Origin of the sequence: Haloarcula sp. CBA1127 (genome assembly GCF_001485575.1) — an archaeon.
Classification (GTDB): Archaea; Halobacteriota; Halobacteria; order Halobacteriales; family Haloarculaceae; genus Haloarcula.
Genome location: NZ_BCNB01000006.1, coordinates 1222924 through 1336533, shown reverse-complemented (window position 1 = coordinate 1336533; position 113610 = coordinate 1222924). Strand labels below are relative to the sequence as shown.

Below are 113610 nucleotides of genomic sequence, written 5' to 3'. Positions count from 1 at the left end.
GCCGAGCTAGACGAGAGCCGATATCGCGCCCTCGATGGACGAGAGTACCCGCTGGTAGCGCGGAACGTGAACGTGTTCACGGTCCCCTACGGCGACGCCGCCGACGCCGTCGTTGGCGGTGCGTTCGAGAGTGCTGACAGGGTACGCCTCGCAACGGCAGCGAACGCACTCGCGGCCGCGAACGAGACCCTCGAAGCGGAGTCAAACGCCACGCTCGCTTCAGAACGCGACGCACTCCAGCGGGAGGTTGCGGCGGCCAACACGGAAATGACGACGACGCTCTGGCTGGCAGTCTCCCAGCACACTGAGGCTGAACAGGACGAGAGTAAGGCTATTGTCACTGAAGCGATGTCGCCGTGGGAAACATCAGCGGCCCGAGCACTGGCCCTGACCAACGGTTCCGCTCAGGAACGGGTCGCCCGCGTCGCCGGGAACCGGCTGAACCTCACGCGGGTCGAACGCGACCGCCTCCGCCTGCGACTGCTCTCAGTCGATACACCGGCGACCAGACCGACGCTGGGGTCGACGAACGGGACGGCCTCGGCGGTGCGGTCCGTTGCGAAAGACGAACTGAGCAGCGCCCTGGCGAATGCCGGCGAACAGAAGGTCCAGCAGCTCGCGAAGAAGCGACTCGGGACGGACAGGCTCCCGGCGGGCCTCCCGCTGGCACCGCCAGTTACCCCCTGGTACGCGACGGCGAACATCTGGTGGGTGACTGTCGAGGGCGAGTACGCACGGTTCGCCGTCGCTGCGAGTCACGGCCCACCGAGCGAGCCCGGCGCACAGACCACCTATGCGCGTGACGGGCACAACGTCACGCTCGACGTCGACGACGACGGAACACGCGAGCGATTGGGCACCGCCGACCGCGTCTCGTTCCGAGCCGAGACGGGCGTTGTCGTCGTGGTGCCACCCAAACCGCGTGGAGTTGGTGACAAGGGCGGCAACGCTGTGGAGGAATCGAGTGGATGGCCGGACGCAGGCTCCTGAACCCGGGCCGCATAACCGAAGTAAAATACCCCGGGGCCATACCGATGCCCATGCTTCGAGGCGAGTTTCCGGACGCGGACGAGCAGTCCCCCGAAGAGTTACTGGCGGCCTACAGCACCGTGCTGGCCGAGACAGTTGAGACCGTCGGCGTCGAGGAAATCGTCGCCGAGACCGGTCTCGACCATGCGACAGTGGCAGCGTTCGCCGACGGCGATATTGCCGACCGGACGCTTGATGAAGCGGTCGCTGTGCTTGCGACTGGGCCGAACCGGCCGGACGCCGACGCACTGCAGGCCGAAGCGCAGGATATCCTCCTGATGGGGATGACAACGGCTGTAATGGACGTTGAATCCCTCGCCTCCGGCATCGACGACGAACTGGAGCCAAAAGAGATTCAGCAGAAAATCGAGGGCAGACATCCGGTGACGCTGGCCGAGTACGCCCTCCTGCACAGCTACATCGAGGGGGAAAAGCGGTGACGGAGCGCGTCGCCATTCTGGGCTGTGGCTACGTCGGCCTCGAACTCGGGCGGCAGTTGCACGACGACTACGAGGTTGTGGGCGTTCGCCGGTCCGATGGCGGCATCGCGGCTATCGAGGACGCTGGCTTCGAGGCGGTCCAGGCTGACGTAACCGACCCCGAGTCGCTGTCGGCGGTGCCGGACGCCGACTGGCTCGTCTTTGCCGCAAGCTCCGGCGGGCGGGGAGCCAAGGCCGCCCGCGAGGTGTACGTCGAGGGACTCCGGACGGCTATCGACCACTTCTGGTCGCGGGCGGACCCGCCCGAACGATTGGTATATACTTCCAGTACCGGTGTCTACGGCGACCACGACGGCGCGTGGGTCGACGAGGAGACGCCGCTGGACCCACAGACCGAGAAGACCGAAGTGCTGGCCGAAGCGGAACGGGTCGCCCGCGAGCGTCCTGTGGAACACGGCGGCCACGGTACAGTCGCCCGCTTCGCCGGCCTGTACGGCCCGGACCGCTACCGACTGGAGCGGTATCTGGAGGGGCCGGTGACGGCCGGCTACCTGAACATGGTCCACCGGGCCGACGCGGCCGGGGCCGTGCGCCACCTGTTGACTGCAGACCACCGCGAGGAAGTCGTGCTGGTCGTCGACGATGAACCCGTCGAGAAGTGGGCCTTTGCCGACTGGCTGGCCGAACAGTGTGACGCCTCGTTCCCGCCGAAACAGACGACCGAAGAACGACTCGCCGACGATAGCCTCTCAGAGACCGCAAAGCGCCGTATTCAGACGAGCAAGCGATGCTCGAACGACCGGCTTCGGGAACTGGGCTACGAATTCGAGTACCCGACGTTCCGGGAGGGGTACCGCGACGCCATCCGAGAATACCAGCAAAATTAGCTGCATCAGGGGCGAACTTTATTACTGATAGGCTGGCGAAGGGCGTGGTATGACACGCGTTGCCGCCGGCGGACTCCAGGTCGACGCCGCCGCGGCGTTCGCTAGCGAAAATCCCCTGCTGATCGCTGGTGTCGCTGTGGCCCTCCTCGTCCTTCTCGGTGCCGGCGTCTGGCTGCGTCGGTATCTCAGCCGAACGCCTGGTGAACGACTGCGTCGGACGCTGACCGACTACGACCGTATTTCGGTGTTGATGCACCCGAACCCGGACCCGGACGCGATGGCCTCTGCCCTGGCTGTCAACCAGCTCGTCGCCGGCACCGATACGTCAGCGTCCCTGCTGTACCCCGGAGAGATACGCCGCCCGGAGAACCGGGCCTTCCAGACGGTGCTGGACCTTGATTTCGACCACATCGAAACTGTCGAGGACATTGACAGGGAGGCGGTCGTCCTCGTCGACCACAACACGGCACGCGGCTTCCCCGGGGCCGAGGAGGTCGAACCGGTCGCCGTCATCGACCATCATCCCGGCAACGGCAGCGGCGACGAGTTCACCGACGTTCGGTCCGACTACGGGGCCTGTGCGACCATCTTCGCGAGCTACTTCAATCAGTTAGAATTCGAGTTCAGCGACACACAGGGGACCGGGAGTATCGATATCGACGCAGCACCGGCAGAGACCGTCCCCTGTGCGCTGGCAACAGGACTGATGTACGGTATCCAGTCCGACACCCGGTCGCTGACAAACGGGTGTAAGTCCGAGGACTTCGCGGCTGCTGCGTTCCTCTACGATGGGATGGACAGCGACCTCCTCAACCGCATTGCGAACCCCCAGGTTGACGCCGAAGTGCTCGACGTGAAATCCCGGGCCATCGGGAGCCGAGAGGTGCGAGCGCCCTACGCGTTCAGCGACGTGGGCGAGGTGTCAAACACGGATGCGATTCCACAGGCGGCGGACGAGCTGGAGACGTTAGAGGGCGTCTCAGCGGTCGTCATTGTCGGCGAGAAGGAGGGAACCATGCGCATCGCCGGGCGCTCTCGGGACGACCGCGTCCACATCGGCCGGGCGATAGAGGCTGTCGTCGACGACATCCCGATGGCCGAAGGCGGCGGTCACGCGCGGATGGGCGGCGGAAAAGTCCCGGTCGAGCACATGGCCGGCCTCGGCCCCAGCGACGGTGTCTCCCGTGACGACTTCCGCGAACGGGTGTTCGATGCGATGAGCGGCGAACTGTAACAGGCGACCTGTGCGCGGTCGCCGACCGGGCTGAATCTCTGCCCTTTTGTTACTACCCGACCAACAGCCGGTATGGCCACACGGGAGGCGACCTGGGCGTACCGGGACGACCACGACGAGTTCGCACGTACGTTCTACCGACGGTTCGGCGACGGCGTCGTCTCCAGCATCGGCATCGGCACGTACCTCGGCGACCCGACCGACGAGCGGGACGCGAGCTACCACGACGCCATCGTCACGGCGCTCGAATCCGGCATCAACGTCGTCGATACGGCGATAAACTACCGGAATCAGCGCTCCGAGCGCGTCGTCGGCGATGCCGTCGCGGACGCCGACGTGGACCGTAATGCAATCGCTGTTGCAACAAAAGGAGGGTTCATCCCATTTGATGGGGAGCGCCCGGCTGACCCCGGCGCGTTCGTCCGGTCGGAGTACCTCGACACCGGCATCGTCGACCGCGACGACCTTGTTGCCGGCCAGCACTGCATCGCGCCCGCCTACATCGACGATCAGGTCGACCGGTCGCTGACGAATCTTGGACTGGATACCATCGACCTCTACTACGTCCACAATCCGGAGACGCAACTGAAAGCGAACTCCCGCGAGGCGGTGTACGACCAGCTAGAGGCGACCTTCGAGCAATTGGAGGAACGAGCAGCGGCTGGCGACATCAAGCACTACGGCGTCGCGACGTGGGAGGCGTTCCGCGTAGCCGCCAACCACGACAGCCACCTCTCGCTTCCGGGAATCGTTGAGCGCGCACGCGCTGCCGCAGAGACGGTCGGGAACGCGGCGACACATCTCCGCGCGATTCAGTTGCCGTTCAACGTCGCGATGGCCGACGCGTTCACGGTCGAGTCTCACGACGGCGCGGAGGGGCCACAGTCGGCACTGTGGTTCGCACACGAGGCCGGGCTAGACGTGTTCACCAGCGCATCAATCATGCAGGGACAGCTAGCCGCGGAACTCCCGGACGATGTAGCGGCGAAGCTCTCGGGTGAAACGAGCGCACAGCGCGCGATTAACTTCGCACGCAGTGCGCCGGGCGTGACCTGCTCGCTGGTCGGCACGGGGTCGGTCGAACACGCCCGAGAGAACGTCGCTGCGGGCCGATACGAGCCGCTCGGTGCTGACGCGTTCGACGCCGTCTTCGAGTAGCTAGCTGAGTTCCTTCCACTTGCCGTCGCACTCGGGGCAGACGCGCACTTTCCCGACCTCGTCCGGGTCGTTCTCCGTCGCAAGCGGCTCGTCACAGCTGGTACAGGAGAGCCGTCCGTAATTGTCCTTCTCGACATCGCCGGCCCGGAGGGCCTTCCTCACTGAGTCCATACCTGCCAGTGTGCTACCCGCGTGTAAAAACCCCGTGGCGGCGTTCCGGAACGTTGTTCAGGTTTTCCGATGTATCGCCAGTCGTGTCACGTCGCCGCATCTTTGGCTCACTGCTTGGGATGGTGTTCTGTATCAACCTCGGCAGAGTCGTCTTTGCACCGCTCATTGAGCCGATTCGGGCGACAACGGGTGCCTCCGATGCGACACTCGGACTGCTCGCAACGATGGCCTGGGCCGGGAGCGCCCTCCCACGGCTTCCCACCGGCGTCCTGCTGACCCGGATATCGCGGGCGAAGGTCATCTTCGGCTCCGGGGTCGTGTTGACGCTTGGAACGACGTTCACCGCGTTCGCGTTCGACCCGACGTTGTTGCTCGTCGGCGCGTTCACCATGGGGCTTGCAAGCGGCGTCTACCTGACCGCGGCGAACACGCTGGTCAGCGAGCTGTTCCCGGAGCGGCCCGGCCGCGCACTCGGGCAACACGGCGTCGCCGCCCAGCTCGCCGCCGTCGGCGCGCCGGCGCTAATATCCTTCGTGCTCGTCGTCGGGACATGGCGAACCGCGCTGCAAGGGATAGCTGTCGCCGCGGGAGTGGTAACCGTCGCGTTCACGCTCATTGCGAGACGCGCCCAGCTTCCAGACGCCGGGAGCAAAGACCGCGACCTCCTCGGCGCAGCGCGTGCCCAGTGGCACATCATTGTCACCAGCGTCGCTACCATCGGCGTCGCCGGACTGGTCTGGAACGGGTTGTTCAATTTCTACGTCACCTACGCCACGAGCGTCGGCCTCACACCCGGACGGGGACGGACGCTGCTGTTGCTCGCGTTCGGCGCCGGCGTGCCGGCCTTCTACGTCAGCGGCCGTCTGGCCGACCGGCTCCCGTCGATTCCGTACCTCTTGACGATGCTTGCGGCCTTTACCGGCTGTGTGCTGGTGTTGCCGTCGCTGACCGGATTCTGGTCGCTGGCCGCGTTTAGCGTCGTCGTCGGCTACGTCATCCACAGCATCTTTCCGGCGGTGGACGCGTACCTGCTGGGCTCGCTCCCGGACCGCCACCGCGCGAGCGCTTACGCCACCTATGGCGCGGGGATGATGGTAATGCAGGCCCCCGGGAGTGCACTTGTCGGACGGCTGCTAGGCGCCGGCGTCACGTTTCCGACCCTGCTTCGCGGCATGGGGATTGCGTTGCTTGTCATCCTCGTCGCGATGGTGTCGTTGCATCTTGACGGCCGGCTGCCAAGCGCAGCCCGAGCCTAAAGGCTGAAGCCACTCGGTGCCGCGTCACCTGTATGGACCTGCAACCGGACGAGCTGGCTGGCGTCGTCGACCTCTTCGGCTCGCTCACCAGCGCGGAGCTCGTCGATGCCTGTGGCGAACTCGCCTTCAAGCAGGGTGTCGACGCCGACCCGGACGCGGTCGCCACGGCTATCGACGACGCTATCGACTCGTATCATCTCGTCGCTGTCGACGACCACGCCGCAGACACCGACGAGACACTGCTGGTCGTCGGCCCAGTCGCGTTCCCGGCCCTGCCCGACGGCGCGGCTGATCTCCCCCACATCATGGACGTGCCGGCCCGCGACCTCGCACGCGACGCCGTCGTTGAAGCCGTCAAGGCTCGCTTCCGAGAGGATGCGGTGATGGCCGTCAAAAACAGCGACGAGGGCCGCGTCAAGACACTGCTTGACGTGAGCTACGACATCGAAGCCTGGGAGAGCGTGGCGATGGACGGCCTCCGGGACCGTCTGGACGACGTGTGAGCGCAGCGCTTCAAAATTCTAAACGATTAAATCGGTTAGTTTGTGGGAGTGAGCCACCCGAATTAAGACAGTCCATCACCTATCACAAGCTATGCAGTTTGACCGGGTCGCGGCCCACGAGCCAGTCGTCGTGGACGACGAGCCACAGGAGGCGGCCGTCATCGCTCCGGTCGTCACGCGGCCTGCGGGCGAGGCGATACTGTTCACGAAACGCGCTGACCACCTGTCGGACCACCCCGGGCAGATGTCGTTCCCCGGCGGCGGCCGCGAACCTGAAGATGATGATTTGCTTCGGACTGCCCTTCGGGAAGCAAACGAAGAGATCGGGCTTGACCCGCTGGCAGTCAACGTCGTCGGCCGGCTGGACGATATCCGGACTATCACTCGCTACTCCGTGCGCCCGTTCGTCGGGCGGATTCCGGACCGCGACTATCTGCCCTCAGACGAAGAAGTCGCCGAGATAGTCACCCTTCCGGTGTCGGAACTGACTGATCTGGACAACTACGAGTCAGAGCACCGCGACCACCCCCACTACGGCGAGATTCGGCTCCACTTCTTCTACGTCGACGGCTACACTGTCTGGGGTGCGACGGCGCGGATGCTCGTCCAGTTACTTGAACTCGCGACCGACTGGCGGATGCCGCCCGAACCGGACCGATACATGGAGCCGGACGACGATTTGCCGCCGAGCGTGCGCGACGAAGCTGAGTAACACAGAGCGGCTGGAGCGGGGCCGAGAGCGACAGGATTTTGCGACCCGGTGTCGTTCATGACGTACTGGATGACCACGCTTACCGGTGCGACATTGGCGGCCGCCGGCATCGACGCGGTGGCGCTCAAGCCGACAGAAGTGGACGTGTCGCAGGCGACAGCCCTCGATGTTGAGACGCTCGCAATCGATTACGAGGGAGCGGCCCACGTCCCGGAGACGGACGTTATCGAACAGCTGGCGTCGACCACTGACGTGCGTGTTACCGCGCCAGTTCGGGCCGACGGCTTCGACCCGCTGGGCGATGACAGCGGGTTCGACACGCTGCCGGCAGATGCGGGACGCGTGCTGGTCGCCGGCCACAGCGCGTATCTCTCGGAGGGTGAGGGTGAACGGGCCGTCGCACCGCGATTACGGGCGGCTGTCGACGACGCCAGCGACCCCTGGGTCGGCACCGAGGGCATCGAACGCCTCGCGCTGGCGGTCGGGGGCACGCAGTACGAACTCCTCTCACGGACGACCGCCCGCGACGTTCGGACGCTCCGGACAGCAGGCTTCGACGGTTCGGTTGCCGTTTACGCCCCGCTGGTACTCTCGGACAGCGAAGACGCGATGCTCGACGCCGTCGGCGACTACACGGCCCGGCGCGGCCCGGTTCGGAACGCACTGCCCGACGGCGCGCCGACGGACAGCCGAGCGACGGGGCGAGCCAGAGACGTACTCAAACAGGCTATCCGCGACTACGCGCTCGTCGGCCCCGTCGAGACAGTCGCCGACCGAACCGAGCGACTCCACGACATCGGTGTCGACACGGTTGTCGGCTACCCGGCGCGTGGACTCGACCCGTTCCTCTCGTAAATGACGGTTGCCGTCGTCGGCGGCGGGGCCGTCGGCCTGTCGACCGCGTTGGCGTTGGCTCGCTGCAACGCGTCTGTGACAGTCTTCGAACGCGACACCCTCGGGAGCGGCGCGAGCGGCCGGGCGGCCGGTCTCTGTTACGACGCGTTCGCTGACGACGTGGACGCCGCCGTCGCCGCGGATGCGCTCGCCCGCTACCGTGATATGGACCTGTTCGAACCACAGCCCTACGTCTGGGTCGCGCGCAACGAGAGCGACGCCACGGCCGTCCGCGAGCAGATCACGCAGATGCAGAACAACGGCGTCGGGGTCGAGGCGCTCACGCCGGCGGCACTCGGCGACCGCTACCCCGCACTCGATACCAGCGGCATCGAGGTGGCCGGCCTCGCCCGAGACGCCGGCGTACTCGACCCGAACGAGGTGGTGGCGACACTCGCCGAAACAGCCCGCGAAGCGGGTGCAACCATCGAGACGGGCACCCCGGTCTCGCTCGCGTCGCCGACGACCGTCGAAACAGCGGACGAGACCCGGGCGTTCGACGCGATGGTCGTCGCGGCTGGCCCGCAAACGAAGCCACTCGTCGCCGATGTCGGCATCTCGCTCGCGCTGAAAGCCTACCGGGCGCAGGCCATCGTGACCGAACCGGTCGATGCCACGCTGCCGTCGTTCTACGACGCGACGCGGGAGTTCTACTGGCGTCCGAAGGGCAACGCACTACTTGTCGGTGACGGCGCACACGAGACTGACCCGACGGACTGGAATCCGGACGCGGATGCTGAGTTTATCACTCGGAGCCTCGACCGCGTCGAGCAAGCGACTGCGCTCAGCCCGGCGTGTGACCGAGCTTGGGCCGGCCTGTGTACGGCGACGCCGGACGGCGCGCCACTGGCCGGGCAGGTCGCTGACGGACTCTGGGTGGCGACTGGCTGGCAAGGCCACGGACTCATGCGCGCGCCGGCGATGGGCAACTATCTCGCCGCGGCCGTTCTCGATCGCCCGAACCCACTCTCGGAACACTTGCCCGACCGCGTCGACCCGACACGGTTCGATGGCTCGGAGGAATTCGCCGCGCTGGACGACCCGACGCGTGACTGGGCGGAATGAATACGCTGTGAGAAGGAGTAGACAGAAGGATCAGGCGTCGTCGTCTTCGCCTTCGTCGGCTGATTCGGTCACGTCTTTGACATCGGCCGTGTCGCTATCTGTATCCGCTTCGGTCCCCGCGTCGGTCCCGCTGTCGTCGGTTGCAACGCCAACATCCGTTGCCTCGTCTTCGTCGTGGTCCGTGTCGGCTTTCGGAACGCGAACGTGGAGCGTCCCGTTGCTCTTGAGCGTGGCCTGTGCCGTCTCCGGGTCGACAGCGGCGTCGCTCGGCAGGGTGACGCTCCCGTCGAGCGCGAGCCCGCGCCCAGGATAGCGCATCTCGAAGCCCTCGTAGAAATCGCGGAAGCGGTCGATGCGGACCTCAACACGGTCGTCGACGTACCGGACCTGGATGTCCGACGCCGTCGTGCCGGGGGCATCGAAGACGACGAGGTAGGAGTCGTCCGACTCCAGCAGGTCCGAGGCCAGCGGCTTGTTCTCCTGAACCCGGCCGGCTGCCCGGCCGATGTTCTCGAATATCGCATCGCTGATCGAGGAGCCGATGTCCCGCATCATAGTTCCACTTCGTCGAGACAGTCCGTTCCGCCACAGTACGGGCAGGAGAACGCCGCGAGTTCGACATCGTCCGGCATATCGTACGTGTAGTGCATCTCGAACATGTCGAGTTCGCAGCTGTCGTCCGTGCAGACGACCTCCATAGTGGCTGGCATAGTATTTCGTTGGTCCGTCGGGGACAAACCCCTTACGGACGGGGCCGGGGTTACCCCGTCTTGCCAGTCCCAACATTGATGCCGCCACCAGCGTACTCAGGTGTATGAGTGAACGCGTCCTCGGGGTGGATTTCAGCGGCGCAGCAAGCGCTGGCGACGCGCTCTGGGTTACCGAGGCGATACCGACAGACGGCGGGCTAACGATTCAACGGTGCTATCGCGGGACCGACGAGTGGGGCCGGGACCGCGAGGCGGCCCACGCCGGCCTCCTCGACCGCATTACCGACGACGATGTCGGCACGGTCGGGCTGGATTTCCCGTTCAGTCTGCCACAGGCGCTACTTGACGCGCAGTGTGGCGGGACCTGGTCGGGCTTCGTCGACTGGCTTGCGAGCGGCAGCGGCCCGACCGACCCGGGATCGCTTTCGGAGGCCTGTCGGCACACCGCCGAGATGGCGACCGGCAGCCGTGACCTGCGCCGGGAGACGGATTTCCGACGCGGCGCACTGTGTCCCTACACGAACCGAACCCGTAGCATGACCTTCTACGGCGTTCGGGACGTGCTCGGGAAACTGCGGGACGACGAGGCAACAGCCGTCGTACCGATGGAGGGCTGGGACGCCGACACGCTCGTCGCTGAGGTGTACCCCGCTGCGACGTTCGGCTGGCTGGGCTGCTACCGCGAGGGGTACAAGAACGTCGACAACCCCCGGCAGCGCCGGGAGGCAAACATCGCAGCGGTCGAGGCCTGTAGCGTCACCGTTGATGAACATCGCGACACATATCTCGGGAACCACGACGCGCTGGACTCGCTGGCCGCCGTCGTCTCCGCGAGCCGGCTGGCCGACGGAGCAAGACCGCTCACCTCGGGTCCCGAAAGTGAAGGCTGTATCTACGTTTGACGACACAGTGAGGGGACCGTCTTCGGGCCGAAGCCCGGCATATATCAGTTTCCGGTCCAACTACCGTCTATGCCTGACGACCAGGGTGGCTTTGAGGGCGTCCGTGAGAACGTCGATGGCCACCCGATGGTCAACCTCGTCGGCTACGCCACCCCCTACTGGCTGCGGCTGCTCGTCGGCATCATAGCGGCGTTCTGTACCCGGTTCGCCCGCCTCGTGCCGCCGATAATCGTCGCCGCGGCCATTGACCGCGTCGTCCTTAGCAGCGGCAAGCCAGGGCTGCTGACAGACGCCGGACTGTTGCCGCCCGGCCAAATCACGGGCGAAGCCGCCCGTATCGCGTTCCTCCAGCGGCTGGTTGCCATTGCGGCCATCGCCTACCTGCTTCGCTCGGCGACGCGCTTTGCCTCCAGATATCTTCTCCAGTCGAGCGCCCAGAAAATCCAGCGGGACCTCCGGAACGACACCTACGACCATCTCCAGCATCTCTCGCTGTCTTTCTTTGCGAACCACCAGACTGGCGGGATGATGTCGATACTCAACAGCGACATCAACCGTCTAGAGTCGTTCCTCAACACAGAGTTCCGTCAGATGATTCGAGTGGTCGCGACCGTCGGTGGCATCGCGGTCATCCTCTATCGGTACTCTCCAAAACTGGCGCTCATCGCGCTCGGGCCCGTCCCACTCATCGGCATCGCCAGCGGCTTCTTCCTCACCTGGATTGAGCCGAAATATCGCTCCATCCGCCAGACAGTATCGCGGCTCAACACCCGGCTAGAGAACAACCTCAGTGGCGCGCCAGTCATCAAGGCGTTCGACCGCTACGACTTCGAGCGCAAGCGGGTGACCGACCAGAGTCAGGAGTATCACGACCAGAAAGTGGCTGCCCTGCGCATCCGGCGGGCCTTTTTTGCCGGCCTACGGCTGCTTACTGGGATCGCGTTCGTTCTGATTCTGTATGTCGCCGGGATGGACTTCATCACGAATCCTGAGAGCGAAGCGGCGCTGTCTACCGGAGCGTTTGCCCTGTTTTTCCTGTATATCCGCCGGCTGTACTCGCCAATGCGCCGAATCGGGCGGTCCGCAAACAAGTACCAGCTCGCCAAATCCAGCGCCGAGCGCGTGTTCGGCCTGCTGGGTCAGGAGCCCGAAGTCACCGACCCCGAGGACCCATACGAACCCGATAGCATCGACGGGTCGGTCGAGTTCGACGATGTGACCTTCGGCTACGGCGACGAGCCGCCGGTCGTCCGCGACGTGTCGCTGGACGTGCCAGACGGCGCAACCGTCGGCCTCGCCGGGGCAACCGGAGCCGGCAAATCAACCCTGCTGAAACTGGTGCCACGGTTCCACGACGTGGATAGCGGTGCAGTCCGAGTGGATGGCGTCGACGTGCGCGAATACGGCCTCCAGAGTCTCAGGAGCGAAATCGCAATCGTTGAGCAGCAGCCGTACCTGTTCTCGGGGACAGTCGCCGAGAACATCGCCTACGGCGACCGCGAAGTCCTCGACGCCGAGCAGTCGGACGACGAGGCGCGGGGGAGTGGCTGGGAAGCCGCACGTGACCGCGTCCGCGACGCGGCGAAAGCCGCACAGGCCCACGAGTTCATCGAGGACCTGCCGGATGGGTACGACACGCAGATCGGCGAGCGCGGCATCAAGCTCTCCGGCGGCCAGCGCCAACGTGTTGCCATCGCCCGGGCCCTGCTAAACGACCCCGAAATCATCATTTTCGATGAGGCGACCAGCGACGTAGACACGGAGACGGAAGACCGCATTCAAGAGAGTATCGAGCAACTGGTCGCGGACCGCACCGCCTTCGTCATCGCCCACCGCCTCTCAACGATTCAGGACGCGGACCGTATCGTCGTGATGGACGACGGTGAAATCGTCGAACGCGGTAGCCACACCGACCTGCTCGCGGCGGACGGCGATTACGCCGACCTCTGGCACGCCCAGGCTGACGACCGAACGGTCAGCGCCGACGACTGAGACTACCGCTGTCCGAGCGTTTTCGGCGGAGAATTAGTACCAGCTGGACGGTTCTAGTGCACAGGCGCGAAATACCTCATTTCTCAGTCGAGCCCGTCAATAGCAGCCAGCATGACCGCCAGTCAGGTGTCCGCTGGCCCCGCTTTGGGTCTGCTGTATCGGTATTTGGTAACGATAGCCCTGAAAGTGACAGTGTCTCATATGCGCTACAGAGATATTATCGCTTGTTTTAATACACACAGGTTATTAGGTCGGCGTAGACGTGACATCACTCACTCTCGAACCGCTGACGTACGAGGACATTCCGTCGGAGCGCCGTCCGGAGATACTGCAGGCGCTGGTCCCCGTACTCGGTGTCGTGCTCTTCCTCGGCATCGGATCGGGATATCTGAAGTTGGCCCCACACGGGCCGCTGCTCTGGAGCATCGTGCTGACGGGTGCAGTCGGCAAATACTGGCTAGGCTACTCGTGGGATGATCTCTACGAGGGGCTCGCGGACAGTCTGCTGATGGGACTGCAGGCCATTCTCATCCTGTTCATCATCTATGGCCTCATCGCGACGTGGGTTAGCGCGGGGACCATCCCCGGGCTGATGTACTACGGACTCTCGATACTGACGCCGAACGTGTTCCTGCCGGCGACGGCGCTGCTTGCGATGGTTGTCGCCTTTTCAATCGGCTCGTCGTGGACGACGGCCGGCACGCTCGGCGTGGCTTTCATCGGTATCGGCTCGGGCCTCGGTGTGCCGACACCGATGACTGCCGGTGCCATCCTCTCGGGTGCATACGCGGGCGACAAGCAGTCACCCCTCTCGGACACGACGAACCTCGCCGCCGCCGTGACGAACACCGACCTCTACGACCACATCCGGGCGATGCGTAACGGAACTGTGCTGGCGTTTGGCCTCTCAGTACTGCTCTACGCTGCGCTGGGACTGCGTGCTGTCGGTGAAATCCCAACCGGACGTGTCGCCGAGATACAGGGCGCGCTTGCTGGGAGCTACGACCTCTCGGTGCTGGTACTCATACCGCTCGTTGTCACTTTCGGGCTGGCGCTGTACGGCATCCCGGCGCTTCCGACGCTCGTCGCTGGGGTCTTCGCCGGGGCCTTCACGACCATCTTCGTGCAGGGCCGGTCGTTCACTGCCGCGTGGACCGTCTTTCTCGACGGGACGGCCCCTGAAACGGGGACGGCGCTCGTGAACGACCTGCTGGCAAGCGGTGGTGTCTCGGGGTCGGCATGGACGATTGCCGTCGTCGTCGCGGCCCTCAGTCTCGGTGGGCTCCTCGAACGAACCGGCGTCCTCGCCGTGCTCGCACACCACCTCGCAACTGCTGTCCGCGGCCAGCGCAGTTTAGTCGTCGGGACCGGCGTCTCAGCCATCTTCGTCAACGCCTTCTCGGCCCAACAGTACATGAGCATCGTCGTCCCCGGACTCACGCTCCGGAACCTCTACGACGAGCACGGTCTGGCAAGCGACGACCTCTCACAGGCTATCGAGTCCGCCGGAACCCCGACCGGCGCGCTCTTCCCGTGGCACGCCGGTGCCGTCTATATGTCTGCGGTCTTCGGAGTTGGAACGCTTGCGTACGCCCCGTACTACTTCTTCGCGTTCCTCTCGCCGCTGATCCTGTTCGCGACAACGCTGTTCGGTGGCCGATACGACGGGTCCGAACAGGCTGATTCAGTCGCGTCGTCCGCTGTCGCCGACGACTGAGCATGGTCCAGTGGCGACCTATCACTCAAGGGCTACTACCATTAGGCCCCCACTCGTATGTCAGCTATGGACACGGAGCCGGCGGCGCTGGGCCGCATTCGAACTGTCGCTCACATTCTTGACGAGAGCGTCCGCATACCCGGCACAACGCTTCGAATCGGGCTCGATCCGATAATCGGCTTACTACCCGTTGCGGGCGACTTCGCCACGGCAGTGTGCTCGCTGTACATCGTCGCCGAAGCCGTGCGACTTGGCGTCCCGAAACAAACTGTGGTTCGACCGCTCGCGAACATCGCGGTGGACACCATGCTCGGGAGCGTTCCGGTCGTCGGTGACTTCTTCGACGCATACTGGAAGGCCAACGTCAAGAACGCCGAACTGGTCGCCGCCGCGATCTCGGAGCGACAGTGACTGCTTGGATTCCTAGTGGGGAACTGTGGAGCGCCGGACAGTCTCATCAGGTCCCGAGTGACCAACCGGTACAGGAGAGTCGGTCTAGCTGTTTGACGCTCGGTAGGATTCTGTGACGCCACGGCCGACCAGACACGGTTTTAGGCATCGAACGTCAAGCGAGGGGTATGACTGACCCCGAGACGCTCGACGTGACCATCGTCGACGGCTACGTCGACGAGCCCGCACACTTCGGGGTGCCGCCGTACATCTCGACGTACCCGCGGTACGCTGCCGGCGCGCTCGTCGATGCTGGCGTCCCCCGCGAGAAGATAACGTATCACACTATCGACGAACTCCGGGAGGACAACGCGGTCTGGCGAGACGTTGAGGACGCCGACCTCATGGTGTACGTCGGCGGCATGACCGTCCCCGGCAAGTACGTCGGTGGGACGCCGGCGGAACCCGACGAAGTGCGCGAACTGGCCTGGACAGCCAACGGGACGTCCATCATGGGCGGTCCGGTCCGCTTCGGCGTCGGCGAGGCAAACGAGGGCGCGAGCGAGACGGCCCGCGACGACCTCGATTTCGACTTCCTGGCGATGGCGGACGTCGAGGCTGCAGTGTTCGACCTCGTGGACTCCGGCTTGGAAGGGTTCAACGACCGGTACCGTGACATCGAAGAGGAGACACGTTGGGCCCGCGCCGGCGCGTTCGTTGTCGAACAGCACCCGAACCATCCCGACTACCTCATCTGCGAGATGGAGACCTCACGGGGCTGTCCGTACCGGTGTTCCTTCTGCACCGAGCCGATGTACGGCAACCCGGACTTCCGGCCGCCCGAGAGTGTTGTCGACGAGGTCGATGCCCTCTCGGACCGCGGTGTGAAGCACTTCCGGCTGGGCCGGCAGGCCGACATCCTCGCGTACGGCGGTGACGGCGAAGCACCGAATCCCGACGCGCTTCGGCGGCTCTACGGCGGCATCCGCGATGTCGCGCCGAATCTGGAGACGCTGCATCTCGACAATATGAATCCCATCACGGTTGTGAAGTGGCCCGAGAAGGCCCGCGAGGGGATTCGCATCATCGCCGAACACAACACGCCCGGCGACACTGCCGCCTTCGGCCTGGAGTCGGCCGACCCGAACGTGATGAGCGACAACAACCTCAACGTCACCGCCGACCAGTGTTTCGAGGCGGTGAAGATCGTCAACGAGGTGGCTGGCTGGCGACCCGGAGGGGACAGAGACACTGCTCCCAACTTCGGTAATGACGCTGCTCGACGGCTTCCGAAGCTCCTGCCCGGTATCAATCTCGTTCACGGGCTGAAAGGCGAGACGCGGGAGACCTTCGAGCACAACAAGCGGTTCCTCCAGCGGGTGTACGACGAGGGGCTCATGCTCCGGCGGGTGAACATCCGGCAGGTGATGGCCTTCGAGGGGACCGACATGGCCGACACCGGCGCGGAGATCGCCAAGGACCACAAGCAACTGTTCAAGCAGTACAAACAGGAGGTCCGGGAGACCATCGACAACCCGATGCTCCAGCGGGTCGCGCCGCCGGGGACGGTACTGCCCGATGTCCATCTGGAGTACCACCAAGACGGCAAGACCTTCGGCCGCCAGTTGGGGACGTACCCGCTCCTCGTAGGCATTCCGGGTGAGCGCGAACTCGGCAGTGTCGTCGACATCGCGGTTACCGACCACGGCTACCGGTCGGTCACCGGCGTCCCCTACCCGCTGGACCTCAACAGCGCGTCGATGAACGAACTCACCGCGATTCCCGGCATCGGCCGGAGCACTGCCGGCGACGTGGTGGTAAACAGACCCTACGAGTCGGTTGGAGACATCGACGTCGCGTCCATCGAGCAGTTCGCAACTACCCAGTCGCAGGAAGGCGCTGACTAACGGCCGGTTCAGTCCCGTCAGTGCATCGAACGGAAAGTACTTTTCACTCCGGGGATGACCAAGAGCGTATGACTGCGGTCGAGGTGAGCGTCGTTCTCCCTGCCTACAACGAGGCAGACACCATCGAGCAGACGGTGTCGATAACGCTCGAAACGCTCGCCTCGTTTCTCCCCGAAGACGCGTACGAAGTCATCGTCGCGGAGGACGGCTGCTCGGACCGCACGCCCGAAATCGCGACGCGACTTGCGAACGAGGACAGCCGGGTCCGGCACGTCCACAGTGACGACCGCCTCGGCCGCGGCGGCGCGTTAGAGTACGCCTTCGACCAGGCCGACGGCGACACACTGGTGTATTTCGATACGGACCTGGCGACGGATATGTCGCATCTCGAAGAGCTCGTCAACGCCGTCCGAATCGACGGCTACGACGTGGCGACAGGGTCACGGTGGATGCCCGAAAACCGTGCTGACCGGCCCGCAAAGCGTGGCATTCCGAGCTTTGGCTACAACACGCTCGTCCGAGCAGTTCTCCGGTCCGACCTCAAGGACCATCAGTGCGGGTTCAAGGCTTTCGACCGGCAGGCACTGGAAACGCTGTTGCCCCTCGTTCAGGACGAGCACTGGTTCTGGGACACGGAACTACTCGTGAAGGCCCAGCGCAACGGCTACCGGGTGAAGGAGTTCCCCGTCGACTGGACACCCAAGGGCGATTCGAAGGTCGATATCGTCCGGGACGTGTTCGGGATGGGCAGCCAGATACTCCGGACCTTCTGGGAGCTGTCGGTTAGCCCCCGGATTACCCGCGAGGTATCGCTCGGCGCGGGGACGATGCTGGTCGTCGTCGCTCTCCTGTTGATGACCCAGTATCTCGACCCCGACCGAGTTCTTGCGGAGATGGCGGGCGCAGCACCGGAAATCGTCGCGCTGAGTGCCGTCTTTTATGCTGTTTCATGGCCGCTCCGGGGCATCCGCTACCGGGACATCCTTGTCTCGATGGGGTATCGTGAGCGGTGGGGCTTCCTGACGGGCGCGATATTCATCAGCCAGACCGGGAACCTCGTGTTCCCGGCGCGAGCCGGTGACGCGGTCCGAGCGTACGTTATCAAGGCCCGCCGCTCGATTCCGTACCCCTCCGGATTCGCGTCGCTGGCCGTCGAGCGCGTGTTCGACCTGCTGACGATAACGCTCCTCGCCGGCGTCGTCATGATCGGGCTGGCTGTAACGGGATCGGCCGAACAGTTGCTGACGGCGCTGACGGGCGACACTGTCGGCGGCGACGCGGCCAGCAGTGGACGGACCGCCGTGGCCGTGGCAGGCGGTGTCGGCCTTGCAGCAATCGGAGCAGTGGTGGCTATCGTCGCCAGTGCGCGGAGCGACCGGAACCTCGTCCGGGCGGTCATCAGCCGGCTGAGCAGCGACTCCTACGCCGACTACGTCGCTGGCGTCATCGAGGGGTTCGTCGGCGACGTGCAGACGGTGGCCGCTGACGGGTCGGCGTTTACCCGTGTCGGCATCGGAAGTCTCCTGATCTGGACGTTCGACGTGATAACGGCCCTGATCGTCTTCGCGGCCTTCGGCTACAGCCTGACGCCGTCGCTCGTGGCCGTTGGCTTCTTCGCGGTTAGCGTCGGGAACCTCGCCAAAGTCCTGCCGCTGACACCCGGCGGGGTCGGTCTCTACGAGGGGGCGTTCACCGTTATCGTCGCGTCCCTGACGCCGGTCGGCGTCGCCGCGGCTATCGGCGTCGCTATCGTCGACCACGCGGTCAAGAACGTCGTCACCATCATCGGCGGTGTCGCGTCGATGGCCTGGCTCAACGTCTCACTGACGACGGCGGTCGAAGAGTCTCAGTCCACGGACGCTATCGAACCGGAAACGAACGACTGAGCGCAGTTCTGACGCGCCCCGCCATAGCACTCCGTCGCTACTGGGATTGCGCTGGCAATACTCGGGACAGTACACAGCACTCTACCGAGACTTCTCTTCCAGCTACCAGCTCCAGAGCGGTGTATTTCTTTATGAATATTATAAATAAGGGCGACTTTACTAACAATGTTTAATCTAGTAGTTAATATTATATAATGTGGAAAGCTACGCAGTTCTGCTATGTTTCAACGTAGCATACAATCGAGCGAACTGGACAGGCAAACGCGACGCAGTTTCCTCAAGGCCTCGACCGGTGCTGTGGCATCGGTGGCGGCACTCGGTGCGAGTGGCGCTGTACGGGGCGGCAAGTTCGGCGGGGATGACGGCGAGTACACAGCTCCAGCGGAGTTCCCGCTCGTTTCGACACGTGATCAGTTCAATGACGATGGTACACTGAAGTCTGAATATACAGAGACAGAGTACGAAACAATCGGGGACTGGGATTCTAGCCGGGCCAGCGACGATACGGAACTCGTTATCTTCGTCCATGGCTGGAGTCTCGGAGAGACGGATGCCAGGAACGCCGCCTACACCTGTCAAATCGGGCTTGAAGAGAACGAATACAACCAGTTCAACGTAGGATTCACCTGGGATGCCGATAAGGGCGACGGCATCGGCTGGAACGAGGGTGTCGCCATCGCCAAACAGAACGGTCCGAAGCTCGCACAGTGGGTTGCTGACCACAACGACAGCGGTGGGCTTCCAGTCCGGTTAGTCGGACACTCGCTCGGCGCAAGGGTGGCTGTAGAAACAGTGGCGTCGCTTCACGAGCGTGGACGCGAAGACGCAGTCAAGTCGGTGGCGTTACTGGGTGGTGCTATCGGTGAATCCGTCGTTGAGGTCGACGAGGCATACGGCGAGTCCATCGAGTACGCCACCACGTCCTTCGACAACTTCCACAAAGACGACGATGCGGTGTTGGGGACTGCATTCAGTGCTGCCGAGTGGACGGAAGCGGTCGGTGAAACGGGTGTGCAGAGTCCCGAAGACGCCCCCGAGAACTACACCGAGTACGATGTGACGGAGACCGTGGCCGACCACAATTCCTACTACGAGCCCGGAGAGGGGTGTATGCCCGGCGTCGTCGAGACGTTTCAGTAGGAAGTGACAGCGAAGGGGGCAACTCTACCGATTGTATACGATTATAACCGGGTTGTGGAAAATCAGCCAGAAATACCCGGCAGCTATTATATGAATGGTCATGCGACTAATGCACAAACGTGGGTTTCGTCACGTGTATCGGTGGTCTCCATGACAATACCGGAATGTTTTAATGACTTTCGTTCGAATACAGTGTTACCGACTGCCTCCGGGTTCTGTGATGTCTCCCACCCGGTGAGCACCCGCCTTCGCAACCAATGAGTGAACACACACGGACGCGACAGCAGCGTGAAGAACAGACGACGGAGTCGACGGAATCGGAGAGCACAGCGTGCCCGGAGTGCAGTGGCTCGCTCGTTATCGACGACGAACACGGCGAAACAGTCTGTGAGGACTGTGGCCTTGTCGTCGAATCCGATGAAATCGACCGCGGCCCCGAGTGGCGCGCGTTTGACTCCAGCGAGAAAGACGAGAAGTCCCGCGTCGGCGCGCCGACGACGAACATGATGCACGACAAGGGCCTCTCGACCAACATCGACTGGCGCGACAAGGACGCCTACGGGAACTCCCTGTCGGGCAAACAGCGCCAGAAGATGCAGCGCCTGCGCAAGTGGAACGAGCGCTTTAGAACTCGGGACTCCAAGGAGCGCAACCTCAAGCAGGCGCTGGGTGAGATTGACCGGATGGCTTCTGCGCTCGGACTCCCCGAAAACGTCCGCGAGACGGCCAGCGTCATTTACCGCCGCGCGCTCGACGAGGACCTGCTGCCCGGCCGTTCCATCGAGGGTGTCTCGACGGCCTCCGTCTACGCCGCCGCGCGACAGGCCGGCGTCCCGCGCTCGCTCGACGAGATCACGGAGGTCTCCCGCGTCGAAAAGAGCGAGATCGCCCGCACCTACCGCTACGTCGTCCGCGAACTCTCGCTTGAGGTTCGCCCTGCTGACCCCGAGAGCTACGTCCCGCGCTTTGCCTCCTCGCTGGAACTATCCGATGAGGCCGAGCACCGCGCCCGCCAGCTCCTCCAGAACGCCAAAGAGCAGGGCGTCCACTCTGGAAAATCGCCAGTCGGCCTCGCCGCCGCCGCGGTGTACGCCGCCGCCCTGCTGACCAACGAGAAGACGACGCAGGCCGCCGTGTCTGAGGTCGCCGACATCTCCGAGGTCACTATCCGCAACCGCTACCACGAACTGCTGGAAGCCGAGCAGGACCTGCCCGTCGCGTAACCCCGGTATTCGCGTTGCATCGCTGTGAAAGCCGTTTTTCCCATCGGTTGCCGCACGCAGAGCGTGTACTCCGTCGACCGATAACCGCAAGACTAGAGTCGTCTCATCCGCTGGGACCGGTATGGAGACGACACACCGGGTTCGAACCGGTGACGCCCGCACGCTTGCGTGTCCCGACGACAGCGTCGAACTGGTGGTCACGTCCCCCCCGTACCCGATGATCGAGATGTGGGACGACATCTTCACCGAACTGGACCCCGACATCGGGACGGCGCTGGACCGTGACAACGGCGACCGAGCGTTCACACTGATGCACGAGGTACTCGATGCAGTGTGGGCGGAGATAGAGCGCGTGCTGGTTCCCGGCGGCATCGCCTGCATCAACGTCGGTGACGCGACACGGTCTCTGGAGGACGGGTTCCGTTCCTATCCAAACCACGCGGAGATAACCGACCGGCTGACCGACCACGGGCTGCGCGCGCTCCCCGATATCCTCTGGCGGAAGCCGACCAACAGCGGCGCGAAGTTCATGGGCTCTGGGATGGTGCCGCCCAACGCCTATCCGACGCTCGAACACGAACACATCCTCGTGTTCCGCAACGGGGAGCGCCGTCGCCTCGAACCGGGTGCAGACCGTCGCTACGAGAGCGCCTATTTCTGGGAGGAGCGCAACGAGTGGTTCTCCGACCTCTGGGAACTGCCCGGCGAGACGCAGGACCTCGACGACGGGCTTCGGGACCGCTCGGGAGCCTTCCCGCTGACCGTGCCGTACCGGCTCATCTCGATGTTCTCGGTGTACGGCGATACGGTGCTGGACCCGTTCCTCGGGACCGGGACGACGACGCTGGCGGCGATGGTCGCCGGCCGGAACTCGGTGGGTGTGGACCGCGACCCGGACCTGTTGTCGGCGCTCGAAGAACGGGTCGCCACCGCCCCGGAACGTTCTCGAACCATCGCTCAGGAACGTCTCGCCGACCACCGCTCGTGGGTGGAGCAGCGCCGTGCCGACAGGAAAGAACCGGGGTACGAGGCCGAGCAGTACGATTTCGCCGTCAACACGAAACAGGAACAACGGATTCAGTTCTACGCGGTCGACGCCGTTACGACGACCGATGACGGCTTCCGAGCCGTCCACGAACCGGTCGAGTAAGCGCGGCTTTTTGTGCGGCTCCGTCGAAGCCGACCTATGAACTTCGAGTCGTTCACCCTGCTCGCCGCCACCGACGACCTCGGGGTGGAACCGGCCGCCCGCGCCGATGCCGACGGGCTGGAGCTACGGATGGATTTCGCCGACGAGCCGCTGGCACAGCTGGACGCCTACGACGGCGACCTCCCGATACTCGTCACGAACCGACCGACGTGGGAGGGCGGCGAGGCCGCCGACACCGCGGGTCGTCTCGATGCGCTCGAAACCGCGCTCGAACACGACGCCGTGACGGCTGTCGACCTCGAACTCGCAGCGCTGGAAGGTGCCGGCGACCACGACGCTGGCCGCGTCGCCGACGCTGCCCGCGACCACGGCGCGTCCGTGGTCGTCTCGACGCACAACTTCGAGTCGACGCCCGACCGTGAGGCAATCGTGAGTCGGCTCGAACGGGCCTGTGCGCACAGCGACGTTGGGAAGATGGCGAGTACAGCCCACTCGCCGGAGGACGTGCTGGCGATGCTCGGGGCAACCCGCGAACTGACCGCCGAGGGCGAACAGGTCGCCACGATGTGCATGGGTGCGGCTGGCCGCCACTCCAGGGCCATCGCCCCGGTGTACGGCTCTCGCATCGGCTACGCACCGGTCGACCCCGCTGACGCGACCGCACCGGGACAGTACGACCTCGCGACGCTCCGGACGCTGGTCGGACAGCTACAGAGCGACGCCTGAGCCGGTAGCCGCCCGTCAGGAGGCTTTCGTCCGGACAGTGGTCCTTCGGAAGATATACGGGTATGCGAGATAGATTCGCCGAGTATGACTGACACAGGACGCAAGCGGCCGTTGCTGGCCGTGGTGCTTGCGTTCATCTTCCCTGGATTGGGACACTTCTACCTCCGTAAGTGGGTGCGGGGACTGCTGTGGCTCGGATTACTGTTCATGCTGTCGGTGGTGTTCGTCGTCACTGGCGCTATCGACCCTGTCACCCAGCTAAGCCTAGAGGCTATCTCGTCGTCGTATCAGTCCAGACCCACCGAGGTGACAATCGGTTCGGTCGTGATTACGACGCTCAATGTCGTCGACGCCTACTGGGTCGCGGTCAACGAGAACCAGACTCAGGAGGTCGAAGCCGGTACGACGTGTCCGAACTGCGGCAAGGAACTCGACGAAGACATCGACTTCTGTCACTGGTGTACGACGCAGCTAGAACCGGTCGAGGCGGACCAGCAGTAACCTGCGGGTTGCGGTCTGCCCCGAACGAAGTCAGCCTACTTCTCGATGATGCTCTCTTCGATCCGTTCGCCGAAGTGCGTCGCCGTGTCCTCGTGGTGAATGAGGATTTCGTCGCCCGGTTCGAGGTTCGTGACGGCGGTTCGCCCGTCCCGAGTGTGGACCTTGATCGTCTCGGCGTTCTGGAGCAGCGTCTCGATTCGGTCGCCGTCTTCAGTTTCAGCCTGCACGCGGAACATCGGGCGCTTCTCGATTTTCGCGCGGCCGACGATGGCCTCTCGGGTGCGTCCATCGGCATCGACTATCTGGACCTCGTCGCCGGACTGGAGTTCCGAGAGATACTTCGTCCCGCCGTCAGGCGTCCGGACGTAGGCGTGGACTGCGCCGGCGTTGACGCGGAACGGCCTGCTTGCGACGTAGGGAGATTCAGCCGTCTCAGCGTGGACGAAAAAGAGGCCGCGAGCCATCGACCCGACGAGCATCCCCTCATCGTGTTCCATCAGGCTGCCCGTGTCGATGCAGACGCGGTCGGCGGAGCCGGTCTGCTCGATAGCGGTGACCTCAGCGTACTCCAGATCGAGTGACTCCCGACCCATCTCGTCGCGGACTTCCACTGTCTTGCGGATTTCGTCGACCTCGTCGGTGTCCAGCAGGACGCCGTCGGCCCCCAACTCCAGCGTCTCGTAGGCCGTCCGGGCGTCCTCGGCGGTCCGAACGCCGGCGATGAGGTCCGTCTCCTCGCCGACGCGGGCGATGAGGTTTTCGAGCGGAATGATCTGCCAGTTCTCGCCGATGACGATCGTGAAGTCGGCTTCGGCGGCGACCGCCTCGGCGAAGGCCTCGTAGTCTTCGTCGAAGATGCGGACGTAGCCGCCGTCAGGGGCGGCCCCGTTCTGCCGCAGCGTCGAGAGGTCCGCAGAGCCGGAGAAATCCGACGGGAGGTCGACCGTCCCGTCGCCTTCACCGTCTTTCCCGACGATGGTCGCATCGGCCTCTGAGTCCTCTGCCTCGGCCTCCATTACGTGGACGTCGCCGTTGGTGAACGCGGCGATGTTTATTTCACCCAGTTCCGAGACGCGGTCAACGTCTTCTTCATCGACCAGTACCCAGTCGACGCCGGCCTCGATACCGGCGGTTATCCGGCGTTTCCGTGTCTCCCAATCGCCGACCTCGCTGTCGGCTTTGAGCCAGACGCTTCGAGTCATACGCCCACGTCCGCAACGGCGGGGCTTGAACGTGGCGGAACCCGGGTCGGTCTATCGAATGCCAGACAGGCAACCGGGAGCGGTGCTCTGTGTCTGGCGAACGAGAGAACTGTTTGATTTCCTGTAGCCGAGACTGGTACCACTGCGATTGTTATTTATTTGCTCACAGCCGCCGTAATTAAATGTCGGCCAGCAGACTTATCAATGAGTTGTACTAACTGGATAACTGCATACTACGTTCCAGCTAGAGATGGTTACTAACCGTGTTTACGCGGTCACCGGGGCCAAAGGTGGGGTTGGAAAAACGACAGCTAGCATCAACCTCGGGGCCCTCTTGGAAACAGCCGGATACTCGACTGTCGTTGTGGAGGTGGCCCCCTCAACGGCAAACCTCACCGGTTTTCTCGAGGTCGACGTTGACGCCACGCTTCACGACGTGCTCACTGGCGACGCGGCAGTCACGGATGCGGTGTACGAAACCGACTCGGGCCTGGCAATCGTCCCGAGCGGGTCCACGCTTGACGGGTGTGTGGCCACCGACCGCAAGCGGCTTGCCGATATCGTCGAAACCCTCCAGTGGCACCACGACATCGTCCTGCTGGACACGCCGGCAGGACTGAGCGAGGCGACGGTTCGGCCGCTCCAGCTTGCTGACGACGTATTGCTTGTTTCGACACCGCGGATGGCATCTGTCCGGAACGTTTCGAACACGAAAGAGCTCGCCGAGCGACTCGACGCGCCGGTTCGGGGCCTCATCCTCACGAAATCCGGGACGGGGGCATCACCGGGCCCCGACGAAGTCTCGGCGTGGCTCGACATCGAGATACTCGGACACGTCCCGGAAGACGATGCCGTCCTGCACGCACAGGACAGCGGCACACCTGTTGTGCAGAACGCGCCAAACAGCGACGCCGCGGTCGCTTACCAGCGGATCTCGGACCAGCTTATCGGCACAGCGGAGGCGTCGACTGATTCCACAGCCGATGCACCCACGGAAGCTGACCCGCCCGACCCAGAGGCCACGGTGCCAACCCCCCATCGAACGGACGACTAGGCACATGGGCACACAGCTGAAGCGCCTGATTCCGTCGACTCTCCGGCCTCAGAGCCACGGCCATCGGGCTCCGTGGAGAACGGCCAAACCGCATCGGTACTGGACGGCACCGACCAGACCGACACCGAATCAGAACCGGTTGCTGAGCCAGCGGAAAATGTTGACGCGTCTGACTCGGCCGCGGACACATCGTCGTCCGCGACTGATTATCTATGCCAAGGTGGCGACACATCTGAACACGATACTGACGGTCTCGATAAGAGAATGCGGTCGCTGTTTGGCCGTTAGGCCTCGACAGCCAGTCCGGCCTCGCGGAGCGCTTCCTCGGTGGTGGCGTCGTCGTGGACGACGGCGGAGACGGCACGCGCAATCTTCTCCGGTTCGTCGTGCTGGAAAATAGAGCGGCCCATGGAAACACCGGAGGCCCCGGCGTCCATCGTCCCGCGGACCATCCGGACGGTATCCTCATCAGTGCCCTTCGAGCCGCCGGCGATGACCACCGGCAGCGACGTGGACTCGACGACGTGCTGGAACGTTTCGGCGGAGCCGGTGTAGCCGGTCTTGACGATATCAGCGCCCAGTTCCTCGGCCAGTCGGACGGCGTGGCCGACGGACTGGTTGTAGTCCTCGTTCTCGGCGTCGATGTCGGGACCGCGGGCGTAGGCCATCGCCAGCACCGGCAGGCCGTACTGGCTGGCTTCGGTCGTCAGCTCGGAGAGCTCTTCGATCTGTTCGGGTTCGTACTGGCTGCCGACGTTGATGTGGAACGAGACGGCGTCGGCCCCAGCGCGGATTGCGTCCTTGACCGTTCCCGTGGTCCGCTTGTCCTGCTCGTCCGGGCCGATAGTAGTAGAGCCATTGAGATGCGTGATATAGCCCGCGTCGTTCTTGTTGGGGTGAACTCGCCCGGCGATGCCACGCTGGGTAAGGACGGCGTCTGCGCCACCGCTGGTAACCGCATCAATCGTCGATTCGATGTCTTTGAGGCCCTTTACAGCCCCCATTGTGATGCCGTGGTCCATCGGGATGATGACGTATGTGTCGTCTGTCCCGATGCGTTCGAGTCGTGCGCGTTTTCCTGCAGTCATGTTATGAGACAGTGTGGCAAGTACGATTATGTGCGTTCCGGTTGCGGTCGTTCTGCCGCTCCCCGGAGCGCCCCCTCTTTGAGTTCGTGGGCCTTCGCTTCGAGCCGGTCGGCCACAGTCTCGGCCGAATCGCCGTCTTCGTGGCCCTCAGCAACGATATCGACCAGTGCAGAGCCGACGATGACGCCGTCAGCGCCGGCAGACACAATTCGCTCGGCGTGCTCGCCGGTCTTGATGCCGAACCCGACGGCCTTTGGCACGTCCCAGTCTGAGAGGCGGGCCAGCGAGTCCTCGGTAGCGTCATCTACGTCCTCGCGCGCGCCGGTGACGCCCAGACGGGCCTGCACGTACACGTAGCCAGACACCTGTTCGAGCATCCGTTCGAGCCGGTCGCCCTTGGTCGTCGGCGCGACGATGAAAACCAGATCGAGACCGAACTCGTCACAGGCCGTCCGGAGCGGGCCGGCTTCCTCCCCGGGGAGGTCCGGGACGACGAGTCCCTCGATGCCGACCGCGGCGGCCTTCTCGACGAACGGTCGCGGACCCTCGTCCTCACCGTACTGATAGATGAGGTTGTAGTAGGTCATACACACCAGCGGCACGTCCACGTCGAGGTCCTCGACGAACTCGAAGAAGCGGTCGGGTGTCATCCCGGCTTCCAGCGAGCGGACGATAGCGTTCTGGATGGTCTTCCCTTCCGCGATGGGCTCGGAAAAGGGCAGGCCGAGCTCGATGACATCTGCGCCGCCGCGGACCAGCGCCTCGACGTATTCTAGCGACGCCTCGTAGTTCGGATCGCCGGCCGCGAGGTACGGGACGAAAGCGGGCTCGTCGGCAAAGGCGCGTTCGAGTCCCATCAGAGGCCACCCCCACCGACGCTGTCTCGCGGCTCATCGCCGCTCGACTGTGACGTGGGGCTTCGCCCCACGCTATCGAAGATAGACATATCGGGCGCGATATCGAGGTCTCGCTTGCTGGTCTCCTCGATGGCGATTTCGAGGTCCTTGTCGCCGCGGCCGGAGACGTTGATAATAACGGAGTCACCGACTTCGTCGTGGTGCTCTTCGAGGTAACCGAAGGCATGGGCTGTCTCCAGAGCCGGGATGATACCCTCGTCCTGGGAGAGGCGGTGGAACGCCTCCAGCGCGATGTCGTCGTCAACGTTGACCGGCGTGACGCGGTTTTCGTCAACGAGATGGGCGAGTTCCGGGCCGACACCGGCGTAGTCCAGCCCCGACGAGACGGAGTGAGATTCCATGATCTGGCCGTCCGAATCCTGCAGAAGCTTCGTGCGCGCACCGTGGAGCACGCCCTCGTCACCGGTTGAGAGAGTCGCGGAGTTCGGTGCGACGCCTTCCTCCTCGTCGACCTGCAGCGAGGAGCCGCCGGCCTCGACAGCGTAGAGGTCGACATCAGTGTCCTCGACAAAGTGCGCGAACATCCCCATCGTGTTCGAGCCGCCGCCAGCACAGGCCATCACGGAATCGGGCAGCCCACCCATCTTCTCGATAGCTTGCTCGCGGGCCTCCTCGGAGATGACCGCCTGGAAGTCACGCACCATCTTCGGGAACGGGTGCGGACCGACGATGCTTCCGATGACGTAGTGGGTGTTCTCGACGGTGGTCGCCCACTCGCGCATCGTCTCAGATATCGCTTCCTTGAGCGTGCCCCGGCCGACGGTGACGGGGACGACCTCCGAGCCGTTTATTTTCATCCGGAAGACGTTGGGGCGCTGTCGCGCGATGTCGGTCTCGCCCATGTAAATCTCACAGGGCATATCGAGGTGGGCCGCCGCCATTGCCGTTGCCGTGCCGTGCTGGCCCGCGCCGGTCTCGGCGATAATCCGCTCTTTGCCCATGTACTTCGCGAGCAAGACCTGCCCGAGCGCGTTGTTAAGCTTGTGTGCGCCGCCATGCAGCAGGTCCTCGCGCTTGAGGTAGACGTCCGTGTCGTACCGGGCCGAGAGCTGGTCCGCGTACTGCAGCGGCGTCGGTCGGCCGCCGAAGTCGGCCAGCCGCTCCCGGAACTCGTCCATGAAGCCGTCCTCGTTTTCGAGCACGTACCGCTGGTAGGCGTCAGTCAGCTCTTCGATAGCTGGCATCAGCGCCTCTGGCACGTACTGTCCACCGTACTCGCCGAACTTGGGGTCGTATGCGTCGTCAGTACTCATGTGTCTGTAGTTGTTGTCTCAACTGCATCAGTGTTCGCGCGTGTCAGTCGCCGCGTGTTCGCTTCCACGTCCGTCGCCGCGTCGTGGTCCATGATCGCCGAGCCGATCAGCAGGGCGTCCGCACCGGCGTCGCGCATCCGCGTGACGTCGTCCGCTGTCTGTATACCACTTTCAGCAATGAGTGTGACGCCCTCGGGGACATCTGGTGCGACAGTTTCGAACGTTCCGAGGTCGACCGCTAGCTCGCCGAGGTCGCGGTTGTTGACGCCGATGATATCCGCGCCAGCGTCGAGTGCTTTTTCCACCTCCGCCGCCGTGTGCGCCTCCACAAGGACCTGAAAGCCGCGCTCACGCGCGGCCGTGAGGAGGTCCGCGAGGTCGTCGGTGCCCTCGGCTTCGAGAAAACGGACGATGAGCAGGACAACATCCGCTTCAACGACATCCAGCTGGTTCTCGTGGAGGATGAAGTCCTTCCGCAGGACGGGCACGTCGACGGTATCTCGGACCCGCTCAAGCGTCGCCGCCGACCCGCCGAAGTGGTCCGGCTCGGTCAGGACGGAGAGCGCCGCCGCGCCGCCCTCGACCATCTGTTGTGCGAGGTCGACCGGGTCGTCGGTCCGCTCGCCGTCCGCGGTCGGACTCGTCGGCTTGATTTCGGCGACGACCGGCGTCCGCCCGTCGACCGCCGCCGCGTCGAAGGCATCGGGCAGCGAGCGGGGCGTCACCGATACCCGGTCTCCGCTGCCACCGCGCTCCCGCGCCGCGTCGAGAATCGATTGAACCGCTGGTGCTATCTCCTCACTGTCGTCCATTACTGAACACTAACGTACAGAAGTGTACATAAGAGTTGTCCTATTCTCTCGGGGAGCAGAACACAGGCAAGCCGGCAGGCTGTCAACCATGGCACACTTCTATACTCTTTCGCGTTAACTGTTCACATATGTCGTTCCAGACAGCCATCCGACCGGCCGAATCGGTGGATATCGCGGACATCCGCCGGGTCGCCAGAGCCGCGTGGCACGCGGTATACGACGATATCATCGGGGAAAAGACGGTGAACAGCCTCCTCAAGGAGGGATATGCGCCGCCGCTACTGGAGCAGATGATCGAGCTCGAAGAGGTCGGCCTGTTCGTCTCTACAGCCGACGATGACGTAGTAGCGTACATGAGCTGTGGGATGACGGACGCGACCGGCTTCGGCGACCTCGACCTGTACGTCCACCCGGACTACTGGGGAGAGGGTATCGGGACGGAGCTGTTGCACCGCGGCGAACAGCACCTGCACGAACTTTCGGTGCGGAAGATCCGCGACGAAGTGCTGGCCGAGAACGAGGTCGGCAACGCGTTCTACCGCTCCCACTTCGAGAAGGTCGGCGAGCGGACGACCGAGGTCGGTGGACAGCAACATCCGGTGAACGTCTACGAGCGACGACTGTAAACGCCATCCGGTATTCGCACCGCGTGTGTGACTCACACGCTCTCGTAGCTCGTGTAACAGCGTTTAAGCCGCTGAAACCGCTTCGTCGGTGCAATGAGCTACAAGATCGGACTCGTCGGCAAGCCCTCTGTCGGCAAGTCTACGTTTTTCAATGCGGCGACGATGAACGATGTGCCGGAGGGCGCGTACCCGTTCACGACAATCGATCCCTCGATGGGCGAAGCGTACGTCCGCGTCGACTGTGCGGCCCCGGAGTTCGACCACACCTGCACGCCCAACCACGGCTACTGTACAGAGGGCGTCCGGTTCGTTCCGACGAAACTCGTCGACGTGGCCGGCCTCGTCCCCGGCGCACACGAAGGGAAAGGGCTGGGGAACCAGTTCCTCACGGACCTTAACGAAGCTGACGTGCTCGTCCACGTCGTGGATTTCACCGGCGAAACAGATCTTGAAGGGGAACCCACCGAGGACCACGACCCGCGCGAGGACATCGACTTCCTCGAAGACGAACTGGATATGTGGTATCTCGACATTCTGGAGAAGGGCATCGAGCGCTACCGCTCGGGCTACCACGGCGAGGACAAGGCCATTGAGGACGACCTCGCCGAGCAGATGTCGGCGTTCAAGATCAACGCTGACGAGATCAAGCAGGTCGTCCTCGCGCTGGACCTGGAACTGGACCCTGACACCTGGGACGACGAGGACAGAGCGGCACTCGCTCGGGAAATCCGCATCCGGACCAAGCCGATGCTCATCGCGGCAAACAAGATGGATACCCCAGCGGCACAGGAAAACTGGGAGCCAATCACTGAGGACCCGGAGTACGAGCATCTCACGTTCGTTCCCGTCTCGGCCCACGCGGAGAAGGCGCTGAAAAACGGCAACGAGCAGGGCGTGCTTGACTACCGGCCGGGCGACGAGGAGTTCACCGTGACGGCAGACCTGCCCGAAGAGAAGGCCGCAGGGCTCGAACAGATCCAGGAGTTCGTCACCGACTTCGGCGGCACGGGCGTCCAGCAGGCCCTCGAAACCGCGCTGTTTGAAGAACTGGGGGCTATCGCGGTGTTCCCCGGCGCTCGCAAGCCCCAGGAAGACGGGACCTTCCTGCAGGACTGTTTCGTCCTCCCCGACGGGTCGACTGCCGAGGACTTCGCATACTTCTTGCACACCGACATCGGCGAGGGGTTCCTCCACGCGCATGACGTGCGCACCGAGCGACAGATCGGTGCTGACACCGAACTCGACCACCGCGACGTGGTCGAAATTACGACAACGAACTGACACTGGAAGATTCACCGCTGATACTCCGAGGGTGCGACTTTTCATAGGCCGAGAGTGAACGTGTCGCATGTACCCAGAACGGTCCAGTTCCGTCGTCAGTTTGGCATCGATGTCGAGATGGTTACGATGACGACGACAGATGATTCGACGGGCCCGCTCGGCCGACTCATGCTTGCGGTCGGTACTGTGCCGATGGCAATTGAGCCGTACCTGCCGACACCGCTTCGTCGGACGTTCAGCGCCCGTGTCTTCCTGCTGGCAGCGATGTCGATCGTGGGCGCACCGGCACTGGCTATCGTGCTGTTTTCCTCTGTGACAGCCGCCGCGGTATTCATCGGGTTTGTCGTTGCCGTGACCGGATTTCTGGGCTACTGTGAGATGTACCGCGCGATAATCGAAATCAATCGAAAGGCAACGGCAGTCGACAACGGCCAGTACGACATCGACTTCGGCGTCGACCGGATCGACGAAGTCGGAGACGCGTACACGAAACTCGAACGGGCCGCGACCTCGCTCGGCCAGAACATCCAAGAGGCAAACGACGCACAGGAACGCGCCGAGGAAGCGCGCGAAGCAGCCGAGGAGGCCCGTGAAACCGCGGAGTCTGAGCGCAGCGAGATGGAGGCGCTGAGTAGTCACCTCGAACTGAAAGCGACACAGTACCGAACAGCGCTCGACGACGCGGCCGCCGGCGATCTGACTGCCCGCGTCGATACTGACAGCATCAGTGACGCCATGGCGGCCGTCGGGGCCGCGATCAACGAGACGCTGGCTGCCCTGGAGACTGCCATCGGCAGCGGCCAGTCGACCTCGACACGTATCGCCACTGGCAGTGAAACGGTATTAGCCGACGGGCAGCAGGTCCGTGACGAGACACGGTCCGTGGCCGATACCGCATCCGACATCGCAGACGGGGCAGAAACCCAGCGCCAGCAGCTAGACGACGCGGCGAGCGAACTCAGTGACCTTTCGGCGACCGTCGAAGAGATGGCGTCGTCCGTGGCCGAAATCGCCGACCAGAGCAACACTGCCGCAGACCTCGGCCGAGACGCCCAGCGGTCTTCGTCGGAGGCCCAGAGCGCCGTCGATGAAATCCGGCACTACTCGACGAGCGCCGCAAGCGAGGTCAAGCAACTCGACGATATCGCCGAAGACATGGCCGAGATCGTCGAAGTCATCGACGGCATCGCCGAGGAGACAAATATGCTCGCGCTGAACGCCTCGATTGAAGCCGCCCGTGCCGGCCAGGCGGGCTCTGGCTTTGCCGTCGTCGCGGACGAAATCAAACAGCTTGCGACCGAGACACAGGCCGCCACCGGCGACGTGGAGGACCTCATCGGCTCGCTGCGGTCGCAGGTCGGGACGTCTGTCGACGCCATGGAAACGATGGAAGACGCTGTCGACCGCGGAAGCAGCACTATCTCCGAGACCATTACCACGCTTGAAGATGTGGTCGACGCCACTGTCGATGTCAACGGCGGCATTCAGGAGATCGACCGGGCGACCGACCAGCAGGCGACCAGTGCACAGGAAGTCGTGCGGATAATCGACGACATCAACGACATCGCCGGAGAGACCGCGACCGACGCCCGTGGCATGGCTACGACGGTCGACCAGCAGGGCCAGACCGTTGCCGGGATGGTCGACTCGGTAGAGCGGTTCGCCGACGACGCCGACACGCTCCATGAGGAACTCTCACAGTTCGATACAGCCGGAACTGACGGCGTGGACACGCCAGCTAGCTCCGGATCCGCAATGAGCGACTGAGACGAATCGGTACTAGCGTCCCAGCAACGCCGTCCGACAGCCTTGTGCCTACAACAGGAGGTGGGCCAGCAAGGCAATGATGGCGACTTTCTTGACGAGAATAACACCGATAATCAGTTGCGTCGTCGAGAGCGCCCGGACGCGTTCGATGCCCCGTCGGATGAATGCAGGCGATTGGGCCAGTTCATCGACCAGTAACCGCCACTCCGCGCGGAACGTCTCGGCCGCCGATCCCTCGCCGTCGGTGTAGGCGGCCTCCGGCCGTGGCAGCCACTGTGAGCCCGTGTATTCGAGTTCGACCAGCGACCCCTCTAGATGGCTGGCCTGCTCGAACTGCAGGCCGTTGGCTTCACAGAGTCGCTCGACCTTGGCGATGTCGCGGTCGCTGTCCAGGTCGTAGCGCCGCTGTATCGCGTCGGTCGACCAGTCGAACTGGAACTGACAGGCGAGTTCGCGCTCGCCGACCCACACATCAACGATTTCAGCCAGTTCGACCGTGCCGGCCGTTTCTTTCCGCTTCCGGTGGAGGTGCTCGTATTCAGCGGGGGACTCCGTCGAAGCCGTCACCTGGGACTTCGTCTCGGGCATATCTTCTCGATATGGGTGTTCGGCTGACGACACTATACGTTTTCTCCCGCTGGAATGGTTGGCACTCCACGACCGAAGCGAGACGAGGGCCTGCCAACGACACAGTCAGATGTCGACCGGACACCCGTTGATTTCGCCGCCACGCATCCCCTCGGCGAGCCAGTAGACGGAAAGGGTCAACACCACGAGCGCAAGCAGCGCGAACTCTAGTCCATCCAGCGGCAGAAACAGCAACGAAGTCGAGACGCCGAGCAGCGACAGCAGCCCCAGCAAGACCGCCGACCCACAGGCCGCACAGCCCGCGCCGAGCGTTCCGAGGACGACACCCGCGACGCCCGCGCCCCCCTGCTGGAGATCGAGGCCGTGTTCGCGGAAGTGGTACGTCACCAGACCGATGTCAACGCCGGTGAGGGCGGCGACGACGACCAGCAGAATTCCCTGTGCAGGGTTGAACGACGTGCCGATGAACGGGTACAGTTCAGCGAGCACGCGCAGGCGGCTGGCAAGCGGAAGCGACCCACCAACTACGAGGTCAAGCACCAGCGGGACGTTCAGCGAGACGACGAACAGCGTCAGCGAAACGGCGGCAGCGATCACCGCGACCGCCGCATAGACCGGCAGCGTGAGCACGAGCCTGACCGTCCGACCCATGAGTCGCCAGTCGCCGCGCGTCGTCGGCAGTCGGAGCCCGCGTGCGATGCTCATTCGTCGCGCTCTCCCAGCGCCTCCGCGATGAGGTCGTAGCTGACGCTTCCGTTGACTTTCGTCACGAACTCGCCGTCCTCGAACAGCAGAATGATCGGCGTCGTCTCGCCCAGTCCGGCGTTCTCGGCCGCCTGGATGTCAGCCTGCACAGCGTCATCGTGTGTCCGCTCCCGCGCGTCGCGCGCGACCGCCTCGCCGTCTACCTCGGTCTCCTCGGTGAGAAACGTCGCCGTCCGGTCCAGAACGTTGTCCGGGTCGAACGACGACTGCTCGGCGAAGTAGTGATCGAACAGCGACCAGTACGCCTCGCTGTCACGGGCGAACGTCGACTCCAACGCCTGCGTCGCTGGCTCACCCCAGGGGTAGATGACCGGGTAGGTCCGGACGACGTACGCGCCTTTGCCTGCGTCCACGATATTCTTCCGAATGTCCGGCAGCGTGTCCTCGTGGAAGCGGCGACACGTGGGACAGGAGGGGTCTTCGAACGCCAAGATGACGTGGCCGCCCAGTTCGCCGCGGCGGGGCTGGGCGTCGAGGTCGGCGGCCGCCGGGTGGCTGTCAACGGATTCGGCGCTGTCCGCCTCGCTACGGCAGCCTGCGACTGCGCCGACGACACCCACCCCGGAAAGCGTGAGAAAGCGTCGTCTGTTCATGTACGACTGGTTGGCCCGCGTTGGTTTAGCGTTTGTTCTACTGTGTGGCCCCGATGAGTAACCGTCTTGTCGGCGGCGACCGTACTATCTGGCGGTCGATGACGACGACTCACTGGGCCGAACCGGGGTGACTCCCTGCTGATGACGAGCCCTATGAGTGCCGAGGCCAGCTTTCTGTTCACACATTTGCGATGGAAAGTGTGTGGGCTCCGGAGAACAGCGTCTGCTACTTCCTGAGAAGGGACAGTTGTTATTGAGGGGATAGAGAGACTTCTAAATACAATACACATTTAGCGTGTCATAGAGCCATTCACAGCTGACTTACTGCGGTGTAACTCAGGGTAGAAATCCGATGATAGGGATACTTACAGAACCTAATTCAAGGTTTAAAGAATAAAATTATCAGGCGCTTTGTCGTGAATTATCCGTCAGAAAATAGTGGTATAGTGATAGCAGTGGGATTAAGCGAAGCAAGATTATTTGTCCCTCATAGGCCAGATTATCCAAATATCTTAATCGCATTTACGTCATCAGAGTATCATGATTTCTGCCTCACTCTCACTTGAGATTCACGAAATTCATCCATCTGCAGTCTATGAGGAGACCGTCTATACACAGGATGCAGTCGTTTCTCTTGCAGATAGTACACACTTCGAGATTTACGATCATAGGGCACTTCTCACCTCAGAACACGTGGGGATGAGCCTATCAATCGAGCTGTTTGTTTTCTTGGCAAACGTAGCTGAATTCGATGCGAGCGAACGTAGAGTCACATTTGATCGTGAGAGTCAACCAGTCTTTCAGGGTCAGGTGACCGAAATCGACCGTGATACCAATACTAGTCGTGGCATTCTTGACGTTGGTGTCGGAACAATCCTGTTCGATCCGTCAGAGGCAGAGAATACTCTTGAGGTGGATGACTGGGTTCAGATTTCCCGAAATATCCGATATCTCGAAACACTTCACTAACTATTGAACCGATAATCCGTGCTGAAGGCGCGTCTTGTGTCTTGCACAGCACATCCCCCAGTTGTCATCTCGTATCTAGAAGCTATCAAAGCCCCCACTGGTAACAAGCGAGCGGCCGGCAGAATTCTAACCTGCGGTGAAATCAAGGAAGGTGAATGGATTTAGTTGCGGGTTCTATTTCGACCTCACCGCCGATTGGAATGGGACACGTCGGATACGTGTGTCCGAACTCGCAATTGAACACAACAGGTGCGTTCGGATTGTACGTTTCGAGGACGTCAGCAATCGTGTCGCGCTGGCGCTCTCGATATTCCGCCCGCCAGTCTCGCGGTTTTTCTTCAGCGTGTGAGCGGGCACAGGCGCGTCCGACAAGCACACCGTCGAATCGTTCGAGAAGACCCCGTTCGCCGAGTGCCCGGAGGTTCGCACCGACGACAGCCGGGTCGGGGATCAGTTCGCTCGTCTCCAACGCAAGCACAGTGCCATTCAGTGCCTCGGGAGCAGGCAGGTAGCGGTCGGCGAGGAACTGCTCAACGAGGACTGCATAACAGCCGCCCCAGATTCGACCCGAGACAGTCTCTTCACCACCACGCCAGATTCGGCCATCAGATTGTTCGATTTCGCGCGTGGTTTTGACTGACTCCGGATCTTCCCAGTTGCCGGACTCATCAGTAAACACGTCCGCTTCGGTCCACTCGCCGACAGAATCCTCAAAAAGCGCACGCCGCAGGTACTCTTTGGTGTAGTCAAACATCTCGCCATCCATCGCGTATTCGAGCAGGGTGGAGCCGCCGTAGTACGAGACGATCCCGTGGTTCCAGAGAAACAGAGCCAGATTCGTGTTGTCTGAGTACCCGTAGAATCGAGTCGGGTGCTCGCGGAGTACGTCGCCATCAAGATACGGGAGCATCGTGATCTGGTCGTGGCCTCCGATATTAGCGATCACGGCCGAGATGTCTGGGTCCCGGAAGGCGTTCATGACCTCTTCGGCGCGCGCCTCTGGATTGTCCGCAAGCCACTCCGGGTCGGCCGTCGCGGTCGGATACTCGACTGGGTCAAGGTCGAAACCCTCGCGCATTCGCTCAAGACCGAGTTCGTAAATGAACCGCGCGGACTCGGGTGCGTTTGATGCCGGCGCAACAACCGCGACCTGATCACCGGGTTCGACAGGGGGTGGAGTAAGGAACTCAGGCACGGCTGGCATCTGTAGACCTGATTATATATTTCTTATCCAGCCATGTGCCATACTGTCAAGAGATATAGATACTCACAGAGCAAGCATGAGTGTGAAGCTCGGCATCTCTTTGCAACTGTACGAATTGCACATCCAAAAGGAACCACCCAGATTCACACAGCAGGTCTTTCACAAAAACGGGTGAATGCAAGATATACGTCTTGATATTGCACAGCACGTCCTCACAGAACCTAGAGAGGACGGCCGCACTACCTTTGGTCAGAGCCAGTGATGTTGTTCACTCAAACCTTAGAGCACATACGAAAGGAGTAGCAAGAGAGTGAACGGATTACAGATCGAACGGCACCTATAGCCGCGCTAAACACAGCCACTATGGATGGATCGTAAGTCGTGAGTGCAGAGGCTCTTCTCCACAGTTCAGTTGCCACCGACATGAGACGTATCTAGAATGACAGCCACTGTGATCCCCTTCCTACAGAGAGCCCCTCTGTGAACATTTCTCACGATCAGAAGCTAAATTATACACGGTTTTATCGTTCTAGTATCAATGTTGATATTCTCGGCAACGGCCTTTTGACTGTCATTAGCTACAGATTGAGCAATGGAAGATGAAAGACAGCAGCCGTGGACTGGAAGCCGACGACGGGTGCTTGGAATGCTCGCGGCGGGCGGAGCGGCCACACTGGGCGGCTGTTCGAGTGGCGGAGATGCCGAATCAAGTACAGCCGGAAGTGGAGACGACGATGCCGGGGCAACCGACGGTTCCCTGTCAGTCGTTGTCAGTTCGAAAGGATACACAGAGCAGTTGAATCTCGGGTACATCGCCTACGAATTGCTCGCCAACAACACGGGTGTGAGTCTCGTAGATGAAACCGGTTTCGGCGGGAACGCTGCACACGCCGAGGCCTATCAGGCCGGCAACATCCACGCGTACTACGATTACATGGGGTCGCTGTGGGCTGCGCACCCGCCCCAGCACGACGAAGCGACCTTCGAGACGCCAGACGAGCAGTACACCGCGTTAAAGTCCGAGATGGAATCGGAACATCCGATTCGGATCCTCGACCGCGCAGACTGGCAGAACACGTGGGCCGTGTTCATCCGCGAGGACGCTATCGAAGGGACCAGTATCGAGACAATCAGTGACCTCGCCGGCTATGTCAACGACGGGAACTACGACATCCGCCCGGCGTTTGGTGACGGGTTCAAGACTCGCAGTGACGGCTTCGATGCCTTGCTTGACTACTATGGTTTCGAGGCCGAGCACGTGGAGCGCTGGGAAGCAGAACAGGAGTTCATCGAGGCAGCATCGGCACAGGCGGCTGGCACGGCTGTTGACGAAGGCTACGCCGACCTCAGCTTTGGGTACAGCACCAGCGCATGGCTCACAACTGTTGAAGATATCGTGTACCTTGATGACGACCAGAACTTCTGGCCGTTTTTCCACCCGGTCGGTGTTGTGCACGAGGACGTGGCAACGGACGCCGTGGTGTCGGCACTGAACAAGATGCCGGACGCCATTCCTGACGCGAAAACGATGCAAGAGCTGAACAGTCACGCAACCGAGGTTGGTAGCCAGCAGGCGGTTGTTGAGCACCTCAAGGCCAACGGCTTCATCTGAATCAGTATGGACGAACCTACAACACATTCAGGCGACGGTGACGACGAATCAGCAGACGCGACAGAGTCAGCGGCCTCGGACACGACAGGGCTGGAGCGAGCGAAAGCCATTGCGTTACTGCCACTTCAGTCGTACATCGTCAAGTTCGCTGTTGCGTTGCTCGTAATTGTGGTACTCATCGCGGCCGGCGGATTCTGGGTGCAGGGGAACGCAACCGCCACACTCGAAGACGACACAGCACAACAGCTTGAGCAGGAGGTCAACGCCGAGTCTGGCCTGCTGAACGAGTGGGTTGAGCGGAACGAGCGGCCGGTGCTTGTCGCGTCAAACAATCCGCTGCTCGGTTTCAACACGACGCGCGAAGACCAGCAGGCCTACATGGAAAGACTGGCCACAGACGAGCTACAGTCCGACCGCGTCGTTGCTGTCCACCTTGCAGACCCCACCGTCGGCACAGCGGGGGAGGCAAGGGTTGTGGCGAGTACTGACGAGACGCTCCGTGGAACCCGCGTCACATCAGACAACCATCCGTGGGTCGACCGAACACGGTCCATCGGCCGCGACACAGTGGTTTCATCCAACCCGTACACGAACACAAACGGGAAGCGGGTGGTCAGTTCGATGAGTGTTGCCGCCGATTTCACCCACGTACTCGTGGTCGAGTACGACGCCAGCGACCTGAGCAAGCAGTTCAGCGCTGGCATCGATGGGACGTTCACGCAGGTTGTCCGTCCGACCTCAAGTTCGACTGAAGTGTTGTTCTCCGACGCCGGTACCGATGCTGTCGGGCAGCCGTACATCCCAAATCAGTCACAGGCCGATATCCCCGAGATCAGTACAGCTACTGAACAGGGGACCTTTACCAATACCCCAGCAAAGGAAGCAGTGCTTGACACTGACTATGTCGCCGCGTACGCGACCATCCCCGGAACAAACTGGGTCGTTATCAAGCACACACCTGCGGCGAACGCGTTCGCACTGAGCGAGCAGATCAGGACTGATATCCTGGCGTTCATCCTGGTCGCGCTCGGTGGTGTGGTCGTCATCGGTGGAACGATTGGACGGAATACGGCGACATCCGTACAGCAACTCTCCGCGGCCGCGACCGCCATTGAGCAGGGCGAGTACAATGTTGACGTTTCAAGCTCTCGCCGAGATGAGATCGGCCAGCTGTTCACGTCTATCGGGAGTATGCGCGATGCACTCGTCTCGAAAATCGACGAAACCGAAGCTGCCCGTGAGCAAGCAACAGACGCTCAGCAGGAAGCGGAGGAAGAGCGTGCGCGCGCTGAGCAGGCAAAGGAGGAAGCTGAAGCGCTTGCAGCGGAACTCGAACAGCAAGCAGAGGTATACAGCGACGTGATGGAAGCGTGTGCAGACGGCGACCTGACCCGGCGTCTGCCCGAAAGCGAGACCGACAACGAGGCGATGGCGGCTATCGCCTCGTCGTTCAACGATATGCTCGCACAGTGGGAACGCACTATCGTCGACATTCAGGAGTTCGCCGATACCGTCACAGCTGCGAGCGAGGAGGCTGAAGTTGGGGCGGCTGACGCCGAGCGTGCGAGCGGCGAGGTCAGCGAATCTGTTCAAGAAATTGCGGCTGCTGCCGACGAGCAACGCGATATGCTGGACACAGTCTCAGGAGAGATGACTGACCTTTCGGCAGCCATCGAAGAAGTGGCTGCGTCCGCTGACTCGGTTGCGGACCACTCGAATCAGACCGCTGACGTCGCCCGAGAAGGCGAGGACACGGCCAGAGACGCGCTCGAAAGTTCGCGCAGGGTACAGGAGGCAATCGACACGACTGTCGAGAACGTTGAACAGTTAGACGAGCAAATGGCGGAAATCAGCACCATCGTTGAGCTGATCGCTGATATCGCCGAGCAAACGAATATGCTCGCGCTGAACGCGAACATCGAAGCTGCCCGTGCCGACAAAGACGGCGAAGGGTTTGCCGTCGTGGCCGACGAGGTCAAGGAACTCGCCGGGGAAACGCAGGCATCCGCGACCGAGATCGAGCAACTCATCACAGACGTACAGTCACAGACGGAGACAACTGTCGACGAAGCCAGAGTGGCTGAGGAATCGATGGAGGAAGGAATCGATGCGGTCGAAGAAGTCATGGCGGCGTTCACAGAAGTATCTGAGTACGCCGACAAGACGGACGCCGGCGTTCAGGGGATCAGCGACACCACCGACGACCAGGCCGCCAGCACTGAAGAAGCGGTGTCGATGACCGAGGAGGTCGCTGACCTCAGTGAATCCACTGCCGATGAGGTACAGAGCGTGTCCGCCGCCGCAGAGGAGCAGGCGGCCTCGATGTCGGAGATTAACGACAGCATCAAGTCGCTGAGCGGACAGGCCGAACAGCTCAAGACGCTACTGTCCGAGTTTGACGTCGCTGTCGACGAGAGCCAGCGATCCCGAGACCGCTGATCGACACCGGAGCAGCCACCGGCTGCCGCTCGGAGCGGTCCTGTACACACAGTTTCCGGTACCGGTTCGCTACGTGTGTTGGTCGTGACGCGGGTGCGCTTTGCTACATATGTCGGCCGCAACGCTGACCCGACCTCGCCGGTCGGTTTCGGCGCGTGAGAATCACCAGTATGCCTTTATTTTGTTCGGCTGAGCAACACACATGAGCGTCATCTGTGAATTCGAGTTGCAGTCCGCAGATATGCCGCTGTGTGCGGTTGCTGCCGAACTGAACACCCGACTAATCGTCGACAACGTCGTCTCCGGCACGACCGACGAGCCGGCACTCGTGTTCTCCGCGACGGGCGTCGAGCCGGACGCTCTTGAATCGGCATTGCTCGGCGACGAATCGGTCGTGGAGTTCGTCGCCATGGACTCGGCTATCGTCGAGTCCCGGTATCGGGTCGTCCTCGATACAGACTTCGTCGAAATGTACACCCAGCTCGTCGACCGGCAGACGTATCCGATGGGTGCGCTCGTGACCGAGCACGGGTGGAAGGTGAGCACGCAGTTCGCCGACCGGGCAGACCTCGAAGCGTTCCGGGACACCTGTCAGTCAAGCAGTGTCACGTTCCGCCCGCACCGGCTCTGTGAGACAGAACACGGCGGCGACGACTACGGACTCACCGCTCCGCAGCGAGAGGCGCTGCTGGCAGCCCATCGACTGGGATATTTCGCCGTCCCCCGTGGGGCAGACCTGACAGACCTTTCAGCGGAGCTCGACGCGACCACGTCCGCGATTTCGGAGCGCCTCCGTCGTGGCACGGACCAGTTGATCGACCACACGATTGCCAGCTCCGAACAGTGACAGCCGGCTAGCCGGAGCGCGGCTATTTCGGCGAAATGTACTCTCTTATAAATTGCTGTACATATGTTGGCAACGGTTAGGGCTGGGACTTGCGTACCACTACATGAGGGTGACCCAAAATGACCATCCACCAGCAACCACACGTCACTGACCGCGAAGCACACTTCGTCGGGGGCGGTATTGCCTCCCTGGCTGGCGCGGCGTTCCTCGTCCGGGACGGCAATATGCCCGGCGAAAACATCCATGTCTACGAAAAGCTGGACGTCGTCGGTGGCGCGATGGACGGCGCTGGCGACCCGGACGAGGCGTACCTGATCCGGGGCGGTCGGATGTTCAATTACCCGGCGTACGAATGTACGTGGGACCTCTTCGAGACGATTCCGTCGCTCGAAGACGATTCGCGCTCGGTCAAAGCCGTGATGGACGAGTTCAACGAAGCGCACCCCTCGTACGCGAAAACACGGCTAATGCACGAGGGCGAACGAATCGACGCCGGCGAGTACGGACTGACGCGTCAGCACCGGCAGTCGATAGTTCGGTTGCTCCTCACGCCCGAACCGCGACTCGGAGACACGCGCATCGAGGAGTGGTTCGACGAGTCGTTCCTGGAGACGAACTTCTGGTACGTCTGGGCGACCATCTTCGCGTTCCAGCCGTGGCACAGCGTCGCCGAGGTCCGGCGCTATATGTACCGGTTCCTCCACGAGTTCCCGCGCCTGCACACCATGGAGGGTATCGACCGGACGAAGTACAACCAGTACGACTCGATGATCCTCCCGCTCCGACGCTGGCTCGAAGACAGGGGCGTCTCCTTCGAGTACGGCCACGAGGTGACCGATATGGACATCGTCCCGTCGCGGACAGGGCGTACCGTCGAGCGGCTCTACTGTGAGACCGACAGCGGAACCGAGACGGTCCCCGTCGAGCCGTCCGACCTCGTGTTCATGACGAACGGGTCGATGACCGACGGCTCGTCCATCGGCGGGATGGACGAGGCCCCCGAACTGAACGAAACCGGGGCGTCGTGGGAGCTGTGGAAGTCCATCGCCGAGGACAACCCACAGTTCGGCAATCCGTCGGTGTTCGCTGACAACGTCACGGAGACGAAATGGGAGTCGTTCACCGTGACTCTGCACAACACCGAGCTGTTCGACCACATCGTCGATTTCACCAACGAGGAACCGGGCAACGGGCTCGTCACCTACCTCGGGTCGAACTGGCTGTTGTCGACAGTCGTCGCCGCCCAGCCACACTTCGCGAACCAGCCGGACGACGTGAAGGTATTCTGGGGCTACGCGCTGTTCCCGGATCGGGAAGGGAACTACGTGGAGAAACCGATGTCCGAATGTACCGGCCGCGAGATCCTTCAGGAGCTGTGTTACCACCTGCAGTGCGAGGGACGGCTCCCGGAGATACTCGACGACGTGACCTGCATCCCGGCGATGATGCCGTTCATCACGGCGCACTTCCAGCCCCGGGAACCCGGTGACCGGCCCGAGGTCGTTCCAGACGGGTCGAACAACCTGGCGTTCCTCGGGCAGTACGCCGAACAGCCACGGGACGTCGTGTTCACCGTCGAGTACTCCGTCCGGTCGGCGATGACCGCCGTCTACGAGATGCTCGACCTCGACCAGGAGGTGCCCCCGGTGAGCAAGCACTACCGAGAGCCCGGTGTCATCGCAGACACTGTTCGCGCCGCGTACCGCTGAGAAGCGATGGCGGTACGGGCGAGGACATTCCAGTATTTTAGTACGGTGACGGAGATGGGTGTGTATGCACACACCGACGCGCTCCGCCCGGAGGGTACGATGGTAAACCTCGCGCTCTCGGCGGCGCAGCTCCTCGTGGCGCTGGTACTCGTGGGACTGAACGGCTTCTTCGTCGCCGCCGAGTTCGCCTTCGTTCGCGTTCGCGGCACATCAGTCGAACAGCTCGCTGACGAAGGCCGGGCCGGCGCAGGCTCGCTTCAGGCAGTGATGGCGGACCTGGATAACTACCTCGCGGTGACCCAGCTCGGGATTACGCTTGCCTCGCTGGGACTGGGGTGGGTCGGTGAGCCCGCCGTCGCAGCGCTGCTTGAACCTGTCCTCGCTCCGGTACTGCCCGAGACTCTCCTCAACGTCGTCGCGTTCGCAATCGGCTTCAGTATCATCACCTTCCTCCACGTCGTCTTCGGCGAACTCGCGCCGAAGACGTTCGCGATTGCTCGGACTGAGCGGCTCTCGCTGTTGCTTGCGCCGCCGATGAAGCTGTTTTACTACCTGTTCTATCCCGGGATCGTCGTGTTCAACGGCTCGGCCAACGCCTTTACGCAATTGCTGGGAGTCCCGCCAGCGTCGGAAACGGACGAGACGCTCGGCGAGCGCGAGATACGCCGAGTACTGGCCCGGTCCGGCGAAGAGGGGAACATCGACGCGGCGGAGGTCGACATGATCGAGCGCGTGTTCGACCTCGACGATACGGTCGTTCGAGAGGTCATGGTCCCGCGACCTGACGTTGTGAGTGTCCCAGCCGACGCAACGATGTCGGATATCCGGGCGGTCGTTCTCGACGAAGGACACACCCGCTATCCGGTGGTCGACGCCGACGACAGCGGTCAGATTGTCGGGTTCATCGATGTCAAAGACGTGCTGCGGGCCGGCGAGGAAGGCAGCAAGGACGCGACTGCCGGCGATATCGCCCACGAGATACCGGTCGTCCCGGAAACGACAGCGATCAACGACCTCCTGTTGCAGTTCAGGCAGGACCGTCGGCAGATGGCCGCGGTCATCGACGAATGGGGGTCGCTGGAGGGGATCGCGACAATCGAAGATGTGGTCGAGGCCGTCGTCGGCGACCTGCGCGACGAGTTCGACGTTGACGGTCGCGAACACGCCATCCGTAAGCAAAGCGACGGGAGCTACGACGCCGACGGCGGCGTGCCACTGTCGACAGCGGGCGAGGCGCTCGGTGTCGACCTCGACAGGGACGCCGTCGAAACCATCGGTGGGCTGGTGCTGAGTCAGCTCGACCGCGCTCCGGAGGTCGGTGACACCGCCGAAGCGGCCGGACACGTGTTTGAGGTGACGAGCGTCGACGGCACCCGAATCTCGACGGTCGAGATAAGCAAGGGCGACGCTGACGACTCGCTGTCGGCCGAGTGAGTGACGGTCAGAAGAACTCGCCCAGATAGACGGATTCGGGCTTGAAAACGTCCGTGAGCGGATCGCGGACCGAGTCATCGAGTATCTCCAGCCCGGCCAACCGTGCAGCGGCGTCGACGCCATGGGTCCCGACGGTCAGTTGGGAGAGCGTCGCGATGTCGACAGCCACATCGGCTTCCGAGTCGCTGGCTGGAAGCGGGTCGACCGTCGCAGTGCCGCCGCTCACTGACAGCCGGAACAGGCCGTCGTTGTGATCAAGCAGCGGGTCGCTGACCGAGAGCGTACAGTCGAGGTCGCCCCCGGGCCAGTCGAGGCGTTCGAGGTGGCCCACGTCGGTGAGCCGAACCATCGGTCCGGCCTCGACCGTGCAGTCGACCGCGCCGGGGTCGTCGACGCGATGGAGGAGGTCAGCGTCAGGTGGCAACTGGAGTGTGACGCGCTCGATCTGTGCGCCGTGACTCCCGAGAAACGCGAACAGCGCGCGGCGGGCTTCCTCGTCGACAGCCGCGAAATTCGAAACCGAGAGCGTGTTATTAGCATCGTCCGCGACGGTGTACACGACGTACCCCTGAAGTTCACCGTCGCGTTCGTAGCCGTAGCAGTACGGGACGCCGTCGTCGTCCCAGTCGGCGAGAGTCCGCTCGCGCCACCACGCTTCCGAGCGCCGGAGCGAGAGCGCCGTCCCGGCGGCTGCAGCGGTCTCGACCCGGCGGAGCCGCTCCCAGTCGTCGGCGTCAAGGCTGACCATCTGTCCGGCAGTGTCGTCGTCCGGGAGCGCCGACGGCGGCAGGTCGAAGCGGCGATAGGTGTTCGCCGTCCCCCAGCCCAGACGGTGGTAGAACGGCGTCGAAAACGGCCAGAGGGTGACAAGCCCGACACCGGATTCGCGGTACGCAGACAGTGCGTGTCGACAGAGGTCGGCGGCGAGCCCCTGTCCGCGGTGTTCGGGTGGTGTCGCGACCGCACCGAGCCCACCGACCGTCGTCGCCGCGCCGCGAACGGTCGTGTCGAGAAAGTACAGCTTGCAGACCGCTCGGAGAGTGTCGCCCTCATAGAGGCCTCGCTGGTCGAATAACGATGGGGGCCAGTCACCGTCCGGGTCCGGCATCACCGGACCCGTTTCAGGCGCGAACGCGTACTGGAGTATCCGCTGGCAGGCTTCGCGGTCGGTCGCCGGGACGGGGCGGAGTTCGGACATACTGTCCCGGGTGTCCGCCAGCTACAGAAAGCTAGTCATCCGCGGGTCGGCGTCGTTGTCCTCCTCGGGAGTGGGGCGTCACGGCACGTACCAGATACCCCGGTCCCGGTCGAGAAGTGACCCGACGACGATGTGTGGGAGCGCAACGATGCTGATAAACATACTCCAGAACGCTACCGCGCCGGGGAGCAGGTCACTCGTTCCAAGCGGGTTCGGGAACGCCCAGTAGACGGCGACGAGGACGCCGAAGGTGGCCAACGCTCCGACGATGAGGACGACCCAGGCGCGGAGTGCAACGGTCGAGGGGTCCGCGCCGCCGAGCAGGTCCCAGCGCTCGTCGCCGACCGGCTCCGTCTCGACGGACGCCGTCCGCGCCACCTGTCGGGCGGAGTACCAGAACGGGAAGTACAGGCCAACGGCGACGAGGACCGGGACAGACGCGAAGAATACCGCAAGGAGCAACGATTCTCCGGCATCGACGAGCCAGGAGCGGCCGCCGCCGCGCACGTATCCCAGCACGATATGCGCCGTCAGGGCGAGCCCGTAGCCCGACCCGATGACGAGCCGAGTCGTGTCGAACGAGCCTGCGTACGACGAGAGTGCGCCCGGTTCGACGAGGCCGACCATCAGCGAACTAAACGCGTGGAACGTCTGCGGCCAGAACACGATTGGGACGAGCATCACCGCACCGCCGCGGACAGCCGCCGCCAGACCACGCTGGAACCGGGTCTGCAAATGAGCAGTGCCGCTCGTGGCCTCCAGCACCTGCAGGCCGCCGAGGCCACCCTTCGCCATAGCGACGGTCAGCGCCAGCGCGAGGCCGGCGACCGGCGCGGCGAGGAACAGGCCGACGAACCCGCCGATAGCGGTCAGATACACAGCGACGTAGCGCCAGCGGAACGAGGGGCGACGGCGGCGGAGATTCTCGAAGTGTTCGTACCCGCCGTGGGGGAGATTGAGCGCAACCATCCCGACGAGGTACACCACCATCTGGGCCCGGAGCGGAACTCTGACTTCGGCAGCGCCGAGGAGACCGAATGTGACAGCGAGTACTAGCAGGCTCGCCCGCGAAAGCAAGAGCGACGGATGGCGGTCGGTGTCCCGATGCCGCTGCCAGACGGACCCCAGGCCGGTCGTAGGCATATCGCGAGCCTAGGGAAATACTCACAATAAACGATGCAATGGATTCCAGCAGACTGGGAACAGACCGCTGTTTTGAATGATGAGATATCCGTTGTGAAGCGCTGGGAATCCGAGGAACCCTTTTTCAATCATAGTCGCTAGCGGCTGCTATGCGTGATGGCCTCCCAAGCGACCGGACGGTGACCGTCATCGGCGGCGGCTTCGGCGGCCTCTCGGCTGCGTGCTATCTGGCCGACGCCGGGGCCGACGTGCAATTGCTCGAACGCCACGACCGCCTCGGCGGCCACGCGGGCGTCCTTGAACGCGACGGCTTCCGGTTCGACACCGGTCCGTCATGGTACCTGATGCCCGACGTGTTCGAGCGCTTCTTCGGGCACTTCGACCGCGAGCCCGCAGACTACTACGAACTGGAACGGTTGGACCCCCAGTACCGGGTGTTCTGGAAGGACGGCGACCGTGTGACGATGCGGCCAAACCGCGAGAACGCGTACGAGGTGTTCGAATCCTACGAGGACGGGGCCGGCGACGCGCTGGTCGACTACCTCGACACGGCTGAGCAGAACTACGACCTCGCGATGGACCGGGTCGTCTACGAGGGCCGCGAACGGCTGCGTGACTACGTCGACACCGACCTGCTCCCGCTTGCGCCGCGGGCCCGACTGTTCGGCTCGATGGACGACTACGTCAGCCGCTACATCAACCACCCGAAGCTCCGGCAGTTACTCGAATACACGCTGGTGTTTCTGGGCGGCGCGCCACACAACACTCCCGCGCTGTACAGCATCATGAGCCACGTCGACCTGAACATGAACGTGTTCTACCCCGAAGGCGGCATCGCCGGCGTCGTCGACGGCCTCGGGTCGCTGGCTCGGGAGCTCGGCGTCGACATTCAGACCGGGACCGAGGTCCAGCACATCGCCGGCGAGGCGGGGGCGTTCGAACTGACCACCGAGGACGGCGTCGTCGCCTCCGACGTCGTGGTCAGCAACGCCAACCCCGCCTACACCGAACAGAATCTGCTTGACCCCGCTGCCCGCGACCACGACCCGGACCACTGGGACGACCAGACGTACGCGCCGTCAGCGTTCATGCTGTATCTCGGCGTCGAGGGCGACGTGGACCCGCTGGCCCACCACTCGCTGGTCCTGCCGACGGACTGGGACGACCACTTCGAGCAGATATTCGACCGGCCGGCGTGGCCCGACGACCCTGCCTACTATCTCTCGGTCACGTCGAAGACCGACGAGACAGTCGCTCCCGACGGCCACCACGCCGTCGTCGTCCTCGTCCCCATCGCGCCGGGGCTGGACGACGGTCCCGACATTCGTGAAGAGTATCGGGAGTTTGTTCTCGACGACCTCGCCGAACAGACCGGCGTTGACCTTCGCGACCGCATCGTCGTCGAAGAGACTGCGTGTGTCAGCGAGTTCGCCGAGCGCTATGGCGACCCCCAGGGGACGGCCCTCGGACTGGCACATACCCTGTTCCAGACCGGGCCGCTCCGTCCCGGCCACCGCGCCGGCCTTGACGGGCTCTACTACACTGGGGCCTACACGACGCCTGGCATCGGGATGCCGATGTGCCTTATCAGCGGCGAACACACCGCCCGGGACATCATCGAGGACAGCCCGCTCGAGACGAAACAGGACCGCTCAGCCTCGACGGCGGACTGAGGTCGTCCTCTGTGCGGGCAGTGTGCGCGAACCGTTCGAATCACAGCGTGCTACCGTTGCACACACCGCGGCGGAGCCTCGAACGGTTTATTGTCCCGCTTCAGGTAACGGGGGCATGGAGAAGCTCCGCGAGTCGCTACACGAGGCCCCGATCATCGACAAGGATGGATACTCCTACCTGGTCCACCCGCTCAGCAACGGCGTGCCGATGCTGGAGCCGGAACTCCTCCGTGAGGTCGTCGTCGGCGTGACACGGGCGGCCGACCTCGACGTGGACAAGATTGTCGCGCCGGAGGCGATGGGCATCCACATCGCGACCGCGCTCTCACTGCAGACGGATATCCCGCTCGTGGTCATCCGCAAGCGCTCCTACGGCCTTGAGGATGAGGTGCCGCTGCACAAGACGACCGGCTATTCCGAATCGGAGATGTTCATCAACGACATCGAGGCGGGCGACGACCTGCTTATCGTCGACGACCTGCTCTCGACCGGCGGAACGATGGCATCCATCTGCGAGGCGCTCGACGACATCGGAGCGGACATCTCTGACATCGTCGTCGTCTTCCGAAAGCAGGGCGAGTCAGCACTTGACGACACTGACTACGATGTGACCAGCCTGCTCGACATCTCGGTCGACCAGGACGGCGTGACTATCCACGACTGAGGTGCCACCTGCTGCGAGCCGTTACTGCTGCTCGACAGCGGCGGCCATGTGCTCCCGGGCTTCCTCGGGCGTCATCCCACGAACGCCACACGCACAGGAGAGGAGTTCGGGGTCGGTCAGGTCGTCGACCTCCTCGGCGCTGGCCCGGTCGAGTACGTCCTCGTCAGCGTCGTAGTCGAAGGTCACCCGATATGTGACCTGTGCCACGCCCTCTATCTGGTGGGACTCGTCGGGGTCCGGGTTTGCGATGGCCTCAGCGTGCTCTTCCTGCATCGCGGACTTCCACTGTTCGAGGTTCGCCTCGGGGTCCGAATCGTCGGGCATACGCTGGCTGTCGGCGGCAGGCCTGAAAAAGCGAGCGCTGGCGCTCCGGTCAAGCGGGAGCCAAGAAAGGGGCTGATTCTCGGAACGCTTTTTCCGCCAGCAAACACTGGCTTTCCTGTGGTCGACTCCCGATCCGTCTCCGATCGACCTCGGCTCCTGTTGGCCGCGGCGACTGCCGTCGCCACCGTTGCGACGGCCAGTAGCCTCTATCTCTCGCTGGGTCTCGGGCTGACACCCTGTCGGCTCTGCTGGTATCAGCGCATTCTGATGTACCCGCTGGTGGTCGTCCTCGGCGTTGCCGCCGCTGAGCGCCGTCCCAGCGTCGTCCGGACGGCGCTGCCGCTTTCGGTTCCGGGGGCCGCCATCGCGGCCTATCACTCTTGGCTCCAGGTGAGCCAGACGACCTGCGGCATCGGCGCGATCAGCTGTGCACAGATTCAGTACCGCGTGCTCGGCCTGACCGTGCCGAACCTCTCGCTGGTGGCGTTCGTGCTGGTGGCCGGGCTGGTCGTCGTGGCCGCCCGAGCATCTGGCAGTCAGTCCTGATTCGCGGGTGCGACAGAGCGAGTGAGCGGCCGATACCGGACAGCCTTCGCCGGGACCGTACCCCTTTTTCGGGTCGCCCGTCGTGCCCCCGATATGGAGTACACCAGACTCGGTTCGACCGGAACGACGGTTTCACAGCTGTGTTTCGGCACCTGGCGCTTCGGCCGGGAGACGGGCGGCGTCGTCGAGACCGACCGTGAGGAGGCCCACGACCTGCTCGATGCGGCGTGGGAGCGGGGCATCAACTTCATCGACACCGCCAACGTCTACGGCAATCCTAACGGGACTAGCGAGGAGTACATCGGCGAGTGGCTCGACGACTACGACCGCGAGGACTTCGTCATCGCCTCGAAGGTGTACTTCCCCTTCGACGGGCGCGGTGAACCCGGTCCCAACGACTCCGGCCTCGGGCGCAAGCACATCCGCGCTCAGATTGAGGGGACGCTGGACCGCCTCGACACGGACTATCTCGACCTCTACTACATCCACCGCTGGGACGAGCACAGCGACATCGAGGAGACGCTGTCGACGCTCGACGACCTCGTCCGTTCGGGGAAGGTCCACCATCTCGGCGCGTCGACGATGGCCGCCTGGCAGCTCACGAAAGCCCTCTGGAAGAGCGACGTTGAGGACTACGAGCGCTTCGAGGTGACCCAGCCGCTGTTCCACGCCGGCTACCGCGACGACGTGAAAGACTACCTCGATGTGTGTGCCGACCAGGACATGGCCGTTTGTCCGTACTCGCCGCTGGCCGGCGGCTTCCTCACGGGCAAATACGAGCGCACGGACGACGACGACCCGACGGCCTTCGAGGGACCGGAGGGCTCCCGGGGCTCGCTGTCCGACCGCTTCGAGGACTTCTACCTCTCCGAGCGCGGCTGGCACGTCCTTGACGAACTCCGCACCGTCGCGGACGAACTCGACGCCACGCCCGCACAGGTCGCGCTCCGCTGGCTCATCGAACAGCCGGACTTTACCTGCGTCCCCATCGTCGGCGCTCGCACCGTTGACCAGCTCGACGAGAACGTCGGCGCGACGGACATCTCGCTGTCCGACGACCAGTTCAACCGGATCGTGAGCGCCCGCTACGCCGAGGACGGCGAGCGCTGGGGCCACCGGGCATAATCGGGAGACGAACTGACAGAACCGCGCTGTCGTCGGGGCACGCCTCTGTCGCCCCGGAAGCGTTCGATCTAATTCCGGCCGAGGAGGATTTCCGGCCGACTACTGATAGATTTACGACGCTGATTTGCTGGCCCTGTCACCAGATACAGCTCCTGTTTCAGGTGCAATCTCGCCCAACAGCCAGACCGCTCCACCAGTGACGAGAAACAGGCCGCCAAGCGCTGCGACTGTCGTGGTCGCCGTGGTTGCATCCGCCAGCATCCCAGCAGCAAGCGCCAGCGGCGTCCGGAGCATCATATGCAACATCGACACCGCGGAGAGCAACGTCGCCCGTCCGACCGCCTCGACATGGTCGTTAATGTATCCGTTAGCGATCGGCTGGACCAGCGGCTTCGCGGTTCGCATCGTCGCAAACGCCGGGAGTGCCGCAAGCGCGAGCCACAGCGGTACCACGAGTGCAACAGCCGTCAGGGCTGGCACGACGACCACGGCTTTGCGGACGCCGAGACAGTCCTCAACTACGCCCGCGTAGTAGCCGCCAGCGGATGCCACTGCTGTCAGGGCGGCGTACAGCACACCCAGTCCGAGCGCAAGTGCTGCGCCGGCTTCGCCTGCTCGCGCCGCCGCGATCGGCCCACCGGCGGGAACCCGAACGCCGATAGCGGTGGCGTACGGCCCCAGCGTCTCGACGACCATCGGCTGGACGTAGGTGCTAGAAACGCCCAATACGGCATAGAACAGCCCGATGTACAGGATCAGTGCCCGAAGCGGCGGTCGAGCCAGATACGTGTAGATGACGGAGACGGTTTCCAGTGGATCGAGACGGTCGGCGGAGTTCCCGTCATCACCCCGGGCGGCGTACTGGCGATTTTTCGGCAGTGAGAGCAGGCTGAGAAAGCCGAGACTGTTGAAACCGACCGCAGCAACGAACGGATAGGTTGGGTGCAGCCCATACAGCAGACCACCGGCAACCATCGAGACCGCTGCAGTCCACTTCTGTACTGCGTCGCCCCGGCCACGGATATGACTGAAGTTCCCGTTATCCAGTCGTTCAGTGAGCGTATCGTACAGCCACGCATCCATGCTACCCGAGCGTAACGTCAGCGATAGCGCCCACAGTGCATAAAGGAAGGCGTACCAGAGGAAACCCGACGCGAGAACGAAGCCCGCGAGGGAGACAACGGTGAACAGCACGCTGAGAAGGAGGCTCGCCCGCCGCCCGAGCCTGTCACCGACGTAGCCTGTCGGGATCTCGCCGACGACAGATAGCCCTGAGTAGATTGCTGAGAGGGCACCGACCTGTGTGAAGGACAGCGTTCGCAGGAGAAACAGGGTGAAGATAGGAGTGATAAATCCGACAGCGATCGTGGCACGGTACAGTTTGTTTTCTAACGGGAAGAAGTAGCGACCAGCACACATCGGCCGTACCGACAGTATACTGTGAAGCGTGTCAGACAGTTTCCGAGGGGTCGACGACCTCATCAGTGGCCGGATACACGCCGACCTGATCGCAGTGGCCCGCCAGCGGGCACGCATCGGGGTCGTCCAGACAGGCCGGCTTTCTGGCCGAGCAGTACTCCCTGCCGAACTGAATCATCGCGGTATGGCCGAAGCCGCACTTCTCCGCGGGCACGTCGCGCTCCAGATGCTCGCGAACGGTCTCGTGGTCGGCGTCGGCCGGGGCCAGTCCCATCCGGCGGGCGATGCGGTGGACATGTGTATCGACGGGAAAGACGCCGCCGCGGCCGCCCGCGAACAGCAGGACGCAGTCGGCCGTCTTCGGGCCGACACCGTTCATGTCGAGTAGCGTCGACCGCACCGCCGCGGGGTCGCTCTCTCGGACGAACTCATCAAATCCAGTTTCGCCGCCGTACTCCTCGCAGATACGCTGAGCGAGGGCGATGATGCGCTCGGACTTCTGATTGTAAAGCCCGGCCGAGGAGATGGTTTCAGCGAGTTCGGGCTGGTCGGCGTCGGCCAGCGCGTGGGCGAGGTCGGTGTCTCCCTCGCTGTTCGCGTCCTCACCGCCGCCATACCGCGCCATCAGTTCGTCGTGAGCGGGCTGGCTCGCCTTGTCAGACGTGTTCTGGCTGAGAATTGTCCGGACGAGGCATTCGAAGGCGTCCCGGCCGCCGTAGGTCTTCGTCCAGTACATCTCGCCGAGACGGTCGACGACGGCTTCGGCTCGCGTCCCTGCCGTCTCCGGGTCGAACGTTGCCGACTGGCCACCGCCAGCGGTCCCGCCGCTGATGTTCTCCGCTGGCTCCTCGTCGTGCATATTGGGTGCCAAGGCTGGCGGACTCAAAACGTCTGTCCCGAAAGGCGATTTCAGCGCAGACGAAGCGTATACCGGTGGCTGGCGGGAATCGGTGATTCCAGTGTGGTCCACAGCAAAGGACCTGAAATGGGGCGTCCTTGGGGCGAGACGCCCACGGGACAGACACGAAAAACTCGTGGCGCGCGGCGACGGGCTATGCCCACGGTGGTCGTCGCCGCGAAAGATGGTCGAAGCTGACAGGTCAAGACCCGGTCACGTCCTGGCACTCACCTCCTGTAGGGCGGCATTTGCGCGGACGACAGGGACGGCAGCACCCGACTCGCTACGGCGACAGATGTCCCGCCTCGACGTGGCCTGTTCGTCCGGCATACAATTGTTTAGGCTACCCTAAAACACAAAAAGCCATCGGTTTCTAGGCGAGCCAAAAAGAGGGAGACAATTACTCCTCGACGATGACGGTGCCAACCATCCCCGCGGCTTCGTGCGGAATACAGACGTAGCCGTGCTCGCCGACCGTCTCGAACGTGTGAACGTAACTCTGGCCGGACTGCACTGCCCCTTCCCCGTTCTCCCACCCCTCGCGTGCGGCCGACTCGCTCTCGAATCCACCGGAGGCCCAGTACGTCGCATCCGCCGGAATCTCGTCCTCGACAGCGGTGACCGAGTGCGGTTCGCCGCCGACGTGTTCCCAGGCTACTTTGTCGCCGACGCTGACGGTGAGTTCTTCCGGCGCATACGCTACTGCTTCCATGTCGATGACGTGGTCGGCGTCCTCGGGAACGCCCTCGACGACGTTCGGGCCGCCGGACAGTGACGACTCGGTCGCCTCGGATTCCTCGTCGCTGTGGCCACCAGACCCGCTCGGAGCGCTATCGACAGCACCGGCGACGGCGAACTGTCCGGTTCGGGTGGCGTCCGCAAACACCGACGGGTCCGCGTCGCCGTTCGTAAGCCCACGCGAGAAGTCGTTCAGTGCCCCCTCAAAGTTCTCGTAGGCGTCGTGGTCCGCTTCCTCCAGCATCTCGTGGACCCGCGCTTCCTCGAAGGTCGCGAAGATGTCTTGCACGATGGCTGTCGCGGCCTCCCCGTTGCCGCCGGCGCTTCCGGCGATGGCGTACGCCGCCGCGATAGCCTCGTCGTTGAACGCCGTCGCCGCGGCAGTGACGTCCCCGCCGTCCTCGGCCGCGGAGCGAACGTCCGCAAGTGTCGATTCGAAGTTCTCGTAGGTTTCCTCGTCGGCCTCTTCCAGCGCCTCGTGGAAGCCCGCCGCGCCGCTCTCGAAGTGAGCGAAGGTGTCCTGAATGACGGTCGCCGCGCGGTCGGTTTCCGACAGCGCCGCGAGCCCGGCCGCGTCGAAAGCCCGACCGATCATGTAATCCGCCTCCGCCCCGCTGGCGACGGCCGTCGACAGGGCTGCTTCGAAGTCAAGCAGGGCCTGCTGGACCCCGTCGTGGTGGGTCGCCACGGCCTCGCTGTCGTCGTTCTCGTAAGCCGACTGTAGCGAGGTGAGGTGCTCTTCCTCGAAGCGGTGGTAGAGGTCCTCACTCTCGTGTTCCATCGTCTCGTGGAAGCCGAGTTCGTTCTCCTCAAAGCGGGCGAACACGTCTGAGACGATAGTCGCCGCGCTGTCGGCGTCGCCGAGACGATACAGTTCGCGGGCGTCCGCGATGCGGGCGCGGAAGAACGCTGACTCCAGCGCGGCCCGTGCGTCCTCGCCGCCGACCAGCGCTTCGATTCCGGCGACGAGGTTCGTGTCGACCGTTTCGCTGGCGCTGTCGATACCGTCCGCGTTACCGTTCCCGATGGCGCTGGAGAGGTCCTCCAGCCCGCCCTCGAACGCCTCGTAGGCTTCGCCGTCAGCCTCCTCAAGCGCGTCGTGTGCGCTTGCCCCCTCGAAGTGCGCGAACACGTTCTCGACGGCCGTCGAAGCTGCATCGGCCCCGTCGTTGGCCGCGAGCCAGTCCGCGTCCGCGACGCGAGCCCGGTAGCTGTTCAGCGTGACCGTGTGCGCGTAGGCCTGCCCGGGACCGCCGGCGGACGCGACCGCGGCCGCGTCCCAGCCGCGGGCCTGCATCGTCGAGAGGTGGCCCGCCCCGGCGACCGCCTCTTGCTGGACCAGGGCGTACGAGCCCGTGACGGTCGCATCGAGCGCGGCGCGGGCCTGTTCGGTCACACCGCTCGCGTCTTCACTGCCCGCGGCGGAACCGATTCCGGCCAGTGCGTTCTCGAAGGCCTCGTACGACTCCGCGTCCGCCTCCTCGATCTGGCTGTACACCAGCGCGTCCTCGAACGCGGTCATCGTCTCCTCCGCGATTGTGGCGGCCCCCTCGAAAGCGCCCAGCGTCCCGGCCATGGCGGCATTGCTCGCCCGACTGCCCAGCAAGAGCAGGTCCAGCGCTCTGGTGGCCTGCTGTCCGGCAGCGGCCTGCTGCGCTGTCTGGAGGTGGCCCGACGCTTTGTCTGCGGCCGAAGCGGCCTCCGACACATCGCCCTCGGACAGCGACGACTGGACCGACCCGAGCGCGTCCTCGAACCCCTCGTATGCTGACTCTGACGTGGACTCAAGCTGTTCGTGGGCTCCGTACTCGCCCGACGCCCCCTCGAAGCGGGCGAAAACGCTCTGGGCGACAGTCGCCCCGGCACCGGGTGCGCCGGCCCGGCCCAGCGCGACGGCGTCGTACAGCCGTGCCCGGTAGACGTTCCACTCGGTCGCGACAGCGGTCATCGGTCCGACCGTGACGCCGCTTTCGCCGCTATCGTCGGTTTCCGCACCCGTTACCTGTTCTGTCGCTGCTTCGGTATCAGCTGACGCCGTGTTCGAGTCGGACGACCCCACCCCTGGACACCCGGCGAGCAGTCCCGTCGCAGCGATCCCCACCGTCTTCAGCAAGTCACGTCTCTGTGGCATACAGACGATTAGGTTCGCCTAAAAGACTTAAGCCCACCGATCTTTTGGTGTCCCTAAACCACCGAGCAATAACCCGGTATCACAGCGACAGGTCCACAGCGTCCACGGTACTGACGCCGAACGCTTCGTCGCCACGGCCGCGGTTGACGGCGAGTTCGACGTTCCCGTGGCTGCCGACGGTGACGAGTCGCTGACCCCGGTCGACGGCGGCGTAGGCTCGGCGGACTGGGGCCTCGACCCCGTCGACTGCGACCGTCCCGCCGAACTGGTTCGCGAGGAACTCGCCGGGAACGTTCGTCACGGCGTTCCCGAAGTCATCGACGACGAGGACCTCGCCGGTCGCTCCGTCACCCTCGACTGCGGCCGCCGGGAACCGGAGATCGACGTAGTCGTCGGTCAGGGCAGTTTCGGGCCGGGTTTCGAGGTTGTCGACGCCGGTGTCGTGGACGGCCGCCGCGGCGGGCGCGAACACGTCCCGCCCGTGGAAGGTCGTACTCGCCGGGTCGTCGTAGGCCCAGGTGAACACTTCGAACCCATCTGCTTCGTCGTTCTCGTTTTCAGCCAGTTCGCGGGCGACCGGCAGGAGGACGCCGTTGTCCGGGCCCACGAGCGCGTGGTCGCCCGCACGGACGACCAAGGCATCTCTGTCGGTCCCGACACCCGGGTCGACAACGACACAGTGGACTGCCGGCGGGAAGTACGGGAGTGTCTGCGTGAGCCAGAACGCTGCTGCCCGCACGTCCTGCCGTGGGAAATCGTGGGCGATATCCTCGATACGCGCCTCCGTCGCCTGACAGATGACGCCTTTCATCGCCGCCGGATACGGTGATCCGAAATCGGAACTGAGCGTAATCATCAGTCGTCGAGGTCGTCGAGTGATTCGGGGACTGATTCGCCCGTGGCGGCGTACCGTTCGAGCGAGTCGCTGTCGGAGACGTGCTGGAGTCGCTTGATGCCGTGGATCTCCTCGATGACTTCCACAACAGATGACGGGACCCGGTCGCGCCAGGACTCGTCGTCGATCATCCGCTGGCGGATCTCGCTGCCCTCCAGTCGGTCGCGGTCGAACATCGGCGACTGGCGGACCTCGATGCCGGCCTCCTCGAACAGGCGGACGACCAGCGGATTGTTCGAGTACGCCACGTCGAAGTCCGGACACATACTCTCGACGTGGCTCACCCACACGGCGTTGCGGTTGATGTCTTCGAGGGGCACGACGTAGGTCGTCAGGTCGTACTCCGCGACGGCCTTCGTGATCATCATGATCCGCTCACCGGCGGTAAAGGGGTCGTGTGTGGTGTGTGAATCGTCGGCGCTTCCGACGCCCAGAACGAGTTCGTCGACCTCCTCCGAAATCCGCTCGACCATCGAGTGATGGCCGTTATGATAGGGCTGGAAGCGACCGATGTAGAACCCACGCATATTCCCCAGTGGGTGTGGTGGTTTGATAAACCCGACGACGCGGTACTGCCGGAATACAACCCCACCCAATTCGGGCGCTGTACTGCGGTTTGAGGGGTGTTGCAACAACCGACACGGGGAGAAAGTATATCAGTCGACAGGCCTTCCGTGAGTATGTTAGCAACGTTTGTATGAGCGACAACACCGACACCGACGCGACTCCCGACCCTGACCGGGAGGCATCCGACGCTGGGGAGGAAGAGGCGTCGACCAACGGGGCCAAACAGGACCCCAACGAACCTGCCTCTGATCCCTCAGCCGACGAGCCATCCGACCCGTCTGAGGACCGATGGGCCGGCGAGGGAGAAACGTCCGAAACGACACTCGGAAGCGATGTCCAAGTTGACGGCGAGTCTGAACTGGACGGAGACGAGGAGAATCTCCTCGGCGGTCTCGAAATCGAGTCGACCGCCGACATCGAAGTGCCAGACCGACTCGTCGACCAGGTCATCGGGCAGGACCACGCCCGTGACGTGATCAAGAAGGCGGCCAAACAGCGCCGCCACGTGATGATGATCGGCTCCCCCGGGACGGGGAAGTCGATGCTGGCGAAGGCGATGTCCCAACTGCTTCCGCGGGAGGAACTGCAGGACGTTCTCGTCTACCACAATCCCGACGACGGCAACGAGCCGAAAGTTCGCACCGTCCCCGGCGGCAAAGGGGAACAGATCGTCGAGGCCCACAAGGAGGAGGCCCGTAAGCGCAACCAGATGCGGACATTCCTCATGTGGATTATCATCGCCATCGTCATCGGCTACGCCCTGATCCTCGTCCAGCAGGTCCTGCTGGGGATTCTCGCGGCCGGTGTCATCTATCTCGCGTTCCGCTACGGTTCGCGCGGCAGCGACGCGATGATCCCGAACCTGCTGGTCAACAACGCCAACCAGAAGACCGCGCCGTTCGAGGACGCCACGGGTGCCCACGCCGGTGCGCTGCTGGGCGACGTTCGTCACGACCCGTTCCAGTCCGGTGGGATGGAGACGCCGAGCCACGACCGCGTCGAACCCGGCGCGATCCACCAGGCCAACAAGGGCGTGCTGTTCGTCGACGAGATCAACACGCTCGACATCCGCAGCCAGCAGAAGCTGATGACGGCCATTCAGGAGGGCGAATTCTCCATTACGGGCCAGTCCGAGCGGTCTTCGGGTGCGATGGTCCAGACCGAGCCCGTCCCCTGTGACTTCATCATGATCGCCGCGGGGAACCTCGACGCGATGGAGAACATGCACCCCGCGCTACGCTCCCGTATCAAGGGGTACGGGTACGAGGTGTACATGGACGACACCATCGAGGACGACCCCGAGATGCGACGGAAGTATGCCCGGTTCATCGCCCAGGAAGTCGAAAACGACGGGCGACTCCCGCACTTCACCGAGGAGGCCGTTCAGGAGCTCATCCTGGAGGCCCGGCGTCGCGCCGGCCGGAAAGGCCACCTCAGCTTGAAGTTCCGTGACCTTGGCGGACTGGTCCGCGTCGCTGGCGACATCGCCCGCGCCGAGGACCGCGACCGCACCGAGCGCGCAGATGTCCTGCAGGCCAAACGACGCTCCCGGTCCATCGAGCAACAGCTCGCGGACAACTACATCGAGCGCCGCAAGGACTACGAGCTCACCGTCAATCAGGGCGACGTAGTCGGCCGCGTCAACGGGCTCGCCGTCATGGGCGAGGACAGCGGTATCGTCCTCCCCGTGATGGCCGAGGTCAGCCCGTCACAGGGCCCCGGGCAGGTCATCGCCACGGGACAGCTCAAGGAGATGGCCGAAGAGGCTGTCCAGAACGTCTCGGCGATCATCAAGAAGTTCTCTGACGAGGACATCTCCGAGAAGGACGTTCACATCCAGTTCGTCCAGGCCGGTGAAGGCGGCGTCGACGGCGACTCCGCCTCTATCACCGTCGCCACCGCGGTTATCTCCGCGATAGAAGACGTTCCGATCAAGCAGAACCTCGCCATGACTGGCTCACTGTCGGTCCGGGGTGACGTGCTCCCGGTCGGCGGTGTCACGCACAAGATCGAGGCGGCCGCCAAGTCCGGCCTCGATACGGTCATCATCCCCGAGGCGAACACGCAGGACGTGATGATCGAGGACGAGTACGAGGACATGATCGAGATCATTCCCGTCTCGCACATCTCCGAGGTCCTCGAGGTCGCACTCGCCGGCGAAGCCGAGAAGGACTCGCTGGTCGACCGCCTCAAGTCCATCACGGGCAAGGCACTCGACCACGAGGTCGGCCGGCAGGGCGGCAGTCCAAGTCCGCAATAAATGCCCGAGTGGGCCGCATTTGTCGGCCTGACGGGGTTTCTTTTAACCGCGCTTCTCGGTCTCGCACGGCTCTCGCAGGGAGCCGTCCGGTCCGACGGCGGCGTCTCGTCCACAGTTGACGGCGTCTCAATGGCCGACAGGGACCCGACGATCCCACGGTTCGAAACCCAACGAGCGGCGGCCCAGCGACAGCAGATGCGCGACACGCTCGCTCCGAGCGATGTCTCGACAGGGGCGTTGCTTGCCAACGTCGCGTTCACACAGGGGCTGTTCGGCGTGCTGCTAGTCGCCGGCGCGTTTTATTTCGAAATCCCGGCCAGTGCATTCGGAATCACCAGTGACGCACTTTCGACAGGGCTGCCAGCAATGGCCATCGGTATCGGCGCTGGGGTCGGCTTCTGGGTCGGGAACGAGGGTGCCGCTGCGCTGGCAGACGGTTTCGGCGTCACCTTCGACGAGTCGCTGCGGGAACTGCTCGCTCCGGACTCAGCCGGGGGCTGGGTCGTCCTGCTGGGCGGTGTCCTGCCGGTCATCGCCGTCGTCGAGGAACTGCTCTTCCGGGCGGCGGCTATCGGCGTCCCCGTGGCCGGCCTCAACGCACCGGCGTGGGCGATGGCCATCGTCGCCTCCGTCGCCTTCGCGCTGGGCCACGGCGCACAGGGCCGGGTGGGTATCGTCGTCACCGGCACGCTGGGGTTGGCGCTCGCTGGCCTGTTCATCGCGACAAACAGCTTACTCGCCGTCGTCGTCGCGCACTACCTCGTCAACGCTCTCGAACTGATCGTCCACGAGGGGCTGGGCGTCGACCGGTTCTGGGCCTAGAGGCCCTCGATAGCCCGGAGCTTCTGCTCGACTGGCGGCGGCGCGGCGCTCGGCCCGTCCCGAACCCGATGGTCTGGAATCAACAGCGGCACGGGGTTCGCGGCCAGTGCCTCCCGGACTTGTGCGAGGTCGTCCTCGTCGTCATCGTCCAGATCCGGCGTCATGCGCGCGACCTGTGCGACGGAGGCGTCCTCGCCGTACGGAATCTCCCGGACGGCTTCCAGTACTGTGCGCTGGTCGGTCGGGACGGTGAGGCCGACGGTGACGTCGGTGAAGTCGTCTTCGACCCCCTGAAGGTACTCGTCGATGCGGTCGAGCAGGGCGTGGTCCTCGCCAGCGTCGGCCTCCGGCTGGGACGGAAACGACAGCGAAATGATCCGGTCGCCGGCTTCTCCAAGCTGGACGTACCGGTCGAGATACGACGACTCACGGGCGTAGATTCCTGCGTCCCCGGTCGGTGCTTCCATACTATCGCTGTCGGCCGGTCGGCCCTTCAACATTCGGCATCGGCATTCGTCAGTCTTGAACCGAGAGCACAGTGGGGTAGTCGGAAATGAGTCCGTCGACGCCGGCCCGGACCAGTTCGCGGGCCTGATACCACGTGCTGACTGTCCAGACGTTCAGGTCTCGGTCTTCGTCGTCGGCGATGTCGACGAGGTCGATGTCGCTCAGGTCGGAGTCGATATACTCGCTGTCGTTGAAGAAGGGCGTTCCCTGAACCATGTGCCGGGGGACGTTCATCGCGTCGCAGTCGTAGCGGCGGGTGACCTCCAGTCCCTCCTCGATGCTATCCCAGAAAAGGCAGGCGACGGGGACCGAGTCGTCGTAATCACGGACAGTCGCAAGCGCAGCTTCGTAGAACGACGAGACGAGAATATCGTTGTCGTACTCGCTGACGAGATCGAGCACGCGCTCGGTGTAGGGCTGCCACAACTCTCGCTGCGTCGACAGCGCCCGGTCCGACAACGATTCGGCGAACGAGAGGTCTTCGCTGCCGGGGTTCTTGAACTCCAGATTGACAGCGACGCTCGATGGAATCGAGTCCATGACGATCTCAAGCGTCGGGACCGTTTCTTCGGTCCCCAAGACAGTCGCGCCTGTCACAGTATCCGTGTCGGTCTCGAAAACGAGTCCCTCGGTGTCTGTCAGCCCGCGCTCGCCGCCGTCGCGTTCGGCCAGTCCGTTGTCGTGGAAGGTGACGAGCGTGCCATCGGCGGTCGGCACGACATCGACCTCAACCATGTCGGCGCGCCGGTGGGCCGTCTGGGCTCCCGGCCCGCCGAACGAAGCGGCCTCAACCGCCAGTTCTGTGTTCTCCGGGTAGACGCCGGCGAACCCGCGGTGGGCGATGAGCGTCGTGTCGTCGGTCATTCTCTCGCCCTCCGTGTCGGTGGCGTCATCGGTGTCCGACTCGCCGCCATTGGCTTCCTGTGCTGCTGTGCTCTCTGCAATCCCGGAACTCGCCAGCGTCGCCGCCGTTCCTTCGACGAACGTTCGCCGACCGATGTGCTGTGACATACTAAGTACCGCTGCCGAGCGGTCGTGAAAGACCGTTTATATGATGAATATATTCCTCTCAGTAGATGTGTCCCACAACGGTCGGGTCTGTAGCCGCCTCCGTTGAAGTGATTACGCTTCCGTACTGTGGCGCTCACGGGCCGCAGCCACGACCAGTGGGAGTGTAATCGTCGCGTCGGCATACACCGAGACATTCCGGGCGTCCTTTTCAAGTTTCCCCCACGAGCGGGCCTCGTCGAGCGTCGCGCCGGAGAGACCGCCGGTGTTCGAGGGGTCCATCGTCAACTGGACGGCGTAGTCGTAGGCGTCGGGCGAGACGAGCATCGTCTGGAGGACGTAGTTCTTCGGGACGCCGCCGCCGACGACCATCGCGCCAGCGCTGTCGGCTTCGTACGCGATGTCCGTGATGTCGGTCATGTCCGCAAGCGCATCGACCGTGAACTCACTGGTCTGGGAGTACATCCACGCTTGCAGGCCCAGCACGGAGTCTTGGAAGGCCGGGCAGTACACCGGCACGTCGTTCTCATAGGCCGCCGCCAGCACGCCGGCGTCCTCGGGCACGTCCTCGCGCTCGTTGACTTCGCTGTTGGCCCGGCCCAGTTCCTCCGTCATGCGCTGGATCGAAACCGCTCCTTCGTCTTCCAGCGTCGAGAACACCTCGTCCCGGAGGTGGTTCTCGAACAGGGCGAAATGCTCCTGCGGGAGGTAGACGTTGTAGATGCGGTCGACGCCCTCGTCACGAAGTGTCTCGTCGTGTTCGCGCTCGGTCTGACCGTCCGGCGTCACCTCGCCGTGGTGGTGCTTGCCGCCGATGGCCTCGATGCTGTCGTGGGTGCAGTTCGCCCCCGTCGTGACGAGCACATCGATGTGACCGTCGCGAATGAGTTCGCTGACGATGGCCCGCATCCCGGTGGGGACCATCGCACCGGCGAGTCCGAAGAAGGTCGTCACGTCGTCGTCGAGCATCTCGCTGTAGATATCGACGGCCTCGTGGATGTCGCTCGCGCCGATGCCGGCCTCGCCGTAGCTGTCAGCCAGTTCGCCGACCGTCATTCCAGCCCGGGCTTCCGCGTGCCCAATGGGGTCGTGATGGAACGTTTCTCGCTCGTCGGTGTGGTCGCTCATTGCTGTGCAGTCGAGCGCGGGCGGGTTTCAACGTCGTGGTTCGCCACGGCTGATACGGGCGATACGTTGGTTAATAGTCACATACTGCCACTGAAACGGAGGGCTTAGACACCCCTGCGTTGGATGAAGAGCTATGGATACCGCTTCGTTTCGGCGTGGCGTTCGCGATGTTGCGCCACTTCTGCTGGGGATTATCCCGTTTGGCCTCGTTGCCGGCATCGCGACGGTTAACGCCGGGCTCGGGCTGCCAGCCGCAGTCGGACTGTCTGTGGTCGTCTTCGCCGGCGCATCACAGCTCGCGGCGCTAGAGTTGCTGGGACAGAACGCACCGCTGACGGTTGTCGTTGCAACGGCAGTCGTCATCAACCTCCGGCTTCTGATGTACTCGGCATCGATTGCGCCGTACTTCCGTGAGTTCACCGGCCGGTGGAAAGCCGTCCTCGCCTACGTGTTGACCGATCAGGCGTACGCGCTGTCGGTCGCCAGCTACCGGTCCGACAGCGAGACGGACCGGAAGTGGTACTACCTCGGCGTCGCCGTGACGCTCTGGGCAGTGTGGCAGGTCACAACTATCGCGGGGGCGCTACTCGGCACCGGCGTCCCCGACGCATGGGGTCTCGAATTCGCTATCCCGCTCGTCTTCCTCGCGATTCTGGTCCCGGCAATCGAGGACGCATCGACCGGGGTTGCTGCTGTCGTCGGTGGAGCCATCGCTGTCGTCGGCGCTGGGCTCCCGCTCAACCTCGGATTGCTCGTCGCGGCCGGCGTTGGCATCACCGCTGGTGTTCTCACCGAGTCCGCCACGGGAGGGACCGATGGCGACTAACTACGGTCCGGTTGAAATTGCCGGTGTCATCGCTGTCATCGGCGTGTTGACGTACGCCTGTCGGCTCTCCTTCATTGCGCTGTTCGGGCGGCTCGACGAGATTCCGCCGGTCGTCGAGCAGGTGTTGCGGTTCGTCCCCGCCGCCGTCCTCGCTGCGCTTGTCCTCCCGTCGTTCGTGACCCTCGACGCCAGTAGTTTCGCCCCAGACAAGTTCATCGCCGGCGCGCTCGCAGCGGGTGTTGCCTGGCGGACCGAGGACGTGTTCGCGACGATGGTGACCGGCATGGGCGTCCTCTGGGTCATCAGGTTCCTACTGTAGTCAGCCCAGCTCCAGCGAGGCCCCACAGCAGTCAGACCGGTACTGCTCGCGTTGCTCGACGAGCGGACAGTCCTGATAGCGTCGGGCAACGAGACCGCCACACGCCTCGCAGGTGAGGACGTGCTTCGGGTCGGTGAAGACTGGACAGTGGACATCAGTGTCAAGCTGGTCAGCCCGCTCCCGGAAGGCCCGGCCGTGGTCGGTCGTCCCGTCGCGCTGGTACTGCTCGACGTGGATGAGTTCGTGGCGCAGCGTCGCCTCCCAGGTGTCCCGCTCGAAGGCCGAAAAGGCGTCCCAGGTCAGCGACACCGTACACGGGAGCGGGCGGCCGTCGCTCCCCTCGACACTGTCCCAGTCGTACCGCTGGCCGACAGTGGCGTCATCCAGTTTCGGCCGCTTGACCGCGGCGGCCCGACGCTTGGCCCGGTGAGACACGTCCCAGTCGACGAGGTCGAACCGAACCGAGACGCCGTGCTCGCGGCGGACTCGCCGGCAATACTCTCGCGACCAGGCCATAAGGTCCGCATCTGAAGCAATGCCCTCGTAAGAAACGCCATCAGCCATCGCCTCAGAGGCCAGTTGGGCAGTCGATGTAGGTCGTCTCCAGCCCCCAGTCCTCAACGACGGTCTGGAGCGACTGGACACCGAACGTTTCGGTCGCGTAGTGGCCAGCGAGAATGACGTGCATCCCCTGCTCGCGCGCCTCGTGGAAGGCCTTCTGTTTCCCTTCGCCGGTGATGAGTACGTCGGCGTCCGTCTCGACCGCCTCTTGTAGCCAGTCGACGCCGCTGCCGGTGACGATGGCAACGTCCTCGACGGTCGACGGGCCGAAGTCCAGAACCTGAACCGGCTGTCCGCCAGTGTCTGTATCACCTTCGAGCGAATCTGCGAGTTCGGAGACTGTCTGTGGCTCTGCAAGGGTCCCCTGCTGGCCGATATGCTCGCCGCCCATTGACCCGAACGGGGCACGGTTGTCGAGGTCCAGCAGGTCAGCAACACCGGCGGCGTTACCAAGCGACTGGTGACCGTCCAGCGGGAGGTGAGCGACGTACAGCGCGAGGTCGTTGTCGATCAGCGGTGCGACGCGGCGGTAGTTGGTTTCCGTCACGCGCTCCATCCCACCCCAGACGATGCCGTGGTGCGTTACGAGCAGGTCAGCGCCTGCCTCGTCGGCGCGGTCGATGGTTTCGACAGCTGCATCGACTGCGAAGGCGACGTGCTCTACTGGTTGGCTTGCCGGCCCGACCTGCAGCCCGTTCGGACTGGCGTCGATGTCGGCGTAAGCCTCGATGTCGAGTCTATCGTCAAGACGTGCCGCGATGTCTCCTGCGTTCATAGCGCGGGCTTCGAGATGGCCGGTGGTATGCTTTTCTCTACCGGCGTCTGGCTACCCATCCGATTCGACCAACTGGCCGTTCGCCTGCCCAATGAGGTCCCGGTCCACCGCGGCGTCGATGATGGCGTCGAACTGCTCACCGTCGATGTCGTAGGCGTTGACCGCGACTTCACGGATCTCCGCACGGTCGACTGGCATCTCGCGGTTCTGGAGCAAGCGCATCACTTTGTTGTACTCCAGTTTCGTCAGCGAGGGGCTGTCGTCGCTGCCATCGTTGTCGTCGCTGTCCGAACCACGTTCGGTGTCTCCGCTCTCAGTTCTGGCCGCCGAGCCACTCGACGCAGTCGGTTCCGCCATTTGCCTGTCCGTGGTGTCCTCCGTTGCCGCGTTCGTCGAATCGGACTCCGCAGCCGTGTCCTCATTTTCCGGTGATTTCGACGACTGTTCCTGTCCCGCCGCGCTCACGCTATCGTCGCCCAGCAACGAGCCGTCATCGGCCGTTTCAACCACGCTGTCGGTGGTTGTCGGCTCGTCGGTCAGCGGGTCGTCAGTCGTCGGTGTCTCGGATTCGTCCAGCAGTCCCGGCGGCTCCGTTGTCCCAGCATCGCCAGCCGTTTCCGCTGTCTCGCGGGCGTCCACCTTCGCTGCCTCAACGGCCGGTTCGACGATGGTTGCGAGCTTCTCCCGGCAGGTCGAGCAGAGGACGACGGTCCCCTGCTCCTCGGCTTCCGGGTCCAGCGATTTCGGGATAATCGGATATTCGGAGAGCGAGACATCGAGCGCGCCGCCACAGAAATAACACGACGATAGCTGGTCCATGCTCGCAAAAGAGATGGCCTGTTTACTAAAAGACTACTTGCTGTATTGGATGCCAGGCAGCCAGCAACGGACATGGCGGTCTTAGCAGAACTAGCCCCAGGCCGTCGTTTACGATGTAATATACTGAAAACGCCTATTTATCCAAGAACGCCCGAACCAGTTCTTCGACTTCGTCACCCGGTTCCAGCCACGGCGTGTGGCCGTGTCCCGGGAGTTCGTGGAATTCGGCGTTTGACATCTTTTCGGCGACGGGACGGCCCACGGCTGGCGGATAGAAAGCATCCCCCGTCCCCCAGATGAACTGCGTCGGGCGGTCGATCCGCACAATTTCGTTCCGGATATCGAACAACGGGTGGGCTCGGCCGTACGACCCCTGTGCCGTCGCCAGCGACCGCTGGCTCTCCGGCCGGCCGGGCAAGGCCTGCCCGGCGGCGAGCAGTTCATAGAGCGCTTCAGGGATGGCCGAGGCGTCGACGACATTGACCCGCTGCATCGATTGCCTCGCGTTTTCGACCGGGTCACCGCGGCTGAGCAGCCACAGCAACACGCGGTTGAGGCCGCGGACCGTCAGCAGACGAAACAGGAGCGGGAGGTCCCGCGAGACGCCGCCCGGTGCGCCGACCAGTTGCAGCCGGTCCACGCGGTCATGGTCGAGTGCGAGCAGGAACGACTGGAGGCTGCCGTGGGAGTTGCCGACCACGTGGGGTCGGTCAATCCCGAGGGCATCGAGCAGTTCCAGCAGGTACGCCACCAGAAACGACCGGAGGTCCCGATCCCGGTAGCTTGGAGCGGCCGAAAGGCCGAGGCCGGGTCTGTCGGGAGCATACACACGATACTCGTCGGTAAGTGACGAGAACAGCGGGAGCCACGTCGCTGCTGGCGTTCCAACGCCGTGAAGAAGGAGGACAGGGTCGCCATCCGGGTTCCCGCCAGTAAGATAGTGAACGCGACCCGCGGCGTCCGTCTCTGTCACACGTGACTCGACGGCGAGGTCGTAGTGATCGGCGAGGCGGGCCTGTGCGTCCGCGTACCGGCGCTCGGCTGGATGGGGCCAGTCGTCTGACGACAGCGCGCGGTCCTCTGGAACTGTGGTACCGCCACTCATACGTAGACTGTCCAACGCCGGGCGTATCAGTGTACCGTGGCTCACGATGAACAGAACAGATTGTGCCTCCATGAGACACATATAGCTCCGCTCCCTCGCTATCGCATGGAGCGAATCGAGGGCACTATCCTTGCCGGGCGGTCGTTCGAACCGGTCGACGGCAGCGTTGTCGTCGAAGACGGGTACATAACGGCCATCGAGGAGACGCCGGCCCGTGAAAGCGACCACAACCGCATTGTCCTGCCGGCGTTCGTGAACGCACACACCCACGTTGGCGACTCTGTTGCGAAGGAGGCAGCCGTCGGGCTTGGGTTGGAGGAAGCAGTGGTCCCGCCAGACAGCCTGAAACACCAGCAAATCGAAGCGGCCGACGACGAGACGCTAATTGCGGCGATGCACCGCACACTCCGGTTCATGCAGCGAACCGGTACCGCAGCGTTTCTCGACTTCCGGGAGTTCGGCGTCGACGGCGCAACCGCGCTCCGCGAGGCCGCTTCGGGACTCGATATTGAGGACTTCATCTTCGGGAGCGACGACTCCGCGGTGCTCGATGTGGCTGACGGGTTCGGTGCCAGTGGCGCGAACGACGACGATTTCACCGCCGAGCGGGCCGCCGCCGAGGAGCGCGCGGTTCCGTTCGCTATCCACGCCGGCGAGCCGGACGCCACCGATATCCACCCGGCGCTGGATCTGGACCCGGACCTGCTGGTCCACATGGTCCATGCCGAGGCGGAGCACCTCGAACGGGTCGCCGACCAGAACGTCCCCATTGCGGTCTGTCCCCGTGCGAACCGCGTCCTCGGGGTCGGCCGGCCACCGATTGAGACGCTGCTAGAGTACACCGACGTAGCGCTCGGGACGGATAACGTGATGCTGAATGCTCCGTCTATGTTCCGTGAGATGGAGTACACCGCAAAGACGTTTGACCTCTCTTCGCAGACGGTGCTACGGATGGCGACGACCGCTGGAGCTGAAGCAGTCGGTCTCGATTGTGGTGTCATCGAACCCGGTCGCCGGGCCGCGCTACTGGTTCTCGATGGCGACTCGGATAACCTCTCGGCGGTCGCTGACCCAGTTGACGCAGTTGTCCGGCGGGCATCTCCGCTAGATATCGACCGGGTCATCTGCTAACGCGACGGCTGGAAGAGACTCGGATATCTTTTCGATTAGCGCTGGTCCGCGTGGGCGAACACGAACGCACGAAGGAGTTTCGCGGCCAGCGTCGCCGCCTGCCCGTCGTCGCGGTCGTTGACCTCGACGACGTCGAAACCGACGGCCTGGGGTGCGACGGCCCGGACCACGTCGTGCATCTCGCGTGGGTCGAGACCAAACGGCTCCGGCGTCCCGGTGCCCGGCGCGAACCCGGGGTCGGCGGCGTCGATGTCCACAGAGAGGTACACCCGCTGGTCGTCGAACGCGGGCGACCAGTCGGCAACATCTTCGGGCGGAACCACGGTCACGTCGGCTTCGCTCGCGCGGTCCCATTCGGCTTCCGAGCCAGTGCGTGCGCCCAGTACGACCGCTTCGTCGGCCACCGAGAGCGCGTGGTTGGTCACCGTCGCATGAGAGTACTCGTCGCCGGCGTAGGATTCCCGCAAGTCGAGGTGTGCGTCCAGACAGACAAACACGTCCGGAGCGAGCGCGCGCACGCCAGCGACCGAGACAGTGTGTTCGCCGCCGACGACGAGCGGGACAGCCCTGTCGCTGCTGAAATCCGAGAGGGTACCCTGAAGATACGTGAGGTACTCGGCAACGTCGGCCGTGGGACCGATGTCGCCGTGGTCGTAGACGGAACAATCAGTGAAGTGCTGGTCGGTGCGGTGGTCGTAGTCGTCGAACTGCTGGCCGAATTTGCGGATGCGGTCGGGGCCAAAGCGTGCGCCGGGGCGAAACGATGTCGATGCGTCAAGCGGCGCGCCCACGATCGCGTAGTCGGCCGCCCCGCGGTCGGCCCCCGCACCGGGCAGCATCGTTACGAGCGTGTGATCTTGCGCTGCTCTTCGTACTGGAGGTACTCGATCTCGTCGTCAGGCTGGAGGTCGATGTCCTCGGGGACGCGCATCGTGAACGTGTCGTAGGTGTCGAGGTCCATCACCTGAGCGTCGTTGCCGTCAGTCGAGACGACCTGGCCCTGCTTCCGGTTGACGATCGGGACCCAGACCTTCGCGTCGACGGGCTGGGACAGCGAGCGCTTCTTCCCGTCGAAGACACCCTTGGCGTCGATTCGGGCCTTGGCGCTGCCGTGCTTGCCCGGCTTGGCCGTGCTGTAGGAGTTGATCTTACACGGCGTGTCTTCGATCATGACGTAGCTACCTTCGTCGAGCTCTCGAACTTCGGTCTGCTCTCTTGCCATACCGCCGGATTACCCCTGTTTGGGTATAAACGGTTTGGAATGCCGTAAGCCAGACCCATCGAGGCTCCCGCTCTATAGCTGGGTTCGCCTGAGATGTGGGTCACACCCACCCAGAACGCGCGACAGCAACACCGCGTCCCACGACCGTTCCCGCAGCTACCCCCACAGTTCAAGTGAGCTTGCACTAACCACACAGGTGTGGCACTCTCGTTCGACCTGTTCGGGACACTCGTCACGGCAGACCGGCCGTCGGAGCCGTGGGACGCCGTTGCGGCGGCGCTTGCGGCCCGGTCGGTTCAGGTTCCTGAGGGCTGGGAGGACGCCTATCGCTCGGCCCATCGTGAGTACGACCGCGGTCGGGAAGCGCCGCTGGACGAGCACGTTCGGCTGGCGCTTGCCAGCCGCGGAATCGAGGTCACCGAGGAGACGGCGACCGAGGCCGTCCTCGACGCGTTCGACAGTCCGGTCACGGTCCGTGAGGGAGCCATCGGCGCGGTAGACGCCGCGGCACAGCGGGGCCCGGTCGCTATCTGCTCGAACTGTAGCGTCCCGGGGCTAGTTGAGCGAACGCTGGAACGAGCAGCTATCGAAGCCCGTAGCGACCACGCCTTCGACGCCGTCGTCACCAGTGTCGACTGCGGCTGGCGGAAACCCCATCCAAATATCTTCGAGTCGACCGCCGACGCACTCGACGTGGCGCTTGCCGACCTCGTCCACGTCGGTGACGACGCCCGGACGGACGGCGGCGCGGGTCGCGTGGGCGCACAATCGATACTGCTTGAGGACGACTCGCTGTCGGCGATAGCCGAACAACTCCGGGAGGACGAACTGTGCTGAGCACGCTAGCAGTGGCCGTCGCCGGGGGACTGGAACTCACAATTGGTGAGCCGCCGACCCGCTTGCATCCGGTTGCGTGGTTCGGACGGCTCGTCGGAGCGGTCGACCGTGAGTGGGACCACCCGCTTGCGGTCGGGGGGCTCGCCGCGGCACTGTTGCCGTTCGGGGTTGCTGTTGTCGTCGGTGGCGCCGTCGCACTCGCCGCCACTCGCGAACCGCTGGCCGCCGTCGCGCTCGCCGGGCTCGCGCTATTCCTGACCACGAGCCTCCGCAGTCTCCTCTCGACCGCACGGGGGGTCATCGCTGACACCGACACCGACCTCCCGGCTGCTCGGGACGGGCTACTCGCACTCGCCGGTCGCGACGCCAGCGCTCTCTCTGCGGGCGAGGTTCGGAGCGCCGCCGTCGAGAGCGCCTCGGAGAACCTCGCCGACGGCCTCGTCGCGTCGCTGGCCGCCTTCGTTGGAGGTGGACTCGTCGCGACGGGGGTCGGCCTGCCAGCGCTTCCCGTCGCTGCCGGTGCAGCGGCGTGGGTCAAGGCCGTCAACACGATGGACTCGATGCTTGGCTACCGCTCGAAACGCATCGGAACGCCTGCGGCGCGGCTCGACGACGCCGTGATGTGGCTCCCGGCTCGGCTGAGCGCGCTCCTGCTTGCCCTCGCCTGTGGGTCGCCGCGGTCGGTGGCCCGTGCTCGGTCCTGGCTGGACGGCGTCCCGTCGCCGAACTCCGGGTGGCCGATGGGGACGGCCGCCGCGGCGATGGACGTTCGACTGGAAAAGCCGGGTGTGTACGTGTTGAACCCCACAGGACACCTCCCTGACGTGGCGACGGCCAAGCGCAGTGTGACGCGAGTCGGTGTCGCTGGGGTGCTGGCGTACGTGCTGGCCGGACTGGGGGTGGTCGTGTGGTTCTGACTGCGGTCCGGGGGGCGCTCGGGTTCCTCTCACGGCTCCCGGTTGGCCACAGCGAGCGGGCGTGGAAGGCCTTCGTTGGGACGCCGGTGGCGTTCCCGCTGGCTGGCTACGTGGTCGGTGGCCTCATCGCGCTCCCGTTCCTCGCCGCCGGCTTGCTTCCAGCTCCAGTCGTCGCCGCGGCGTATCTCGGGAGCGTCGTGCTCGTCACCGGTGTCAACCATGCCGACGGTCTCGCTGATCTCGGGGACGCCGCCGTCGTCCACGGTGACCCCGCGGATCGCCGCAACGTGATGCGGGACACGACTATCGGCGTCGGGGCCGTCCTCGCGCTGGGAACCGTCCTCCTCGCGCTCGCGCTGGCCGCGCTGGCTGTTGCCGGACTTCCGCCGCTGGTCGCCGTTTCCCTGGTCCTCGCCGCCGAGGTGGGGGCGAAGCTCGCGATGGCAACGCTGGCCTGCGTCGGCCGCCCAAGCCATGAGGGGTTCGGCGCGACGGTCATCGACGGGAACGGCCCACGTCACCTCGTCGGCGCACTCGCCGCCGCGCTCCCGGCCGCCGTGGTCGCTGTTCCAGCGACCGCAGTCGCAGTTCTCACCGGCCCGCTGCTGGCGCTTGGCCTCTCGGGCTGGGCCGACCGTCGACTGGGCGGCGTCAGCGGCGACGCGTTCGGTGCGGCCAACGAACTCACGCGCGCCGTCGCGCTCCACGCCGGCGTCGCCGCGTGGTCGCTGTTCGGTGGCGTCTGGTCGGTACCGCTCCTCGACTGGGGGGTGCTCACGTGGACGCTCTCGTGATGTGTGGCGGGTGCGGGACGCGGCTCGACACCGAGGCCGAGAAACCGCTCTTTCGAGTCGGTGGTGTTCCGATGGTCGACCGGGTCGTCGACGCACTCGAAGAGAGTTCCGTCGAGCGAATTATCGCCGCAACGTCGCCGAACGCACCGGAAACAAAGTCACATCTGGATGTTTCCTGCATCGAGACGCCGGGTGAAGGGTACGTCGCGGACCTCGACGCGGCGCTGAACGACCACAGACTCTCCCGGCCGGTTCTGACCGTCGCCGCTGACCTGCCGTTGCTTGACGGCGAGATAGTCAACCGCGTGCTCGACGAACACAGCGGGGGCTCACTAACGGTTCTGGTCCCGGCCTCGCTGAAGCGCGAGCTTGGCGTCAGCGACGACACGACGTTCGAAGACGGCGACAAGGAAGTCGCGCCGACGGGCGTCAACGTCGTCGGCGATGGCCCCGACGACGCCTGGCTCACACAGGACCGACGCGCCGCGGTCAACGTCAACACGCTCGCTGACGCGTGCGTGGCAGAACAGTGGCTGTGCCGATAGACGGTGGCCGCCGGACCGCCGCGAAACTTTCTCCACATCGCCCACCGTAGCCACTGTCAATGGACCCTGATTCGGTCGAGGGCTTGCGGGCGAGTGGCGGCGAGGGACCCGGAGACGCCATCGGTCCGGACGGGCGCGTGCCACACGGCAGTAGCGACGACCCAGACCTCATAGATTTCAGCGCGAACACAAACCCCCGCGTTCCGACGGAGGCCGCGGAAGCGTACCGCGCGGCGTTCGAGGCCGCCCGCTCGTATCCGGCGGACGACTACCCCGAGTTCCGCGAGGCCGCGGCGTCCTTTGTCGACTGCGACCCAGCGCAAGTGATACCCACGGCCGGCGGCCTCGAAGCCATACGGCTGGCGATTCAGACGACAGTCCGGGCGGGCGATAGCGTCCTCGTCCCGTATCCGAGCTTCGGCGAGTACGCCCGTGAGGTCCGGCTTCAGGGCGGGACGACGGAGTTCGTCCCGCACGACGAACTGCTGACCGCCGACCCGGACAGTCACGCGCTCGCCATCGTCTGCAACCCGAACAATCCGACCGGAGAAGCCGCCGACCCGGCGGCGCTCCGGGCCTTCGCTGATGACTGTCTCGACGCTGGAACGACGCTACTGGTCGACGAGGCCTTTCTTGGGTTCACCGACGAGCAGTCGCTGGCGGGCCATGAGGGCGTCATCGTCGCACGCTCGCTGACGAAGCTGTTCGGCCTCCCTGGCATCCGGATGGGCTATGCCGTCGGGACCGGCGACGCCGGGGACCGACTCGCCACCGCGCGACGCGCCTGGTCGATGAGCGCCGCCGCAGCCGCAGTCGGCGCACACTGCTACGGGCAAGCTGCGTTCGTCGCGGAGACGAAAGCCCGCGTCGCCGACGAGCGAGCGCGGATGCGCGAACGCCTCAGCGACCGCTTCGACGTGTCCCCCTCCGATGCGCCCTTCCTCCTGCTGTCGGTCAGTGATACCGACGAACCCGTCGACGACCTTCTGGCCACGGCCCGCGAGGCCGGTATCGTGCTCCGGGACGCCCGCACCTTCCGCGGGCTGGACTCGCACATACGCGTCGCCGTCAGAGCTCCCGAAGAAAACGACCGGCTGCTGGACGCGCTGGATGTTTGAGACGGCTGTCCGGGACGGTGTCTGCCAGATTTGCCGGGAGGGAGCCCGCTGGCTCTCGACGTCGTGGGACGGCGGCTACCGGAGCGCCGATGCCGTCTACAACGTCACCGTCCCCGAGGGGTTCGAGCGGACCGACCTCGACGCCTACCGCGCCGAGCGGCTGTCAGGGACCGGCTTCGCCGTCGGCCCGGCACTTCTCACTGGCGTTCACATGGAGCACGCTCGCTGTGCCCGGGGTGGCCCGGTAGCAGTGCTGGCGACGGCGGGCCTCTCGAACCCCGCGGCGTTGCCGATGTCGGGAGAGGATGAAGCGGCTGACGGCGGCAGGACAGTATCGGACCAAGCAGACAGCCCTGATTGGCGTCCCGGCACGGTCAATCTCATCGTCGGTGTCGACCGGGCGCTGGACGAGGGCGCGCTGGCGACGCTGCTCGCCACCGCCGTCGAGGCAAAGGCTGCGACGCTGCTGGATGCAGCTGGCGTCCCCGGAACTACCTCGGACGCGGCCATCGTCGGCTGTGTCCCGGGCGCTACGTCCGCTCAGTTCGCCGGCAGTGCCACAGAAATTGGGGGTGCCGCCCGTGTCTGCGTCCGCGACGCCATCCAAGCGAGTCTGGCCGCCCGCTACGGGGGCGACGCCCTGCCGACCGTCGACGGCGCGGAGTACGGCGTCATCACTGACCGGGATACCGAGTTTTTCGAGCCGTGACGGGGGAAGTCTACCCGACGGCGTTCCCGGAGTCCAAACGGCTAAACAGAATCCAATCGAACAGACGGGTATGAGTGACAATACGGCCGGACCGACCGCCGAGCCCATCAGTCCGAGCGCGCCCGAAGAGTTCGGGCTGGTACAGGTCTGGTGGGGCGACGGCAAGGGCAAGACGACGGCAGCGCTGGGGATGGCGACCCGCGCCGTCGGCCACGGCTACCGCGTCCACCTCCTGCAGTTCATGAAAGGCGGGACCAGCACCGTCGAAGACGTACGCGGCGAGTACAACGCCATCGCCGCGCTCCCAGGGTTTTCCTACGAGAACGCCGGCCACTACGGCTGGCACGGCTTCCTCGACGGGAGCGAGGACGACGAACACGAGGCTCGTGCGAAAGGCGCGCTCGACCGCGCCCAGGAGGTTGTGCAGGCCAGCGCCGACGCCGACCTTTCGACGCCACAGGACGCCGACGGCCCGCCAGAGGCGGGGGTCAATATGCTCGTCCTCGACGAAGTTCTCTACGCTGCGAACCGCGGCCTCGTCGACCCCGAGGACGTACTTGAACTTATTGCGGCCAAGCCCAGCGACCTCGAACTCGTCCTCACAGGCGGCCACGAGCGGCCGGAGTTCCTGACCGATCACGCGGATCTCATGACGGAGGTCAGCAAGGAGAAACACCCCATCGACGCCGGGCAGGGCGCGCGGAAGGGAACTGAGTTCTGAGCGTCCCGGCGTCCCAGAGAGGTACTTACCGCTCGGCTAGCAGGGCATCGACAATCTCGCAAGCCGCTTCGACGTGGTCGTCGGCAACGGCATCGTCGGTGCTGTCGACGTGCGACAGGATGTGGTCGACGGTCGCCAGCCGCTCGGTTAGCACGTCTTCGGAGAGCTTACCCTCAGCAATGTCGGCGGCGACGGCCTCCGCCTCCCCGAGCCACCGGCTGGCCGTGCGTTCGACCGGCCGCTCCCCGGTTTTCGCAAGGTGTTCGTGGAGGGCTTGGAGTCGTTCGTCGGTCACGGACAGACTTCGGCAGGCCGAGACAAAGAACTCTCGCCGAACCACTGATGTTCCAGGCGGCCCCAGACCGTCGTGATGGCCAACACGCTGCTGGTCGCCGGGACGGCCAGCCACGTCGGCAAGTCGACCGTCGCAGCCGGGCTCTGTCGCTATCTGGCCGACCGTGGTGTCTCGGTCGCGCCGTTCAAAGCCCAAAATATGAGCAACAACGCCCGGGCGACGCCGGGCGGCGAAGTCGGTGTTTCGCAGTACGTCCAGGCCCGTGCGGCCGGCGTCGCGCCGTCGACCGACCACAATCCAGTGCTGCTGAAACCGCGGGGTGACGGCGAATCACAGCTCATTCTGGACGGCGATGCGGTCGGCCACTTCGAGGCGCGAGGCTACTACGACGAGCACTGGGAGGACGCGCTGGAGACCGCTCGCGCGGCCCACGACCGACTCGCGCAGTCCCACGACGTGATTGTCGCCGAGGGCGCGGGTTCCATCGCCGAAATCAATCTCCACGACCGCGACCTGGCAAACATCGAGACGGCGCGCTTTGCCGATGCCGACATCCTGCTCGTCGCGGACATCGAGCGCGGCGGCGTGTTCGCCTCGCTCGTTGGGACGCTGGAACTGGTCCCCGACGACATCCGCAAGCAGGTGGCCGGCGCGGTCATCACGAAGTTCCGTGGCGACCAGTCGCTGCTTGACCCCGGCATCGATGCGTTCGAGGACCGAACCGGCGTTCCCGTCCTCGGCGTGCTTCCACACGACGACCCCGGGCTTCCCGAGGAGGACAGCGTCGCGCTGCCGTCGGTCGGTGAGCGGTCCGTCATCGGCGACGATGACGGCGTGCCCGAAGCAGAGAGCGTTACCGTCGCGGTCCCGCGGCTCCCGCGCATCTCGAACTTTACCGACCTCCAGCCACTCGCCCACGAGCCTGGCGTCAGGGTCGCGTACGTCCCGCCCGACGACGCTCTCGACGACGCCGACGCGGTGGTCTTGCCGGGGAGTAAGAACACTGTCGACGACCTGCTGGCGCTTACCGACGCTGGATTCGGCGACCGTCTCCGGGCGTTCGACGGCCCCGTCGTTGGCCTCTGTGGCGGCTACCAGATGCTCGGTGACGAAATCACGAACGCTGCAATCGAAGGGACCGGCGACGCGGACCGTGTCGAGGGACTGGGCTTGCTCCCGGTGACGACGGAATTCAGCGAATCGAAGACCGTGGAACACGTCGAACGGACCCTCGACGGTGTCGGACCGCTCTCCGGGGCGAGCGGGACCGTCGAGGGCTACGAGATTCACATGGGCGACTCGAAGCTGACGGGTGCGGCGGCCCGCCCCTTCGACAGTGACGGAGCGGCAACTGGCAGCGTTCTGGGGACATACCTCCACGACCTCTTCGTCAACGACACTGCCAAGAATGCCTTCGTGAGAAATACGTTCGAAAGTGCTGGTATTGCCCTCCCAGCGGCAAGCGAGCGAGCCGACGACGACCCCTACGAACGAGCGTCCGGTCTCATCACCGACCACGTCGATCTGGGACCGCTCGGACTGCCCGAGCGGTGACTGTTTGATACTACCTCAATTTCCGGAAATTTATATACAGCTAGCTCGCAATATTCCCCAATGGTCGAAGTGTTCGCGGTCGCCAGTGGGAAGGGCGGAACTGGCAAGACGACGAGCACCGTCGCCCTCGGGATGGCGCTTGCCGACCGCTACGACGTGACAGTCGTCGACGCCGACACGGGCATGGCGAACCTCCTCTTTCACGCCGGCCTCTCCGACGCCGAGACGACGCTACACGACGTGCTGGCCGACGACGCGCCCGTCGAGGCGGCCGCGTACGACCGGTTCGGGCTGACCGTCGTCCCCTGTGGAACGAGTTTGGACGGTTTCAGGGACGCCGACCCGGGCCGGCTTCGAGACGTGGTTGCGACGCTTGCAGAAGACACGGATATCATTCTGCTGGACTCGCCACCAGCGTTAGACAGCCGGACCGCAGTCCTGCCAATTGTGCTGGCCGACCGCATCGTCGTTGTCCTCCAGCCGACGATTCCCGCCATCTCGGACGGGCTGAAGGTCCAAGAGTATGCGACGACCTACGACACAGACGTGGCCGGCCTCCTGTTCAACAAGGTCCGCGAGTCCGAATCCATCGAACAAGTCTCAGAGAAGACCGAGCGGTACTTCGACGGGCCGACACTGGCCGCGGTCCCCGAAAGCGAGCGGGCCCGTGAGGCACGGCGTGCCGGCCGACCGCTGCTTGCCCACGCTCCCGAATGCGAGGCGGCGACAGCCTACCGAGCGGCCGCCGAATCGCTCACCGTGCGGGATGGGACGGCCGCCGACGCCGCCGACCGGTTCCAGAGCGCCGTCATCCCCGAGTCATTATGAAGCTGCCCCGCGGCCGTCTCGACAAGTCCCGTGTCGTCACGGACCCGCGGGACACGCTCGCGGACGTGCTTGACCGGGAGCTGACCGGCTACGCCGTCTTCGAGTCCCAGGAGACACTCCTGCTCGACGGCGAGGGGCGGGGCGTCATCACGTTTACCGACGGCGTCCCCGTGCTGGCCTACCATACCGGGACAGACCGCGGTGGCCCCCCGGCGCTTGCAGACCTCGCCATCCCCGGCCCGTATCACGTTTCGCTGTACGCGCTCGACGCCGCCGACCTCGAATCGGCTCACGAAGCAGCCGACCTGCGAGTCCCACCCGGGATGCCCGCCGAACGGCTGGGTGGCGACCCGGCACTGGCTGATAGTACACGACGGGCAGCCCCCGAAGAGCGTCTATCGACACCAGAGGACGACGCGACGACAACTGCGAACGGAGCCGCGGAACAGAGCGCCGTCGAAGCGTTCCTCGACGATGCGGAGAAGATCGAGGCGATCAAACAGCAGGCGCGCTCGGAGGCCCGCGAACGCGCTCAGGAGTGGGATTTCTGAGGGACTCGTCTAGCTGGAGTTCGATACACCCGCCGAGGTCGGCACTGTCCGGCCGTACTCTACACCAATCGAGATCAGTCTGCTCGGACCGGGATCCACCACACCCGCGACCGGCCCCCGACTTTCTTGCTCGTGATATCTGTCTCTGATTCGAGGTCGTGGAGTTTGTTCAGTGCGGTCCGGCGCGAACAGCCGAGTCTGTCCGCCACCTCCGACGCCGTGAGTGGCTCCGCGTAATCGCTTCGGTGTTTGAACACCTCGATAACGTCCGATTCAGTGTACTGGATCTCTCGTCCAGGCGGAGACATACTTCTGTCAACGATTGCCACACACTTATACTGTCGGCTATTATTTCATTCTGGGTGAAAGTATAGAAACACAGCCTGTCATTGTCGCAAAACGATCCCGGATGTCGGATCAGACTGGCACGAACTTCCTCAGTTGTTACAGCCCCTGTAACATGTGTTGGCACCTAAAACAGTTACAGCGAATAAGTATAGGCACCCACCGGCTATACCATGCTTCGGGGATACGCAATCCCGCCCTCCAGTGAGTGCTGGCGCGCCGACCAGTGCTCCCTTCGGCCCTTCCACACCGGACGCCATCCGTGAGCGACTGGATTACTGCTTGTTTTCCTGCACCGACGGGACTGATTCAAGCGGCTGTGACCGCGCTCTGTATCGGTCGAACACTGTCTCAGCCCAGTTATAGACCGCTTTGGCATCAGATTCGGCTATTGCCCGGACGTTGTTCCGGTCGTCGTAGGCCGCCAGACAGACCTGTGAGCGGTCCAGTGCGAGGCCGATATCGAGTGGAGCATCGTGGACGTACGTATCGATGTTCTCGTGTTCGACGCCTCGCTCTAGTTCATCCGAGAAATCGGACGCGGACCGTTCAAGCACGCCGTGATCGATGATGAATTCGATATGCGTCCCCGTTTCGAGCAGGTCTACCGCGACATCGTTGAACACCGATGTAACGATGGGCGAGATGGCCCGAACGTCGCCGTCGACCTCGTGCAACCAGTCTGTGAACCGATCAATCGCGGCCAGCGGGTTCTGTTCGGAGCTCGTCGTGAGACAATCGGGGTCTAACAGCTCCGCCGGGAGATCCGCCGCGATGGAACCGAGGTGGGCGGCCAGCGGACCGACCGCCTGAGCTCGTTCGACCTCGCTCATGAGTGCCGTGTACTGGTCTAACACCCGCTGTCCAGTCACCGTGAGCCGGTACTCACCGTCCCGTTTGACGACCCACTGGCGCTCGGAGCAGCCCGCGAGTATCCGCTGGATTGTGGTCCGAGTCGCGTCCACCGCATCGCACAGATCGGTGGGCCGTGCCGGACGCTCCCGGAGCTGGGCCAGCACCGCGAACCGCTGTGGTGACCCAGTAAGGAACTGGCAGTCCTCGAAAACGGTGTCGTCTGGACCCTCCGCCATTGGATACGTCTGTGTGGCCGACCGTCTTAGCCTCTTTGGCGTTTGGCAACATTGCCCGAATGGTGGGGCTACTCGCCACCGAACGAGCCGAGACTGGTCTGGGTCCCGCCGTCTTCCATGCCGTTCGACGCATCCGTCCCGTGTTCGGCGGCGATACGTGTAGCGGCCTCGCGGCCGCCGGAAAACGAGGCGCGACGTGCAATCGTTGGGTCGTGCAGGGCATCGGCCGCGTCGGCACGGACTTCCTCGTACCGCCTGCGGAACGCCTGTCTGGCCGCGTCGTAGTCGACGACCGGGTGCGGATAATCCTCACCAATGTCGACGCCACAGGACGCCTGCACGTGGACCGGCGTCTGCTCGGGCCGGTCGAGGTACTCGTCGGGGAGCGAATCGAGTTCGGGTACCCACCGGCGGATGAACTCGCCGTCCGGGTCCTGATCGCGGACCTGCTTGCGAGGGTTATACAGCCGAAGGGCCGGCTTGCCAATCAGTCCGCACTGGGACTGCCACTGCGTGTAGTTGATCGCCGCCGAGGCGTCGATGAGGTGGTGATAGAACCAGTCCGCGCCGATCCGCCAGGGCTGCTGGAGGAGGTGATAGTAGACCGACGCACACATCGCCCGCATCCGGAAGTTGAGCCAGCCCGTCTGTTTGAGACACCGCATCGACGCGTCGACCATTGGAAACCCAGTCCGTCCGTGCTTCCAGGCATCCACCAGATCCGGATCGTACTGCTCCGCGTTGAACCCCTCGAACACCGGGTTCACTGCCGTATCGAGCCAGCCGGGCCAGTCTTCGAGTTTCTGCTCGTAGTGTTTGTTCCAGAACAACCGCGAGACGAACATCTCTTTCCCGCGGCCGTCAGGTGCGTGCTCGTCGATGTACTGGATGACCTGCCGAACAGAGAGACACCCAAAGGCGAGATACGGCGAGAGCCCGCTGGTCCCGTCTCGTGCGTCCGTCGGCGCAGAGATGTTCCCCGGGTAGTCGTCGATCCGCTCGGCGAACGCTGACAGCCGTTCGCGTGCTGGCCCGGTCCCGCCGCGAGGAACGTCGGATTTCGACGGCGTGACATCGTAGTGGTCCTCGATCGCGCCGATGTCGATACCGCTGTCGAAGCTCCGTGAGGTGACAGTGCTCGGGTTCCAGTCGTACTGGTCGGCGGAGAACCACGCCGACACGTCGTCCTGCCACCCCTCGCGAGTCTCTGTCCGGTCGCGAACCAGCCCGTCACCGTCAACGAAAGTAACATCGCACTGTTCTTGCACGCGCCGGTCCCGTTCCTGGCCGTAGCGTCCGGTGGGAACGGCCATCGTCACGATATCCCAACCGGCCTCGCGGAACCGCCCCAGCACGTCCACCGGGTCCCCATGTGCGTAGGTGAGCCCGCAACCAGTGGCGGTGTGGTACTGGTCTGAAAGGTCGACCAGACAGTCGTGCAGGAACCGGATGCGACTGTCACAGGCGAGGCCGTCCGCGCCGTAGAACGCCGGGTCGAACACGAACAGCGGGAGCACATACTCGGCCGTTGCAGCCCTCGCTACCGCAGCCTGGTCACGAATCCGAAGGTGTTCACGATGCCAGACGACCGTCCCGGCTTCGTCGTCGGCAAGCGTCGGAATCGCGTCTTGCCGTGGTGCGTCCAGCGTCGCTTCCGACTCTATTCCCGCCATACGCGCTATTAGTTCAGTATTGGACCACAGGCACCACTGTCTTTCGTCTCTCGAAGCCACAGTGTTCGAGAGAGCGACCGCAGGGACTGGAGGGAGCCGCGATCGGCTACCAGAAGGATTACACCGCGAGACCCGCGCTAGTGGGTAATGGAATTCGAGTCCACACGCCGCCGATTCATGGAACTTGCCGGAGCAAGCGCGACAGTGTCGCTCGCTGGCTGTAACGCCCTTCAGGGAGGCGACAGCGACGGGACGAACACGGGAACAGGGTCGCAAAGCCAGAGCGCGGACGGGGAGCCTGCAACGGTGACAGTCGTGGTTGAACCGGACCAGACGCAGTTGCGGGAACGACAGCAGGAGATCCAATCCGAAATTCAAGCGGGGAATCTCACACAAAGCGAGGCACAGGCGGAATACCGCACCGCACAGGAGAACCTAGCTGAAGACGCAATCAGTTCTTTCGAGGAGCGTGCGACATCTGAGTTCGATCTCACTGTCGATGATTCCGTTTCCCAGGCGGGTGCGCTGTTGGTCAGTGGTCCGCCGGCCGGCCTCATCGGTTCCCTTTCAATCGAAAGTGTCACTGGTATCCTCTCGCAAACAACGTTCGAGGAGATCCGGTCGCAGGTTCGAACTGAAACGCCGGGCGCGACGGAGTAACGCACACTACGGACCGTTTTCTGGTTTGCGGCGAGAGGTGCAGTTTTTGCTCCAGCCGCTCACCGCGAGGACCGACCGCTGGTCTCCAGAACCACGGTAACAGTGGTTTCGCCGCGTTCGGTCGTCGTCGTCACGTCGAAGCCGACGGCGAGGACGTGCGTACGGCCCACCCGATCCTGAGCGACGACGCCGCGATCGGCGACGCAGTCTTCGAACTGGCGGTCCGGCCCGGACGGACAGTTCGCGTCTTTCCACTGCTGTGCCGCAGTACCGTTGTAGGTTATATTGTAGTGGACACCGTCTTCGATTCGGGACGTCTGGAGTCGGTCGAGCCGAGGTCCCAATCCAGTGCGAACGGCCGTCACTGCCGAATCGTTCGCGGCCCAGGCGTACTGACTCGGGATAGATGCGCTCTCAGTTGCGACGGTCCTCTCAAGGACCCGAAGCGCGTCAGCAGACGGGTCATCATCGTAGTCTGCTGTCGCGCGAACGTCGTCGTGATACCCCAGTTGCAGGGACGCAAAGAGAATCGGGACAAGTGCGACAGCCACGACTGTGGCCGCAACGAGGACTAGCTGTCCGCGCCGGGTCATGCGTACCACACGATAATTTGGGCACTCCCATAGCCCGTCGGTACAGTTGCGGTCCCGGTGCTGACACCCTGTGGCGTCGGCGTACCGACCGCCCCGTGCGGTGTTTCGACCCGGAACAGAACGTTGTCGGGGAGAATGCGGGCGACCCGGTTCGACAGCGCGTCCCGTTCGCGGTCGAAGGCCGTCGGACTCGACACGATCTCCTGCAGCCGCGTCGCTCCGCCGTGTCGCGGCGGGTCGTTAGCGAGGAGTGCCGCCGTATCCGAGGCGTACGCATCAAGCTGTGGGCCCTGTCGGTCCGGCGCTGGCGTCCCCAGGGCAAACCCGAGCGCGACGCCGAGAATCAGTACTGTCCCGAGGGCAACTTCCACGAGCGACAGCGGCAGCTGGGCCCTACGCATCGACGGTCACCACCAGCGTTTCTTTCGTCGACCGTGGGGCGTCGTAGCCGATGGTTACGTTCCCGGGTTCGAGTCGACCGGCCCGCTGGAAGCGCAGTTCCGTCGTCTCGTAGGGCACCAGCGAAACCTCGTAGCTGCCGTCCAGCCCGCTCCGGTTATGGAGGACGACCCGGTCGTTAGCACGGACCGTCCAGACGGTCGTGCCGGCCGGCGGGTCGATGGTTACAGTGGCCTGTGCGCTCCGGCGAGGGAGCGTTACCGCGTCGGTCGTCGTCAGGTCGGGCGTGAGTGTTCGTGGTTCCCGAGCCTCGACCACGACGAGACGGCTGATCCGGGTGCCGCCCTGCACTGTGCCGCTGCGTGCGATCTCCTCGTCAGCCACCTCGACGCTGACCGCATACTCGCTGGCCGGCGGTGCGCTCCCCTCCAGCGCCGCCCGGTCGAAGTTGTCTACCCGGGATTGATTGAGCACGTTGCTCCGGGCGGCTAGCGGTCCGTCCGCCGCAACGAGCCGGTCAGCAATCGCGGCGGCGACCCGTCGTTCGTCAGGAGTTCTATCTGCACCAGCAATCGCCGTGTCGGCAATCGCAATCCCCAGACCAGTGACAACGGTCAACAGCACGAGCGCGATGCCGAGCGCTGGGAGCGATGTCTGGGCACGCGGCCTGTGGTCAGGGACGCAACGCCGTTCGGTCATCGCTCTGCCTCCAGCGTCACTGTCACGCTCCCCCGTGTTCCGGAGACGGCGACCACGGTCGGACTACCGCTCTGCCATTCACCTTCGAGGGTATCGACTCTGTCGGGCAACAACGGCTGTGTTCGGCCGCCGATTTCGGGGTCAGGATGGTCGAGGACGAGCGCATCTCCGTCGGTCCGGACGCTGTATCCTGCACCGTCGATGGTGGCCGGCAGCGACACCCGAACAGTTGCAGAGACGGCCCGAGCATCCGGCGGGACAGCCTGCTCGACGCGGGCTGTCGCTTCGGCGAGCGTCCGGTCGCCGAGTTCCGCCCCGACGGCGGATTGGTACGCTGGGACAGTGCCGCCGTACAGCGTGGTTGTCACTAGTCCGATGTACAGCAGCACGAGCCCCATGCTCAGCAGTTTCTCGACGACGGTGCTGAGCGCACGGTTATCCATACCCCACCTCCGTCCGCATATCGTGGCGGACCAGATACAGCGTCCGCTGGCCGGGGAAGGTCGCCACGACGCTCTGGACGCCGTCGCCGTCGATGTCCCTGACCCGCGTGGTTGCACCGACACGCTGGAAGGACTCGGTGAACGGACGGGGCGTCTCCGTCTCGATAGCCACGCTGTAGTTGTCGGACGGGAGCCGTTCACGGTTGTGGCTGATGTTCTGCCGGATGCCCGCGGACACACCGCCGGTTCCGGACACCGTGCCGCCGCTGGCGTTGACCAGCGGCGCGCCGACGATGACCGCCGTGTCGTCCCGCGTCGCCGTCACCGGCGGGTCCGTTTCGAGCCACGCGTTCCCCGCTGTGCCGCGCACGACGCTCCCGCCGAGAAAGCGAACGCGGTTGTCGCCAGAGTCGTACACTATCGAGTCGATGCGGACCGTCCGCTGAACTCCGGAATCGTTGAGCACTCGGAGTTCTCGCTCCACTGTGGTCAGCCGCCCTTCAGTAAACCGAACACGGGCCGTCTGGTGGCCCGTCTGCTCGACCGGCCGGAACGCCGTCTCGAACGTGTTGGCGACGCGGGTCTCGTCGGCGGTCGCAGTGTGGCCGTCGACGACGGTTCCGACGACAGCCGTCAGCCCACCGAGCGCGACGACGGTCAGTCCCAGCAGCAACACCACGCCGACGACGTGTGACTGGGCGCTGGTGTCGGGATTCAAATCAGACCAGCCCCCGCGAAGACGACGTAGGCGATGAATACCAGCCCCGAGGAGTGCAACAGCGCTTCGTAGACGCCGCGACTCGCCGTGCCGGCGAACCAGCCACAGGCCAGCATCGTCGCCTGCGTGACGACGTAGAACCGGTGTTGCTCCCGGGCCGGCTTGATCGCAGTCGGGTCGAAGGCAATGTTCGCGCCGCCCGAGACGGCGGATAGTTGCGCGAAGCTATCAAGGACGTATATGTTGACGGCGACGGTGATGCCGATGACGAGGAGCGCCGTCGTCCACCCGACGGCAACGTAGACGAGCAGGGCTGAGCGGATGGATTTGCGCAGGTGGTAGAGTTGCCCTATCTCTGTCTGGAGCGTTTCGAACACGTCCTCCGCATCACTCCCCGTATCCAGCGCACCGACGACCAGCCCGATGGTCTGTTCGGCCATCGGCGTACCGACGCGGTCAACGAACTGGTCCAGTGCCGCGGCCCGCCTGTCGGCCGCAGCGTCGCCGGGGCTGTCACCGAGCGAGAGCGTGAACGCGAGCGACTGGACGTCGCTAGCGAGCGCACCGAGTTCTACATCGTCTGCGACACGTCGGACCGCTTCGGGAAACGGGCGGCCCAGCGCGACGTGGCCGGCGACAGCGTGAACGAAGTCCTGAATCTCTCGGTCCTTCGCGTCGTCCGCTCTGGCCCGGCGGACCGTTACCACACCGACAGGGACGCCGACGGTGGCATACGAGAGGAGCGCGACGTTGACCGGCCGGTAGCCAAGTGACCAGAGGCCTGCCGCGATGACGGCTCCAAGCGGTACGCAGGCGAGGAGTGCGCTTGCAGGGTTCGACGGAATCGTCGCGAGTATCGCGACGGGGCTGTCCGGCAGGCTGTAGCTCGGGGCGGCCGTGTTCCGTGGGCGAAGCGTAGCAACGACGAAGGCTGCCAGCAGGCCGGTGGCCATCACGAACGCCGCACTCCCGTAGACGACGATGGCGCGGACGGTCGTCTCGCCCAGCGGCGTCGCGACCGGGTCGGAGAGGCCGGGCGCGAGAATGCCCATCACGGTGACGATGAGTACCACGAGCGCGGGCAGGACCAGCAACACGACGAACAGTTCCGCGAGCAATTCGAGATAGCCGGTCGCCCGTTCGTGCTGTCGGCTCTGCTCGTGTGACAGCAAGCGGCCCTCCATCTCCAGATATCCCTCCAGCGCCTCGGCGCTCTGGTTCGCGTGTTCGCGGAACTTCAACAGAAACGGCGCAAGCAGGTCTCGTGAAGGCGTCTCGCTGGCGACCCGCTCAATACCGGTGTCGAGACTGCCGGTGAGAATGCCCTGATTGAGCGCGCGCCGGAAGGCGACTGCCGTCTCGCCGTAGGCGTCCTGTTCGGCAACGGCGCGGAGCATCTCGCGCCGGTCGTGCGTTCCGGAGGCGAGGACTCTGAGGTATCGGACTGCGCCGGGAAGCGTGGCTGCGATGTCCGCGCGCCGCGCGCTGGCGATCCACGAGAGATACCGGTTCCCGGCGACGAACACGCCCCGTTTGAGCGTGAGTCCAGCGATGGTTCCGAGGACAGTGGCCACGAGAAGTCGAGGGACTTCCGGTAGCGCCAGTCGGTTAATCACGGGAAGGCTCTGCTGGAGCACCGCGACGAACGAGTTGAACGTCTCCGGCGGCACGAGCATCGCTGCCGTGGCGGTTCCGACAACGCCCACAACGAGTGCCAGCCACGAGAGCCCGTACACCCTGGCAACGTAGACGCCGAAGCCGGCACTTGGATAGGCGGCCCGGTAGCGGTCGCGCGTGCTTGCGTGGCGGCCGTCCTCGGCGTGGTGGGCGAACAGGGCGTACAGACCCCGGTCAAGCAAGCCGAGCGTCCCACCGCCCTCAGTCGTCACCCGTACCGACCTCCAGTTGCGGATTATCGGGGGTGCCGGCCTGTCGCCGCAGTCGCTCGACAGTCGCTGCCTCGTTCGTCTCCAAGTCGGCCAGAACGCCGAACAGGTCGTCGAAGTCGGTCAGTTCCTCCTGAACGAGGTACTGGACGTAGCGGTGGCGACGGTGGAACGCGTCCTCGACAGCCGACACCGGTTCGTCACGGAGGTTCGACAGTCGGTTGAGAATACCGGTATCGACCTGCCGCCGGTCATCGCCGAACTGCGGGTGGTCGTAGGCGAGTTCGAAGCTCCCGTCGGGCCGCCGCCAGCAGACGCTGTTCCAGTGGATAGTCGTCCCGTCCTTGTGTATCGTCCCGCTCCGATCGTTGCCGCTCTCGACGGCGGACGGATCGTCGACGAACTCGACCACCTCGCCGACGTAGCGCTCCCCATCGACGTGCCGGGGGAACACGACGAGGTCGATTTCTTCGAGCAGGTAGGTCGGCACGCCCTTCTCGATAACGCGGTTGACTAGCGACTCAATGTCGCCGGCGTGGGTCGTCCCGATAACGCCGTGGCCGGTGTTGAGCGTTTCAGCGAAGGTTTCGAACGACGCGGCGGTGTTGATCTCTGCGATGACCTCAACATCCGGGTTCAAATAGTTGCACTGCGTCATCAGATCGGCCATCGTCACGCGGCGGTGGTCCTGCTCGTGGTCCCGAGTAGTGAGCGAAACGCCTGTCTCGTGGGGAATGCGGACCTCACGCGACCCTTCGTCGATACTGATGGGGCGGTCCCGATACGGGATAAACGGCATATGCGCGTTCATAAGGGTCGTTTTGCCGGCTCCGGTGGGCCCCGAAAAGAGGACGACGCCGTGGGATTCATACAGGAGCCACAGCAGCGCGACCAGTTCCGTCGGCAGCGAATCGCGCTGGACCAGATCGACCGGTGTCATCGCATCGCCCGACTGTTTCCGGATGGAGATGTGGGGCCCGCCTTCGCTGATAGTCGGCAGGGCAACGGCACAGCGGATGGTGTCGTCGGCGTCGTGGAGGCCATCGCCGTCGGGGTCGATGTTGACCTTCGCGCTCGGGTTCGAGGCGTTGAGTTCGACGCCGTCGTCGGCGGCCAACTGCGTGACGACGTTGACGAACGCGGCCTCCGAATCGAAGGCGAGATTGGTCGGGACGCGGCCATCGTGGCCGAGGTCAGCGCGCGGGAGGACCTTCACGCGTTCGTCGACCCGGTTCGCCTCAATGTCCTCAAGCGTGTGGTCCCGGATCGGGACAGTAAGTTTCCCGTAGCCGACCAGGTCCCGAAGTACGTAGTACAGCAGGTCATCGAGGCGGTCGTCGGCGAACCGATGGTCGACCGGCGGCACAGCCAGATCGAGTTCGGCCAGCGCCGACCGTAGGCGGTAGCGGGCGGCGTCGACCCACTCGGTCGTGTTGCGAACAGTTAGCTGCCGAGCCAGTAGCGAGCGGGCGCGCTCCCGGACGAACTCGACGCGGTCCTGAACGACGCCATCGACGCCGGTCTCCCAGACGCGCTCCTTGCACACCTCGATGAGTTGTTCGTCGCCGGGGAGCAGGTCAGGCTCTCGAACCGCGTACTTCGTCGTGAACGGGTCAGCACCGAGGAGATGCTCGCGGTAGACGACGACCGGAATCTCGAACCCCTGGAACCGGACGGTGTGACGCTCGACACGCTCGCTCGCAAACCGGTTGAGATACGCTGGGTCCGGTCCGAGGTCAGTCTCGGCTGGAGCGTAATCGTCGGTGTGGACGACGACGCCATCGTCAGTCACATCGGCGACGTCAATGCGAGAATCCAATGCGTATGGGGTCAGGTCATCGAAACACGCCAGCGACGAGAGCGCATGGTACTCGATTCGACGACGGCTCGCCGGCGACGCATCGATCAGTCGGTCGATGACCCGGCGGTGTTTCGCGTCGAATCCCCCGTTCATCCGCTCGACGGCTCCCTCACGCGTCCGTGGTCGCTCGATGTTCGCACCGGCAAAGTGCGACTCGACGGTCGACAGTGCGTCGGCCTCCGTCGCTGAAAGAACCGGATTACGAACATCGTACCGGAACCCGCTGCGTTTCCGTCGGACGGTCACGACGACGCCCGGATACACCTCGTCTTGCTCGCGAACGTCCGGCGCGTACCAGGCGTCGGCGGCGTCCGGTGGGGTCGGTGCGGGGACCACCGGTGCAGTCTCCGTGCCAGCCTGTGCGGTCATACGCGCTTTTAAACTATCCATTATACTTAAAGTTGTAGACTTGATTTTGCGTAATTTAGTCAAAATATAAGAATCAGAGAGATAGGATATGGGTGGGCGGTATAGATCAAGGAAAGTGGTTTGCTAACATAGTACAGTAGCAACATAGTGGACCGCCAAATAGTGTCGAAATCACTAAAATAGGGTGGCAAACGCGGATACGTCCGCTCGTCGTCTACCTGAATTTGGACTTTCGAGATATGCACCAGAATTAACATAATTGTGCCCGCAAATCAGTTATCTGGATGAAAGAAACGCAGCCAGCGACAAGCACTGCTAGTCCAGAGTCGACACCCACCACGCGCCGACGGCTCCTCAAAGGAGCACTTGGTGCAGGGGTGACCGCGGCAGCGGTTCCGAGCCTGAGCGGCGTCGCGGCAGCCCATTTCCCGATTGAGATCGCGATCGACATCCAGCCCGAGAACGCGGAGAACTTCATCGACCTGTCGGAACACGAAACCGTCACCGTCGCAGTCAAGCAGTCGGAGTTCGTCACCAGCGACGGAAACAGCGAGACGTTCGACCCCACTGATCGGGCCGTTCGCTATCGGTTCGGCTCGCGTCTCGCACTGGAAGACGGCGAGGGCGCTCGACCCGTCGACGATGGTGAGATCAGGGAGCCGGACGACGATGCTGCGGACGGCCAGTCGTCGCTCGTGCTCACGTTCCCAGTCGATGAGATGGGGTTCGACGGTGGCGAGGAGACAGCATGGCTGTACTGGGAGCGAGACGAATCCGGGGACCACGGCTATGCCGGCTTCGATTCCGTGCGGGTGTATCGTGGACATCCACGGGGTAACGGCCTGATCGAACAGCTACAGCGATTGCTGGGAGGTGAGACAGCGTCCAGCGCTGACTGAGCGTCTTCGAGCCCGGAGCGGTGCTATCAGCGCGTGTCGTAATCGCTATGCTGGCGACTTTATACGTCGAATCCGATGAGACGCTATGGCCATCGTTGCAGAAATCCTCCTCGCGGACGAGACCCTTCCGCTGGTCGGCGTGGTGGACTCGATTCCGAGCGGTGAGCTTTCGATTTCGAACGCTGTCGGCCTCGAAGGCGGAAAGCTGCTGCTTACAGTTAGCGTCGACGCCGACTCCCGTGGCGCGTTTGAGCGCGAACTGGACGCACAGCCACAGATCACCGACGCGGCGGAGATCGGGCAGACGGCCGATGGCTGGTTCTACAAGATTGTTGTCGACAACGCACCGGATCTCATCGCGTCACACGACCCGGAAGAGTTCGAGGGCGTTGCGATGGACGCGACGGTCACCAGCGACGGAATACGGGAGCAGAAGGTGTTCTCCGACTACGAGGCGTTCAGTGCGCTACGGGACCGGTGTGCGGTCAACGACATCCCGCTCGAACTGCTGAACATCGCTTCAGACCCCGAAAATCCTGGCGAGCGCGACCAGTTCGGGCTCACGGACAGGCAGTATCGGGCGATGTCCGTCGCCCTCTCTGCGGGGTATTACGACTCCCCGCGTCGGTGTTCGACGGCGGAACTCGCCGACAAGCTCGATGTGTCGGCCGCCGCGGCGTCCGATCTCCTGCGCCGAGCCGAAAAACAGCTCATCAGTTCGACGGTCGGCCCCGACCAGTTCCGGAACGCACTCGCACAATGACATCCTTCTCGGCGTGAACGCCGGGGTAGCCATTCTCCTGTTCGACTTTGGCTCCCCGTCGGTATATAAATGGGCTTATCAGTAAGCAAAGCACGCTCGTGGCTGTCGCAGCTACTGAACACCGATGGCAGATAAATCTGAGATAGACGACGACCAGAGCACACAGCGACTTGCAGGCGACGTTGCGATTGTCACCGGCGCGTCATCGGGAATTGGTGAGGCAACTGCCGAGGCGCTCGCTGACGCGGGCGCGAGTGTCGCGCTCGCGGCCCGACGCGCTGACGAACTGGAGGCCCTTGCGGACCGAATCGAGTCAGCCGGCGGGGATGCGCTGGTTGTACCGACCGATGTCACTGACGAGGACGACATCGACTCACTGGTCGATGCGACGACCGACGAATACGGCCGTATCGACATTCTCGTCAACAACGCCGGCGTGATGCTTCTCGAACCGCTGGAACGAGCAGACCGCTCGAACCTCCGGCAGATGGTCGAGGTAAATCTGCTCGGGCTGATGAACCTCACCCACGCAGTGCTCCCGGTCATGCAAGAGCAGGAGAGCGGTCACATCGTCAACGTCTCCTCGGTCGCGGGACGCCGCGCATCGGCCGATTCGAGCGGCTACAACGCGACAAAGTTCGGGGTGAACGCGTTCACTGAGGCCGTCCGGCAGGAAGTAACGTCAGAGGGCATCCGGACGACAGTTATTGAACCGGGTGCTGTCGATACGGAGCTCGCGACGCACGTGCCGGACGAGCAGGTGCTGGAGCGGTTCGCGGAGATGGACCTCCCGATGCTCCACCCCGACGATATCGCTCGTGGCATCGTGTACGCGACGAGCCAGCCCGCCCGCGTGGATGTGAACGAACTCCTGATCAGACCGACCGGGCAGGATATCTGAGGCGGCCGCGGCGCTCGTCGGACGAGATGTAGCGACAGTCGGCTCGAAACGGCATCTCTGCTGTTTTTCCTGCGCGTGGTCGACGGTACTGGCCGCCGAAACCGGCTGTTAGTTGCTCGAAACAGTAGCACTGTTACGCCGTGTGCGTCGCCATCGTTTGAGAGGGGGACTGTCACTGAAACGGGTCGCACAGTTGCCGAAACCCCCGGTATCGGAGGACCCTTACGTCAGCTACCCTAATCATATACATGGCAATTGAGACGGATGTCCTCGTCGTCGGTGGTGGCGCGACCGGCGCTGGCGTCGCTCGTGACCTGGCACTCCGCGGTGTCGACGTGACACTCGTCGAGCGTGACGGCCTGACAAGTGGCACCTCCGGGCGCTCACACGGACTGCTGCACAGCGGTGCCCGCTACGCCGAGGCGGACCGGGTCGGTGCCGAGGAGTGTATCACCGAAAGCCGGATACTCAAGGAAATTGCCGGGGCCTGCATCCGCGACACCGGAGGGTTGTTCGTCCAACTCGCCGGGGACGACCCCGACTACTTCGAGGCCAAGCGGGCGGCCTGTGAGGAGATCGGCATCCCGGTAGAGACACTTGACGCCGACGCGGCCCGTGAGCGAGTGCCCGACCTCGCATCGGATGTTGAGCGCGCGTTCGAGGTTCCCGACGCCGTCATTTATCCGTCGCGGCTCGTCGCCGCGAACGCTGCAGACGCCCGCGACCACGGCGCAACGATACACCCACACGCGCCCGTCGAAGACGTACTCGTTGAGGACGGGCACGTGGCCGGCGTGCAGGTCGGCGGGACGGTCGAGGACACCATCGAGGCCGACTACGTCGTCAACGCGACCGGTGCCTGGGCGGGCGAGTTCGCCGCGATGGCCGGCCTCGACGTTGAGATGCAACCCACGCGGGGCGTGATGGTCTCGGTCGAGTACGACGACCTCGGGCCGGTGCTCAACCGTTGTCGGGAGCCCGACGACGGCGACATCGTCGTGCCACACGAAAGCGAGGCCGTCCTCGGAACGACGAGCGTGCCCGTCCGCGACCCGGACGAGTACGAGACGGAGCAGTGGGAAGTCGAGGAGAGCATCGAGGAATGTGCGGCGATGCTGCCCTCGGTCGCGGACGCCCCCGAGGTCCGGACCTGGTGGGGCGTCCGGCCGCTGTACGCGCCCGACGAGGCCGAGCGCGGCCGCGGCATCTCGCGGGGCTTCTTCTTGCTCGACAACGCCGACGACGACGTTGACAACATGGCGAGCATCGTCGGCGGCAAGCTGACCACCTACCGGCAGATGGCCGAGGCGACGGCCGACCTCGTCTGTGACGACCTCGCTGTCCACGCCGCTTGCCGGACTGCAGACCAGACGCTCCCGGGCGTCGACGACCCGGCGCAGTTGGACGCGCTCGTGGCCGAGTTCGACGGGCAGGGCCCGACTGACGAAGACGTGGTCGGGTCAGCGTAACCACGCCCATCGTTGCCCGGATTCAAACCGGAAGAGGGAGCGTCAACCGGCTGTACCGTTATAAGGGTGGCAGCCGCACATGCTCTCATGATAAACGAGACCGTTCGGCAGATCGAGGAGATGGAGACACAGAGTTCCTCGATTGCCGCCGTGAAAGCCGCCAGAGCGCTCCGCGAACTGACAGACCGCGAGTGCCACACGGTCGAGGACTTCTGCCGCGTCGTCGAGCGCAACAGCAGCGCACTCCAGCGAGCGAATCGTTCGCACGCGCCGCTCTACACCACACAGCAACGTATCGTCACAGACCTGAAAGACGCCGATCTCGACTCTGTCTCGGCGGCCAAGGAGCGATTGCTTGAGACGATCGACGAGGTCGTTACGGAAATCGAGACCAGCAAGGACCGCGCAGCGGAGCGAGCAGCGACGCTCATCGACGACGGCGACGTGCTGGTGACACACGAAAACTCCTCAACGGTGATGGCGACGCTCATGGCGGCACTGGACGACGGCAAGGAGTTCCACCTGTACGCGAGCGAGTCCCGGCCGCATTTTCTGGGCCGTCGAACCGCTCGCCAGTTGGCCGACCGGGACGGAGCCGACGTGACGCTCATCGTCGACGGCGCAGTGGGCCATTATCTCTCGGAGGCCGACCGCGTCTTCGTCGGCATGAACTGCCTCATCGACGACGTGGTGTACAATCGTATCGGAACGCTCCCGCTGGCCGCGACGGCTAACGAGATGGACGTCCCCGTGACCGTCGTCGGAACCTCCTCAAAGTTCATCGGTAGCGGCTTCACGTTCAGGAACACGTTCCGGCAAGGGGCCGACGTGATGCTCGAGCCGCCGGAGGGGTTCGACATCGGCAACCCGGGTTACGACGCGACCCCGACCCGCCTGCTCGATACGGTCGTCACGGAGGACGGCATCCTCCAGTTCTGAAGGATCTTAGCGGATCGTCCTGTCGGTGACTTGGCGAAGTCGCTCGGCGATGTCGGCGTCAAGCGCTGCGTCGGTCACCCGCCACTGCCAGTTCCCGGTCGCCGTGCCGGGGACGTTGAATCGGGCGTCGCTGTCGAGGCCGAGCAGGTCCTGCATGGTCGTCATCGCGACGACCGCGTTCGAGTTCCACACCGCCTCGATGAGGTCCCAGTTGATTTCGTCTCCGTCAGTGCCGAGGTTGTAGTGGAGACAGTCCCGTTGTCGGTCCGCGAGGTCGCGGTAGTAGCCGACGATGGTGTCCGTGTCGTGGGTCGACGTGTAGCCAACGGCGGACTCTGGGTAATGCATCGGCTGGTACATGTGCCCCTCTTCGCACCAGTCGGCGTACTGCGGCACACGCATCCCGGGGAAGCCGAACTCGTCCCGGAGCGCGACGATACTCTCGTCGAGAAAGCCCAAGTCCTCGACAAAAAACGGGAGTTCGCCGAGCCTGTCTCTGACCGTCTCGAAGAAATGCGTACCGGGGCCGTCCCGCCACTGTCCGGCGGCCGGGTCGTCCGCTTCGGCCGGAATCGACCAGAACTCGTCGAAGCCTTTGAAGTGGTCGATGCGGGCGATGTCGACGAGGTCAAACAGCCGCTCGAACCGGTCGACCCACCAGCCGTAGTCGTTCGCACGGAGAGCGTCCCAGTCGTACACCGGGTTCCCCCACCGCTGGCCGTCATCGCCGGGGTTGGGCGGCACGCCAGCCACCTCTGCAGGGTGGTGGTCGTCATCGAGTCGGAACACCTCTGGGTACGCCCAGACGTCCGCCGAGTCGAGACCGACGTAGATGGGGAGGTCGCCCACGAGGCCGATGTCCCGCTCGGCCGCGTAGTCGGCCAGCGCCTGCCACTGGCTGTCGAAACACCACTGGACGAACTTGTGATAGCGAATGTCGTCGGCCAGTTCGTCTTGATATCGCTCCATGGCCGCTGGCTCGCGCGTTCTGATATCGTCCGGCCAGTCCATCCAGCCGGCATCGTCGAACTCGGCTTTCAGCGCCGTGAACAGTGCGTAGTCGTCGAGCCAGCCGGCCTCGCGCTCACAGAACTTGGTAAATGACTGCTGGTCCGCGTCGCTTGCGCCCTCCTCGAAGCCGGCGTACGCGTCCCGGAGCCGGGCTTCCTTGAACTCGGTTACGCGGTCGTAGTTGACCTGCTGTCCTGAGAGGTCGTCGGGCGGTTCAGTGTCGGCCTCCGTGAGATAGCCGCGGTCGACGAGGTCCCGCAGGTCGATGAGCAAGGGGTTCCCCGCGAAGGCGGACGAGGACTGATACGGGGAGTTCCCGTGGATGCTCGCCGTCGGCCCGAGCGGGCAAAACTGCCATAGCGACTGGTCTGCCCGGTCGAGGAAGTCGACAAACGCCCGCGCGCCGGCACCGAGGTCACCGATGCCGTGTGGCCCCGGAAGCGACGTCAGGTGGAGAAACACGCCACTCTGCCGTTCAAATTGCATACGCATCTGTTGCCCTGACAGGCATTTCAATGGGCGGGGTTTTTCGAGGAGGAGAGAGGTCGGGTGGGATACCGTCGTGTCCGTGTCAGGACGTTGCGGCGGGGGTACGCAAACATATATATTGTATCCATTTGATGCTATGACGAGAGAGTAAGTTACAGAGATGCCACCGAACGTTCTGATGCTTGGCTGGGGGTTCCCACCCAACATCACCGGCGGGCTTGATACCGCTATCGGGGAGCTGTTCGAACAGCTCGAACCGAGAGACGATGTCGAGTTTGAGCTGGTGTTACCTGCCGAGTACGCGCCGCCGGACCGCGACGGCATTCATGGCGTCTCGACGGGGAGCGGTGACATCATTACCCGCATCGGCCGGCTGGCCGGGGAGTTCGCCGACAAGGCGGCCGACGCCGACATCATCCACACGAACGACTGGTTCGGCTACAACCCCGGTTCACGGGCCAAATCGTCTCACGACGTGGAGTGGATTTCGACCTTCCACTCGCTATCGGCGGACCGCAACGTAACGCCACCACAGCGAGAAGTCGAAACAGAGCAGCGGGTCGCCAACCGCTCGGACCACGTCGTCGCGGTGAGCAAGTTCACACAGCGGCGGATTCGCGAGCAGTACGACGCCGACTCGACGGTCATCTACAACGGGTTCTCGTCGGTGGAGCCGACGGGTCGGGATATCAAAGCGGAGCTCGGTATCGACGGGAAGATGCTGTTTTTCGTCGGCCGACACACCGACCAGAAGGGGCTGTCGTACCTGCTGTACGCGCTCTCGAAGCTCGGTCGGGACGATGTCAGCCTGGTGCTTGGCGGCTCGGGCCATCTCACCGAACAGCTCGAACGGTTCGCGGAGCTGCTGGGCGTCGAGGACCGGGTTTACTTCCCGGGGTATCTCCCCCAGTCGGAACTCGGAGACTACTACAACAGCGCCGACCTGTTCGTCTCACCGTCGCTTGCGGAACCGTTCGGCATCACCATCGTCGAAGCGCTGTCGGTCGGGACGCGCGTCGTCGCCTGCGAGAGCGGGGCCGCCGAACTCCTCAACGAGGACTGTGTCATCGAGGTCGAGCCCGATTCGGACTCCATCGCTGAGGGAATTGAACACGCGCTATCGCTGTCGACGCCGATTGAGTACGACGTTCGGACCTGGGAGGAAGTGGCCGACGAACACGTCGAGTTCTACCACGAGGTTCTGGACGAAGCCTGACCTGCGGCCGTGCGTTCACCGGAGAAAGCGAACGTCCGTGACCGGTTCCGGGTGGACGATCAGATACCCGTCGGCGGTCGGTTCCAGCCCCGTTACAGATGTCGTATCGGTTTGGGTCCGATACGGGCTGTCGGCGGTCCCGTCAGCCGACTGGTAGGGACTGTCGTAGGGTGTCTGCCTGTCCTCCGGCGGGCGGTCGAAATCCTCCGGCGGCAGATATATCTTCTCGCCCGATTTCGAGCGGACCACGACGGCCGTGTCGCGGTCGCCCGAAACATCGATTCTGGTCCGGCCGTCGTCGATTGTCATCTCGAACGTGACTGGCTCTGTTTCTGTTTGTGCCATGTTGTCAGGTAGCTCTCGTACGGCGAGTCAACGACGCTGTGTCACTTAGTCCTTCGCCAGCGGTGTGGTGGCTGGCGGCGAATCGTGTCGCGTCCTGCACTCGAACGGTGGCCCCATCGCCGCGAGCCATCAGCGGTTGATGATGAGCGACCCCGACATGTCGTACCCCTCAACGTGGACGTCCTCGCCGAGAATCGTCTCGTCGAGATCGCAGTCGTGGACCTCGGCGTCCGGGAAGATGATAGCCCGGTCGAGGCTGCTGTCGGTCACTTCCGCCCCGGCCATCACGTGGACAGTCTTACCGATATCAGAGTTCTCGACGGTCGCGTCGGGGTGGATGAGCGACCCGCCGTCGAGTTTCCACTCGACGGTCTCGAAGTACGACTCCGGCGTCCCGATGTCGAACCAGACATCGTCGAACGTGAATGCAGACACCGGTTCCTGCTGTTGCAGCCAGTCGATGTACCAGCCTGGTTCGTCGGGGTTGTTGTCGCCCGAGAGGTACTCCTCGAAACGGAGCGAGTCGGCCGGGAAGGCATAGCAGGCAATCGAGACGAGCGTGCTCTTGGGGTTGTCGGGCTTCTCCTGGAAGTCGACGACGCGCTCGCCGTCGAGTTCAACGAGCCCGTAGGACTTGGCTTTCTCCCGCGAGCCCACGTCGTAGGCGGCCAGTGCCGGCCCGTCGCGCGCCTCGAAGAAGTCGAGGAACTCCGAGGGATCGAAGCCGATCAGGTTGTCGCCGCCGATGATGAACAGGTCGTCGTCGATACCTTCGCGGTTGATCAGTTGCGCGAGCGCGCCGACGACGCCGAACTTCTCGTCTTCGTCCGCCGTGCTCTCGACAGAGAGTTGGACCTTTTCGTAGCCCATCTCGTCGATGTGGGCCTCGAACTCGTCGGCGAAGGCCTCGTTCGTGCTGAGGTACGTCGTCCCGATCCGCTCGTCGTCTTCCAGTGACTGGAGAACGCCGTCGATAACGGTCGTTTCACCGACCGGGAGTAGCATCTTCGGCCGACGTCGCGTGATCGGCCACAACCGTGTCGCGTAGCCGCCAGCTAAAACTATCGCGTCCATATCCCACAGTCAAAGCCGAATTATAAAGTGGTAACTAATTGTCGGCAGCTCTAGAGGTTGAGCTGCCAGACAGTTGTCCCAGCGGTGACCAGATCCTCGTCGTCCGCGGCGGCAACGATTACCTGATTCTCACCAGGGTCAACGTCGACGGCGACTTCGAATTCGCGGTTCTCGACGGGGATGTACGTGATGTCGGCAGGCGTCTTGACAACGACACAGACTCCGGTCGTCTCGCCGGAGACGACCAGTTCGTTCCCGCGGAACTGCGTATCGACGCGGAGCGCGGGGCTGCGGTCGGGCCTGTGCGCCCGCCGCTCCCGGTAGCGGTCGTCGACAAACGCGGGCGTTTCGACGGGCTCGCCGGCGCTGATGCCGTGAGCCAGCCGCACGTACTGGGCCATCGACCACGCCAGCGGCGTCGCCGAGCCGGTCCCTTCGGCGAATTCCCAGTCGTACTCAGTCGCGTGACCCCGGTCCCAGATCTGCTCGGCGATCATCCGCCCCGAGTTCGCCACGTCCTGCATCATCTGGAGGGCGTTCTCCGGTGGGATGTCCGGGTCGTCACGGTGGAGTTCGTACTCGGCGCGCTCGCCGGTGAGCAATGGCCAGAGGCGGCCCTTCCCCTTGTGTTCGACCGTCCACGGCGCGCCCTGGTCGTCCCGGCCGCGTTCGCCGTAGCCGTCGCCGTTGTACCGGTAGAACCCGGGTGCGTACTCCGTGTCGACGCTGATCGTGTCGTCGACTTCGACGAGCGAGTTCCGGATAGTTTCGTCGTCGTCGGGCTTGATGCCCAGCCGGACGAGTTCGAGGAAGCCGCCGTCGATGATGTTGCGTTCGTCCAGCGTCGGGCCGTCGTTGGCGAGTGTCCGGAGGTGCCCCATCTCGGGGTTGCCATCGAGCGTGATCCGCGTGTAGTAGGGCGTGTTGGTGTGGCGTTCGGTCCCGGTCTCGGTCGCGGTCCAGGCCTCGACGTTGTTCGCCCACTGGTCAGCCAGCGACAGCCAGACGAGTGCGTCGGCCTCGTGACCGGTGTCGAGGGCGAGCTTCGCCGCACACGCGAGCCCAGCGATTTCGGCCGCAATCGAGGACGGCGAGAAGCCGGCCTCCTCCTCCCAGCGCTCCTGTGCGGTCTCGGGGCCGTGGCGGACGACGTACTCGGCCGACCGCCGGACGTTCTCGTAGCTGTACTCGACATCCTCGAAGTCGACGCCGCCTTCGGCGAGGCGATAGGCCATCACCTGCGGGAACGAGATGTTGTCCATCTGCTCGCCGCCCCAGCGGGTCGTCCCGTTGACGTAGGTGTTCTGCGGGATGAAGCCGGCGTCATCCTGCTGGTACTCGTAGATATACTCCAGTTGGTCCGTTGCGATGTCCAGCGACCCGATGGCGTCGAACACGCTGAACACCTGATACAGGTCCCGTGACCAGACGAAGTTGTAGCCGTAGCCTTTGGGCTCTTCGGCGTGGACGGCTTCGCCCCACGGCACGGACGGCGAGGCGATAGACGCCCCGTGGTAGGTCTTGTCCTCGACGGCGAGGAGCGTCATCAGCGCTGTTCGGTACTGGTTCGCCAGCTCCTCGTCGTCAGCAACCGAGTCCGGAAGTTGCTTGTCCGACAGGAAGTCGGCCCAGCTGTCGGCGTACTCGGCGCTGACCGTCTCGTAACCGCGGTCGAGCGCGCCGTCGGCTTCGCCCAGTGCGGCGGCGGTGTCGGCCTGTCGCGCGAAGCCGAGCGCGACCGTGTCCCTGACTCTGGTTCCCGAATCCAGCCGACCGATGAGGACGAGGTTCGTCCCGTCGATGGATTCAACCGGGTCCGGGAGGTCGCCGTCGGAGTACAGCCCATCGAGGCGGTCGCTGCCGGCCGCGCCGACGGTGGCCCAGTCGAAGCGCCCAGCCGCGGCCATCGCCACGGCGATAGAGTAGGCGTCGCCGTTCTCGTCGACGAGCAGGTCGTTATCGGTCTGGTCAGTGTACGCGAGGGGGTTCCGACCGACAAGGTGGTAGCTCCCGGGCTGACCGTATCTGATGGCGCGGTCCTCGGTGATCGTGCTGGTGAGCGCGATGTCCGCGACCGAGAACACGTCGTAGGATTTGTCGTCGGCTGAGCTGAACGACACGTCGGCGACGATGGCGTCGTGTTCGGGGTCAGTCGCGTAGTCGACGGTGAGCGTCCACTCGTGGCCCTGGCCGTCGCCGGTCTCGGTGAAAACGTGGCGGTAGAGCAGCGCCTCGTCGTCGACCGGTTCGACACGTCGCCTGACACTGTCGTCGGTCCGGCGGTTCTCGCGGTGGGTCCGGACGGCATAATCCGTCTCGTCCGTACACCGGACCAGGAAATCCAGCGTCCGCAGATTCATCATGTCGACCTGCGGATAGCGGGCCTCCGTCAGCGCGCCCTCGGTGAGCGTGAACCAGACGCGCGAGGGGTCCTGCTCGTCGTGGTCGGCGACGGTGCCAATGCCGTACTTCTCTCCGGTCGTCCACGTCGGACGCTCGCTCGGCCCCTCGGTCCCGGCCGATGTCGTCGGGAGCGCGTTTAGCTCACCCAGCCGGGCCGTCGCGTGGAGCCGCAACGCGTGGGACCAGCCAAGCGGCGTCGCGCTGTCGAGAGCGCCGTCGTCGAAGGCCTGCTCGGCGAGGTAGCCGGCGTCGGTCGTGAGCGGTCCGTCCTCCTCGAGCAGCTCGTACAGGTCGCTCGCACGGTCGAGGTAGGCGTCGCCGCGCTTGTCGCGGTCGTTCAGCATATCGCCCACGCGGGCGGCGGCGAGTGCCCCCATCGCCGTCGTGACGGTCCAGACCTTCTCGCTGTCCTGATGGCCGGTCCGCCAGCGGTCGCCCTCGTAGCGGGCCAGTCCCGCGACCCGGCTGTCAGTGGGGTTCCGGAAGAGCGTGTCAAGCGTCGTGCTCACGTGGTCGGCCAGACGCGTGAGATGCTGGTCAGAGAGCGCCGTCCGCTCGACGCTGTCGTACTCCTGTAGCGCATCCGCGAGGTGGAGTCCCGCAGCGTCGATGCGGTGGTCCGGCGTTCCGTTTGTCAGCCCCATCACGTACACCCCCAGATCACTGTCCCAGAGCGTATCCAGTCCGTCTAGCAATCGGTCGGCTGCCGCCAGACTCTGCTCACAGACCGATTCGGGCATCGGGGCACGGCCCACCGCAGCGAAGGCCTCGATGAACGTCGCAGTAGTGTGCGTGAACTGTCCGATTGAGTCCTCCCAGACGTTCTGACACGGCTCGGGCAGGTCGTTGGCCGCGATGTCTTCGGTGAGCGTGTCGACGGCTGTCTGGATTGTCTCCCGAACCATCGCCGTCAGTTCGGCGTCCATCTTGCTGCGGTGTGTTCGCAACAGTGTCGCGAGGAAGGCGGTGACGGTCGCGGTCTGGTCAGCCTGATACTCCGGCGACTCGGCGTTGTGCTCGACTCTGGCGTTGGCCCAGCCCGGCGCGATAGCCCCGGTGTCAGCCCAGACGCGGTGGGGCCACCGCCCGTCGGAAAGCTGGCTGTCACAGAGGAACGCCGCGCTCTCTGTCAACATCTCGACGGTATCGATATCGAGTCGGTCGCCGGCTTCGAGCAGATGCCGAGAGACCGAGGCGTCATCGCGGAACCAGACGTAGCCGTAGCCGCCGGAGTTCGAGTAGAACGGGTCGAACTCTGGGGCAGCGATGCGGCCGCCGGTCGGCGAGGACAGCAGGTCGAGCACCCGCAGGTCCATCCGTATCGAGTCCGAGCGTGGCATGGCTTCAGTCACGTCGATGCGCGTTCGTTCCCGTCCAGCCTGCCGGAGGTCGTCAGACGTCGTATGCTCCGTCACACAGTCGGCGAGGTCGAGCAGTGCCGTCTCCCGGTCAACCTCGTCGTGGTTCGAGAGCTGACTGACGAGCGTCGTGTCCTTGCTGCGTCCGGACCGGTCGAGTGGCGCGGTCACGAGGAAGTCGCCGGTGAGGCGGGTCTGGTCGCGTCGCTCGACCGGCTCCGACCGCGGGAACTCAATCGGGCTGTCCGCAAGTATCTCGGCGAGGCGCTCCGGTCGCTGCCCGGCGACGGCGTCCAGCCCGGTCGACGAGGCGAGGTAGTCGTGCTCTCGCCGGTGGTACACTTCAAGCACCCGCGAGTTGTCGGGTCCGGCGTCCTCGTGAATCAGCGAGCCGACGCCGCTGTCGCTGCTATCGGGGGCCAGCGTGACGAACGCAACGAGTTTGGCGTTCTGTGGAACCGCCCCGCGCATCGCGACGTGCGTGACGTGTGCCCGTCCCAGCGTCAGGTCGTACTGGTGGACCGTGAACGACCCCGCGTCGTATTCGGTCTCGACGAGCCGCGTCTCGCGGTAGTAGTGCTGTCTGATTGTCTCCAGGTCACTGAACCACCGTGTTTCGTCCCCAAGCATAACCCCGAGCCGAGACCGGTCGATACCGGAGAGCCCGGAGAGCGAATCGGAATAGTCCTTCAGCGTGCCGTCTTCGCCGACGTGTACGAGTCGGTCACTGTGCCCGGAGAAAGAGCCTGAAACAGTCCTGCGCTCCTCTGGAAAGCGCTCATGACGAGTTCGTTTGTATTCGTTGAGCGCTGTCGAAAGCCGCATACACATCAAAGCAGACCAATCTCTATAAACTCCTGTGGTTCGGACAAATTAGTGATACTTCGACGGGTATGACTGCGTATCCCCGAAAGGCGAGGCTGTTGCTGCTGAACGGACCCACCAGCGCGGATTACTGGCTCAGGTCACTCTCGTCAGCCGGAAACACGCTCACGCTATCGACGGTCACAGTCGCGCCTCCATCACCAGCAACCCCACGGTGCTCCCCGGAGACGAGGTCGGTATCGTCGGTCCCGGCTGGGAGCCCGACCGTCGTCGGCTCGCTGCCGAAGTTGAGTACCACGACGGCCGCGTCCTCGTCAGTCGCCCGAGCGTACGCGATGACACGGTCAGACGGGCCGTTCCGGACCTCGTACGGGATTCTGACGAGGTCCGCATCCGCCGACAGCGCCGGCTGGTCGTGTCTGGTCGCCGAAAGGTCGCTGACGAACGACTGGAGCGTCTCGTCGGCGTGGTCCCACGCGAGGTCGTCGCGCCGGCCCCGCTGGCCGAACTCCTGGCCGGCGTACAGCAACGGTGCGCCCGGGAGCGTGAACAGCGCCCCCGCGGCGGCCTCGGCGGCGTCCCGCCCGTAATCGACGATGTAGCGCGTTTCGTCGTGGTTCTCCGCGTACAGCATGAACGACGCGTGCTCGGGGAAGCCGATTTCCGCTCGCCCCTCGATGGCACTGAGGACCGCCTCGGCGTCGCCGCCGTCCCCGACCTGCCGGAGCGCGGCGTAGGTCGTCGAGTCAAAGTGCATATCGAACAGCCCGGCCTGAAAGTCGGGGATATACGGAATGGTCTCGTCCAGAAGCAGGAACTCACTGTCGTGGTCCTTGCAGTAATCGTGGATCTCACGCCAGAAGCTGTTCGGGACGGCCCAGGCCATATCACAGCGGAACCCGTCGACCAGTTCGGCCCACTGGGCGACTGCATCGAGCAGGTGTCGGCGGACCGGCAGGTGGTCGAAATTGAAGTTCGCGATGTGTTCCCACTCGAAGTACGTCTCCGGTTCGGTGTCACTTCGCCACTCGTACCACTCCCGGTAGTCGGCGTCCGGTCCCTCCACGGCGGACTCGAAGTAGGGGTGGGTCCGCGCCGAGTGGTTACACACGAGGTCGAACAGGACCTTGAACCCGCGGTCGTGGGCCGCCTGAATGAACCGCTCGTAATCCGCGGAGGTGCCAAGGTCCGACGCGATTTCGAAGAAATCAGTGATGTTGTAGCCGTGGGGCGCGTGGTCGTTCTGTAACACCGGCGTGAGCCAGATGGCGTCGACGCCGAGCGAGTCGAGGTAGTCCAGCCGGTCGATGATCGCGTCGAACGGCGAGTCATCGCTCTCACCGGCGAACGTGCGGACGTAGATCTCGTAGATGACAGCGTCTTCGGCCCAGGCCGGCGCGTCGTACGGTCGGCTGGCAGCGACCCCGTCGCCGCTCGTCACTGTCTCGATGCCGCCCCCGTCGCGGCTAAACTCGACGGCGTCGGGCACGCTGTAGCCGTGGTCTCCGATGGCAACGGCGTGGATGCGGGCGCGGTCGGGGAGCGCGTCCAGCGGAATCCGGAGAGCAGTCCCGTCCCGAGTCACTGCGTCGGCGTCGATGTCGTCGCGGTCGTCCAACAGGAACTCGACGGCGAGGTCGCCGGCCGTCTCGGTCCCCTCCGGGTGGGGACTGCAGTCCGCCCGAACCACGGCTTCGTCGCCCTCAATCTCCGGCCGCAATGTCAGTCGCGGCTGCCCGCCGCCACCCCCTCCGTCGCTGCCGTCCCCTGTCTGTGTGTACTCGCCACTGCCGCTGCGACCGGGGCCGCTTTGCCCGCCGGAAACGCCACCGCTTCGCCCGCCTGAGCGGCCGGACGTGTGTGTATCACTCGGCTGGAGACTCCCCGGAAACGCACGCACAGTGAGGTCGTGTTCGCCGTCGGGTGCAGTGAGTCGGATGACGTATCTGCCCGGCGCGTCGGGGACGAGGTGCTCGACCGGGTCGTCGCCGAGCGATACCGTTGATTCCTTCGGTGCCTGCGTCAGTCGCCACGTGTAGGTCGCCGACGGGTCCGGGTCGCGGGGCGCGAGTTCGACCTCGTCACCCGTCGCCACGAACCGCGGCGGTCCAGGATGGTGCATAGGTTCACTGCGATTGACAGTGTCTTTGTACTTGGGGTAGCCGCGAGCGTCCCGCCGCCGGCAGCACCGCTTTCTGGCTACGGCGTGTACCGTCCCTGTGCCCAGCTACCGACGCGATGCCGGGTTTGCCCTGCTCTGTGGACTGGTGCTTGTCGCGTATCTTCGCCGGGCCGGTGCACTCGACACGCTCTGGGCCGAATCCGCCGTCGCCGTCGGGGTAATCGGCGCACTGGGTGTCGAAGCGCTGTTCATCCTCGACACACCTGTGGCGTCACTGTGGGAGCGCCGCGGCGTGCGGACGGCTTCGGCTGTCACGCTTCTGGGTGTTGCTGGCGGATTCGCAGTCTTTCTGGGTCCAGTCGTCGTCGCCGCGGCGTGCTGGGGGCTCATAACGTACTTTGGTATCCTCGTCGTGGCTCTGTGGTATCGATAATCGTTCGCTCTTCGCAAGAACAGTCCAGTCACAACACCAGCCGGTGGTCGTCCACCAGCTATGTTTGGAACTCCGGATAGCGACAACTGACACCGATGCGTCTGGATAGACGTATCTCTGGCAGAGATACATCTCATTTCGGCGTTCAAAATCTTCATTCGAATCTTTGTGGCCAATTTGCAGTTTATCTCTTCTTTTGCACCTATATTATGCCTATAAATAGCCATTTTTAGCTATCTGTGCTTGTCTATTAAAATCCTCTCTGCAAAATAGGCTATAAGATACTATACAGGGCTACAGTAGTCAGATTCTATGGTTACATGGAGATATATGGAGCGGAGTGTTCTTCTCTGATGCAGTCCGACCTGTCCACCACGGCACGGGTACTCGGCTGTCGAATAACAACTGTACTAGTATTAGATTCCACCGGGTATCAGCCAGCTGTCGGCGATGGAACTTGGTTGATCTGGCGAGACCACAGACAGCGTGGTTACTCGTGGGCCAGATTGACCTCGATGACGTTGGCAGCCTGCTGTACCGTGTCGATGAGCTGTGCCTTGCGGCCCGGCGATTGCAACCGGTTGATGGGCGCGGTGATGCTGATGGCGGCCTCGCGACGGTCGCCGGTATCGATAGGAACCCCGACACAGCCGGTCCCGTCGACCCGCTCCTCGGTGTCGTCGGCGACGCCGCGTTCTCGGATCGTTTCCAGTTCCGCAAACAGCGTCTCGCGGTCTGTAATGGTGTTGTCCGTCTCGGCCGGCAGCCCACGGGTCTCGATGATTTCCGTGACCCGGTCGTCGTCGAAACTCGACAGGAGCGCTTTGCCGATGGCGGTCTTGTGGAGGTGGATGCGTTTCCCGAGGCGCGTATCGAGCGCGACTGCCTGGTCGCCGCTGGTCGTGTGGATGTAGATACCGTAGCCCTGCTCCTCGATCATCAGGTTCGCCAGTTCGCCGGTCTCGACGGCCATCCGTCTGACCTCGGGCTTTGCGACTTCGTAGATGCCATCATAGCGCTGTGCCATGCCCCCGAACTCCAGCCACCGGAGCCCGATGCGGTACTCGCCGTCCCGTTCGACGACTAGTCCCTCGTCTTCCAGCGTCACCAGGTGTTTGTATATCGTGCTCTTGGCCGGCTCCAGCGAGTCAGCGAGTTCGACCAGCGTCGCACTCCCGCCGAGGTCTTTGATACCCGAGAGTACCGCCAGCGAAGTCTGCGTCGCCCGGACCGAGTCCGTTTTTGCCCGTGTCATTAGTCACCAGTTCTGGCGCCGCTCGAATAAAATTGCCGTATCGGCTGTGACAACCGCTCTGCGGTAGCTTCCGGGACTGAACGTACGGCGAGAGGGACGTCATTGAATTCTTCGACCGGCACGGGTATTCGAAAAGACGAAACGGAAAATCGGATTCACTGGCGCGAAGCCACCGGTCGAAGTCGCCGGTGACTCCGTGATGTGGCGACCGAACGGCCACAAGATACCGACAGACCAGTGTGCGCCGTCGACCGTTGTGTCGTCCGGGCGAGCGAGTAGTGAAAGAAAAGATAGCAGATATATTTCGTATTTTCGAATCCAATGAAAGACGGTGGAACGACCGCTCTCGTCGATGTTTCGGTCGATAGTGGACGGTAGATTTAAGCGGTTCCGTCGGGTTCTTTGAGGTGAGTTATGAGTGTGACGCGACACTACGACCGCGAGTTCGTCAGAACGTTCTTTACATCGCCGACAGCAGTGGACGGTGAGGATGACTCTGCGAAGATGCTGCGGAGCGCCGGCCAGCTCCGTGGCCTGCAGGCCCCGGACGTCTGGGTCCCGGACAACGAAGACGCGACGGCACCGAATATGCGCGACGAGGGTGTCGAGAACATCATCGACGTCGTCGCCAACCAGGGCGCTGAGTTCCCCGGCGAGATCCACCCGCGCGTCGTCTGGCACCGCGAGTCCCCAGCGACCCGCTATCAGGGCTTCCAGCAGATGCTGGAGATCACGGACCCCGAGAACGGCGCGGTCGAGCACATCGACGGCTTCGTGATTCCGGAGGTTGGTGACATCGACGACTGGAAGAAAGCCGATGAGTTCTTCACAATCATCGAGAACGAACACGGGCTCGAAGAAGGGAGCCTCTCTATGTCGGTCATCGTCGAGAGCGGCGAGGCCGAACTGGCGATGGGCGACCTGCGGGACGAGATGGGCAAGCCCTCGAACAACCTCGAACGCATGTTCCTGCTCGTCGACGGCGAAGTCGACTACACGAAGGACATGCGCGCGATGACGCCCACTGGCGAGCTTCCGCCGTGGCCGGAACTGCGCCACAACACCTCCCGGGGTGCCAGCGCCGCGGGCCTCATCGCCGTCGACGGCCCGTACGACGACATCCGGGATGTCGAGGGGTACCGCGAGCGGATGCAGGACAACCGTGCGAAGGGGATGACCGGCATCTGGTCATTGACGCCGGGCCAAGTCGTCGAGGCGAACACGGCCCCACTGCCGCCGAAGACTGGGAGCTGGCTGCTCGAAGCCGGCGGTCAGGAAGTCGAACTCGAAGCACGGGACGGCAAGCAGGTGTACGACGGCGACGACCTCTCGCTGGAGGCGGACGGCGACGGCGGCTACGTCCTGCAGGCGGGCGGTGAGCGACTGGAACTGGACGAGGACGAACTCACTGAGGAACTGCTCGACCGCACCGCCTACATCCCGAGCATGAACGATATCGTCGACTCGATGGAGGAGTTCGAAGCCGCGAAGGAGGCCGGCAAGGGTGCCATTGCGATGACCCAGGCCGCCACGCTGGTCATTGATGGCGTCGAGGTCGACATCAGCAAAGACCGGATGTGGGACGAAGCGACCTATCAGGCCGCTCAGACGCCCATTACGCTGTTCCAGGACGTGTACGAGCACCGGCCGGACCAGCACGAGGAACTGGAGGAGATGTACGGGGCTGACATCGTCGAACGCGCCACGGCTGTCGGGAACTGACGGGCGCGCACCGTTTCGTCACTCGAAACGCCGTGGGCGCGGTTCAGTCTTCGAGGGGTTCGATGAGTTCGACGTGATGGCCGTCGGGGTCAGCGACGAAGGCCGTGTACGCACCGGCTTCCGGCTGTGGACCTGGCTCTTTGACGACACCGTGGTGGTCGATTCGCTCGACCGTCGCGTCGACGTCGTCCACGCCGAGTGCGAGGTGGTCCCAGCCGGACCCCATCTCGAAGCTCGTCTCCCCGTTGGTTTCCGATAGTTGCAGCTCGACGCCGCTGTCGTCGGCCACGTAGTAGTTCGTCGTCTCGCCGTCCGGCGTGGTGAACTGCCAGGACTCCTCGAAACCGAACTGCTCGTAGAACGCGATCGATTCTGTGGCGTCGGCGACGTTCAGGCATATGTGGAGTATGCTTGCACTGGCCATACATCGCTTCCAGTGCCCTCGGGCAAATAGCTGGCGGGCGTCAAGAGCGAATTGTGACCGCATGCCATAGACTTTAATGATTATTACTCCTGAATGCCCGTATGGCGATCGAAAATGTCGAGGACACCTGGTCAGCACAGGAACTGGACCTGGATCGACCGGATGTCGACGCGTATCGGGACCTGGCGGACGTGCTCCGTTCGCGGGTCGCAGGTGGGGTTGAGTTCGACGAATACGCTCGGATTCTGTACGCGACGGACGGAAGCATCTACCGCGCCGAACCGGCAGGAGTCGTGTATCCGACCGATATCGACGACGTTCGGGCAGCCGTCGAGGTGGCGACGAGCCACGGCGTTCCGATACTACCCCGCGGCACCGGGTCGTCACTCGCTGGGCAGACTGTCGGCCCGGGCTGTGTCGTTCTGGATATGTCCCGGCACATGGACGACATCCTCGATATTCGGCCGGACGAGCAGACGGTGCGTATCCAGCCCGGCGTGGTGCAGGACGACTTAGACGACACGCTGGCCGGGTACGGCCTGAAGTTCGCTCCGGACCCCGCGTCGTCGAACCGCGCGTCTGTCGGCGGCGGCATCGGGAACAATTCTACTGGCGCACACTCCGTCAGGTACGGCATCACTGACGCCTACACCGATGCGGTGAAGGCCGTCCTCTCTGATGGCTCACTCATCCACGCCCGCGAGGTCGTCATCGACTCGCCGGAGTGGGACGACATCGTGAGCAAGGACGACCGGGAAGCCGACATCTACCGGACGGTCCGGCAAGTCGTCGAGGAGAACGCCGAGGAGATCGAGGAGCGTTACCCGGACCTCAAACGCCGGGTGTCGGGCTACAACCTCGACCGCGTCATCTACGAGAACGACGACGGCGAGCGGGTGTTGAACCTCGCGAAGCTGTTCGTCGGGAGCGAGGGGACCCTCGGGGTCATCGTCGAGGCCGAGCTCTCGCTGGTGACGGTCCCCGAGGAGACCGCGCTGGCGCTGTACTGTTTCGACACGCTCGCGGACGCGATGAAGGCCGTCCCGGTTGCGCTCGACTACGACGTCAGCGCAGTCGAACTGATGGACGACGAGGTGTTCAGGCTCGCGGCCGGCTCCGACGGCTACGCCGAGTACGTCGAGCCGATTCCCGACCGCGCGGCGGCCGCGCTGATGCTCGAATACGACTCGGAGTTGCACGATGACTTCGAGGCGGCCATCGCGCGGACGAACGAGCGATTCCTCGATAACGGAACGGCTTTCGACGTGGTCGAGGCTTACACCGACGCGGATCAGGCCGACCTCTGGAAGCTCCGGAAGGCGGCGATTCCGCTCCTGATGTCGATGGACGGTGACCCCAAGCCATACCCATTCATTGAGGACGCGACGGTCCCGCCGGCCGAACTGGCGGAGTACGTCGAGAAGTTCGAGGAAGTGCTGACCGACCACGACACCTCCGCCGCATACTTCGCCCACGCCGGCTCCGGGACGCTCCACATCCGCCCGATTCTCAATCTGAAAGAGGAATCCGGCATCGAGGCCATGCACTCTATCACCGACGACGTGACCGACCTCGTGCTGGAACACAAGGGGTCGTTCTCCGGCGAGCACGGCGATGGGATGGCCCGAACAGAGTTCACGCCCAAGATGTACGGCGAGACGCTCTGGGACGCGTTCAAACAGGTCAAGACGGCCTTCGACCCGCAGTGGTGGATGCACCCGGGCAACGTCGTCTACCGCGACGGGCCGGCGGATATCGGCCCTGATGCCGACCGGGGGGTCGGTGCGGACATGCGGGAGAACCTCCGGTACGGGCCCGACTACCAATCTCTGGAGCCACAGGCGACGCTGGACTTCGAGGACGAAGGCGGCTTCTCGGAGCTCGTCGAGCTGTGTAACGGCTGTGGGACATGCCGCCAGACCGACGGAGACGTGATGTGTCCGACATACCGCGCCTCGGAGGAGGAGGTCCAGACGACGCGGGGCCGCGCGAACCTCCTCCGGTCAGCTATCAGCGGCGACTTAGACGAGGACGAGATCCATTCCGACCGGTTTCAGGAGGAAGTGCTCGACCTCTGTGTCGGCTGCAAGGGCTGCAAGAGCGACTGCCCGACCGGGGTCGACATGGCGAAACTCAAGACCGAACTGAAACACCAACACCACCAGGCGGAGGGGACCAGCCTCCGGGAGCGCCTGTTCGCCAACATCGACACCGCCTCGAAAATCGGGTCGGCGCTGGCCCCGGTCTCGAACTGGGCGACAGACATCCCGGGCGCACGGGTGGTCATGCAGAAAGTGTTCGGCATCGCGCCGGAGCGCGAACTCCCCACCTTCAGCCGGGAGACGCTCCGGGACTGGTTCGACGCCCGCGGCGGCTCGACTCTCTCACGGACCGAGGCCGACCGCAAAGTCCTGCTGTTCCCCGACACGTACACGAATTACTCGTACCCGGCCGCCGGCAAAGCCGCCGTCGAAACGCTGGAGGCCGCGGGCGTCCACGTCACCATCCCTGACGACACTGCACCGTCCGGGCGGGCGGCGTACTCCACCGGGATGCTGGACCTCGCTCGCGAGCGTGCCGAGACGAACGCAAATCGGCTGTCGGACCGCGTCGCGGACGGCTGGGACGTCGTGTTTGTCGAACCCTCCGACGCCGTGATGTTCCAAGACGAGTATCTGGACTTACTCGACGGGTCGGCAGTATCGCAAGTGGCCGACAGCGCCTACGGCGTGCTGGAATACCTCGATACGTTCCGACTCGACGACGCGCTGCCGGTCGAGGACCGCTCACTGGGGGCTG

At 64.0% G+C, this 113610-nt stretch carries 107 protein-coding genes (2 of these 107 cut by a window edge); 60 read left to right on the top strand and 47 right to left on the bottom strand.

Annotated features, from left to right (window positions below; translation table 11 throughout):
* The 5 genes from AV059_RS11380 to AV059_RS11360 form a co-directional block, all read left to right on the top strand.
* A protein-coding gene (locus tag AV059_RS11380; RefSeq protein ID WP_058994515.1) for a hypothetical protein crosses the window boundary here: on the top strand, positions 1 to 990 show its final stretch. Its footprint begins 2013 nt before the window's first position; the window shows 990 of its 3003 coding nt (coding positions 2014–3003); its start codon lies beyond the left edge, outside the window; its stop codon occupies positions 988 to 990.
* 50 nt (positions 991 to 1040) lie between these two features.
* Positions 1041 to 1469, top strand: a complete 429-nt coding sequence (locus AV059_RS11375) for a DUF5791 family protein (protein WP_058994514.1) — start codon at positions 1041 to 1043, stop codon at positions 1467 to 1469.
* Positions 1466 to 2356 (top strand): SDR family oxidoreductase, encoded by an 891-nt coding sequence (locus tag AV059_RS11370; RefSeq protein ID WP_058994513.1) that lies wholly within the window; start codon positions 1466 to 1468, stop codon positions 2354 to 2356. The genes AV059_RS11375 and AV059_RS11370 overlap by 4 nt, the downstream gene beginning before the upstream one ends.
* 49 nt (positions 2357 to 2405) lie before the next feature.
* A complete protein-coding gene (locus AV059_RS11365) occupies positions 2406 to 3590 on the top strand; it encodes a bifunctional oligoribonuclease/PAP phosphatase NrnA (protein WP_058994512.1) in 1185 nt (394 codons plus the stop codon).
* Positions 3591 to 3662: 72 nt separating this feature from the next.
* The gene (locus AV059_RS11360; protein WP_058994511.1) at positions 3663 to 4748 is read left to right on the top strand and encodes an aldo/keto reductase; all 1086 of its coding nucleotides are present in this window, start codon (positions 3663 to 3665) and stop codon (positions 4746 to 4748) included.
* Here the strand turns inward: AV059_RS11360 and AV059_RS22405 are convergent, their stop codons facing one another.
* Entirely contained in the window at positions 4749 to 4919 is a 171-nt protein-coding gene (locus tag AV059_RS22405; protein WP_004517187.1) for an HVO_0758 family zinc finger protein, read from the bottom strand. It abuts the gene before it with no gap.
* A gap of 119 nt (positions 4920 to 5038) precedes the next feature.
* On the opposite strand from AV059_RS22405, the gene AV059_RS11355 reads away from it, so the two are divergent.
* From AV059_RS11355 to AV059_RS11335, 5 genes are all read left to right on the top strand, one after another.
* Positions 5039 to 6175, top strand: a complete 1137-nt coding sequence (locus tag AV059_RS11355) for an MFS transporter (RefSeq protein ID WP_058994510.1) — start codon at positions 5039 to 5041, stop codon at positions 6173 to 6175.
* Between the two features lie 32 nt (positions 6176 to 6207).
* The gene (locus tag AV059_RS11350) at positions 6208 to 6678 is read left to right on the top strand and encodes a hypothetical protein (protein WP_058994509.1); all 471 of its coding nucleotides are present in this window, start codon (positions 6208 to 6210) and stop codon (positions 6676 to 6678) included.
* A 91-nt stretch (positions 6679 to 6769) separates the two neighbouring features.
* Positions 6770 to 7390 (top strand): CoA pyrophosphatase, encoded by a 621-nt coding sequence (locus AV059_RS11345; RefSeq protein ID WP_058994508.1) that lies wholly within the window; start codon positions 6770 to 6772, stop codon positions 7388 to 7390.
* Between the two features lie 69 nt (positions 7391 to 7459).
* Complete coding sequence (locus AV059_RS11340) at positions 7460 to 8245, top strand: hypothetical protein (RefSeq protein WP_058997583.1); 786 nt, start codon at positions 7460 to 7462, stop codon at positions 8243 to 8245.
* Entirely contained in the window at positions 8246 to 9349 is a 1104-nt protein-coding gene (locus AV059_RS11335; protein WP_058994507.1) for an FAD-binding oxidoreductase, read from the top strand.
* Positions 9350 to 9379: 30 nt separating this feature from the next.
* On the opposite strand, the gene AV059_RS11330 is transcribed toward AV059_RS11335, so the two are convergent.
* The gene (locus tag AV059_RS11330; RefSeq protein ID WP_079990759.1) at positions 9380 to 9904 is read right to left on the bottom strand and encodes an Hsp20/alpha crystallin family protein; all 525 of its coding nucleotides are present in this window, start codon (positions 9902 to 9904) and stop codon (positions 9380 to 9382) included.
* The gene (locus tag AV059_RS22400; protein ID WP_004517194.1) at positions 9901 to 10059 is read right to left on the bottom strand and encodes a hypothetical protein; all 159 of its coding nucleotides are present in this window, start codon (positions 10057 to 10059) and stop codon (positions 9901 to 9903) included. The genes AV059_RS11330 and AV059_RS22400 overlap by 4 nt, the downstream gene beginning before the upstream one ends.
* A gap of 104 nt (positions 10060 to 10163) precedes the next feature.
* On the opposite strand from AV059_RS22400, the gene AV059_RS11325 reads away from it, so the two are divergent.
* From AV059_RS11325 to AV059_RS11275, 11 genes are all read left to right on the top strand, one after another.
* Positions 10164 to 10961 (top strand): DUF429 domain-containing protein, encoded by a 798-nt coding sequence (locus tag AV059_RS11325; RefSeq protein ID WP_058994505.1) that lies wholly within the window; start codon positions 10164 to 10166, stop codon positions 10959 to 10961.
* A 69-nt stretch (positions 10962 to 11030) separates the two neighbouring features.
* Positions 11031 to 12953, top strand: a complete 1923-nt coding sequence (locus AV059_RS11320; protein ID WP_058994504.1) for an ABC transporter ATP-binding protein — start codon at positions 11031 to 11033, stop codon at positions 12951 to 12953.
* A gap of 262 nt (positions 12954 to 13215) precedes the next feature.
* Positions 13216 to 14670, top strand: coding sequence for a Na+/H+ antiporter NhaC family protein (locus AV059_RS11315; protein ID WP_058994503.1), 1455 nt, complete (start codon positions 13216 to 13218; stop codon positions 14668 to 14670).
* A gap of 66 nt (positions 14671 to 14736) precedes the next feature.
* On the top strand, positions 14737 to 15081 hold the full coding sequence (locus AV059_RS11310) for a DUF4112 domain-containing protein (protein WP_079990758.1): 345 nt from the start codon (positions 14737 to 14739) through the stop codon (positions 15079 to 15081).
* 167 nt (positions 15082 to 15248) lie between these two features.
* Positions 15249 to 16967 carry a radical SAM protein gene (locus AV059_RS11305; RefSeq protein WP_058994501.1) on the top strand — a complete coding sequence of 573 codons (1719 nt, stop codon included), beginning with the start codon at positions 15249 to 15251 and terminating at the stop codon, positions 16965 to 16967.
* 68 nt (positions 16968 to 17035) lie between these two features.
* Complete coding sequence (locus AV059_RS11300; protein WP_058994500.1) at positions 17036 to 18853, top strand: flippase-like domain-containing protein; 1818 nt, start codon at positions 17036 to 17038, stop codon at positions 18851 to 18853.
* Positions 18854 to 19072: 219 nt separating this feature from the next.
* The gene (locus AV059_RS11295) at positions 19073 to 19993 is read left to right on the top strand and encodes a DUF726 domain-containing protein (protein ID WP_228841785.1); all 921 of its coding nucleotides are present in this window, start codon (positions 19073 to 19075) and stop codon (positions 19991 to 19993) included.
* A 257-nt stretch (positions 19994 to 20250) separates the two neighbouring features.
* On the top strand, positions 20251 to 21216 hold the full coding sequence (locus AV059_RS11290; protein WP_004591241.1) for a transcription initiation factor IIB family protein: 966 nt from the start codon (positions 20251 to 20253) through the stop codon (positions 21214 to 21216).
* A gap of 121 nt (positions 21217 to 21337) precedes the next feature.
* Positions 21338 to 22366, top strand: coding sequence for a site-specific DNA-methyltransferase (locus AV059_RS11285; RefSeq protein WP_058994499.1), 1029 nt, complete (start codon positions 21338 to 21340; stop codon positions 22364 to 22366).
* Positions 22367 to 22402: 36 nt separating this feature from the next.
* Positions 22403 to 23092 (top strand): type I 3-dehydroquinate dehydratase, encoded by a 690-nt coding sequence (locus AV059_RS11280; RefSeq protein ID WP_058994498.1) that lies wholly within the window; start codon positions 22403 to 22405, stop codon positions 23090 to 23092.
* Between the two features lie 84 nt (positions 23093 to 23176).
* Positions 23177 to 23593, top strand: coding sequence for a DUF6677 family protein (locus AV059_RS11275; RefSeq protein ID WP_058994497.1), 417 nt, complete (start codon positions 23177 to 23179; stop codon positions 23591 to 23593).
* A gap of 35 nt (positions 23594 to 23628) precedes the next feature.
* On the opposite strand, the gene AV059_RS11270 is transcribed toward AV059_RS11275, so the two are convergent.
* Complete coding sequence (locus AV059_RS11270; RefSeq protein ID WP_058994496.1) at positions 23629 to 24795, bottom strand: 3-dehydroquinate synthase II; 1167 nt, start codon at positions 24793 to 24795, stop codon at positions 23629 to 23631.
* A gap of 250 nt (positions 24796 to 25045) precedes the next feature.
* Between AV059_RS11270 and AV059_RS11265 the strand changes: the two genes are divergently transcribed.
* On the top strand, positions 25046 to 25849 hold the full coding sequence (locus AV059_RS11265; RefSeq protein WP_228841784.1) for a P-loop NTPase: 804 nt from the start codon (positions 25046 to 25048) through the stop codon (positions 25847 to 25849).
* Between the two features lie 284 nt (positions 25850 to 26133).
* Here AV059_RS11265 and AV059_RS11255 read toward each other — a convergent pair whose 3' ends face one another.
* The 4 genes from AV059_RS11255 to trpC are packed head-to-tail and all read right to left on the bottom strand — an operon-like array spanning position 26134 to position 29919.
* Positions 26134 to 26937, bottom strand: a complete 804-nt coding sequence (locus AV059_RS11255) for a 2-amino-3,7-dideoxy-D-threo-hept-6-ulosonate synthase (protein ID WP_058994494.1) — start codon at positions 26935 to 26937, stop codon at positions 26134 to 26136.
* A 26-nt stretch (positions 26938 to 26963) separates the two neighbouring features.
* Positions 26964 to 27794 (bottom strand): tryptophan synthase subunit alpha, encoded by an 831-nt coding sequence (gene trpA / locus AV059_RS11250; protein WP_058994493.1) that lies wholly within the window; start codon positions 27792 to 27794, stop codon positions 26964 to 26966.
* On the bottom strand, positions 27794 to 29107 hold the full coding sequence (gene trpB, locus AV059_RS11245) for a tryptophan synthase subunit beta (RefSeq protein ID WP_058994492.1): 1314 nt from the start codon (positions 29105 to 29107) through the stop codon (positions 27794 to 27796). The genes trpA and trpB overlap by 1 nt, the downstream gene beginning before the upstream one ends.
* Entirely contained in the window at positions 29104 to 29919 is an 816-nt protein-coding gene (gene trpC, locus AV059_RS11240; protein ID WP_058994491.1) for an indole-3-glycerol phosphate synthase, read from the bottom strand. Before trpC ends, trpB begins: the two co-directional genes overlap by 4 nt.
* Before the next feature lie 128 nt (positions 29920 to 30047).
* Between trpC and AV059_RS11235 the strand changes: the two genes are divergently transcribed.
* The 3 genes from AV059_RS11235 (at position 30048) to AV059_RS11225 (ending at position 33593) form a co-directional block, all read left to right on the top strand.
* Positions 30048 to 30545, top strand: coding sequence for a GNAT family N-acetyltransferase (locus AV059_RS11235; RefSeq protein WP_058994490.1), 498 nt, complete (start codon positions 30048 to 30050; stop codon positions 30543 to 30545).
* Positions 30546 to 30638: 93 nt separating this feature from the next.
* Positions 30639 to 31826, top strand: a complete 1188-nt coding sequence (locus tag AV059_RS11230) for a redox-regulated ATPase YchF (protein ID WP_058994489.1) — start codon at positions 30639 to 30641, stop codon at positions 31824 to 31826.
* A gap of 126 nt (positions 31827 to 31952) precedes the next feature.
* Positions 31953 to 33593, top strand: coding sequence for a methyl-accepting chemotaxis protein (locus AV059_RS11225; RefSeq protein ID WP_058997581.1), 1641 nt, complete (start codon positions 31953 to 31955; stop codon positions 33591 to 33593).
* A gap of 48 nt (positions 33594 to 33641) precedes the next feature.
* Here the strand turns inward: AV059_RS11225 and AV059_RS11220 are convergent, their stop codons facing one another.
* The 3 genes from AV059_RS11220 to AV059_RS11210 all read right to left on the bottom strand — a co-directional run bounded on the left by AV059_RS11220 (position 33642) and on the right by AV059_RS11210 (position 35539).
* On the bottom strand, positions 33642 to 34181 hold the full coding sequence (locus AV059_RS11220; RefSeq protein ID WP_058994488.1) for a hypothetical protein: 540 nt from the start codon (positions 34179 to 34181) through the stop codon (positions 33642 to 33644).
* A 105-nt stretch (positions 34182 to 34286) separates the two neighbouring features.
* Positions 34287 to 34886, bottom strand: a complete 600-nt coding sequence (locus AV059_RS11215) for a hypothetical protein (RefSeq protein ID WP_058994487.1) — start codon at positions 34884 to 34886, stop codon at positions 34287 to 34289.
* Positions 34883 to 35539: a thioredoxin domain-containing protein gene (locus AV059_RS11210; protein WP_058994486.1), complete on the bottom strand. Its 657-nt coding sequence runs from the start codon at positions 35537 to 35539 to the stop codon at positions 34883 to 34885. Before AV059_RS11210 ends, AV059_RS11215 begins: the two co-directional genes overlap by 4 nt.
* A 540-nt stretch (positions 35540 to 36079) precedes the next feature.
* On the opposite strand from AV059_RS11210, the gene AV059_RS11205 reads away from it, so the two are divergent.
* Positions 36080 to 36508: a hypothetical protein gene (locus tag AV059_RS11205; protein WP_058994485.1), complete on the top strand. Its 429-nt coding sequence runs from the start codon at positions 36080 to 36082 to the stop codon at positions 36506 to 36508.
* A 142-nt stretch (positions 36509 to 36650) separates the two neighbouring features.
* On the opposite strand, the gene AV059_RS11200 is transcribed toward AV059_RS11205, so the two are convergent.
* The gene (locus AV059_RS11200) at positions 36651 to 37712 is read right to left on the bottom strand and encodes a S66 peptidase family protein (RefSeq protein ID WP_079990757.1); all 1062 of its coding nucleotides are present in this window, start codon (positions 37710 to 37712) and stop codon (positions 36651 to 36653) included.
* A gap of 592 nt (positions 37713 to 38304) precedes the next feature.
* Between AV059_RS11200 and AV059_RS11195 the strand changes: the two genes are divergently transcribed.
* The 5 genes from AV059_RS11195 (at position 38305) to AV059_RS11175 (ending at position 45753) form a co-directional block, all read left to right on the top strand.
* Positions 38305 to 39324 carry a glycine betaine ABC transporter substrate-binding protein gene (locus tag AV059_RS11195; protein WP_228841783.1) on the top strand — a complete coding sequence of 340 codons (1020 nt, stop codon included), beginning with the start codon at positions 38305 to 38307 and terminating at the stop codon, positions 39322 to 39324.
* 6 nt (positions 39325 to 39330) lie between these two features.
* Positions 39331 to 41763: a methyl-accepting chemotaxis protein gene (locus AV059_RS11190; RefSeq protein ID WP_058994484.1), complete on the top strand. Its 2433-nt coding sequence runs from the start codon at positions 39331 to 39333 to the stop codon at positions 41761 to 41763.
* 202 nt (positions 41764 to 41965) lie between these two features.
* Positions 41966 to 42610, top strand: coding sequence for a helix-turn-helix domain-containing protein (locus tag AV059_RS11185; protein ID WP_058994483.1), 645 nt, complete (start codon positions 41966 to 41968; stop codon positions 42608 to 42610).
* A gap of 119 nt (positions 42611 to 42729) precedes the next feature.
* Positions 42730 to 44319: an oleate hydratase gene (locus AV059_RS11180; protein ID WP_058994482.1), complete on the top strand. Its 1590-nt coding sequence runs from the start codon at positions 42730 to 42732 to the stop codon at positions 44317 to 44319.
* A gap of 54 nt (positions 44320 to 44373) precedes the next feature.
* Positions 44374 to 45753: a hemolysin family protein gene (locus tag AV059_RS11175; RefSeq protein WP_058994481.1), complete on the top strand. Its 1380-nt coding sequence runs from the start codon at positions 44374 to 44376 to the stop codon at positions 45751 to 45753.
* Positions 45754 to 45760: 7 nt separating this feature from the next.
* Here AV059_RS11175 and eis read toward each other — a convergent pair whose 3' ends face one another.
* Entirely contained in the window at positions 45761 to 46951 is a 1191-nt protein-coding gene (gene eis, locus AV059_RS11170; protein ID WP_058994480.1) for an enhanced intracellular survival protein Eis, read from the bottom strand.
* 78 nt (positions 46952 to 47029) lie between these two features.
* Positions 47030 to 48094: a Brp/Blh family beta-carotene 15,15'-dioxygenase gene (locus AV059_RS11165; RefSeq protein WP_058994479.1), complete on the bottom strand. Its 1065-nt coding sequence runs from the start codon at positions 48092 to 48094 to the stop codon at positions 47030 to 47032.
* 149 nt (positions 48095 to 48243) lie between these two features.
* Here AV059_RS11165 and AV059_RS11160 point away from each other — a divergent pair, with 149 nt between their 5' ends.
* Together AV059_RS11160 and hpt are read left to right on the top strand one after the other, a co-directional pair.
* Positions 48244 to 49767 carry an NAD(P)/FAD-dependent oxidoreductase gene (locus tag AV059_RS11160; protein ID WP_058994478.1) on the top strand — a complete coding sequence of 508 codons (1524 nt, stop codon included), beginning with the start codon at positions 48244 to 48246 and terminating at the stop codon, positions 49765 to 49767.
* A 115-nt stretch (positions 49768 to 49882) separates the two neighbouring features.
* Complete coding sequence (hpt, locus tag AV059_RS11155) at positions 49883 to 50431, top strand: hypoxanthine/guanine phosphoribosyltransferase (protein ID WP_004591213.1); 549 nt, start codon at positions 49883 to 49885, stop codon at positions 50429 to 50431.
* 21 nt (positions 50432 to 50452) lie between these two features.
* Here the strand turns inward: hpt and AV059_RS11150 are convergent, their stop codons facing one another.
* The gene (locus AV059_RS11150) at positions 50453 to 50755 is read right to left on the bottom strand and encodes a hypothetical protein (protein WP_058994477.1); all 303 of its coding nucleotides are present in this window, start codon (positions 50753 to 50755) and stop codon (positions 50453 to 50455) included.
* A 117-nt stretch (positions 50756 to 50872) separates the two neighbouring features.
* Between AV059_RS11150 and AV059_RS11145 the strand changes: the two genes are divergently transcribed.
* Together AV059_RS11145 and AV059_RS11140 are read left to right on the top strand one after the other, a co-directional pair.
* Positions 50873 to 51301, top strand: a complete 429-nt coding sequence (locus AV059_RS11145) for a disulfide bond formation protein B (RefSeq protein ID WP_058994476.1) — start codon at positions 50873 to 50875, stop codon at positions 51299 to 51301.
* A 93-nt stretch (positions 51302 to 51394) separates the two neighbouring features.
* Positions 51395 to 52426, top strand: coding sequence for an aldo/keto reductase (locus tag AV059_RS11140; RefSeq protein ID WP_058994475.1), 1032 nt, complete (start codon positions 51395 to 51397; stop codon positions 52424 to 52426).
* A 111-nt stretch (positions 52427 to 52537) separates the two neighbouring features.
* Here the strand turns inward: AV059_RS11140 and AV059_RS11135 are convergent, their stop codons facing one another.
* The 5 genes from AV059_RS11135 to AV059_RS11115 all read right to left on the bottom strand — a co-directional run bounded on the left by AV059_RS11135 (position 52538) and on the right by AV059_RS11115 (position 59034).
* Positions 52538 to 53845 (bottom strand): MFS transporter, encoded by a 1308-nt coding sequence (locus tag AV059_RS11135; RefSeq protein ID WP_058994474.1) that lies wholly within the window; start codon positions 53843 to 53845, stop codon positions 52538 to 52540.
* A 31-nt stretch (positions 53846 to 53876) separates the two neighbouring features.
* On the bottom strand, positions 53877 to 54704 hold the full coding sequence (gene nth / locus AV059_RS11130; protein WP_058994473.1) for an endonuclease III: 828 nt from the start codon (positions 54702 to 54704) through the stop codon (positions 53877 to 53879).
* A gap of 439 nt (positions 54705 to 55143) precedes the next feature.
* Complete coding sequence (locus tag AV059_RS11125; RefSeq protein WP_058994472.1) at positions 55144 to 57612, bottom strand: DUF5059 domain-containing protein; 2469 nt, start codon at positions 57610 to 57612, stop codon at positions 55144 to 55146.
* Between the two features lie 79 nt (positions 57613 to 57691).
* Positions 57692 to 58468: an S-adenosyl-l-methionine hydroxide adenosyltransferase family protein gene (locus AV059_RS11120; RefSeq protein WP_058994471.1), complete on the bottom strand. Its 777-nt coding sequence runs from the start codon at positions 58466 to 58468 to the stop codon at positions 57692 to 57694.
* Positions 58468 to 59034, bottom strand: a complete 567-nt coding sequence (locus tag AV059_RS11115; protein ID WP_058994470.1) for a nicotinamide-nucleotide adenylyltransferase — start codon at positions 59032 to 59034, stop codon at positions 58468 to 58470. The genes AV059_RS11120 and AV059_RS11115 overlap by 1 nt, the downstream gene beginning before the upstream one ends.
* A 170-nt stretch (positions 59035 to 59204) precedes the next feature.
* Between AV059_RS11115 and lonB the strand changes: the two genes are divergently transcribed.
* Both lonB and AV059_RS11105 read left to right on the top strand, forming a co-directional pair.
* Positions 59205 to 61334 (top strand): ATP-dependent protease LonB, encoded by a 2130-nt coding sequence (gene lonB / locus AV059_RS11110; protein WP_058994469.1) that lies wholly within the window; start codon positions 59205 to 59207, stop codon positions 61332 to 61334.
* Positions 61335 to 62156 (top strand): CPBP family intramembrane glutamic endopeptidase, encoded by an 822-nt coding sequence (locus AV059_RS11105; RefSeq protein WP_058994468.1) that lies wholly within the window; start codon positions 61335 to 61337, stop codon positions 62154 to 62156.
* On the opposite strand, the gene AV059_RS11100 is transcribed toward AV059_RS11105, so the two are convergent.
* From AV059_RS11100 to AV059_RS11090, 3 genes are all read right to left on the bottom strand, one after another.
* Positions 62153 to 62656: an MGMT family protein gene (locus tag AV059_RS11100; RefSeq protein ID WP_079990756.1), complete on the bottom strand. Its 504-nt coding sequence runs from the start codon at positions 62654 to 62656 to the stop codon at positions 62153 to 62155. The genes AV059_RS11105 and AV059_RS11100 overlap by 4 nt on opposite strands.
* 16 nt (positions 62657 to 62672) lie before the next feature.
* On the bottom strand, positions 62673 to 63674 hold the full coding sequence (locus tag AV059_RS11095) for a glycerophosphodiester phosphodiesterase (protein ID WP_058994467.1): 1002 nt from the start codon (positions 63672 to 63674) through the stop codon (positions 62673 to 62675).
* A 111-nt stretch (positions 63675 to 63785) separates the two neighbouring features.
* Positions 63786 to 64799 (bottom strand): deoxyhypusine synthase, encoded by a 1014-nt coding sequence (locus tag AV059_RS11090; RefSeq protein ID WP_058994466.1) that lies wholly within the window; start codon positions 64797 to 64799, stop codon positions 63786 to 63788.
* 133 nt (positions 64800 to 64932) lie between these two features.
* On the opposite strand from AV059_RS11090, the gene AV059_RS11085 reads away from it, so the two are divergent.
* Together AV059_RS11085 and AV059_RS11080 are read left to right on the top strand one after the other, a co-directional pair.
* The gene (locus AV059_RS11085; protein WP_058994465.1) at positions 64933 to 65625 is read left to right on the top strand and encodes an AzlC family ABC transporter permease; all 693 of its coding nucleotides are present in this window, start codon (positions 64933 to 64935) and stop codon (positions 65623 to 65625) included.
* Positions 65615 to 65944 (top strand): AzlD domain-containing protein, encoded by a 330-nt coding sequence (locus AV059_RS11080; RefSeq protein ID WP_058994464.1) that lies wholly within the window; start codon positions 65615 to 65617, stop codon positions 65942 to 65944. Before AV059_RS11085 ends, AV059_RS11080 begins: the two co-directional genes overlap by 11 nt.
* On the opposite strand, the gene AV059_RS11075 is transcribed toward AV059_RS11080, so the two are convergent.
* The 4 genes from AV059_RS11075 to AV059_RS11060 form a co-directional block, all read right to left on the bottom strand.
* The gene (locus AV059_RS11075; RefSeq protein WP_058994463.1) at positions 65945 to 66508 is read right to left on the bottom strand and encodes a transcription elongation protein SprT; all 564 of its coding nucleotides are present in this window, start codon (positions 66506 to 66508) and stop codon (positions 65945 to 65947) included.
* Between the two features lie 4 nt (positions 66509 to 66512).
* Positions 66513 to 67280: a Nif3-like dinuclear metal center hexameric protein gene (locus AV059_RS11070; protein WP_058994462.1), complete on the bottom strand. Its 768-nt coding sequence runs from the start codon at positions 67278 to 67280 to the stop codon at positions 66513 to 66515.
* A 51-nt stretch (positions 67281 to 67331) separates the two neighbouring features.
* Positions 67332 to 68099, bottom strand: a complete 768-nt coding sequence (locus AV059_RS11065) for a hypothetical protein (RefSeq protein ID WP_058994461.1) — start codon at positions 68097 to 68099, stop codon at positions 67332 to 67334.
* A gap of 133 nt (positions 68100 to 68232) precedes the next feature.
* The gene (locus AV059_RS11060; protein WP_058997571.1) at positions 68233 to 69204 is read right to left on the bottom strand and encodes an alpha/beta fold hydrolase; all 972 of its coding nucleotides are present in this window, start codon (positions 69202 to 69204) and stop codon (positions 68233 to 68235) included.
* A gap of 105 nt (positions 69205 to 69309) precedes the next feature.
* Between AV059_RS11060 and AV059_RS11055 the strand changes: the two genes are divergently transcribed.
* Positions 69310 to 70335, top strand: coding sequence for an amidohydrolase family protein (locus AV059_RS11055; protein ID WP_058994460.1), 1026 nt, complete (start codon positions 69310 to 69312; stop codon positions 70333 to 70335).
* A gap of 35 nt (positions 70336 to 70370) precedes the next feature.
* On the opposite strand, the gene speB is transcribed toward AV059_RS11055, so the two are convergent.
* Both speB and AV059_RS11045 read right to left on the bottom strand, forming a co-directional pair.
* Positions 70371 to 71174 (bottom strand): agmatinase, encoded by an 804-nt coding sequence (gene speB, locus AV059_RS11050; protein WP_058994459.1) that lies wholly within the window; start codon positions 71172 to 71174, stop codon positions 70371 to 70373.
* Between the two features lie 2 nt (positions 71175 to 71176).
* Positions 71177 to 71557, bottom strand: coding sequence for a translation initiation factor IF-5A (locus AV059_RS11045; RefSeq protein WP_004515075.1), 381 nt, complete (start codon positions 71555 to 71557; stop codon positions 71177 to 71179).
* 198 nt (positions 71558 to 71755) lie between these two features.
* Here AV059_RS11045 and AV059_RS11040 point away from each other — a divergent pair, with 198 nt between their 5' ends.
* The 7 genes from AV059_RS11040 (at position 71756) to AV059_RS11010 (ending at position 77198) form a co-directional block, all read left to right on the top strand.
* A complete protein-coding gene (locus AV059_RS11040) occupies positions 71756 to 72394 on the top strand; it encodes an HAD family hydrolase (RefSeq protein WP_058994458.1) in 639 nt (212 codons plus the stop codon).
* Positions 72388 to 73311 (top strand): CobD/CbiB family cobalamin biosynthesis protein, encoded by a 924-nt coding sequence (locus tag AV059_RS11035; RefSeq protein ID WP_058994457.1) that lies wholly within the window; start codon positions 72388 to 72390, stop codon positions 73309 to 73311. The genes AV059_RS11040 and AV059_RS11035 overlap by 7 nt, the downstream gene beginning before the upstream one ends.
* Complete coding sequence (cobS, locus tag AV059_RS11030; RefSeq protein WP_058994456.1) at positions 73302 to 74105, top strand: adenosylcobinamide-GDP ribazoletransferase; 804 nt, start codon at positions 73302 to 73304, stop codon at positions 74103 to 74105. Before AV059_RS11035 ends, cobS begins: the two co-directional genes overlap by 10 nt.
* Positions 74105 to 74650 carry an NTP transferase domain-containing protein gene (locus AV059_RS11025; protein ID WP_058994455.1) on the top strand — a complete coding sequence of 182 codons (546 nt, stop codon included), beginning with the start codon at positions 74105 to 74107 and terminating at the stop codon, positions 74648 to 74650. The genes cobS and AV059_RS11025 overlap by 1 nt, the downstream gene beginning before the upstream one ends.
* A gap of 59 nt (positions 74651 to 74709) precedes the next feature.
* A complete protein-coding gene (locus AV059_RS11020) occupies positions 74710 to 75768 on the top strand; it encodes a threonine-phosphate decarboxylase (RefSeq protein ID WP_058994454.1) in 1059 nt (352 codons plus the stop codon).
* Positions 75761 to 76477 carry an adenosylcobinamide amidohydrolase gene (locus AV059_RS11015; protein ID WP_058994453.1) on the top strand — a complete coding sequence of 239 codons (717 nt, stop codon included), beginning with the start codon at positions 75761 to 75763 and terminating at the stop codon, positions 76475 to 76477. The genes AV059_RS11020 and AV059_RS11015 overlap by 8 nt, the downstream gene beginning before the upstream one ends.
* A 70-nt stretch (positions 76478 to 76547) precedes the next feature.
* Entirely contained in the window at positions 76548 to 77198 is a 651-nt protein-coding gene (locus AV059_RS11010; RefSeq protein ID WP_058994452.1) for a cob(I)yrinic acid a,c-diamide adenosyltransferase, read from the top strand.
* 25 nt (positions 77199 to 77223) lie between these two features.
* On the opposite strand, the gene AV059_RS11005 is transcribed toward AV059_RS11010, so the two are convergent.
* Positions 77224 to 77493, bottom strand: a complete 270-nt coding sequence (locus tag AV059_RS11005) for a hypothetical protein (protein WP_058994451.1) — start codon at positions 77491 to 77493, stop codon at positions 77224 to 77226.
* A 75-nt stretch (positions 77494 to 77568) separates the two neighbouring features.
* On the opposite strand from AV059_RS11005, the gene AV059_RS11000 reads away from it, so the two are divergent.
* From AV059_RS11000 to AV059_RS10990, 3 genes are read left to right on the top strand one after another with little or no spacing between them, the layout of a single operon-like run.
* The gene (locus tag AV059_RS11000) at positions 77569 to 79047 is read left to right on the top strand and encodes a cobyric acid synthase (RefSeq protein ID WP_058994450.1); all 1479 of its coding nucleotides are present in this window, start codon (positions 77569 to 77571) and stop codon (positions 79045 to 79047) included.
* Between the two features lie 60 nt (positions 79048 to 79107).
* A complete protein-coding gene (locus tag AV059_RS10995) occupies positions 79108 to 79875 on the top strand; it encodes an AAA family ATPase (protein WP_058994449.1) in 768 nt (255 codons plus the stop codon).
* The gene (locus AV059_RS10990) at positions 79872 to 80426 is read left to right on the top strand and encodes a hypothetical protein (RefSeq protein WP_058994448.1); all 555 of its coding nucleotides are present in this window, start codon (positions 79872 to 79874) and stop codon (positions 80424 to 80426) included. The genes AV059_RS10995 and AV059_RS10990 overlap by 4 nt, the downstream gene beginning before the upstream one ends.
* 74 nt (positions 80427 to 80500) lie before the next feature.
* Here AV059_RS10990 and AV059_RS10985 read toward each other — a convergent pair whose 3' ends face one another.
* The 3 genes from AV059_RS10985 to AV059_RS10975 form a co-directional block, all read right to left on the bottom strand.
* Positions 80501 to 80734, bottom strand: coding sequence for an HTH domain-containing protein (locus tag AV059_RS10985; protein WP_004591182.1), 234 nt, complete (start codon positions 80732 to 80734; stop codon positions 80501 to 80503).
* Positions 80735 to 81046: 312 nt separating this feature from the next.
* Positions 81047 to 81862: a winged helix-turn-helix domain-containing protein gene (locus AV059_RS10980; protein WP_058994447.1), complete on the bottom strand. Its 816-nt coding sequence runs from the start codon at positions 81860 to 81862 to the stop codon at positions 81047 to 81049.
* A 68-nt stretch (positions 81863 to 81930) separates the two neighbouring features.
* Positions 81931 to 83535 (bottom strand): cryptochrome/deoxyribodipyrimidine photo-lyase family protein, encoded by a 1605-nt coding sequence (locus tag AV059_RS10975; protein WP_058994446.1) that lies wholly within the window; start codon positions 83533 to 83535, stop codon positions 81931 to 81933.
* Positions 83536 to 83682: 147 nt separating this feature from the next.
* Between AV059_RS10975 and AV059_RS10970 the strand changes: the two genes are divergently transcribed.
* On the top strand, positions 83683 to 84195 hold the full coding sequence (locus tag AV059_RS10970) for a hypothetical protein (protein ID WP_058994445.1): 513 nt from the start codon (positions 83683 to 83685) through the stop codon (positions 84193 to 84195).
* Between the two features lie 59 nt (positions 84196 to 84254).
* Here the strand turns inward: AV059_RS10970 and AV059_RS10965 are convergent, their stop codons facing one another.
* From AV059_RS10965 to AV059_RS10935, 7 genes are read right to left on the bottom strand one after another with little or no spacing between them, the layout of a single operon-like run.
* Entirely contained in the window at positions 84255 to 84788 is a 534-nt protein-coding gene (locus tag AV059_RS10965) for a hypothetical protein (RefSeq protein WP_058994444.1), read from the bottom strand.
* Entirely contained in the window at positions 84785 to 85189 is a 405-nt protein-coding gene (locus AV059_RS10960; protein ID WP_058994443.1) for a hypothetical protein, read from the bottom strand. Before AV059_RS10960 ends, AV059_RS10965 begins: the two co-directional genes overlap by 4 nt.
* Positions 85182 to 85886 (bottom strand): hypothetical protein, encoded by a 705-nt coding sequence (locus tag AV059_RS10955; protein ID WP_058994442.1) that lies wholly within the window; start codon positions 85884 to 85886, stop codon positions 85182 to 85184. Before AV059_RS10955 ends, AV059_RS10960 begins: the two co-directional genes overlap by 8 nt.
* Entirely contained in the window at positions 85883 to 86329 is a 447-nt protein-coding gene (locus AV059_RS10950; protein ID WP_058994441.1) for a hypothetical protein, read from the bottom strand. Before AV059_RS10950 ends, AV059_RS10955 begins: the two co-directional genes overlap by 4 nt.
* Positions 86322 to 87047, bottom strand: a complete 726-nt coding sequence (locus AV059_RS10945; RefSeq protein ID WP_058994440.1) for a hypothetical protein — start codon at positions 87045 to 87047, stop codon at positions 86322 to 86324. Before AV059_RS10945 ends, AV059_RS10950 begins: the two co-directional genes overlap by 8 nt.
* Positions 87044 to 88936, bottom strand: coding sequence for a type II secretion system F family protein (locus tag AV059_RS10940; RefSeq protein ID WP_058994439.1), 1893 nt, complete (start codon positions 88934 to 88936; stop codon positions 87044 to 87046). Before AV059_RS10940 ends, AV059_RS10945 begins: the two co-directional genes overlap by 4 nt.
* The gene (locus tag AV059_RS10935; RefSeq protein ID WP_058994438.1) at positions 88926 to 91163 is read right to left on the bottom strand and encodes a type II/IV secretion system ATPase subunit; all 2238 of its coding nucleotides are present in this window, start codon (positions 91161 to 91163) and stop codon (positions 88926 to 88928) included. Before AV059_RS10935 ends, AV059_RS10940 begins: the two co-directional genes overlap by 11 nt.
* Positions 91164 to 91540: 377 nt before the next feature.
* On the opposite strand from AV059_RS10935, the gene AV059_RS10925 reads away from it, so the two are divergent.
* The 5 genes from AV059_RS10925 (at position 91541) to AV059_RS10905 (ending at position 96134) form a co-directional block, all read left to right on the top strand.
* Positions 91541 to 92062 (top strand): hypothetical protein, encoded by a 522-nt coding sequence (locus AV059_RS10925; RefSeq protein ID WP_058997569.1) that lies wholly within the window; start codon positions 91541 to 91543, stop codon positions 92060 to 92062.
* 85 nt (positions 92063 to 92147) lie between these two features.
* Positions 92148 to 92825, top strand: coding sequence for a helix-turn-helix domain-containing protein (locus AV059_RS10920; protein ID WP_058994436.1), 678 nt, complete (start codon positions 92148 to 92150; stop codon positions 92823 to 92825).
* Between the two features lie 124 nt (positions 92826 to 92949).
* Complete coding sequence (locus AV059_RS10915) at positions 92950 to 93726, top strand: SDR family oxidoreductase (protein ID WP_058994435.1); 777 nt, start codon at positions 92950 to 92952, stop codon at positions 93724 to 93726.
* A 248-nt stretch (positions 93727 to 93974) separates the two neighbouring features.
* Positions 93975 to 95195, top strand: coding sequence for an FAD-dependent oxidoreductase (locus tag AV059_RS10910; protein WP_058994434.1), 1221 nt, complete (start codon positions 93975 to 93977; stop codon positions 95193 to 95195).
* 87 nt (positions 95196 to 95282) lie between these two features.
* Positions 95283 to 96134 carry a translation initiation factor eIF-2B gene (locus tag AV059_RS10905; protein ID WP_058994433.1) on the top strand — a complete coding sequence of 284 codons (852 nt, stop codon included), beginning with the start codon at positions 95283 to 95285 and terminating at the stop codon, positions 96132 to 96134.
* Positions 96135 to 96140: 6 nt separating this feature from the next.
* On the opposite strand, the gene malQ is transcribed toward AV059_RS10905, so the two are convergent.
* Positions 96141 to 97631: a 4-alpha-glucanotransferase gene (malQ, locus tag AV059_RS10900; RefSeq protein ID WP_058994432.1), complete on the bottom strand. Its 1491-nt coding sequence runs from the start codon at positions 97629 to 97631 to the stop codon at positions 96141 to 96143.
* Positions 97632 to 97794: 163 nt separating this feature from the next.
* On the opposite strand from malQ, the gene AV059_RS10895 reads away from it, so the two are divergent.
* The gene (locus AV059_RS10895) at positions 97795 to 98850 is read left to right on the top strand and encodes a glycosyltransferase family 4 protein (RefSeq protein ID WP_058994431.1); all 1056 of its coding nucleotides are present in this window, start codon (positions 97795 to 97797) and stop codon (positions 98848 to 98850) included.
* A gap of 15 nt (positions 98851 to 98865) precedes the next feature.
* Here the strand turns inward: AV059_RS10895 and AV059_RS10890 are convergent, their stop codons facing one another.
* The 4 genes from AV059_RS10890 to malA form a co-directional block, all read right to left on the bottom strand.
* A complete protein-coding gene (locus tag AV059_RS10890; RefSeq protein ID WP_005537614.1) occupies positions 98866 to 99195 on the bottom strand; it encodes a hypothetical protein in 330 nt (109 codons plus the stop codon).
* Between the two features lie 129 nt (positions 99196 to 99324).
* On the bottom strand, positions 99325 to 100269 hold the full coding sequence (locus AV059_RS10885) for a sugar phosphate nucleotidyltransferase (protein WP_058994430.1): 945 nt from the start codon (positions 100267 to 100269) through the stop codon (positions 99325 to 99327).
* A 50-nt stretch (positions 100270 to 100319) separates the two neighbouring features.
* Positions 100320 to 104855: a glycoside hydrolase family 15 protein gene (locus AV059_RS10880; RefSeq protein ID WP_058994429.1), complete on the bottom strand. Its 4536-nt coding sequence runs from the start codon at positions 104853 to 104855 to the stop codon at positions 100320 to 100322.
* A 127-nt stretch (positions 104856 to 104982) separates the two neighbouring features.
* Complete coding sequence (malA, locus tag AV059_RS10875; protein ID WP_058994428.1) at positions 104983 to 106977, bottom strand: alpha-amylase MalA; 1995 nt, start codon at positions 106975 to 106977, stop codon at positions 104983 to 104985.
* 97 nt (positions 106978 to 107074) lie between these two features.
* On the opposite strand from malA, the gene AV059_RS10870 reads away from it, so the two are divergent.
* The gene (locus tag AV059_RS10870; RefSeq protein WP_058994427.1) at positions 107075 to 107410 is read left to right on the top strand and encodes a hypothetical protein; all 336 of its coding nucleotides are present in this window, start codon (positions 107075 to 107077) and stop codon (positions 107408 to 107410) included.
* Between the two features lie 490 nt (positions 107411 to 107900).
* Here the strand turns inward: AV059_RS10870 and AV059_RS10865 are convergent, their stop codons facing one another.
* Positions 107901 to 108665 carry an IclR family transcriptional regulator gene (locus AV059_RS10865; RefSeq protein ID WP_058994426.1) on the bottom strand — a complete coding sequence of 255 codons (765 nt, stop codon included), beginning with the start codon at positions 108663 to 108665 and terminating at the stop codon, positions 107901 to 107903.
* Positions 108666 to 109079: 414 nt separating this feature from the next.
* Between AV059_RS10865 and aceB the strand changes: the two genes are divergently transcribed.
* Positions 109080 to 110387, top strand: coding sequence for a malate synthase AceB (gene aceB, locus AV059_RS10860; RefSeq protein WP_058994425.1), 1308 nt, complete (start codon positions 109080 to 109082; stop codon positions 110385 to 110387).
* Between the two features lie 43 nt (positions 110388 to 110430).
* On the opposite strand, the gene AV059_RS10855 is transcribed toward aceB, so the two are convergent.
* Positions 110431 to 110811: a VOC family protein gene (locus AV059_RS10855; RefSeq protein ID WP_058994424.1), complete on the bottom strand. Its 381-nt coding sequence runs from the start codon at positions 110809 to 110811 to the stop codon at positions 110431 to 110433.
* Between the two features lie 101 nt (positions 110812 to 110912).
* Here AV059_RS10855 and AV059_RS10850 point away from each other — a divergent pair, with 101 nt between their 5' ends.
* Positions 110913 to 113610, top strand: the 5' portion of a protein-coding gene (locus tag AV059_RS10850) for an FAD-binding and (Fe-S)-binding domain-containing protein (RefSeq protein WP_058994423.1). Its footprint extends 350 nt past the window's final position; 2698 of the gene's 3048 nt are visible here — the first part of the coding sequence; its start codon is at positions 110913 to 110915; the stop codon falls past the right edge of the window.

Bases quoted from the DNA above. Each gene is read 5' to 3' on its own strand.
- AV059_RS11140 (WP_058994475.1), top strand. From the start codon at position 51,395: ATGGAGTACACCAGACTCGGTTCGACCGGAACGACGGTTTCACAGCTG.
- AV059_RS11015 (WP_058994453.1), top strand. From the start codon at position 75,761: ATGTTTGAGACGGCTGTCCGGGACGGTGTCTGCCAGATTTGCCGGGAG.
- AV059_RS11055 (WP_058994460.1), top strand. From the start codon at position 69,310: ATGGAGCGAATCGAGGGCACTATCCTTGCCGGGCGGTCGTTCGAACCG.
- AV059_RS11225 (WP_058997581.1), top strand. From the start codon at position 31,953: ATGACGACGACAGATGATTCGACGGGCCCGCTCGGCCGACTCATGCTT.
- AV059_RS10915 (WP_058994435.1), top strand. From the start codon at position 92,950: ATGGCAGATAAATCTGAGATAGACGACGACCAGAGCACACAGCGACTT.
- AV059_RS11195 (WP_228841783.1), top strand. From the start codon at position 38,305: ATGGAAGATGAAAGACAGCAGCCGTGGACTGGAAGCCGACGACGGGTG.
- AV059_RS11295 (WP_228841785.1), top strand. From the start codon at position 19,073: ATGTTTCAACGTAGCATACAATCGAGCGAACTGGACAGGCAAACGCGA.
- AV059_RS22405 (WP_004517187.1), bottom strand. From the start codon at position 4,919: ATGGACTCAGTGAGGAAGGCCCTCCGGGCCGGCGATGTCGAGAAGGAC.
- AV059_RS10950 (WP_058994441.1), bottom strand. From the start codon at position 86,329: ATGGATAACCGTGCGCTCAGCACCGTCGTCGAGAAACTGCTGAGCATG.
- AV059_RS10935 (WP_058994438.1), bottom strand. From the start codon at position 91,163: ATGACCGCACAGGCTGGCACGGAGACTGCACCGGTGGTCCCCGCACCG.
- AV059_RS11290 (WP_004591241.1), top strand. From the start codon at position 20,251: ATGAGTGAACACACACGGACGCGACAGCAGCGTGAAGAACAGACGACG.
- nth (WP_058994473.1), bottom strand. From the start codon at position 54,704: ATGCACGACGAGGAGCCAGCGGAGAACATCAGCGGCGGGACCGCTGGC.
- malA (WP_058994428.1), bottom strand. From the start codon at position 106,977: ATGCACCATCCTGGACCGCCGCGGTTCGTGGCGACGGGTGACGAGGTC.
- AV059_RS10880 (WP_058994429.1), bottom strand. From the start codon at position 104,855: ATGCGGCTTTCGACAGCGCTCAACGAATACAAACGAACTCGTCATGAG.
- AV059_RS11065 (WP_058994461.1), bottom strand. From the start codon at position 68,099: ATGGACCAGCTATCGTCGTGTTATTTCTGTGGCGGCGCGCTCGATGTC.
- AV059_RS11310 (WP_079990758.1), top strand. From the start codon at position 14,737: ATGGACACGGAGCCGGCGGCGCTGGGCCGCATTCGAACTGTCGCTCAC.
- AV059_RS11185 (WP_058994483.1), top strand. From the start codon at position 41,966: ATGAGCGTCATCTGTGAATTCGAGTTGCAGTCCGCAGATATGCCGCTG.
- AV059_RS11200 (WP_079990757.1), bottom strand. From the start codon at position 37,712: ATGCCAGCCGTGCCTGAGTTCCTTACTCCACCCCCTGTCGAACCCGGT.
- AV059_RS11100 (WP_079990756.1), bottom strand. From the start codon at position 62,656: ATGTTGAAGGGCCGACCGGCCGACAGCGATAGTATGGAAGCACCGACC.
- AV059_RS11350 (WP_058994509.1), top strand. From the start codon at position 6,208: ATGGACCTGCAACCGGACGAGCTGGCTGGCGTCGTCGACCTCTTCGGC.
- malQ (WP_058994432.1), bottom strand. From the start codon at position 97,631: ATGCAATTTGAACGGCAGAGTGGCGTGTTTCTCCACCTGACGTCGCTT.
- AV059_RS11125 (WP_058994472.1), bottom strand. From the start codon at position 57,612: ATGCCACAGAGACGTGACTTGCTGAAGACGGTGGGGATCGCTGCGACG.
- hpt (WP_004591213.1), top strand. From the start codon at position 49,883: ATGGAGAAGCTCCGCGAGTCGCTACACGAGGCCCCGATCATCGACAAG.
- AV059_RS11160 (WP_058994478.1), top strand. From the start codon at position 48,244: ATGCGTGATGGCCTCCCAAGCGACCGGACGGTGACCGTCATCGGCGGC.
- trpB (WP_058994492.1), bottom strand. From the start codon at position 29,107: ATGAGTACTGACGACGCATACGACCCCAAGTTCGGCGAGTACGGTGGA.
- AV059_RS10965 (WP_058994444.1), bottom strand. From the start codon at position 84,788: ATGACCCGGCGCGGACAGCTAGTCCTCGTTGCGGCCACAGTCGTGGCT.
- AV059_RS11265 (WP_228841784.1), top strand. From the start codon at position 25,046: ATGGTTACTAACCGTGTTTACGCGGTCACCGGGGCCAAAGGTGGGGTT.
- lonB (WP_058994469.1), top strand. From the start codon at position 59,205: ATGAGCGACAACACCGACACCGACGCGACTCCCGACCCTGACCGGGAG.
- AV059_RS22400 (WP_004517194.1), bottom strand. From the start codon at position 10,059: ATGCCAGCCACTATGGAGGTCGTCTGCACGGACGACAGCTGCGAACTC.
- AV059_RS11060 (WP_058997571.1), bottom strand. From the start codon at position 69,204: ATGAGTGGCGGTACCACAGTTCCAGAGGACCGCGCGCTGTCGTCAGAC.
- AV059_RS11220 (WP_058994488.1), bottom strand. From the start codon at position 34,181: ATGCCCGAGACGAAGTCCCAGGTGACGGCTTCGACGGAGTCCCCCGCT.
- AV059_RS10905 (WP_058994433.1), top strand. From the start codon at position 95,283: ATGATAAACGAGACCGTTCGGCAGATCGAGGAGATGGAGACACAGAGT.
- AV059_RS10995 (WP_058994449.1), top strand. From the start codon at position 79,108: ATGGTCGAAGTGTTCGCGGTCGCCAGTGGGAAGGGCGGAACTGGCAAG.
- AV059_RS11305 (WP_058994501.1), top strand. From the start codon at position 15,249: ATGACTGACCCCGAGACGCTCGACGTGACCATCGTCGACGGCTACGTC.
- AV059_RS11360 (WP_058994511.1), top strand. From the start codon at position 3,663: ATGGCCACACGGGAGGCGACCTGGGCGTACCGGGACGACCACGACGAG.
- AV059_RS11270 (WP_058994496.1), bottom strand. From the start codon at position 24,795: ATGACTCGAAGCGTCTGGCTCAAAGCCGACAGCGAGGTCGGCGATTGG.
- AV059_RS11000 (WP_058994450.1), top strand. From the start codon at position 77,569: ATGGCCAACACGCTGCTGGTCGCCGGGACGGCCAGCCACGTCGGCAAG.
- AV059_RS10855 (WP_058994424.1), bottom strand. From the start codon at position 110,811: ATGGCCAGTGCAAGCATACTCCACATATGCCTGAACGTCGCCGACGCC.
- AV059_RS11275 (WP_058994497.1), top strand. From the start codon at position 23,177: ATGACTGACACAGGACGCAAGCGGCCGTTGCTGGCCGTGGTGCTTGCG.
- AV059_RS11075 (WP_058994463.1), bottom strand. From the start codon at position 66,508: ATGGCTGATGGCGTTTCTTACGAGGGCATTGCTTCAGATGCGGACCTT.
- AV059_RS11230 (WP_058994489.1), top strand. From the start codon at position 30,639: ATGAGCTACAAGATCGGACTCGTCGGCAAGCCCTCTGTCGGCAAGTCT.
- AV059_RS11085 (WP_058994465.1), top strand. From the start codon at position 64,933: ATGGATACCGCTTCGTTTCGGCGTGGCGTTCGCGATGTTGCGCCACTT.
- AV059_RS11080 (WP_058994464.1), top strand. From the start codon at position 65,615: ATGGCGACTAACTACGGTCCGGTTGAAATTGCCGGTGTCATCGCTGTC.
- AV059_RS11235 (WP_058994490.1), top strand. From the start codon at position 30,048: ATGTCGTTCCAGACAGCCATCCGACCGGCCGAATCGGTGGATATCGCG.
- AV059_RS11020 (WP_058994454.1), top strand. From the start codon at position 74,710: ATGGACCCTGATTCGGTCGAGGGCTTGCGGGCGAGTGGCGGCGAGGGA.
- AV059_RS11365 (WP_058994512.1), top strand. From the start codon at position 2,406: ATGACACGCGTTGCCGCCGGCGGACTCCAGGTCGACGCCGCCGCGGCG.
- AV059_RS11330 (WP_079990759.1), bottom strand. From the start codon at position 9,904: ATGATGCGGGACATCGGCTCCTCGATCAGCGATGCGATATTCGAGAAC.
- AV059_RS11335 (WP_058994507.1), top strand. From the start codon at position 8,246: ATGACGGTTGCCGTCGTCGGCGGCGGGGCCGTCGGCCTGTCGACCGCG.
- AV059_RS10890 (WP_005537614.1), bottom strand. From the start codon at position 99,195: ATGGCACAAACAGAAACAGAGCCAGTCACGTTCGAGATGACAATCGAC.
- AV059_RS11025 (WP_058994455.1), top strand. From the start codon at position 74,105: ATGTGTGGCGGGTGCGGGACGCGGCTCGACACCGAGGCCGAGAAACCG.
- AV059_RS11355 (WP_058994510.1), top strand. From the start codon at position 5,039: ATGGTGTTCTGTATCAACCTCGGCAGAGTCGTCTTTGCACCGCTCATT.
- AV059_RS11115 (WP_058994470.1), bottom strand. From the start codon at position 59,034: ATGCGTGGGTTCTACATCGGTCGCTTCCAGCCCTATCATAACGGCCAT.
- AV059_RS10990 (WP_058994448.1), top strand. From the start codon at position 79,872: ATGAAGCTGCCCCGCGGCCGTCTCGACAAGTCCCGTGTCGTCACGGAC.
- AV059_RS11150 (WP_058994477.1), bottom strand. From the start codon at position 50,755: ATGCCCGACGATTCGGACCCCGAGGCGAACCTCGAACAGTGGAAGTCC.
- AV059_RS11180 (WP_058994482.1), top strand. From the start codon at position 42,730: ATGACCATCCACCAGCAACCACACGTCACTGACCGCGAAGCACACTTC.
- AV059_RS11070 (WP_058994462.1), bottom strand. From the start codon at position 67,280: ATGAACGCAGGAGACATCGCGGCACGTCTTGACGATAGACTCGACATC.
- AV059_RS11175 (WP_058994481.1), top strand. From the start codon at position 44,374: ATGGGTGTGTATGCACACACCGACGCGCTCCGCCCGGAGGGTACGATG.
- AV059_RS10955 (WP_058994442.1), bottom strand. From the start codon at position 85,886: ATGACCGAACGGCGTTGCGTCCCTGACCACAGGCCGCGTGCCCAGACA.
- AV059_RS10895 (WP_058994431.1), top strand. From the start codon at position 97,795: ATGCCACCGAACGTTCTGATGCTTGGCTGGGGGTTCCCACCCAACATC.
- AV059_RS11095 (WP_058994467.1), bottom strand. From the start codon at position 63,674: ATGTCACAGCACATCGGTCGGCGAACGTTCGTCGAAGGAACGGCGGCG.
- AV059_RS11375 (WP_058994514.1), top strand. From the start codon at position 1,041: ATGCTTCGAGGCGAGTTTCCGGACGCGGACGAGCAGTCCCCCGAAGAG.
- AV059_RS11120 (WP_058994471.1), bottom strand. From the start codon at position 58,468: ATGATTACGCTCAGTTCCGATTTCGGATCACCGTATCCGGCGGCGATG.
- AV059_RS11215 (WP_058994487.1), bottom strand. From the start codon at position 34,886: ATGAGCATCGCACGCGGGCTCCGACTGCCGACGACGCGCGGCGACTGG.
- AV059_RS10970 (WP_058994445.1), top strand. From the start codon at position 83,683: ATGGAATTCGAGTCCACACGCCGCCGATTCATGGAACTTGCCGGAGCA.
- AV059_RS10885 (WP_058994430.1), bottom strand. From the start codon at position 100,269: ATGGACGCGATAGTTTTAGCTGGCGGCTACGCGACACGGTTGTGGCCG.
- speB (WP_058994459.1), bottom strand. From the start codon at position 71,174: ATGCTGCCCGGTGCGGGGGCCGACCGCGGGGCGGCCGACTACGCGATC.
- AV059_RS10985 (WP_004591182.1), bottom strand. From the start codon at position 80,734: ATGTCTCCGCCTGGACGAGAGATCCAGTACACTGAATCGGACGTTATC.
- AV059_RS10980 (WP_058994447.1), bottom strand. From the start codon at position 81,862: ATGGCGGAGGGTCCAGACGACACCGTTTTCGAGGACTGCCAGTTCCTT.
- AV059_RS10910 (WP_058994434.1), top strand. From the start codon at position 93,975: ATGGCAATTGAGACGGATGTCCTCGTCGTCGGTGGTGGCGCGACCGGC.
- AV059_RS11210 (WP_058994486.1), bottom strand. From the start codon at position 35,539: ATGAACAGACGACGCTTTCTCACGCTTTCCGGGGTGGGTGTCGTCGGC.
- AV059_RS11300 (WP_058994500.1), top strand. From the start codon at position 17,036: ATGACTGCGGTCGAGGTGAGCGTCGTTCTCCCTGCCTACAACGAGGCA.
- AV059_RS11345 (WP_058994508.1), top strand. From the start codon at position 6,770: ATGCAGTTTGACCGGGTCGCGGCCCACGAGCCAGTCGTCGTGGACGAC.
- AV059_RS11325 (WP_058994505.1), top strand. From the start codon at position 10,164: ATGAGTGAACGCGTCCTCGGGGTGGATTTCAGCGGCGCAGCAAGCGCT.
- AV059_RS10920 (WP_058994436.1), top strand. From the start codon at position 92,148: ATGGCCATCGTTGCAGAAATCCTCCTCGCGGACGAGACCCTTCCGCTG.
- trpA (WP_058994493.1), bottom strand. From the start codon at position 27,794: ATGGGACTCGAACGCGCCTTTGCCGACGAGCCCGCTTTCGTCCCGTAC.
- AV059_RS11285 (WP_058994499.1), top strand. From the start codon at position 21,338: ATGGAGACGACACACCGGGTTCGAACCGGTGACGCCCGCACGCTTGCG.
- AV059_RS10960 (WP_058994443.1), bottom strand. From the start codon at position 85,189: ATGCGTAGGGCCCAGCTGCCGCTGTCGCTCGTGGAAGTTGCCCTCGGG.
- AV059_RS11090 (WP_058994466.1), bottom strand. From the start codon at position 64,799: ATGAGCGACCACACCGACGAGCGAGAAACGTTCCATCACGACCCCATT.
- AV059_RS11320 (WP_058994504.1), top strand. From the start codon at position 11,031: ATGCCTGACGACCAGGGTGGCTTTGAGGGCGTCCGTGAGAACGTCGAT.
- trpC (WP_058994491.1), bottom strand. From the start codon at position 29,919: ATGGACGACAGTGAGGAGATAGCACCAGCGGTTCAATCGATTCTCGAC.
- AV059_RS11340 (WP_058997583.1), top strand. From the start codon at position 7,460: ATGACCACGCTTACCGGTGCGACATTGGCGGCCGCCGGCATCGACGCG.
- AV059_RS11255 (WP_058994494.1), bottom strand. From the start codon at position 26,937: ATGACTGCAGGAAAACGCGCACGACTCGAACGCATCGGGACAGACGAC.
- AV059_RS11010 (WP_058994452.1), top strand. From the start codon at position 76,548: ATGAGTGACAATACGGCCGGACCGACCGCCGAGCCCATCAGTCCGAGC.
- AV059_RS11205 (WP_058994485.1), top strand. From the start codon at position 36,080: ATGATTTCTGCCTCACTCTCACTTGAGATTCACGAAATTCATCCATCT.
- AV059_RS10975 (WP_058994446.1), bottom strand. From the start codon at position 83,535: ATGGCGGGAATAGAGTCGGAAGCGACGCTGGACGCACCACGGCAAGAC.
- eis (WP_058994480.1), bottom strand. From the start codon at position 46,951: ATGTCCGAACTCCGCCCCGTCCCGGCGACCGACCGCGAAGCCTGCCAG.
- AV059_RS11280 (WP_058994498.1), top strand. From the start codon at position 22,403: ATGAACTTCGAGTCGTTCACCCTGCTCGCCGCCACCGACGACCTCGGG.
- AV059_RS11165 (WP_058994479.1), bottom strand. From the start codon at position 48,094: ATGCCTACGACCGGCCTGGGGTCCGTCTGGCAGCGGCATCGGGACACC.
- AV059_RS11105 (WP_058994468.1), top strand. From the start codon at position 61,335: ATGCCCGAGTGGGCCGCATTTGTCGGCCTGACGGGGTTTCTTTTAACC.
- aceB (WP_058994425.1), top strand. From the start codon at position 109,080: ATGAGTGTGACGCGACACTACGACCGCGAGTTCGTCAGAACGTTCTTT.
- AV059_RS11190 (WP_058994484.1), top strand. From the start codon at position 39,331: ATGGACGAACCTACAACACATTCAGGCGACGGTGACGACGAATCAGCA.
- AV059_RS11135 (WP_058994474.1), bottom strand. From the start codon at position 53,845: ATGTGTGCTGGTCGCTACTTCTTCCCGTTAGAAAACAAACTGTACCGT.
- AV059_RS10865 (WP_058994426.1), bottom strand. From the start codon at position 108,665: ATGACACGGGCAAAAACGGACTCGGTCCGGGCGACGCAGACTTCGCTG.
- AV059_RS11045 (WP_004515075.1), bottom strand. From the start codon at position 71,557: ATGGCAAGAGAGCAGACCGAAGTTCGAGAGCTCGACGAAGGTAGCTAC.